The organism is Streptomyces sp. NPDC101178, assembly GCF_044767965.1.
Lineage (GTDB): Bacteria > Actinomycetota > Actinomycetes > Streptomycetales > Streptomycetaceae > Streptomyces.
The window spans coordinates 347,069-462,411 of sequence record NZ_JBIWOZ010000006.1; the positions used below are offsets into that span (position 1 = coordinate 347,069).

The window sequence follows — 115,343 nt, forward strand, 5'->3', positions numbered from 1 at the left end:
GAAGTACTGGCACACCCGGAAGACCGTCAGATAGATGAGGTAGCCCCACTGGATGGTCGGCGCGACCTCCATGACGGACTTGCCGTTGGAGAGCTGGTGGCGGTAGTACTCCGGCATCGGCGGGAGGCCGACGTCCGCGATCCGCGCCCCGTCCAGGTAGAGGCCGAGCGTCCCGTCCTCGCCGCCGCGCACGACGTACGGGGAGTCGGGGTTGACGCGCACCGACACGACCGTGCGGCGCAGCCCGTAGGGGCCGCCGGTGAGGACGACCTCCTCGGGCGGCCGGTTGAGCGCGGCGGCGCCGAGCTCGGGCAGGGTGCGGTGGTCGAAGGAGAAGATGAAGTACGACTTCGGCTTCACGTCACCGGTGGCCCCGCCGATGGATCCGCTGAGCGCGGACTCGTCGAAGGCCATGCCGCCGCGCAGCAGGTCCTCCTTGATCACGGCTTCACGGGGTACCTCGGGGAAACGCCCCATCAGGTCCTCGACCAGTGCCGTACGACTGCTGCTCGGCATGTACGCGAACCTCCGAAAGTCACCCCACCGCAACGGCGCGCGCACGGGTGGGCAGGTCTTGTCCAGTCAGCTGGCAAGCCTACGCCAACACCTTTCGCCACCTGCATTGACCAGCGGAAAACGGATCCAGGAGGCCCTTCGGCCCCGATCCGGGGCGGCCCGCAGGGACGGGACGCACACGCCCCGGTCCACCACAGCCCGGCCCCGGTCGCGGTCGTGCCCTTCGAGTGAGCCGTACGTCCTCGCCCGCCGCCCCGCTCAGCGGGGAGCGGCATCCTCCGGGGCGTCGTCCACGATGATCCGGCGGCCGGTGGTGCGGCGGGATGTGAGGACCATGACGTACTCCCGGCCCTCCCCCGCCCAGGGTGCCGAGTACGCCGTCTCCCTCAGGCGGCGCGCTTCGTCCTCGTCCTCCACGGCCCGGACGGTTCCGACGAGCAGCACGCTCCAGCCCTTGCTGAAGGCGTCGTCGATGTGGTCGGTCTCGAAGGCGATCTCCGTGCCCGCCGCTCCGGCGAGCGGAGAGCGGTCGCCGGTGAGGAACATGACCTCGCCGTCGAGCACCTGGTAGTTGACCGGCAGGAGGACGGGCCCGTCACCGCCGGTCAGCGCCACCCGGCCGACGCCGTGGTCGCCGAGGAGCTGCCGGCATTCGGTGTCGTCGAGTTCGACCATCCGGGCCTGCCGGGCCGCCCGCCCGAGTCCGCCCGGCAGGTCCATGGTCCCGCCGGCCAGCTCCGGGACCGTGGTCTCCAGCGCGTCGGCGAGCCGGAGGAGGAAGCCGATGCCGGGGGTGGCGGACTGCTCCTCCACGTACTGGATGTAGCCGGGTGCGGCGCCCGCCCGCAGGGCCACGTCCTGCCGGGTCAGATCGAGTTGGAGGCGGCGCGCCGCGACACGTCGGCCGATGTCGCCTCGGGGCGGATGCGGTGGTCGGGACATCGTGTGGTCCTTCGGCTCGTCGGGGCGGGGCCCTACGTGCCCACGCTAACGAGAGCCCGCACCACGCGCAGTCCGGAAGCCCATTAGGTTAGGCTCACCTATGCATGAGGGTTCCGCCCCTTCCCATCCCCTCCCACCAGGAGATGTTCATGCGCCTCGCGGCCGATGGCTCCGATCCCTCCGCCCCCTCAGGCGCCCCGGACGCCGAGAGCCCCTTCGCTCCCTTCGGGCTGCCCGGCAAACCCGGCACCGACGCGTTCTGGGCCTCGGCGCGCACGCCCGCGGCGGTCCCTGACGGTGACGGCTGGACGGCACTGTTCCTGTGGCGCGGGTCTCCGGCAGAGCTGGACTTCGAGAGCTGGTCCGGACCGGTCCCGCTGCGACGGTGGGGCGCGACGGACTGCTGGTACGCGGAGGTGTCCATGCCCGCGCGGCTGCGGGTGACCTACCGCCTCCTCGTGGACGGGGAACCCCGCGCCGACCCGCTCAACCCGGCCGGGGCGGGTGGCGACCGCTCCATCTCCGCGACCCCGGACGCCCCGCCCCAGCCGCACTGGCCCGCCGTCGGGCCGGACGACGTCCTGCCGCTCCCGGAGACCCGGCTGCGCTGGAGCAGCGAGCGGCTCGGCGGGCGGCGGACCGTGCGCGTCCATCCGGTGGGCGGCGGCGGTCCGGTGGTCCTGCTGCTGGACGGGGACGACTGGCTGTACCTCCATCCGGCGATGACCGCCTTCGCGTCCGCCGTGGCCGCCGGTGAGTCCGAGCCCGTCACGCTGGTGTTCCTCCCGGCCAAGGACCGGGAGGCCGAGTTCACCTGCCGCCCGGAGCTGTGGGAGGCGGTCCGGGACGAACTGCTGCCGCTGGTGGCCGGATCCGGTGTCCGGGCCGACCTGGACCGGCTGGTGGTCGCCGGGCAGAGCCTGGGCGCTCTGAGCGCGCTGTACGCGGCGCTGACGTTCCCGGAGCTGGTCTCCCGTATCGCCTGTCAGTCGGGGTCGTTCTGGTGGGCGCCGGGCGCCGGGGAGCTGCCGGACCCGCTGGGCGGTCCGGTCGGCGGGACGATCGCCGGACTCCTGCGCGGCGGAGCCGACCTGTCCCGGCTTCGGTGCGCCTTCGACGTGGGCGAGCACGAGGCGCGGATGCTGCCGCACTGCGAGCTGGCCGAGTCGCTCACCGAGCGGGCCGGTGCCACCGTGCGCGTCTCACGCTCCGCCTCGGACCACGACCGGGCAGGGTGGCGGCAGGCGCTGCTCAGGGACGTCGCCTGGGCGCTGGGCTGAGGCACCGGCAGGGGCGGGGGCGGGGGCGGCTGCCGTACGCCGCTGGGTCCCCGCCCCTCCCCCCGCCGACGGCCTACCGCGCCACGGCCAGGCAGTACGCCTCATCGCCCGCGAGCAGGTTGCGGTGGGTGTCCTCGGCGGTGACGACCCCCTCGTCCAGGACCAGCACCCGGTCCGCCGCGTCCAGGAGCGCCGGACTGCTGGTGATCACCAGGGTGGTCCGGCCCCGCCGCAGCTTCGCGATGTTGCGGGCGATGAGCTGCTCGGTGACCGCGTCGACGGCGGTCGTCGGGTTGTGCAGGACCAGCACATCGGCGTCGGCGGCCAGCGCCCGGGCCAGCGAGAGCCGCTGGCGCTGCCCGCCGGAGAGGTTGGCCCCGCGGTCGCGGACCGCGTAGTCGAGCCCGTCGCGGTGGAGGGCGACCACATCGGTCAGCATGGACGCCTCGACGGCTTCGGGGAGCGTACGGCTGCTGCCCGACGGGTCGATGTTGGTCCGCAGCGTGCCGCCGAAGATCTCCGCGTCGTACGGATTCACCAGCAGGTGCTCCCGTACCGCCTCGACCGACAGGTCCGCCAGCTCCTGACCGCCGAGCCGGACCACTCCCTCGTACGCCGGTGGCGGAACGTTCACCGCGAGTACGGCGGCCAGGTCCGCCGCGGCACGCGGCTGGTAGGGGGCGATCGCCACGAACTCCCCCGCGGCCACGGTGAACTTCAGCCCGCGCAGGGTTCCATGGGTTACGTTGTCGACCTCCAGGTCCCCGCCTGGCGCCGGGCGTCCGGGACCCGGGACCGTCACCGGCGGGGCGGAGAGCACCAGGGCCATGCGCTCGGCGGAGGCGCGGGCGATCATCACGTACTTGGGCATCTCCGAGAACATCTTGAGCGGTTCCATGATGAACTGCGCGAGCCCCACGGCCATCACCAGTTCACCGATGGAGATCTGGCCGCCGAACGCCAGCCAGCCCGCCGTCAGGGAGACGGCGGCGGCGAGGACGGCGTTGAGGGCCAGCGCGGTGCCCGCGTAGGCGCCGTTCACCCTGGCGACGGTGATCGCCTGGCGCTTGGCGTCGGTGCTGACCCGGCGGTAGGAGCCGAACGCCGCGTGGTTGCCGCCGAAGCCGTGGAGCGGGCGCAGGCCGATGATGAGGTCGGCGACCTTGGCCCCGGCCAGCGCCACCTTGGCCTGCTGCACCTGGGTGCTGGAGCCGATCCGCTTGGACATCACGGCCAGGATCGACAGGATGCCGACGGTCCCCACGATCACCAGCAGACCGAGCCGCAGGTCGGCCAGGCTCAGCGCGACCGCCGCGACGACCACCGCGACCAGGGAGCTGATCAGCAGCGGCACCACCTCGATGATGTCGGCGGTCTGGTCGGCGTCCTCGGTGGCGATGGTGAGGATCTCGCCGGACTTGAGGCCGTCCACGTCGTCCCTGGCCACCGGTTGGAGCCCACAGGCCGCCACCTGGACCCGCCAGCGGTGCGCCTCGGTCGTGTTGGCCTTCTGCAGCACCCGCATGCCGAACCGCCACGACAGGGAGACCGTCGTGATGATCACGGCGAGCGAGCCGATCGACACCCCGAGCGAGCCGAGGCTGCGGTCCTGCATCGTGTGCTCGACGATCAGTCCGAGCGCGATGGGGAACGCGGTCTCGGCCGCCTGGTAGAGGCCCATGAGGACGGTGCCCGCGATCATGGCGCCGATGTTGCGGCGCAGAGCGGTCCGCAGGATGGCGGCGCCGTGGCGGGGCCGCTGCGTGTCAGTCTTCATCAAGGGGTGTCAGTTCTCATCGAGGTGGCGGGCGATCGCTTCCGGGGTGCGCAGGGTGAACAGGTCGCGGATGGTGATCACCGGACCGTACTCGCGGCGGAGCAGCCCGATCAGCCGCACCGCCAGCATGGAGTGTCCGCCGAGGGAGACGAAATCGCTCACCGCGCTCACCTCGTCGTCGTCCAGGTCGAGCGCCTCGGCGAAGAACTCGCAGACCACGGTCTCGGTCTCACTCGAAGGTCCGCGCTCCCCCGCCGTGGTCAGCGCGCCGAGCGGCCGGGCCTCCGGCAGCGCCTTGGTGTCGGCCTTCCCGTTCACGGTCAGCGGGATGCTGTCGACCTGGGCGAAGTGCGTCGGACGCAGGAAGTCCGGTAGTCCGGCGCTGACTTCGACGGCGACCGCCGCCAACTCCACTCCCTCCAGGACGAGATAGGCGGCCAGCCGGTAGGCGCCGTCGACCTGCGGGTCGGGCTGGGCGACCGCGGCCACGAACCGGACGGCCGGGTGGGCGGCGAACACGGCCTCCACCTCTCCGAGCTCGACCCGGTGGCCTCGGATCTTGACCTGCTGGTCGGTACGGCCCAGGTAGACGATGTTCCCGTCGGGCCGGCGGACCACCAGGTCGCCGGTCCGGTACATCCGCTCGCCGGGCGCGCCGAACGGGCAGGCGACGAAGCGGTGCGCGGTCTGGCCGCTCTGCCCCAGATAGCCGCGGGCGATGCCGACACCCGCCACGTACAGCTCGCCGGGCGCCCCGTCGGGCAGCGGTCGCAGCCAAGGGTCGAGGACGTACACCTCGGTGTTGTCGATCGCCACGCCGACCACCGGGTCCTGGCATTCGAAGGTGCCGACGCCGAGGGTGTTGATGGTGTATTCGGTGGGCCCGTACAGGTTGTAGCCGACCGTGCCCTCGGTCTCGGCGAGCCGCTGCCACAGGGTCGGCGTGACGGCCTCTCCGCCCAGCAGCACGAGCGGGGGCCGCTGGTGCGGGTCGTCCAGCAGCCCTTCGGCGATGAGCTGCTGCGCGTAGGTCGGGGTCACGTTGATGACGTCGATCGCGTGCTCGGCGCAGTACTCGACGAGGCGGGGTGCGTCGCGGCGCAACTCCTCGTCGCAGATGTGGACTTCGTGACCGTCGGCGAGCCAGAGCAGCTCCTCCCACGACATGTCGAAGGCGAACGACACGGTGTGTGCGATCCGGAAGGTCCGGTGGCCGTGTTCGGCGAGCACCGGTTCGAAGATGCGGCGCTGATGGTTGATCAGCATGTTGGTGAGTCCGGCGTACTCGGTCACCACGCCCTTGGGCTTCCCGGTCGAGCCGGAGGTGTAGATCGTGTACGCGGGGTGGCGCAGCCGGTCCGGATCGTCCGGGGCGAAGGTCACGTACGGCTCGGCGGCCGGCAGCGGCCGGTCCAGTTCGATCAGCTCGCCGGTCAGCCGGGGCGACACACCGCTCACCGTGAGGATGACCTCGGGCCGCGCGTCCTCGACGATGGTCGCGAGGCGCTCGTCCGGGTGGTCCAGCTCCAGCGGTACGTAGGCGGCACCGACGCGCAGGACGGCGAAGAGCGCCGCGATCCAGTCGAGCGAGCGCGGGATCGCCAGGCCCACGGCCGTCTCCGGGCCGATCCCGCGCTGGGCGAGCACACCCGCCACGGCCCGGCTGCGGTCGCGGAGTTGGGCGAAGGTGAGGGTCGCGCCGTCGGCGACGAGCGCGATCCGTTCCGGATGGCGGTCGGCCGCGAGGTCGAAGCGGTCGACGACGGTGTCGGTGCCGACGTCGGTACGTTCGGCGGGCTCCGGGACGGGTCCCAGTCCCGGCAGAGCGCCCATGCGTCCCGTCGTCGAGCGGGCCACGTCCTCCAGCACCCGCAGGTAGTCGCCGAGGAGCAGGCGGGCGGCGGCCGCGTCGCCGTGGCGGTGTTCCAGCTTGACGGTGAGCCGGTCGCCGGGGGTGACGACCCAGGTGTACGGGTAGTGCGTGGAGTCGTCCGCCTGGACGGAGGTGATGCCGTGGCGGGCGTTCATCGCGGCGAAGGCGTCCAGGTCCAGAAAGTTCTGGAGGACGAAGAGGTTGTCGAACAGGGTGTCGTGGCCGCTGGCCCGCTGGATCTCGCCGAGCCCCAGGTGCTCGTGGTCCATGGCCGCGACCCGCGCCGCCTGCACCCCGGACAGGTAGGTGCCGACCGTCTCCTCGGGCCGGGCCCGGGTCCACAGGGGCACGGTGTTGAGGAGTACGCCGACGATCGCGCCGTGCCCCTCGCCTTCCCGGCCCGAGACGGTGACGCCGAACACCGCGTCGCTCCGGCCGGTGCGGGCGCCGAGCAGGAGGCCGAAGGCGCCGGTCAGCACCGAGTTCAGCGTGACGCCGTGTACCCGGGCCGCGTCGCGCAGGAGATCCGTCAGCTCGGCGGAGAGCGTGTGCGTGAGCGGTTGCGGCAACTCCTCGCTGAGAGCGGGGGCCGGTCCGGCGAGCAGCGTGGGCCCGGTCAGGCCGGCCAGGTGGTCGGCCCAGAAGCGCTCCGACACGGCCGGGTCCTTGGCGGCGAGCTCCCGCGCGTACTCCTCGAAGCCCGGCACGGCCGGAGCCGCGTCCCACGGCTCGCCCGCCAGGACGGCCTCGTACGCGTCGAACAGGTCGCGCAGCACGATCTCGCGGGACCAGCCGTCCCAGAGCAACAGGTGGTAGCTGAGCAGCAGCCCGTCCCGGCCGTCGGGCAGCCGGACCACGGTCAGCCGGATCAGCGGCGGCTCGCCCGGGTCGAAGCCGCGCTCACGGTCGCGGGTGCGCACCTCCTCCACCTCGGCGTCCGTGGTCAGCTCGACCGTGCGGACGTCGACCCGCCTTCCTGACTTGAGGAGTTGGACCGGGTTGCCGTCGTCGTCGGTGGTGAAGCCGGCGCCGACGACCGGGTGGCGGGCGATGACGTACGCCATGGCCTCGGCCAGTGCGTCGGTGTCGATCCGCCGGTCGAAGGTGAACCAGCTCTGCGCGACGTAATGCCCGGCCGCTCCTGCCAGTTGGGCCTGGAAGAAGAGGCCGCGCTGGAGCGGGGTGACCGGTGCGGTGCGCTCGGCGGTCGCGGCGGCGGTGCCGATCCGTGCCAGGGCGGTGAGCCAGTGGTCGGTGATCGTGCCGGGGACGCCGTCGGCGAGGGTGAAGGCCGCGTGGAGGCTGCCGGTGGCCTCGTCGGTCCAGGCGTTGACCTCGACGGCGTACGGGCTGTGCTGCTCGCCGGCGGTGAGGCGTAGGGCCTGCGATTCGCCGCCTCGGCCGAGGTAGTTGAAGAGAACCTGGGGGCGGGCGGTGAGGAGCGGGGCCGTCTGCGGGTTGAGGTGGCGGAGGCGGCCGTAGGCGACGTGCCCTTCCTCGTCCGGCTGGCGGTCGGCGATCTCGCGGGCGGCGGCGACGGGGTCGGTGTGAGCGGTGAGGCGTACGGGGGCGATGGAGGTGAACCAGCCGACGGTACGGGTGTAGTCGTGGTGGTCCGCCGCCGGGACCCGGCCGTGGCGCTCCAGGTCGATCGCCAGGTCGGTGGGGGCCGCTGCCGGCTGGATGCGGGTGAGCGCGGCGCGCAGGGCGCCGCAGAGCAGCTCGGTGAGGCCGACGCCGAGGGCGGCGGGGGCGGTGCGGGTCACCTGGTCGCTGATGTCGGGTGCGAGGACGACGGTGGTCTCGCGCAAGGCCGTGGGCGCGGTGGTGTCCGTGGGCCCGGGCAGGAGCGGTGGTGCCTGGAGCGTGGTGATCCAGTGGCCGAGGCCGTCGGCCGATGCGGCGGACCGTACGGCGAGGGCTTCGGCGTACTCGGCGTACGGCGTGGTCGGCGGCGGCAGGTCGGAGCCGTTCAGGGCGGTGGTCAGGTCGTCGAGGAGGATCAGCCAGGACACCGCGTCGACGGCGAGGTGGTGCACGGTGACGACCAGGGTGCGGCTCGCCGCCAGCCAGGAGAACGCGATGACGTCTCCGGCCTCGGGGTCGAGCCGTCCGGCGGCCTCGTCGGCGGCGGCCGTCGCGTCGGTGGTGTCCGGGGTGGTGACGGTGGCCTCGCGGGCGGGTTCGGTGCGCAGGGTCCAGACGCCGTGCTCGACGAGGAGCCGGAGCCGGAGGGCCGGGTGGGCGGCCAGGACGGCGTCGGCGGCGCGCCGGATGTCGGCGAGGCCGGTGGTACCGGGCACCGCCAGGGCCCTGGCCTGGGCGAACCGGGTCAGCGAACCGCCCAGCTCCCGCAGGCGCAGGATGATCGGCGTGAGCGGCAGTGGGCCGTCCTCGCGGCGGGTGGCGGGTGCCGGGGAGGCCTGGGGCGTGCGGGTGGCCAGGTGGTCGGCGAGGGCACGCGGGGTCTTGAGGAGGAAGACGTCGCGGGGGGCGATCTGCAGACCGTGTGCGCGAGCCCGGTTGATCACGGTGATCGCGACGATGCTGTCGCCGCCGGCGCCGAAGAAGTCGGTGTCGGCGTCCACGGTGGCGCCGGGCAGCGCCTCGGCGAAGATGTCGACGATTGTGGTGACTTGGGAGCCGCTGGGCGCTGTCGGTGCGTCCTGCGGTGTGGTGGCCGCGCGCTCGGTGAGGGCCTTGCGGTCCAGCTTGCCGTTGACCGTCAGCGGCAGCGCGTCGAGCGGCAGCACGCGGTCCGGGACCATGTGGACGGGCAGCTTGGCCGAGAGCAGAGCGGTGAGGTCGGCGGGCGCCTGGCCCACGACATGCGCGACGAGGTGGTCACCGCCGGCCGCCACCGTGACGGCCGCATCGACGATGCCCGCCACCTCCCTGATCGCCGACTCCACTTCACCGAGCTCGACCCGGAACCCCTTCAGCTGCACCTGGTCGTCGGCGCGGCCCGCGAACTCCAGCTCGCCGTCGAGCGTCCGCCGCGCGAGGTCGCCCGTGTGGTACATCCGGGTGCCGTCGCCGGCGAACGGGTTCGCCACGAAGCGGCTCGCGGTGAGCCCGGAGCGGCCCAGATAGCCGAGGGAGACCTGGTCGCCCGCCACATAGATGGCGCCCACCCGGCCCGGTGGCACCGGCCGGAGCCGGTCGTCGAGAAGATAGGTGGCCAGACCGGGAATCGGGCCACCTATCGGGCTGATGTCCGTCGCGCGGGCGAAGTCCTCGTCGGTCAGGACCCGGTGCGTGACATGGACGGTGGTCTCGGTGATGCCGTACATGTTGACCAGCTCGGGCGACGCGGTGCCGTGCCGCTCGACCCAGCCGCGCAGCCGTCCGAGATCCAGCGCCTCGCCGCCGAAGATGATCCGGCGCAGCGCGGTGACCGGTTCCTCGGCGTGGAGGTCGGCCTCGATGAACTGGTGGAAGGCGGAAGGGGTTTGGTTGAGGATGGTCACGCCGCGCTCGCGGACCAGCCGGTGGAAGTCGACCGGCGAGCGGGTCAGTCCGTACTCCGGGACCAGCAGCTCACCGCCGTGGACGAGCGCGCCCCACAGCTCCCAGACGGCGAAGTCGAAGGAGAAGGAGTGGAAGTGGACCCAGACGTCGTGCGGCCCGAAGTCCATGTCCGGCCGGGTGTTGGCGAGGAGCGCCACCACGGCGGAGTGCGGGACGACGACGCCCTTGGGCCGGCCGGTGGAGCCGGAGGTGTAGATGACGTACGCCGCATCCTGCGGGCGCACCTCCGGCACGGCGGTGTCGGCGGTCTGCGGCAGGTCCTCGCCCTGGACGAGCACGCGGGCCCGCACACCGGCCCGCTCCAGCAGACCGGTGAAGCGGTCGCGCTGCTCCCGGTCCACCAGGACGACCTGCGGGGCGGCGTCGGCGAGGATGTACTCCAGCCGCTCGTCCGGATAGGCGAGGTCGAGCGGTACGTACGCGCCTCCGGCGGTGACGACGGCGACCAGGGCGACGACCTGCTCCAGGGAGCGCGGAACGGCGACGGCGACCCGTTGCCCGGGGCGGACTCCGGCCGCGCGCAGGGCCGATGCCAACTTGTCCTTGGACAGGCGGAGTTCGCCGTACGTCTGGGAGCGTGTGGAGCCGTCCAGAGCGCACTGGGTCACGGCGGTGGCCGCCGGGTCGCGGTGTGCGGCGGTGTCGAACAGTGCGCCCAGGGTCGTCGGGGGGACAGGCTCGGGGACACGGCCCCGGGCGGGGACCAGCTCGTCGACGCGGGCGTCCGGGCGGCTCAGCAGCTCGGTGAGGGTCCGGGTGAAGGTGTGCAGGATCGCCTCGGCGCTCTCCTTGCGCAGCAACTCACCGTCGTAGATGAGGTTGAAGCGCGGGCGGCCGTCGGCCGACCGCTCGACGACGAGCGTCAACGGGTAGTGCGGAGCGCCCTCGTTGACGATGTCGGTGATGGTGAGGGTGTCGTCCGGGCCGCGCAGCGCGGCCACGTCGGTCGCGACGTCGAACACCACCAGGGTGTCGAAGAGCGAGCCCGCTCCGGCCTGTCGGCCGATCCCGGCGAGCGAGACGTGCTGGTGTGCCAGGACCGCGCTCTGGTGCTCCTTCACCGCGGCGAGCAGGTCGTACGCGGTGTCGGTGGCGGCCCAACGGGCCCGCACGGGGATGGTGTTGATGAAGAGGCCGACCATGTCCCGGATGCCGGGCACCTCGGCGTCGCGCCCGGAGACGGTGGAGCCGAAGACGACGTCCCGGCCGCTAAGAATCCCGCCCAGCGTGAGGGCCCACGCGCTGTGGACGGCCGCGCTCAGCGGCACGCCCGCCGACCGTGCGGCGATGTCGATGTCGTCGGCGGGCTCGGCGGCGATGTCGGCGAACCGCTCGGAAGGAGTGTGGCCCTCGGCGACCAGTGAGGGGCCGGGCAGATCGGCGAGTTCGTCGGCCCAGACGCGGTCGCTCTCGTCCTGGTCCTGGTCCGCGAGCCAGCCGACGTAGTCGCGGTAGCCGCCGATCGGGTGCACGGAGCCCGGTGCGTGGTACTCGGCGAGCAGGGCGCGGAGCATCGGTGGCACCGACCAGCCGTCGGCGATGATGTGGTGCACGGTCTGCACCAGGACGGTGCGGCCGGCTCCGGCGCGGATGAGCGTGTAGCGCATCAGCGGGCCGGTGGCGAGGTCGAACCCGGTGCGGCGGTCCGACTCGGCGAGGTCGCGGATCTCGTCGTCGGTGATGGCGGGGCGGTCCAGCGTGGTGAAGGGCGCGCGGACGCCGCTCTCGACGACCGAGACGACCCGGCCGTCGGCCAGCGCGGCGAATCGGGCGGCCAGGTTGGGGTAGAGCGTCAGCAGCCGGGTGGCAGCGGCCGCGAGCCGGTCGGCGTCCACTTCGCCCCGGAGCGTGAGCAGTTGCTGCTCGACGTAGCTTCCCGTGGCGTCGTCGTCGAAGACCGAGTGGAAGTAGAGGCCTTCCTGGAGAGGCGTCAGCGGGAGGATGTCCCGCAGCCGCTCACTGTCCAGGTCGTCCACGTCGGCCTGGGTGAGCAGCGGCACCAGTGGGAAGTCGCTGGGCGTGTGGCCGCCTTCGTCGAGCGCGGCGAGCGCGGACAGGGCCGCACCGAAGTACGTACCGAGCGTGGTGATGTCCGCTTCGGTGAAGACGCCTTCGGGCCAGGAGATGGTGGTGACGAGTTCGTACGCGCCGTCGGTGTCCGGCTCGGCGATCGCGTTGAACTCCAGGGCGCGCGGCAGGCGCATCCTCGGATCGCGCTTCTCGCCCAACTGCCCGGTGGCTCCGGCGAGCTGCCAGTCTCCGGCGGATCCGGCGTCGAAGCGGCCCAGGTAGTTGAAGAGCACCTGCGGCGCGGGACCGGTCGGTTCGGTGCCGGCGAGGTAGCGCAGGGCGCCGTAGGAGAGACCGTTGCCCGGGACCCGGGCGAGGTCTTCCTTGACCGCCTTGAGGGCGGCGGCGAGGTAGTCGGGTGCGGTGAGGTCGGCTGCGGTGCCGGGGTCCACGGTCACCGGGAAGAGCGTGGTGAACCAGCCGACCGTACGAGAGAGTTCGGGTTCGAATCCGGCCGCGTCCGCGACGAACCGGCCCTCGCGGCCGTGGCCCTCCAGCTCGATGTGCGCGAAGGTCTGCTCCTGGCCACGGTCCCGGCGCCACCGGGCGAGAGCCACGGCCAGTGCGGTGAGCAGGACGTCGTTGACGCCCGCGTGGAACTTGGCGGGGATGTCGCCGAGCAGCGCGGCCGTCTCCTCGGGGCCGACGGCCACCGTCCGGGTCCGCTCGCGGGCCACGGTGTCGGCTTCGGTGAGGGCGCGCCTGCCGAGCGGTGCGTCCGCTGCGGGCAGGGCGCGCTGGAAGTACGTGCGGTCGGCGTCGAAGGGTGTGCGGCAGAGGAGCTGGGTCCAGCGCCTGAACGACGTACCGACGGGCGGGAGTTCGATGGACGTGCCCGAGGTGTACTGGCGCCAGGCCGTGGCCAGGTCGTCCATGAGGATCCGCCAGGACACGCCGTCGATCACCACATGGTGCGCGACCAGGACGAGTTGGCGGTCGGCGGGACGCCAGACGGCGCGCAGCATGACGCCGCTGTCCGGGTCGAGTGGATCGGTGGCCAGCTCGACGCACTCCTCCAGCGGCCGGTCACTCTCCCGCCACTCCACGGCGGCCTGTCCGGCCGGCGGTATGTCGAAGCTCCAGCGTTCACCGCGCACCAGCCGGGCGCGGAGCATGTCGTGGCGGGCGGGAAGAGCGGCGAGGACGGCGTCGAGCCCTTCGGCGGTCAGCTCGGCCGGAGTGTTGAGGACGACCGACTGGACGAAGCCGTCGATCGCGTCGGTGGTCTCGCCGAGCCACTGCACGATGGGCGAGCCGACGACGGTGCCGGTGGCGGTGTCGGCGTGGTCCACGGTGGAGACGTCGTCGCGGCTCGCCACCGCAGCCAGCGCTCCGACGGTGGTGTGGGTGAAGATCTGGCGGGCCGTGACGTGGAGGCCGGCCTCGCGCAGGGCGCTGAGCAGGGAGATCGCCAGGATGCTGTCGCCGCCGAGCTGGAAGAAGTCCTGGTCGACGCCGACGTCGTCGATGCGGAGCACGGCGGCGACCGCCGCGCACACCAGGCGCTCGTTCCCGGTGGTGGGCGCTGCCAGGTTGCCGGTGGGGCGGGCGGGCTCCGGCAGGGCATCGCGGTCGATCTTGCCGTTGGCCGTGAGCGGGAACGCGGTGAGGACGACGAGGTGGGCGGGGACCATGTACTCGACCATGTGGGTGGTGGCCCAGGCCGTCACCTCGTCCGCCGTGAGCTCTTCACCGCCGCCCGAGGGGATGACGTAGCCGATCAGGTAGGTGCCGCCCGCGCTGTTCTTCCGGGCGACGACACAGCTGTGCCGTACGCGCGGGTGTTCGGCGAGAGAGGCCTCGACGTCCTCGATCTCCAGCCGCATCCCGCGGATCTTGATCTGGTTGTCGGCTCGGCCGAGGAAGTCCAGCGAGCCGTCCGCCGCGTACCGGGCCAGGTCGCCGGTGCGGTAGAGGCGGGAGCCGTCGGCGGCGAAGGGGTTGGCGACGAAGCGGGAGGCGGTGAGGCCGGGGGCGTTGACGTAGCCGCGGCCCAGGAGGAGGCCGCCGACGTACAGTTCGCCGCCGACGCCGAACGGGACCGGGCGCAGTTCGTCGTCCAGCACATAGAGCTGGGTGTTGGGGTTGGCCCTGCCGATCGAGGTCGACAGGCGTTCGGCCTCGCCCCGGTAGATGACGTGGGAGACGCCGATGGTCGTCTCGGCCGGTCCGTAGCCGTGGTACATGGGGATGCCGAGCCGGTTGCGGAACCGCTCGTACAGCTCCGGGGTCAGCACCTCGCCCCCGCACCAGACGTGGCGCAGGCTGTCGAGGCTGCCGGATCCGCCTTCGATCTCCAGGAGGACGTCCAGCATGGAGGAGACCAGGTAGGTGAAGGTGACGCGCTGTTCCGCGATGACGCCGAGCAGGTGGTGCGGGTCGCGTTCGCCGCCGGGCCGCAGGATCACCAGCCGGCCGCCGGAGACCAGCGGCAGGAAGATCTCGTTGATGGAGATGTCGAAGGAGAGTGGCGCCTTGAACAGCGACGCGTCGTCGTGGCCGAACCGCAGGATCTCCTCCCGCTGCCACAGCAGGCGTTCGCTGATGGCCTCGTGACGGATCATCGCGCCCTTGGGCCGGCCGGTGGAGCCGGAGGTGAAGATGACGTACGCGAGTGAGGTGGCGTGGACGGTCGCCTCGGGTCCGTCGGCCGGGTGGGAGCCGAACGCCCAGCGGCCGAGGTCGACGGCGACGGCGTCCGGTTCGGCCGCGTCCGACTCGCCGGAGCTGTTGAGCTGGAGCACGACCCGGGCGTCCGCGACGACGACGGCCCTGCGGGCGGCGGGCCACTGCGGATCGAGCGGGACGAACGCGCCGCCTGCCTGGAGTACGGCGAGGAGGCCGATGACCATGTCGGCGGAGCGGCCGAGGGAGATCCCGACGACCTGTTCGGCGCCGAGGCCGCGTTCGATCAGGTGGTGGGCCAACTGCGCTGACTTCTCGGCGGCCTCGCGGTAGGTCAGCGTGCGGTGCTCGTCGACGATCGCGACGGCGTCCGGCCTGGCGCGCGCCTGTTCGTGGAACAGCTCCATGACGGTCGGGCGGGCACGGTCGGCGCGGTTGTCGTTCCACCGGGCGAGGGTCCTGATCCGTGCGGCGATGCTGGAGGGGCCGATGGTGCCGACGGGCCGGTCCGGGAAGTCGGCCAGGTCGTCCAGGGCCAGCTGCGCTTCGGCCGGCGGAACGCCGTAGGGAACCGTCACTCTCAGGTTGTCCACGGAGACGTCCCAACCCGGTTTTCCGCCACCGCCGTTGTCGACCCAGCCGAGCACATCGGCGAACGAGGTGCCGGGCGTGAGGTCGATGCCGTCGGGGCCGGTGCCCGTCGCCCAGTACGCCAGGCCGATGGCGCACGCCTCGGCTATGGTCCGGTCGCCGTACTCTCCGATCCGCCGGCGCACATCGGCGAAGTGGGTGGGAGAGAGAAGCACGTGAGGAGCGGTCGGTTCCGTCATCGAAGACTCAGCACCCTTCCAAGGCATTCAAGTGAGCCTAACCTTACTTAGGTTGCCCTAACTTCCCTCGCGCCACGCACGCCACAGACGCGCGTACATGCCCCCGAGAGCCACCAGCTCCTCGTGCGTCCCCTCCTCCACCACGCGCCCCGCATCCAGCACGGCGATCCGGTCCGCCGCCATGGCCTGGGTCAGCCGGTGGGCCACGAAGAGCGTGGTACGGCCCGCGCAGGCGGCCAGTACGGCGCGCTCCAGCTCGGCGGCGCCTTCGCTGCCCGCCTCGGCGGTCGACTCGTCCAGCACGACCACCGGTGAGCGGCTCAACACCAAGCGGATCAGAGCGACTTGGGCGACCTTGGTCACATCCAGGCGCTCTCCGCCCTCGCCGACCACGGCGTACAGACCACCGGGCAGCAGCTCGACCCAGCCGTCGGCGCCGACCGTCCGCACCGCCTCCATCAGCTCCGCGTCGCTCGCCTCGGGGGCGGCGAGACGCAGATCGTCGGCGAGCGGCCCGGAGAAGACGTGCGTCTCCTGGGTCAGGATGCTGACCAGGGACCGCGCCTCGGCCTCGTCGAGCCCGGCGAGGTCCCGCGAGCCGATGCGTACGGTCCCGGTCTGCGGGGTTCCGATGCCGGCGACCAGCGCGGCGAGCGTCGACTTGCCGGCGCCCGTCGCGCCCACCAGCGCCAGCGAACCACCGGCCGGAATCGACAGGGCGACCTCGCGGAGGACCGGTTCCTCGGTGTCGGGATAGCTGAAGGTCAGGTCCTCCACGGTCACCGCGTACGGCACGGCCTCGGCCCGGGCGACGGACGCGTCGCCCACCAGACGCTCCTCCGCCGGCTCCGCAAGCACGCCGACCAGACGGGTGAGGCTGGCGCCGGACTTCTGCGCCTCGTCGAAGGTGAACATGATGGCGCCGAGCGGCGTGAAGAGCCGGTGGAACATCAGCGGAGCGGCCGAGACCTCGCCGAGCGTGGCGGCGTCGGCCTCCAGCAGCGCGTACCCGACCACCAGGATCAGGACGAGGCCGATGAACTCGGCGCGGTTCTCGCGTCCGACGAACCGGCCGAAGAAGCGGAACACCTCGATGCCGAGGTTGCGCACCCGCCACGACTCGGCGGTGACCTTCTCGCGGACGTCGCCCTCCAGGCGGTACGCCCGTACGGTGTCTATCCCGTTGAGGCCGCTGATCAGCGCCTGCGCGCGGTCGGCCTGGGCGATGCGCTGGCTGCGGTAGAGGGGGGCGGACCGGGGCAGGTACCAGCGCAGGGCGAAGGCGTACGCCGGGAGCGCGCAGGCCCCGGCCAGGCCGAGCCGCCAGTCCAGGCCGAACATGCCGAGCGTGGCGATGGCCACCAGCACGCCGGCCGAGAACACCGTGGGAATGGCCTGCCGGATGCCCTTGGAGAGCACGGCCACGTCGTCGCCGACCCGGGAGAGCACATCGCCGCGGCCGACCTGTTCGACGCGGGCGCTCGGCATGCCGAGCACGGCCCGTACGGCGCTCTCCCGCAGCTGGGCGAGCAGCTCCGCGCCGAGCCGTCCGATCAGGTACGTGGAGGCCGCGGTGGCCGCCGCGCCGAGCAGCGCGGCGGCTCCCATCAGCACGCCGACGGTGACGAGCACCGAGCGTGGTTCGCCGCCGACCACCCCGTCGACCACCCGGCCCAGCAGGAGCACAGGGACCACCTGGAGGGCCGCGCCGGCCACGGTGGTGACCACGGTGGAGAAGGTCAGCCACGGGGCGCGGCGGCAGTGTGCCGCCACCCAGCCGGTGGCCTCTCTCCCCGTCGCCGTACGCAGCTTCGTCGGGGCCGCGGGGGTGTCGGTGACTGTCACACCATCGCCAGTTCTCGGTGGGGGGAGGACGGTGCGGGCGTCATCGTTACTTGGCCGCCTTGACCAGCTCGTCGACCGCGTACGGCAGGGAGAGCAGCGTGCCCTGGGACATGGCGGCGCCGATCGCCGGGCCCTCGCTGTCCAGGAGGTAGGAGACGTTGCCGTTCTTGACGGCGGGCAGGTTGGCGAAGAGCTCGAACTTCTTGAGCGCCTCGGTGTCCGCCTTGTCGTTGATGACGAAGATGCGGTCCACGTCGATCAGGTCGATGCGCTCGGGCGACAGCTCGGTGGAGAACTTGCCGTCGGCGATCTTGTCGATCTCGGTCTGGTAGCCGAAGCCGGCACCGGTGACCAGCTGGCCGCGCACATCGGTGGAGGTGAACGGGTACACCGCGCCCTTGTACCAGGAGAGCGCTACGGCCTTCTGCTCGGCGAAGGCGGGGTTGTCCTTCTTGGCCGCGTCCAGCTTGTCCTGGATGCCCTTCACCAGCTCCTTGCCCTCGGTCTCCTTGCCGAGCGCCTTGGCGATGTGGACCGCGTTGTCCTGCCAGGGAGCGCTGAAGGGCTCCTTCTCGGCCTTGGTGCGGCCGACGGTCGGCGCGATCTTGGAGAGCTTGTCGTAGGCGGCCTGGTCGACCTCGGAGTAGACCGCGATGATCAGGTCCGGGCGGAGGGAGGCGATCTTCTCGAAGTTGGGGCCCGCGTCGCCGTTGTTCATGACGACCTCGGGGCGGGTGTCGCCCCACTTGTCCTTGACCCAGGGCCACTGGGTGTTGATGTCGGGGGTCTGGCCCACCGGGTTCGGGTACTGGTCGACCATGCCGACCGGCTTGATGCCGAAGGCGAGGATGGCCTGGTCGTCCGTGTAGCCCACGGAGACGACGCGCTCAGGGGCCTTCTCGACCTTCGTGGATCCGAACGCGTGCTCCACCGTGACCGGGAACGCGCCGGCGCCGGCGGCCGGGGCGTCGTCGCTCTTCTTCGCCTCCGTGTCGGAACCGCATCCCGTGAGGAGGCCGACGCCGAGGGTCGCGACGGAGAGTGCCGCGGCCAGCCGCCGCCACGGCTGAGCGAGCGTCGTTCGATGGAGAAACATCCGGAATCCCTTGCTGTCGCGCTGTCCACTGCGCCCCTGTGTGAGGGCGAGCAAACCCTATCCCGCCAAGTGAGGCCAGCCTAGCCTTACTTGAAAACTTTCCCTCGTCCGGGCCGAGTTGACCGAAACGCCAACCCACCTGGTCCGGGACTTATTTCACGGGTACGTCGCTCAGCGGTTCGAGCCGGACGTGCGCCCGTCCGATCGGCACGATGAGCGGCCGGTCGCCGACCGGATCGTCGATCACCTTGGCCTGCAGCCCGAAGGCCTCGCGCAGCAGCTCGGCGGTGATCACCTCACGCGGATGGCCCTGCGCCAGGATCGAACCCGCGCGCATCACGATGAGGTTGTCGCTGTAGCGCGTGGCGAGGTTGAGATCGTGCAGCACCATGACCACTGTGCACCCGGACTCGTGCAGGTCGTCCACCAGGTCGAGCACGTCGATGGCGTGCGCGAGGTCCAGATAGGTGGTCGGCTCGTCCAGCAGCAGCAGGTCGGTGCCCTGGGCCAGGGTCATCGAGATCCAGACACGCTGGCGCTGGCCACCGGAGAGCGAGTCCACCGTCCGGTCGGCCAGATCGGCCACTCCGGTCATGGCCAGGGCGCGCTCCACGACACCGGCGTCGTCCGAGGACCACTGCCGCAGCCAGCTCTGGTGGGGATGCCGTCCCCGGGCCACCAGGTCGCCCACCGTGAGCCCCTCTGGCGCCACGGGCGCCTGCGGAAGCAGACCGAGCTTCTTGGCCACGTCCCTGGTCCGCAGCCGGGCGATGTCCTCGCCGTCCAGCACGACCGTCCCGCCGGCCGGTTTGAGCAGCCGCGTCAGAGTCCGCAACAGGGTCGATTTTCCACAGCCGTTGGGGCCGATGATGGTGGTGACCACGCCTGGCGGGATCTCCACGTCGAGATCGTCGATGACCGCCCGGCCGCCGTAGCCGACGGTGACGCCTCTCGCCGCCAGCCGGGAGACGGCCCCGGCGCCGGTCCGGGTCTCGGTGATGAACTGCGCGACCACAAGCACCCCTTGATTTAGGCTCACCTAACCTTATTGCCTCGGACGGGAGTTCGCCTCGGGGCCTCGCGCGCGGATCACCGGCGGAGGTTCGCCCGTACCAGCAGGTAGACGAGGAACGGACCGCCGATCGCGGCGGTGACCACGCCGACCGGAAGGGTGACCGGCAGCGCCGTCCGTGCGATCAGGTCCGAACCGATCAGCAGCAGCGCCCCCAGCACGCCTGAGGCCACCATCGGCGGCGTCGGACACCTCGCCAGCCGCATCGCCACTTGCGGCGCCACCAGCGCGACGAACGGCACGGGTCCCGCAGCGCTCACCGCCACCGCCGCCAGCAGCACCGCGCACAGCAGGAGGACGGCCCGCACCCTGGTGTACCGGACACCCAGCCCGGCCGCCACATCGTCGCCGAGGTGCATCGGCTTGAACGGGAACGCGGCGGTGGCCACCACGACGAGCAGGACCAGCGAGCCCCAGAACGCGATCTCGACCTCGTTCCACGACCGGCCGTCCAGCGAACCGACCAGCCACGCCTGCGCCCGGGCCACGTCCCTGATGTCGGCCGACACCAGCAGCCAGGTCGTGATCGCCTGCATCACGGCGCTCACCGAGATGCCGATGAGGATGAGCCGGAAGCCGTCGACCCCGCGCCGCCACGCCAGGAAGTAGACCAGCAGCCCGGTGCCGAGGCCGCCCAGCAGCGCCGCCGCCGAGAGCCCCACCGAGCCGACGACCGCCGCGGCGGCCCCACCGGACACCGTCACCAGGAACACCGCGACGGCACTGGCACCGCTGGTGATCCCGAGGATGTCGGGGCTGGCGAGCGGATTGCGCGCGACGGACTGCGTGATCGCACCGGAGACGCCCAGCGCGATGCCCACGACGAGTCCGGCCAGCGCGCGCGGCATCCGCAGGTCCATGACGACGAACGCGTCGACCGGTTCGCCCTGGCCGAGCAGCGTGGCGATCACCCGCGACAGGCCGATCGGGAAGTCCCCGACGGCGATGGAGAGGCAGAACACCAGGAAGGCGGCGGCCGCCAGCACCAGCGTGACCAGGACCAGCCAGGGCCGCCAGACGAACGACACCCGGCCGACCCGGATGCCCGGCGCCAGCGCGGCTTTCGTCCCCGTCCCGCTCACAGCCGTCCCGCTCATCTCTGTTCCACTCATGCGCTCTTGAACTTTCCACGCCAGACGAGAACCGCGAAGAACGGAGCGCCGAGGAGGGCGACCACGACACCGGGTTCCAGCTCACCGGGGCGTACCACCAGGCGCCCCACGATGTCGCAGACCAGCAGGACGACCGCGCCGAGCAGACCCGCGTACGGCACCAGCCAGCGGTAGTCGGGACCCGTCAGGTACCGGGCCACATGGGCGACCATCAGCCCGAGAAAGGCGATCGGCCCGCACGCCGCCGTGGCCGCGCCCGCCAGCAGGGTGATGGCGACGATGCCGACGGCCCGGCTGAGCACGATGTTCACGCCTAGGCCGCGCGCCACGTCGTCGCCGAGGTTGAGCAGGTTGAGGGAGGGCAGCGTGGACAGCGCCAGGACGAGCCCGACGCCGATGAACCCGCTCACCGGCCAGATGACGTCGAACCCCACCCCGGCCACGGAGCCCGCGTTCCAGAACCGCAGCGCGTTCAGCGACTTCTGGTCGGTCAGCGCGACCGCGGTGGTCATCGCCATCAGGAAGACCGTGATGCCCTGCCCGGCCAGGGCGAGCGTCAGTGGATTGCCCGCTCCCCTGCCGATGCTCGCCAGCCCGAAGACGACGACTCCGGCGATGGCCGCCCCCGCGAAGGCGAACCAGACGTACTGGAACGGGTCGGTGAACCCGAAGACGGCGATCGCGCTCACCACGGCGAACGAGGCACCGGTGTTCACGCCCAACAGCCCGGTGTCGGCGATGGGGTTACGTGTGTACCCCTGGATCAGCGCACCGCCGACGCCCAGCGCGATCCCCGCCACGACCGCGAGGACGGTCCGGGGCACCCGGACCGTCTCCACGATCAGCCGGATCTCGGTCAGCCGCTGATCGGCCTCCGGCACGGCGGACAGCCCGTACCAGACCTCGGCGGGGCTGAGCGCCCGCGCTCCGACGGCCAGCGACAGGGCCGCGGCGAGCGCGAGAACCGCCCCCAGCGTGCCCAAACCCACAACCCGCCCGCGGCGGACCTCTGTTGCACCCCTGGGCACGGGGCGCTCGACTGCAGTCGTGCTCATATGGACGTACGTTATCCCTCTGGAGCCACCGGAACTCGTGGTCGGCCGGGCGCGGACGGGGCGCACTTGCGACGGTGCGCCCGCAGGGCCGCTAGGAGGTGCCGACGGTGCTGCCCGTGATGGGACGGGCCTCGTCGGAGGTGGACTTGACGCCGCGGTCGAGCAGGGAGTCCAGGATCTCGCCGACGCGTATCGCGGTGTTGGACAGCAGGGACGTCGTGATGCCGTGCGTGTGCTCCGTACCGCCCTGCAGATAGATGCCGGCGCCCAGAGCGGGGTCGGTGGCGATGCGGTAGTCGCGCTCGACCCGGACGCGGCCCTCGTCGTCGAGCAGGCAGCGGTCGGCGACCTCACCGAGGAGGCCCAGCGGGTCGGCGGGGCTGTAGCCGGTGGCGAAGACGACGATATCGGCGTCCAGAGGTGTCTCCTCGCCCGTGATGAGGGACTTCACGGTGGTGCGTACGCTGTCGGGCCGCTCCTCGACTGCGGTGACCCGGGAGACGTTGAGGAAGCGCAGCCGCTCGGTGCCGAGGACCTTCTCCCGGTACATCTGGCGGTACAGGTCGTCGATCAGGTCGATGTCCACCACGGAGTAGTTGGTGTTCCCGTGATAGGCCATCAGCTGGCTCTTGACGCTGTCGGGTGCGGCGAAGTAGTCGTCGACCGCGCCGGGGTCGAAGATCCGGTTGGCGAAGCTGCTGTCGTCGGCGGGGCTGTAGCCGTAACGGGAGAAGACCGCGCAGACCTCGGCACCGGGGAAGCGGCGGTGCAGGTAGGCGACGTTCTCGGCGGCGCTCTGCCCGGCGCCCACGACCACGAACCGCGAGGGCGAGGTGCCCTCCAGGCCGTCGACCTTGCGCAGCAGATCGGAGTTGTGCCAGACCCGGTCGCCGCGCCGTACGCCTTCCGGCAGGAGGGGCCGCAGCCCGGTGCCGATGACGAGGTTGCGGGCCCGGTGCACTTCGAGACCGCCGCCCGACCGGACAGTCACGTCCAGGTACTCCACGGTGCCGTCGTGGACGTACGGCGTCACGGAGACGACCTCGTGTCCGTAGGAGACCATGTCGTCGACCTTGGCCGCGGCCCACTCGAAGTAGTCGTGGAACTCCACGCGGAGCGGGAAGAGGTTCTTGTGGTTGATGAAGTCGATGAGCCGGTCCCTGCTCTGCAGATAGCAGAGGAAGCTGTACTCGCTGGCCGGGTTCCGGAGCGTCACCAGGTCCTTGAGGAAGGAGACCTGCATCGTGGCGTCGTCGATCAGCATGCCGCGGTGCCAGCCGAAGCTCTGCTGCTGCTCGAAGAAGCGAGCGGTGACCGGCGCCTGCCCGCCGACGCGCGTGTTGTGCTCTCTGAGCGCGATCGCCATGGCCACATTGGAGGGGCCGAAGCCGATTCCGATGAGGTCGTGGACCAGTGGTGCGTCGCCAGGATGAACCTGTGACATGTCACTCCCATCGTGCGGGAAAGCCGCCTGTCAGGCGCGCGGGGGACGGTAGGGCGGACGGGCACGCCGACAGAGCGCACCCACCCGAACTTAGGTGAGCCTAAGCTCATTCGATCGATGCTGTCGATAGGGCCAGGCAGATATCCGGAGACTGAAACTCCGTCAACTGAGGCTCCGAGCAGCCGCGTTATCGAACGAGGTGAGCCATTAGTCACCGAATGTGACCCGCCCCACGCTCCGGGCACCCGGTGCCGCCTTCGGTCCTGGGCAGGCCCTAGAGTGCGGGAGTGCCCTCGTACAGCATTGGCCAGGCCGCAGAGCTGCTGGCCGTGAGTCCGGAAACCGTTCGCCGCTGGGCGGACAGTGGTCACCTCGCGATGGACCGGGGCAGCTCGGGCAACCGGGTGATCGACGGTGTCAGCCTGGCGGCCTTCGCCACGGAACGGGCGGCGGGCCTCCATCCGGTGCCCGACGGCGGAGCTCTGACGTCGGTACGGAACTCGTTCGCCGGGATCGTCACCGCTGTCACGATGGACGACATCGTGGCCCAGGTGGAGATCCAGTCGGGTCCGCACCGGCTCGTTTCGCTGATCAGCCGCGAGTCCGTGGAGGAACTCGGCCTGGAGGTGGGCGTGCTGGCGACGGCACGGGTCAAGTCGACCAACGTACACATCGACCGTCCTGGGTATCAGGGCTGATTCGCGCCCGGGCCGATGCACCGCGTTCACCAGCGCCTCGAAGAGCAGACATGAGGAAGAACATCGGCGGTGGCTCACAGAAGCGAGGCTGAATCCGGATATCGCCTCGCAGGGACGCTTCGGCGGAACGGTTCCTGGGCATACCTCCCTGGCAGCCGCCGCGCGGGCCGTCCGACGGAGGATTCGATGAGCCGACCCGGTACGTCACACCGCACGCCCGCCACCCGGCTCGCGTCGCTCGCGGTACTGGGCGATGTCGGCCGGCCCGCCACCCTGACCGTGCGCGACCTGCGCGAGGGATGGGAGCAGCACCGGGCGGAGGTCGTCTTCGACTGCGCCACCAGCGGGCCGCAGCGGCACGCGTTCGAGGGCCCTCTGCTGCGGGAGGTCGCGCTCGACGCGCGCCCGCTCTTCGACGCCCGCCGCCGCAAGGACCGGTCGCGCTTCGCGCTGACGGTCTCCGGTGGCGACGGGCACCACACCGTCCTGGCCTGGGCGGAGATCGACGCCGACTTCGGCGACGCGCCCGTGCTGCTGGCCACCCGGATGGACGGCGAGGACCTGGACACGGCCGGCAGCCAACTGGTGGTGCCCGTCGACCGGTGCGGGGCGCGCTACATCAGCGCCATCACCCGGGTCTGGGTCGGAGCATGGCCGCGGCTGAACTGAACCGCGCCGCAGGGAATCTATGCGGCCGTAACCAGGGTCTCCTTTCGGCCCCCTTCTCACACGCCGGAGCCGGGAAGTGTGCGTGAGGCGTCATCGCGCTCGACATCACCCGGGATCCGACGTGACCACGCACAACGCCTTCATCATGAGCGACACCGACAACGGTGACCGGGTGGGTCACCGGTCGCCGTCCTTCCTGCCCTGGCACCGCAGATTCCTCATACAGTTCGAGCAGGCGCTCCAGACCGTCGATCCGTCCGTCGCGCTGCCCTACTGGGACTGGACGGTGGACCGTACCGTCGCGGCCTCGCTGTGGGCACCCGACTTCCTCGGAGGCACCGGACGCGCCAGGGACGGGCAGGTGGCCGAGGGGCCGTTCGCGATGAGCGGCGGCAGATGGCCGGTCACGGTGACGGTTGACGGGCGCGGCTTCCTCCGCCGCGCGCTCGGGTCCGGCGTTCCGCAGTTGCCGACCCGTTCGGAGGTCGACGCGGTCCTCGCCATGCCCATCTACGACTCCGCGCCGTGGAACAGCGCCTCGGACGGGTTCCGCAACCACCTCGAAGGCTGGCGCGGCGTCAATCTCCACAACCGGGTGCACGTGTGGGTCGGAGGCCAGACGGCCACCGGCGCCTCGCCCAACGACCCGGTCTTCTGGCTGCACCACGCGTTCATCGACCGGCTCTGGGCGCAGTGGCAGGCACGCCACCCCCGCTCCGCCTACCTGCCGGCCGCGCGTACGAGGAACGTCGTGAGCGTCGACGACGTCATGCGGCCGTGGAACGACGTGACACCTGCCGACATGATGGATCACACGGCGCACTACACCTTCGACACCATGGCGTAGCGCGGCGGCGGGTTCTGGGCCGGCCTGCTGGGATCCGTACGCCGTCACGCCGACGAGCACCGGAGTCCCGCCGCAGGTCGGCCCGTTAGGGTCGGGAGCATGACATCGATCCTTGACGGCGCCCTGGACGGCTCCCTGGACGGCAGCGCCTTCGACTCGCTGCGCCGCGACGCGATGGCCGACCAGGAGGCGCTGCGCCGGGCCTACGAACTCCCCGGCGCCGCCGCCGTACGCAAGCAGATGACCGAACTCACCGAACAGACACGTCGGTTGATCGGCTGTTCCTCGCTGGTCCTGGTCGCCAGCGCGGACGCCGAGGGCAACTGTGACGTCTCTCCTCGCGGCGGCCCCGCCGGGTTCGTCTCGGTCCTGGACGCACGGACGGTGGCGATACCGGACGCGACCGGCAACAAGCGGCTGGACACCCTGCAGAACGTCATCGCCACCGGACGGGCCGGGCTGCTGTTCTTCGTCCCGGGGCGCACCACCACGCTCAGGGTGAACGGCCGGGCCTGCGTGTCCACCCGGCCGGAGCTGCTGGCGCAGCTGACCGCCGTGGGCAAGCCGCCGGCCAGTGCGCTGGTGGTGGGCATCGAGGAGGTCTACCCGCACTGCCCCAAGTCGCTTCTGCGCAGCGGTGCTTGGAAGCCGGAGCAGTGGCTGCCGGCGGACGCCCAGCCGACCTCGGCCGAGGTGACGCTGGCCCAACTGCGGATGCCGGAGCTGACGATCGCCGACATCGAGCGGGTGGAGGCCGAGTCGCTGAAGTACCGGTACGAGTAAGGGCGGCGGCGTCGCCGAAGTACCGGTAGGAGTGACGGGCGGCGGCGCCTGGCGGAGGTGCCGTACACGGTCCGCGATCCGGTTCACACGTGGCGTCGGTCAGGTCAGTTCGCGGAAGCCCCATCGGCTGTCGCCCACGTTCCGCAGGCCGATGCGGGCCGTCGGGTCGTGCTGGTCGTAGAGCAGGGCGTGGATGTCGGTGAGGACGGGGAAGGCCGCGGAGCAGTAGCCGTGGCCGAGCAGGGAGACGTCGATCGGAGCGGCGTCGATCACGTTCACCCCGGCCGGAGGCGGTGACACCTCGTCCAGTACGGCGAGTCGGCCGTGGGCCTCGTACATCACCCGGAGCGCGAGGCTGAGGCTGCCCATCTCGATGTCCTTGCTGGGGACATCGTCGTCGACGGCGTGCACGGCCTCCCGGCTCACCTCCACGGCCTCGGCGAGCGCGGCCGGGTCTCCCGTGCTCTCGTACGTCATACGGAGCGCGAGCCCTAGGTGGGCCAGGTGCGGGCCGCGGCGCGGGTGGCCCTCCGGGGTGATCGTCAGCGAGGCCCGGCCCACCGTCACGCTCTCGGCCAGCGCCTTGGGATCCGAGGCCATTTCGTAGCGGTCCTGGAGCGCGGTGCTCAGCGCCGACAGCACCCGGGCCCGTAGCCGCTGGCCCACCGAGGCCGAGCCCGAGGCCTCGCGCATCAGGCCGATCGACTCGTCGAGAGCCGCGAGGTCGTCCTTCTCCGCCGCGTACTTCTGCAGGGCGAGCGCGAGGCCGTACGCGTAGCCGTCGTCCGCCGACCCCTCACGCAGGCCGCCTCGGAGCACGTCGATCGACTCACGCAGGACGCCGAGGTCGTAGCTCTGGTCGTAGAGACGGCTCAGCGGGAGTCCGAGCGTGCCGCCGCGGGTGTGGCGGTCGGCCGGGGAGGCGGTGGCGTAGGCGGTACGTAACAGGTCGACGGCCAGAGCCAGTTGGGCGACGTCGCCGGTACGGTCGAACTCGCCCCAGTGGGAGAGCGCACGCTCGTAGTCGTTCATATGCCGCAGCAGCATAGAGCGCGGGACGGAAGCGCACCGCCCTTTCGGACGTCATGCCATCCGCGCGAGCGCCGAGGCGGCCGGGCCGCAGAGACCGCCGGGAAGCCTCACCGGGCCGGACTGCCGGGCCGGATCAGGGCACACACCGAAGTGTTGACGGTGCATACATCGGACGCTACCTTCGGGTGGACGCATCCGGCGTGACCGTGCAGCCGCGCAACCCGGCACCGGAGTAACGGAGTTGCGACCCACCCCCGCCTCCCCTCCCACCCAGGAGACACAGCAGCACATGGACTCTCCCCTCGCCACCGTCCTGCTCCCGCTCGCTCTCGCCGTCATCATGTTCGGACTGGGCCTGTCCCTGACCGCCGACGACTTCCGCCGGGTGCGGCGGCATCCACGCGCCGTCGTCGTGGCGCTGCTCTGCCAGGCGCTGCTCCTGCCCGCCGCGTGCTTCGGCCTGGTCATCGCCTTCGACCTCTCCCCCGTACTCGCCGTGGGCATGATGCTGCTCGCGGCCTCTCCCGGTGGGACGACGGCCAACCTCTTCAGCCACCTCTTCGGCGGCGACGTGGCGCTGAACGTCACGCTCACGGCGATCAACGCGGTGGTGGCCGTCGTAACGCTGCCGATCATCACCAACCTCGCCCTGCTCCACTTCGAGCCGGGCATCGGGCAGGACGGCCTGGGGTTGCAGTTCGGCAAGGTGCTGCAGGTCTTCGCGCTGGTGCTCGCGCCGGTGGCGATCGGGCTGATCGTGCGCAGCCGGTCGGAGGCGTTCGCGCGGCGTATGGACCGCCCGGTGCGCCTTCTGTCGGTCGTCGTCCTCGTCGCGGTGATCGCCGGCGCCGTGGCGGCCGAGCGGAGCAACATCGCCGGCTACCTCGTAAACGCGGGGCCGGTGGCACTTCTCTTCTGTGTGCTGAGCCTGGCCACGGGGTACTTCGTGCCGCACTGGGCGCGCGTCGGCAAACGGCAGGCGATCGCCTGTTCCATGGAGATCGGCGTGCACAACAGCGCGGTAGCCATGACGCTGGCGATCAGCGTCCTCGGCAGCGTCGGCCTGGCGGTGCCCGCCGCCGTCTACGGCGTACTCGCCTATCCCGTCGCGGCGCTCGCCGGGCTGCTGATGACCCGCCTCGGCAGCCCTGCGAGCGCCACGGAGGAGGCCGTACCGGCGGGCTGACCCGAGGGGCGCGGCCCGGAGCGGGGCCCGCCAGACGCGGCCCGGAGCAGGAGCCCGCCGGGCGCGCCCACCCTGATCGATACGACCTCATGGCGCCTCCCCTCCGCCCCTCCGCACGGCGTGCCGCAGCCCACACCGCTCTATGTTTACGGCGATTACATCCGCCAGCTAATGTGAGTGGTGCACACATTGCGAGCGATCAAGAGGGAAGGGAATCCGAGTGACCGGCGAGCTGTTCTCACCGCTGCACCTGCGCTCCGGACAGGTACTGACGAACCGGATCGCGAAGGCGGCCATGGAGGAGAACATGGCCGGCGCGGGCCAACTCCCCGACGACCAGCTGTTCACGCTGTACCGGCACTGGGCGGCCGGTGGCACCGGACTGCTGATCACCGGCAATGTCATGGTCCACGCCGAGGCGCTGACCGGCCCCGCCGGTGTCGTACTCGACGAGAACGCGCCGCTCCAGCCGTTCACCGAGTGGGCCGAGGCCGGCAAGTCCGGCGGCGGCGCGCTGTGGATGCAGATCAACCACCCCGGCCGCCAGGTCGCCTCCGACATGCCCGGCGTCGTCTGGGGACCGTCCGACATCGGCGTCGACCTCGGCAGGCACAGCGGCCGGTTCGGCCGGCCCACCGCCATGAGCGCGCGGCAGATCGAGGAGACCGTGGCCCGGTACGCGGTGACCGCGCGCCGGGCCGAGGAAGCCGGCTTCGACGGGGTCGAGATCCATGCCGCGCACGGCTACCTGCTGTCGCAGTTCCTCTCGCCGCTGGTCAACAAGCGCTCGGACCGGTGGGGCGGACCGCTGGAGAACCGCGCCCGGATGCTGCTCGACATCGTCGCCGCCGTACGGGCCGCCGTCTCCCCTTCGTTCGCGGTCGCGGTGAAGCTCAACTCCGCCGACTTCCAGCGCGGCGGGTTCGACGCCGACGACGCCCGCCAGGTCATCGAGATGCTCGAACCGCTCGGCGTCGACCTGGTCGAGCTCTCCGGCGGCAGCTACGAGAGCCCGGCGATGACCGGCCGCTCCACCGACACCCGGGCCCAGGCGCGCGAGGCGTACTTCCTGGACCTGGCCGAGGACCTGGTGAAGACCAGCCCGCTCCCCCTGATGCTCACCGGCGGCATCACCAGCCGCCGGACCGCCGAGCGGGTTCTCGACAGCGGCGTGGCGGTCGTCGGCATGGGCACCGCGCTCGCCGTCACCCCGGACCTGCCCCACCGCTGGCGCCGGGGCGGCGAGGCCGACCGGCAGATGCGGCCGGTGACCTGGTCGGACAAGGCCCTCGCCTCCGCCGCGAGCATGGCCCAGGTGCGCCGCCAGATGCGCCGTCTCGCCCGGGGCAGCAGCCCCAGGCCCGGTACGCATCCGGCGATCGCGCTGGTCTCCGAACAGCGCAGGCAGCGCACCGCACTGCGCCGCTACCGATCCTGGCTGGCGGCGTCCCGCAGCGCGGCCTCCCGAACTTCTACGACAGGGACTCCACCGCCCGGCTGACCCTGCTCGCGCCGTCCCGCGCCATCCGCGCCCGGCTGCCCGAGGAGCCGGCACTGTCGGCCGCCACGCCGAAGCAGACCGCGCACCCCAGCGGTGAGCGCGTCTCCTCCCTCACCTCGTACACGTCGAGCGCCGGCGCCCGGCACTCCACCTTCAGCCAGACCAACGTGCTCAACGCCGGTACGACGCGCGGCAGGAGCGGCATCGGCCTTCAGGTCGGCGAAGGCCGCCCGGTTTCTTCTGCCTCCGCGATCCCCTAAGATGTATACAACGTTCACATCAGGGAGGAGATGTGGACCATGGCGAACACAGGGAGCTCTGCCGATGGCCCGGACCAGCACGTACCACCACGGTGATCTCCGCGCCGCCTGCCTCCGTGCCGCGCGCGAGCTCCTGGAGGAGGACGGCAGCGCCGGTCTCTCGCTGCGCGCGGTGGCCCGGCGCGCCGGGGTGTCGGCGACGGCCCCCTACCGCCACTACGCCGACCGCGAGGCGCTCGTCTCGGCGGTGGCGGCCGAGGGGTACCGCGAGCTCGCCGGATCCCTGGCGCAGGCCCATCCCGCGCCGTCGACGCCCGACGAACTCGCCGCCGTCGCCGTCGCCTACGTACGGTTCGCGCTGGAGCACCCGGCCCTGTTCCGGGCGATGTTCGCGGAGCCGTGCGACCCGACCAGCGAGGAACGGGTCGCCGCGACCGAGGCCATAGCGCAGTACGTCCGCACCATCGTCGCCGCCACCTTCCCCGGCGTGGACGCGGACGCGCTGTCGACGACGGTCTGGGCCCTCGTCCACGGCCTCGCGTTCCTGCACCTCGACGGCAAACTCGACTCCTCCACCCCCGAAGTCGTCACCGCCCAGGTCAACGGGGCCGTACACGCACTGTTCAGCGCCTCTTCGGCGATGTCCCGTACGGCAGCGGCCGCTCATCCGACGGCTCGACCAAAGAAGCCGAACGCCGCCGCCAACAGTTCGGCCTCCGTCTCCTCGTAAGGGAGGTAGATGCCGAGCTGGTCCTCCAGGAACCGCAGGAACGCCACAACACCCGCCTCGGTCCCGTCGTGGACGAAGCCGAGCGACACCTCCGCCGGAACACCGCTCAGCAGGTGGGACAGGCCCGGCTCGAACCATGTCACCACCTGTCCGTGGAGGCCGTAGCCGACGTGGCTGGAGCCCCTCGCGTTGCGATGCACCACGAACGCCCGCCCGCGCTCGGACAGCTCCGCGATGCGGGTGTCCGTACAGCAGCCGAACTCCTCCAGCGCGTATGCCCAGCCCGCCACCGAGCCCGCGCGGACGATGGTCTCCGGCGGGGTCGGCAGGAAGCCTCCGCTCGTCAGCCGGCCGACCGCCGCCGTGTCCTCCCAGTCCAGGAAGTCCAGGTCGCTGATGTGGTCGCTCTCGTCCCTCAGCAGCAGGCTGTACGCCGCGAAGCGGGTCAGCGGGACGATGTGACGCTCCTCGGCACCTACGCGGCGCAGCAGTTCGACCGGTGAGAGCCCCTCGCCGAGCGTGAGCGTGAAGCTGATGTCGTAGGCGTCCGCTATCCAGCGCAGCCCGTTCTCGCCCGATCCCCGGTCCATGAGGCCCCCCTGCCCGCCGGCCCGTCACGATGACGCGCTCGCGGGCAGAACCTGTCGCGGTTCCGTGCGGGCCGGCCCTCCGCGCGTTGTCCTCCCCCTGCCGCATCCGGCTCGCGTGGTCGCCGGGCGGCTGCTCCGCGGGGAGGCCGGGTGCGGCGGGCGCGGTGCCGCTCTGTACCGGGCGATGTACGCCGCTGCCTCGGCCGGTGACATAGGACACCGTCGTCACACGGGAGCGGCCGACCGTTCCGGCGGTGCGGGCCGTCGGACCGTCAGGCGGCCCGACGCCCGGCCGATCCGGCGCCTCCGGTCAGCGACGACCGGCGGTGAGGGTGAGGAGGAACTGCCCGCCTCCCGCTTGGATATCGGCGGTCACCGGCAGTTCCGGCACCAGTCGGGAGAACCGGTCCACGAGCCAGTCCGCCGCCTCCTGGGCATCCTGCCTGCTCGGACAGCGGCCCACCATCTCACGGCCCCCCTTGCGCTCCAGCCGGGAGGCGACCGTGATCAGCGGCGCGGGTTCGACAACGTACAGGCTGTCCGGCCAGGCGATGTCGACCTTGACCGCTCCCTTGCGAGAGTTGCAGCCGCGGTGCGCGAGCCGCTCGGCGACCTTGGCCTTCCGGTCGGCGGTACGACTGTCGACGCTGGGCCCCTGCAGGTCGTTCACCGACTTGTCGGGGTCGACCGGTTCGTCGCACACCCAGCATCGCCAGCCGTCGCGCTCGGCCACATCATGGAGAAGGCTCATCCGAGCAAGGTAGTCCCCCGGCCGCCGCCCGCGCACACGGGCAGGAGCCCCGCGCACGCGAGCAGGGGTCGAGACGCCCGCCCCGGCGCCGAAGCACAGCGTGCGCGTCAGGCGGCCAGCGGTGCGAGACGGGTGCCCAGGGCCATGATCCGCATCGCGCGCTCCGTGGCGTCGGCCAGGAACTCACCGCTCCTCCCGATCGCCTCCACCAGCGTCATCGGCGCGGGCAGGATCGCGCTGTACGCGTCCACACCCACCGCCCGCACGTCCTGGGCGCCCGGCCCGATCGTCCCCGCCAGCACCAGAACGGGCACCCCGCACGCGTGCGCCCGCCGGGCGACCTCCGCCGGGATCTTGCCGCGTACGGTCTGGCTGTCGAGCGCCCCCTCCGCCGTGATCACGAAGTCGGCGCGGGCGAGGCGCGCGTCGAGGTCGAGACCGTCGAGCAGGACGTCGTAGCGGGGCAGCAGACGCGCGCCCACGGCGGCGAGACCGGCCCCGAGACCGCCGGACGCCCCCGTTCCGGGAGCCGTGCGCAGGTCGACCGGGTCGCCGGTCGCCGGAGTGAAGGCCGGGGCGAGGTCCCGGGTGAGGACATCGGCCAGCCGCTCCAGGCCCGCGGAGAGCAGCTCCACCTCCGCCGGGGTCGCCCCCTTCTGCGGCCCGAACACCCGGGCCACCCCGCGCTTCCCGCACAGCACGTTGTACGGGTTGCAGGCCACGAGCAGTTCCGTGCGGGCCAGCCGGGGGTCGAGACCGGACGGGTCGATGCGCTCCAGCTCGTGCAACGAGCCGCCACCCCGGCGCAGTTCACGGCCGTGCCGGTCGGTGAGCCGGGCCCCGAGCGCCTGGAGCGCACCGGCGCCCCCGTCCGACGTACCGGAGTCGCCGCAGCCGATGAGGACGCGCCGGGCTCTCGAGTCCAGGGCCGCACGGATCAGTTCGCCGACGCCGTACGTGGTGGTCGCGCCCGGGTGGCGCAGGCCCGGCGGCACCAGGGCGAGGCCCGCGGCGGCGGCCATCTCGACGACGGCGGTGAGTGGTCCTGGTGCTGTGCCGCCGCCCAGCAGCGCGAAGTGCGAGGCGACCGGGTCGCCCACCGGGCCCGTCGCGGTGCACGGGACCAGCCGGCCGCCGCCCGCCAGGGCCAGCGCCTCGGCGGTGCCCTCGCCGCCGTCCACCAGCGGGATGAGGTCGAGTTCGGCGTCGGGGATCACGCGCCGCACGCCGACGGCGATGGCCTCGGCCACCCGGGCTGCGGACAGGGACTCCTTGAAGCCGCTGGGGGCGATGGCGATGCGGTGGGTCATGGCTGGGTCTCCAGGAGGACGGGCACGCCGAGCAGCGGCCAGACGGCGAGGGCGAAAGCGAGGACGAGGGCCGCGCTGAGGGGCGCGAGGAACGCGGACAGCCGCAGCAGGTCGCGCGGGGTGTAGGTGGGGGTGCCGGGCACGTCCGCGAAGAGCGCGACCGGCTTGGCGGAGGAGGGCAGGGTGTGGCAGAACCCGGCGGCGGCCGTGGAAGCCAGCGCCGCCGCGACCGGGTTGACCCCGGCGCCGACCGCCGCGGCGACCACCAGCGGGACGAGGACGGAGGACCTGGCGGAGCGTGACTGGAGCGCCAGGTGGGCGGCCGTGCTGACCACGACCACGCCGGTCAGGAACACCCAGGGGGGTGTGGCCGCCCCGAGGGGTATCCAGCCCACCAGCCAGTCGGCCGCGCCCGAGTCGGCGAGGGCGACGCCCATCGCCATGGTGGCGGCCATGAACAGCAGCAGCGGCCAGGGAACCGTCCGCAGACCGTCCTTGAACCGCACGGTGCCCAGCGCCGGAGAGGTCGCCACCAGGGCGCCGATGAGCGCGACCACGGCGGGCGACACCCCGTGCAGGGGCTCACCGCACCACAGCACGACGACCGTCGCCAGCAGGAGCAGGCACCGGGACTCCTCCGGGCTGAACGGTCCTTCGACGGCCGCCTCGGAGTGCTCCTGGATCTGCGCCGCCGTGATGGTGACCGGACCCTTGCGGTCCGCCCGCCGGGTCGTCGTCAGCAGCACCAGTTCTGCGGCGAGATGGGAGGAGACGATGGCCAGCGGCAGCCCGAGGACGAGCCACCGCACGAAGCCCAGCTGCTCCCCGGTCTGCTCCAGGAGCACCCCGACGGTGATCAGGTGCGCCCCCGCGCCGATCAGGGTCGCGACGGCCGACAGCAGGATGACCGTGGGGAAGAGCAGCGCCAGCATCACCACCAGCCGGGCGCGCTCGCGCAGGGCGGCGGCCAGCGCCACGAACACCGGGAGCGCGAGGGCGGCGCGCCCCGACGTGGCCGGCACGGCGAACGCGGTGACGACCAGTCCGGCCGTCGTCAGGTGCACCAGCTGGCGCACGGTCCTGGCCCCGCCGACCAGGAAGACGGCGGCCCGGCCGGCCAGACCGGTCCGGGTCACGGCCGCCGCCAGGACGAAGGCGCAGATCAGCAGCCATACCGTCTCATCTCCCAGGGTGGCGAACAGGGTTTCGCTGCTGATCACTCCCGTGACCGTCAGCGCGAGGCCCGCGCCGAGCGCGATGTAGGCGTCGTCCACCGGAGTGGCGATCCAGGCGGCGGTGGCCAGGGCGAAGACGGCGAGGGAGAGCCGGCCGTCGACGCCGAGGCCGGGAGCGGCGCCGGGGACGGCGAGGAGAGCGCAGAGTCCGAGGACGGCACAGAGGCCGATGGTCTGCCGGAGTGGTAGAGGCACGCCGTACAGCCTCCGAAGGCGGGGTGAGTATCCGATGAGCGGCCGATGAAGGCCTCTTCACCGAAGGCGCCGAGCGCCTCCCTCTCCGCTCCCGGGGCGTGCCCGAGGCGTCCCGGGGACGGCGAACGGCCCCGCCCCGGGCACGGGACGGGGCCTCCGGCCGCCGAGGGGACCGGGCTCAGGGCAGGCGGTATCCCATGCCCCGGATCGTCTCAAGACGCTCGGCGCCCAGCTTCCGGCGCAGCGCGCGCACGTAGACGTCCACGATGTTGGATCCCGGATCGAAGTCGTACCCCCAGACATGGGAGAGGATCTGCTCGCGCGACAGCACCTGGCCGGGGTGGCGCAGGAACATCTCCAGGAGCACGAACTCGCGCGCCGTCAGATCCACCGTCCGCTCCCCCGCGCGGGCCCGGCGCGTCCGCAGATCCAGGGCGAGGCTGCCGCTACGCAACATGGTGACCTCGGGCGCGCGGGCGGCGGTGCGCTGCCGCAGCCGTACCCGGGCGAGCAGTTCCTCGAAACGGAACGGCTTCGTCATCCAGTCGTCGGCCCCGCCCTCCAATCCGGCCACCGTGTCCCGTACGGAGTCGCGTGCGGTCAGCACGATGACCGGCAGCGTGACGCGGGCCTCGCGCAGCTCCCGCAGCACGGTGAAACCGTCGCGTCCGGGCAGGCCGATGTCGAGCACCATCAGGTCGAACCCGCCGGTCAGCGCGTGGCCCAGCGCCAGGTCCCCGTCCTCGGCGACGACCGTGGTGAAGCCGTTGGCCCGCAAGCCCTTCTGGACGAACGAGGCGATGCGCTCCTCGTCCTCGGCGATCAGTATCCGGTTCATGAATCGGTCTCCAGCGTGAGTACGAAGGTGGCTCCGCCGCCCTCGGTCGGGCGTAGTTCGACGCGGCCGTGGTGGCCCTCCGCGATGGCCTTGACGATGGCGAGGCCCAGCCCCGCGCCGCTCGTGCGGGTCCCGCGCCGGGACGTCCCCCGGCGGAACCGCTCGAAGATCACCTCGGCGTCCTCCGGCGGGATACCGGGCCCGTGGTCGGCGACGTACAGCTCGACGCGGTCCGTCCCGGCCCGGCCCGCCTCGGCCCGCGAGCCGATCCGGATGCGCTGACCGGGCACGGTGTGCTGGACGGCGTTCTGCGCGAGCTGCACCATGGCCTGCGTCATCCGCTGCGGATCCAGCCGCACTTCGCGGTCCGCGACGCCGTCGAGCTGCCACTCCCGCTCCCCGAGGGTCCGCACCTTGACGAACACGTCGGCGGTCAGCTCCGCGAGCTGGACGGGTTCGGGGCGTACGAAGTCGGGGCGCTCGGCCCCCGCGAGCAGGAGCAGGTCCTCGACGATGCGGCTCATCCGGTCCAGCTCGTCCGTGACCAGCCGCACCGTCTCCTCCCGGTCCGCCGGGTCGTCACCCATCAGCTCCAGGTGGCCCCGGACGATGGTGATGGGCGTGCGCAGCTCGTGCCCGGCGTCGTCGACGAACACCCGCTGCGCGGCGAACGCACGCTCCAGGCGGTCGAGCATCGCGTTGAACGTCTCGGCGAGGGCCGCGATGTCGTCCCGGCCCTCCACCGGGATGCGCCGGGTGAGGTCCTGCTCGGTCAGCTCCGCCGCCGTCGTCCGGACGATCCGGACGGGCGCGAGGATGCGCCCGGCGACGGCCCAGCCGATCCCCGTCGTCATCAGCAGCGCCACACCGGACAGGGCGAGCAGCGTCCAGAACGTCTTGTCGGCGACGGCCCGTTCACGCTCGGGATGGAAGGCGACGACGAACGCGCCGGGCTGCTCGCCCGTGGACGGGTCGATGACGACCTTGGCCCAGCGCAGCTCTCCCTGCGGGCGGTCCAGGGTCCCGGAGGAGTCCTGGGAGGCGTGGATCCGGGTGAGCGAGGCGTTGTCCTGCCACAGGGCGATGTCCCGCGGCAGTTCGCGGCGCTGCCGGATGACACCGGGGCGGTCGCCGGGCCGGCCGGTCAGGCCCAGCAGCTCCTCGTCGGGGTCCGCGTACTGCCGTTGCAGATAGACGCGGAGCAGCCTGTCCGCGGTGTCGAACCGGCCGCCGGTGTCCGGGTCCACTCCCTGCGGCACGAAGTTCGCGAACTCTCCGGTCTCCTGGCTGAGCAGCTGGCTGACGCGGTGGTCCACGTCCCGCTGGAGGAGCGAGCGCACGGTGACGGCGACCGCGCCCAGCGCGAGGGCCATCACGACCAGCAGCCACAGCAGGATCCGTACCCGGGCGGAGATTCTGGGGAAGCTAACCGTCATCACCGAAGTCGTCGTCGTCATCGTCGTCGGCCGCCGAGGGGCCGGGGACGACGGAGCTGTCCGGTGTACGGGTCGGAGTGGAGGAGCCGCTCGGCGGCGGGGCGTCGGTCGGCGAGGTGACACCGCCGGGCGGCGGTGTGCCGCGCGGACTCTCCTCGAGCTGGACGGTGGGAGGCACCTTCGGCGCTTGCGGGGTGTCGGTCATGGCATAGCTGGTGGCCGCTATGCCGAGGGGCACGGCGACGACGGCTGCCAGGGCCGCCAGACGAGGTGAGAAGGCCATGCGTTCACCCTGACCGTCCCGGACGGTACGAAGATGAAGCGAAAATGAACAATCCTTCATCTCGGCTGCGCTTCCCGGCCGCCCGGGACGGCCGGCGGGAACTGGGCAACAGGTCAGCGTGAGTACCGTCGGCAGGCGCTCCCGAGCGCTGCGAAGCCCTCCGCCACGCCCACGAGGAGACAGACGCGAGAATGCGGAACGCCGTGAGCCGTCTCCCACCAGACGGGTGGTCGGACGGGTGGCCCCGGCGGCGGGCACGAGGAAAGTTCCTGGTGGACGGGTTCACGACCAGGATCACCGGTCCGCCAGGAACTTTCGCGCGCGTGTCCACCGGGTGTGAAGCCCGCACCGACGCCCAACGGGTCAGTCGGACTCCCACTTGCCCGGGCGGGGCGGAAGTACGGCGGTGTCGAGGAAGAAGGCGTCGATCTCCTGGACGGACTTGATGAAGGCGTCCAGGTTGACCGGCTTGGTGACGTACGCGTTGGCGTGCCTGCGGTAGGCGTCCTCGACGTCGTCGGGGGCGGAGGACGTGGTGAGCACCACGACGGGGATGTTGCTCAGGGCCTCGTCCTCCTTGAGCACCGCCAGCAGCTCGCGGCCGTTCATGCGCGGCATGTTCAGGTCCAGGACGATGAGGTCGGGCCGCTCCCTGGCGGGGTCGCGGAGGTACTGGAGGGCGGCGACCCCATCGGTGACCTGGTCGATGGTGCGGGCCATGCCGCGATCCACCAGAGCCTCCTCGACGAGCAGGGCGTCCGCCGGATCGTCCTCGACGAGGAGGACGCTGTAGGGGCGGTTCGTGGTGAAGGCGTTCACGTCATGACTCCGGTGGTGGCGGTTGGGAAGAGGACGGCTGGGAGGCTCCGCGGTGAAGACCAGACCCGGCCAGCGCCTGCGGGCGCCCTGCCGGCTGATCCCCCACGCCGCCCCCAGTTGGGGGTAGTTCGCCCCCGCTCTGGCCGCCGCCTCGGCCTCGGCCTGGGCCTGTCGGCTGACCGCCCTGCTGAGGTGGGCCAGGACGCGGAGGCGGGCCAGCGGGTCGACGACGCGCTCTTGGCCGGGTTCCGGCCCGGCGGCCTGCTCTGCTCCGGGGTGCGCCGGGCTGCCGTCCAGCGCCTGCTCGGCCAGCCGCTGGGCCAGCTCCCGCAGAGCGTCGTCGGCGAGTACGTCCAGCATCCCGGGGTGGTCGAAGGTGCTGAGGTCGTGGCCCATGGGCGTCAGCGTAGGCGCTCGGACGGACCCGTGACAACAAACGTTGTCGGCGGCGGTACTCTGTCCCGGCTCGGAGCGCTCCGGGCCTCTCACCGAGGAGAACACGCCGTGGGCCAGGGCAATGCCGTGCCGACCGGGAAGCCGAAGATACCCGTGACCGCCGGGTGGACGACGAAACGCTGGCTGGCGGTCACGGCCGCCGCCGCGTTGTCCCTGCTGCTCGCGCTCATGCTGTTCGGGGGCTGGATCCTCGCCCGGTCCACCGCCATCAACACGCGTCTCATCGACCACTCCAGCCCCGCGGTCATCGCCGCGGTCCGGCTGGAGAGCGCTCTGGTCAACCAGGAGACCGGAATCCGCGGTTACGGCGTGACCGGGCAGGACAGCTTCCTCGTCCCCTACCACGAGGGCCTGCGGCAGCAGGAGAAGGCCATGACCGACCTGCGTACGGCGACCGGCGGCGACCGGGCGACCGAGCGGGACCTGGCCGAGGTGGTCAGGAGAGCCGGGCAGTGGCAGGTCCGTATCGCCCGGCCCGTGGTCGCGGCCGCCGACCCGAAGACCGCGGCCGCCGAACGGGCCGTCGAAGGGAAGGCCCTCTTCGACTCCGTACGCTCGGCCGCCTCCGCCCAACAGGAGCGGCTGGCGGCGGACCGGGCCGGGGCCCGCGCCGACCTCCAGGAGGCGCGCACCCTTCGCAACTGGTCCTTCGGCGCCATCGCGCTGGCCATCCTCGCCCTCACCGCGTCGGTCTTCGTCGGCCTGCGCCGTGGCGTGACCGATCACCTGGACCGCCTCTCCGGCCATGTGCGTACGGTCGCGGCCGGCGCATTCGACCACCCGGTCGCCGGCACCGGCCCCGCCGACCTGCGGCTCCTCGCACAGGACGTCGAGAGCATGCGCGCCCGCCTGGCCGACGAGCTCGCCCACCGCGACGTGGCGCGGGCGAACCTGGCCGCCCACGCCGAGGAGCTGCGCCGCTCCAACGCCGAACTGGAACAGTTCGCGTACGTCGCCTCCCACGACCTCCAGGAGCCCCTCCGCAAGGTCGCCAGCTTCTGCCAGTTGCTGGAGCGGCGCTACGCCGAGAACCTCGACGAGCGGGCCCGGCAGTACATCGCCTTCGCCGTCGACGGGGCGACCCGGATGCAGAGCCTCATCAACGACCTCCTGGACTTCTCCCGCGTCGGCCGGCTGGCGACCGAGCACCAGAGCGTCGATCTCGACGAGAAGTTCGAGCGGACCCTCACCTCGCTCAGCCTGGCCGTCGAGGAGTCGGACGCGGTCGTCACCCATGACCCCCTGCCCGTGCTGGAGGGGGAACCGGGCCAGCTGGGCATGCTGTTCCAGAACCTCCTCACCAACGCGATCAAGTTCCGCTCCCCGGACCGCGCACCCGTCGTCCACCTGGGCTGCCGCCCCGTGGACGACGGCTGGGAGTTCGCCGTCACCGACAACGGCATCGGTATCGAGGCGGAGTTCGCCGACCGGGTCTTCGTCGTCTTCCAGCGGCTGCACACCCGCGAGCAGTACGCGGGCAACGGCATCGGCCTCGCCCTCTGCAAGAAGATCGTGGAGTACCACGGGGGCACCATCGCCGTCGATCCCGCCCACTCACCCGGCACCCGGATCGTGTTCACGCTGCGGAAGGCGCCTCCGCGCGTACTGCTGCCGCGACCGCTCGACGGCGAGCGCGACTTCGCCGGCGCGCTCACCGAGTGAATTCGAGCCCTTCTCCCCGTCTCACCGACGCCCCCGGGCACGGTGCGCTGTCGTCACCACCGCCCGGCGCCGCGCCCCGCTCCTCGATGTCGCGTACCGGTCAGTTCTGGGTGAGCATCTCCTTACGGAGCTTGGTGAGCAGCCGGGTCAGCGGTTCCCGAGGGGGCGCGGTTGCGGCAGGCCTGACGATCGCCACGTACTCCCCCATGATGCGTCCTGCAGGATCATGAAGGTCGGCCGGCAGCTCGCAGCACCGGCCGAAACCTCACGAGGGTCAGGTGACGGTTGGTCAGAAAACTCGGCAAGCAGTCAGCATCAGTACCGCCGCAAGGCGCGGCAGGCCCCCCTGGACCGCCAAGATCCACAACTGACCACACCCTTGCTCACCTGGAAAACGCAGGTACCGAAGCCCTCTGCCACGCCCACGAGGAGACAGACATGAAGATGCTCATCAACGTCCCCGAGACCGTCGTCGCCGACGCCCTGCGGGGCATGGCCGCCGCGCACCCGGAACTGACCGTCGACGTCGAGAACCGGGTCGTCGTACGGCGGGACGCCCCGGTGGCCGGGAAGGTGGCGCTCGTCTCGGGCGGCGGGTCGGGGCACGAGCCGTTGCACGGCGGGTTCGTCGGGCCCGGGATGCTGGCGGCGGCCTGTCCCGGGGAGGTGTTCACCTCGCCGGTGCCGGACCAGATGGTGCGGGCGGCCGCGGCGGTGGACAGCGGGGCCGGGGTGCTCTTCGTCGTCAAGAACTACACCGGTGACGTGCTGAACTTCGAGATGGCCGCCGAGCTCGCCGAGGACGAGGGCATCCAGGTCACCCAGGTCGTCGTGGACGACGACGTGGCGGTCAGCGACAGCGCGTTCACGGCCGGGCGGCGCGGGACCGGTGCGACGCTCTTCGTGGAGAAGATCGCCGGAGCCGCAGCCGACGAGGGCGCGCCGCTGGAGCGGGTGGCCTCGGTGGCCCGGCAGGTGAACGGGTCCTCGCGGAGCTTCGGCGTGGCGCTCAGCGCGGTCACCACACCGGCGAAGGGCAGCCCGACCTTCGATCTGCCCGCCGGAGAGCTGGAGTTGGGTATCGGCATCCATGGCGAGCCGGGCCGGGAGCGGCGGCCGATGATGACCTCGGGCGAGATCGCCGACTTCGCCGTGGACGCGGTACTGGAGGACCTCCGGCCGACCGGGCCCGTGCTGGCGCTGGTCAACGGGATGGGCGCGACGCCGCTGCTGGAGCTGTACGGGTTCAACGCCGAGGTCCACCGGGTGCTCACCGAACGAGGCGTGCCGGTGGCTCGTACGCTCGTGGGGAACTACGTGACCTCGCTGGACATGGCAGGCTGCTCGGTGACGCTGTGCCAGATCGACGAGGAGCTGCTGCGGCTGTGGGACGCACCCGTGGAGACGCCGGCGCTCCGCTGGGGCCGGTGAGTCCCGGCCGTACTCGTCACCCGTACGCACCGGGCCGGACCGGCCCGGGGAACAGGAGATCATGTGCTCGACGCCGACTTCTTCCGCCGCTGGATGGCGGCCACCGCGGCCGCCGTGGACCGTGAGGCGGACCGACTGACCGAGCTGGACTCGGCGATCGGGGACGCCGATCACGGCAGCAACCTCCAGCGCGGCTTCGCGGCGGTGGCGGCCGTCCTGGAGAAGGACGCGCCCGCGACTCCGGGTGCGGTGCTGACCCTGGCGGGACGGCAGCTGATCTCGACCGTCGGCGGTGCGTCCGGACCGCTGTACGGAACGCTGCTGCGCCGTACGGGCAAGGCGCTCGGCGAGGACGCCGAGGTGGACCGGGACCAGCTCGCGCGGGCGTTCGCCGCAGGCGTGGCGGCCGTGGGACAGCTCGGCGGGGCGCAGGCCGGGGACAAGACGATGCTGGACGCGCTGCTGCCGGCCGCCGAGGCGCTGGACTCCTCGTTCGGCGCTGGGGCGGACGCGGCCCGGGCGGGTGCGGAGGCGACCGTGCCGTTGCAGGCGCGCAAGGGCCGGGCCAGCTATCTCGGCGAGCGCAGCATCGGCCACCAGGACCCGGGTGCGACCTCGGCGGCCCTGCTGGTCGAGGCGCTCGCCGAGGCGGCACAGGACGGAGGTGCGCAGGCATGAGCGGGGAGCCGCAGGTGGGCATCGTGCTCGTCTCGCACAGCGGTCCGGTCGCGGAGTCGGTCGCCGAGCTGGCCCGGGGCCTCGCGGCGGGAGGTGTGACGGCCCCCGTCGCGGCGGCCGGAGGGCTGCCGAACGGCGGGCTCGGCACCAGCGCCGAGCTGATCGCCCGGGCCGCCGCATCGGTGGACCGGGGCGCCGGGGTCGCGGTCCTCGTCGACCTCGGCAGCGCGGTCCTCACGGTGAAGGCGATGCTCGCCGAAGGTGACGAGCTGCCGCAGAACAGCCGGCTGGTCGACGCGCCCTTCGTGGAGGGCGCGGTCGCCGCCGTGGTGACCGCGTCGTCCGGCGGCGACATCGGCGCCGTGGAGGCGGCGGCCTCGGAGGCGTACGGGTATCGCAAGACGTAGTGGGTCGTACAGAGGTGAGATCCCGTGCCCGACCCCCGGCCCTCCGTTGGCGTGCCGCTCACGGTGATTGCAGACTTGCCGACATGTCGGCAGGCAGGCGCAGCGCGGGACTCCTCCTCTTCCGGACCACCGGTACGGGAGGTGAGCGGGATGTCGAGGTGCTGATCGGGCACATGGGCGGGCCGTTCTGGGCCGGGCGGGAGGAGGCCGCCTGGTCGGTGCCGAAGGGTGAGTTGGGCCCCGAGGAGGATGCAGCGGCGGCCGCGCGGCGGGAGTTCGGGGAGGAGCTCGGGCTGCCGGTGCCGGAGGGTGCCTGGCTGCCGCTCGGTGAGTCGCGTCAGCGCAGCGGCAAGACGGTGACCGTGTGGGCGGTGGAGGCGGAGCTGGATGTGGCGGCCGTGGTGCCGGGGACGTTCACGATGGAGTGGCCGCGCGGCTCCGGCGTGCAGCAGGAGTTCCCGGAGATGGACCGGTTCGCCTGGTGCACGCCAGAGGAGGCCGACCGGCTGCTGATCGCCGGTCAGCGGATCTTCGTGAAGCGGCTGCGCGACCGGGTGCGCGCGGAGGGATCCGCTTCCCCGGAGGCATAGGGCGCGGCGGGGCGGCCGGCCCGCAACTCCAGTACGTCACCGGTGAAGCGGGCCCGGAAGCTGCGGTCGTGCGAGACGACGACCACGGCTCCCGGGTAGGCCGCGAGCGCCGCCTCCACCTCCTCGACCAGGCTCAGCGCGATGTGGTTCGTCGGCTCGTCCAGCACCAGCAGATCGGCAGGCCGGGTCACCAGCCGGGCCAGGGCCAGCCGGCGCTGCTGGCCGATGGAGAGGGAGGCAACGGGTACGCCGAGGTCCTCGGGCCGGAACAGGCCCAGCTCCAGCAGCTCGTCCGCGTACTCCTCCGCGAAGCCCGGACGGCCCGCCGCGAAGGTGGCGAGCAGGGTGCGCCGGGTCGGCCGGGCGGGCAGTTCCTGCGGGAGGTGGCCGACCCGGGCGCGTCGGCGGACCGTACCGGTGTCGGGCGCCAGGTCCCCGGCGAGGACCCGCAGCAGCGTGGTCTTCCCGGCCCCGTTCTCGCCGGTCACCAGCAGACGGTCGCCGGGCTCAACGCGGAGGGCCGGGAGGTGGAGCCGGTCGCCCACGGAGATGTCGTCCAGCTCCACCAGGGGTCCGGTGCCCATCTCCGCCGCCAGGGCCGGGCGGCCGGTGAAGGCGAGCGGCTCGGGCGGGGCCGGGACGGGTGTGCGCCGCAGCACCTCCAGCCGGGTGCGGGCCGCCCTGACCTGGCCGGAGAGCTTGGCCTCGTGCGAGCGGCGGTGTTTGCCGAACCCCTGCTTCGGGTCCCTGCCGGTGGCCGCGAGCCGCTGACCCGCGGCGTCCACCAGCTCCGCCGTACGGGCCAGGTCGCTGAGGTACTCCTGGTGCTCCTGCGCCCAGCGGCGGCGGGCCGACGCCTTCGCGGTGCGGTAGCCGCCCCAGCCGTCGCCGTACCGGGTGACCGCGCGCAGGTCGCGGTCGACCTCCAGGATCACGGAGGTGACCCGCTCCAGGAAGGCCCGGTCGTGGGTGACGGCGACGACGGTTCCCCGGTGGGCCCGCAGGTGCTCCTCCAGCCAGGTCACCGCCCGTACGTCCAGGTGGTTGGTCGGCTCGTCCAGGAGCAGCAGTTCCGGGGCGGCCGCCAGGACGCAGGCCAGGGCGAGGCGGGACTGTTCGCCGCCGGAGAGGGTGGAGAGCGTGCGGTCGCGGGTGAGGTGGGCGAGGCCGAGACCGTGGAGAGCCGCCTCGGTACGGGCGTCCGAACGGTAGCCGTCGCGCTCCTCGTAGTCGGTGAGGAGGTCTCCGTACGCGGCGAGTTCCCCGTCCGTGGGCTCGGCCGCCGACAGTGCCTCCTCCGCCTCGCGGATGCGGCGCTCCAGGGCGCGGAGTTCGGCGAGGGCCGTGTCGACGGCGTCCTGCACGGTGGCGGTGGGGTCGAGGGCGAGGGTCTGGGCGAGGTAGCCGGTGGAGCCGGGGAAGCGGACGGTGATCTCGCCGCTGTCCGGCTGCTCGGCTCCGGCGAGCAGCCGCAGCAGGGTGGACTTTCCGGAGCCGTTCTCGCCGATGACGGCGGCTTTCTCGCCGGGGCGGACGGTGAGCGACACCTGGTCGAGTACGGAGCGGTCCCCGTAGGCCTTGGAGACGTCCTTCATGGTCAGTTGGGCGCGGTCGCGCTGAGGGTGCATCGGTGCCTGTTCCCTGATTCCTGGGTGAGCGCCCACCGCGGCGCGTACGGGGACGCGCGGGGGCGGGGCGTGGATACCGGACGGCGGAAGGACAGCGGTGCGCCGGGGCCGGGGTACGGCCGGGCGCCGCCCGGTGCGGTCACGGGCGGTGCTCGGCGGTCGGCCGGGGGCTCAGCCGGTGACGTCAGGCGTCACGCGGCGGCTGTCCGGGCCGGGAATCAGCGGAAGTAGTAGTACGAACGCATGGCATCGAGTGTAACGGCCGCCCGATCGCGGGGCCGGGGATTTTCACCGGCCCCGCGACCGGCGTACCAGGGTCAGCCGTTCGGCAGGATGACCGCGCGGCCCTTGATGCGGCCGTCGTGCAGCCGCTCGTAGGCGCGCGGGGCCTCGTCGATGGAGTACGTCTCCACATGGACGTCGACGACCCCGGCGTGGGCCAGGTCGAGGACCTCGGCGAGCTCCCTGCGCGAGCCCCAGTAGGGAGCGCTGACGCTGGTGCCGTACGGCAGCGCCCCGAAGCCGACCGGGAGCGCGCCGCCGCCGATGCCGACGATGGTGACGTCGCCGTCGACGCGCGCGGCGGCTCCGGCGGTCTCGACGGTCGGCGGGGCGCCGACGAAGTCCAGCACCACGTGGGCGCCGAGTCCGCCGGTCAGTTCCTTGACCCGGGCCGCCGCCTTCTCGTCGGAGAGGACCGCCTCGTGCGCGCCGACCGACCTGGCCAGGTCGAGCTTCTCCTCGCTGACGTCGAGCGCGATGACCCGGACGGCCGTCATGGCGCGCAGGAGCTGGATCGCGACGTGGCCGAGGCCTCCGGTGCCGATGACGACGGCCGTCGCACCGGGTACGAGCTTCGGCAGCGAGCGCTTGATCGCGTGGTACGGGGTGAGTCCGGCGTCCGTGAGCGACACCGTCTTCACCGGGTCGAGGGCGCCGATCGGCACGAGGTGGCGCGGGTCGTCGACGATCATGTACTCGGCCATGGCGCCGGGGGCGCCGAGTCCGGGCGGCATGATGCCGAGCTCCTTGGCGCGCAGGCAGTAGTTCTCCTTGCCTTCCGCGCAGTTCACGCAGATGCCGCAGCCCCAGGGCCCGTACACCGCGACGGAGTCGCCTTCGGACAGGCCGTCCACACCGTCGCCGAGTGCGGCGACCGTGCCGACGCCTTCGTGGCCGAGGGTGAGGGGCAGCGGGAAGGGGATCTGGTCGGCGGGCCAGCTCATGACCGCGATGTCGGAGTGGCAGACACCGGCGGCGGTGACCTTCAGCAGGATCTGGCCGGGGCCGGGCTCGGGGTCCGGCACGGTGACGACCTCGGGGGCCTCACCGACGGCCCGGTACTGGACGGCTTTCATGGCTCTCCTCGCTTCTTCGCGTGCGTGGTGCTCTTCGTTTCGGCCCCCGTGGTGTCCCGCATGTCCTTTGTCGCCCGCGGTTCCCCCGTCCGCCACCCGGGCGGCGTCAGGGTCTTTCGTCCGGATCAGGCCGGACCCCGCGAGCCCGGCATGGTCCGAACGACAGGCCCTACGGAGCGGAGTAGCCGCCGTCCACCAGGTGGTAGCTGCCGTGGATGAAGGAGGCCTTGTCGGAGAGGAGGAAGACGGTGAGTTCCGCGACCTCCTCCGCGGTGCCGAGGCGTCCGGCCGGGTGCAGGGAGATCAGGTGCTCGCGGGCCTGCGGGTCGGCGTTCCGCAGGAGCGGGGTGTCGATGAAGCCGGGGCCGACCGCGTTGATCCGGACGTTCTGGGCGGCGTATTCGAGGGCCGCGCTCTTGGTGAGGCCGACGACGCCGTGCTTGGCGGCGACATAGGCGGGCGAGCCCGCGAAGCCGTTGGTGCCGAGGATGGAGGACATGTTGACGATCGCACCGCCGCCCGCTGCGACGATGGCGGGCAGCTCGTGGCGCATCGAGTAGAAGACGCCGCTGAGGTTGGTGGCGACGACGCGGTCCCAGTCCTCGACGGGGTACGCGCCGGTGGGGGCGGCCGGACCGGCGATGCCGGCGTTGTTCACGGCCAGGTGGAGGGCGCCGAAGGTCTCCACGGTGAACCGGACACCGGCTTCGACGGAGGCCGGGTCGGTGACGTCCATGCGGACGGCGGCCGCCCGCGCACCGGTGCTCTCCAGCTGGGCGGCGGCCTTGCGGGCGCTCTCCTCGTCGTGGTCGGCGACGACGACGGCCGCGCCGGCGGTGGCGAGCAGCCGGGCCACGGCGAGGCCGATGCCGGAGGCGCCGCCGGTGACGAGGGCGGTACGGCCGGCGAACTCGGCCGCGGGGACGGTGGGGGTGGTGGTGCTCATGAGGTTGCCTCTTCTGCTGTGTCTTCTGTGGTGCCCGGGGCTGTGAGGAGGTCCGCCGAGAGGGCGTCGAACGCCTCGGTGACCAGGTCGGGCAGGGCGTCGGGGCGGCCTCCGCGCACCCAGGCGGCCTGGGCGGCGAGGAGCGCGCCCGCTCCGGCCGCCACGGTGACGGCGGGGCGGAGGTCGTGGCGCGGGTCGGTGCCGAGCCGGTCCGCGACGATGGCCACCGAGTCCTCCTGGGCGTCCACCCGGATGTGGTGGAAGGCCGCGTAGAGCGTCGGCTCCTCCTCCGCGGCGGTCAGGAGGTCGAAGATCCGGGGGCGGCGGTGCCAGGGCTCGGCGTCCGGGTCGGCGAGCCACGCCAGGACGGCGCGCCGGTAGGCCAGGAGCGGTGGCTCCTCGGCGGGACGGGCCCGCAGGGCCTCGTTGATCCGGTCGCCGTCGCCGCGCAGGGAGTCGAGCGCGGCGGCCTCCTTGCTCGCGAAGTACCGGCTGAACGTACGGCGGTCGACGTCCGCGGCCTCCGCGATCTCCTCGACCGTGACGTACCGCAGCCCTCGGTCGAGCACCAGCTCGAACGCGGCCTGCGCCAGCGTGTCGCGGGTGCGGCGGGCCTTCCGGCTGCGCCGCTCGGGCGTCCTGCGCTCAGGTGCCCCGCGCTCCGGCGTCGCCGTCCGCTCCGGGTCCTTCTCCTCCGCGCTCATACATGCACCGTACACCTGAAAATGTCCCCACGCGACATTCGTCTCGCAGGGACATCATGGGCGGCTCGTTCAGTCGGTCACGGGGCCCGCGACCGGCCGGGCCTCCTCGGCGCCGGACACCGGCCGCGGCTCACCGTCGCCCGGCGCCCGGCGCAGCGCGAGCGCGGCGACGTCGTCGCGCCTGACGCCTCCGGTGAACTCCGCCAGGTCGAGCTGGAGCGCGTCCAGCAGCTCACGCGGACCGTGCCCGGCCCAGCCGCTCAGCCGCCGGTCCAGCGGGTAGAAGGCGTGGGCCGCGTCGCGGGCCTCGGTCACTCCGTCGGTGACGACGAGGAGCGTGGCGTCGGGCGGCAGGGCGAACGACTCCGCCGTACGGGTCTCCCGGCTGAGGCCGCCGAGGCCGAGGGGCACATACGTCCGCTCCAGCGGTACGGCCGACGCGTGGCCCTCGTACAGCAGCCACGGCGGCAGATGGCCGCAGTTCACCGACTGGACGTCGTCCCCCTCATGGAACCCGAGGACCAGCGCGGTCACGAAGCGCTCGGCCTCGCCGGTCTGGGCGGAAAACCCGTTGTGCCGGACGACGGCCGCCTCCAGAGCCTCCACCACGCCGGTCAGCGTCGGCTCCCGGACCGCCGCCTCACGGAACGCCGCGATGGTGGCGAACCCGGCCCCTATGGCCGGGACCCCCTTGCCCTGGACGTCGCCGATGATCACACGGGTGCCGTACGGCGATTCGACGACCTCGTAGATGTCGCCGCCGACGAAGCGGTCCTCCTCGATCGGCTCGTAGAGGCCGTACGCGAAGACCTGGTCGGTGATGACGGGCAGCGGGCGCAGGATCTGGCGCTGGAGGGCCACGGCGGCGGAGCGGAGCCGGGCCATCTCGGTGGCGTGGCGTATGCGGGCGGCGCAGGCGGCGACGCCGAGGGCGCAGGCCAGCACGGTGAAGCCGATGCCGAAGGCGAAGTCCCAGAAGGTGCCGTCACCGCCGAGCCCGGAGCCGACGACGATCACCGTGATCCAGACCGCCACCCAGACGGTCTGGCGGAGGGTGCAGAAGACGGAGGCCAGGGCGGGGGCGACCACGAGCAGGGGGATGACCCGGAGGTCCTCGCCGGTGACCACGTCGAGGAGGACCACCAGCGCGCTCAGCAGCAGCACGACGCCGGCCAGCGCCCAGTTCCCGATGCGGCTCGTGGCCGGGTCGGCGCCCGCGTCCGTACCCGGCGGGGCCGTCGGCCGGCCCGGTGCTCTGCGCCCTTTTCCCAGGGCCACGCCCTCTCCTCCCGTTCGTTCCTCGGCGCCGCCCGTGTGGTGAGGGCGGTCCCTTCCAGTTGACCGCCATTCGGGCCACGGCGCAGGAGGGCAGAGGGCCCGGAGGCGGTGCCGAAGGTCCCGGCCGGACGTTCGGCCCGGGATCTTCGGCCCTCTTCCGCCTGGTCACCGCGGTGCGGCGCGGCGGATTCCATCGGCGGGCGGGAGGCTCGCGGGAGCCAGGGCGGAGATGAACTCGGGGTGGGCGCGGAGCTGGAAACCGAGCGATGTGTAGAGCCGGATCGCCACCGCGTTGGCGGCGGAGGTGTGCAGGAACGGCGTCTCGCCGCGCTCACGGATCCCGTACGCCACCGCCCGGACCAGGCGGCTCGCCAGTCCCTGCCCCCGTACCGACTCGTCCGTGCAGACCCCGCTGATCTCGGTCCAGCCCGGCGGATGCAGCCGCTCCCCCGCCATCGCCACCAGCGCGCCGCCCCGGCGGATGCCCAGGTAGGTGCCGAGCTCCACCGTGCGCGGCAGGAAAGGGCCGGGGCGGGTGCGCTCCACCAGGGCCAGCATCTCCGGCACGTCCGCCGGGCCGAGGCGTACGGCTTCCGGGTCGGGCTCCGGGACCACCGACACATCGACGAGCTGGACGCCGCGGATCCGGTCAAGGATCTCCCAGCCCCTCGGCGGCTCCTCACGCAGCGTGTTCAGACCGACGGTTCCGCCCGGTCCGGCGAGCGCCGCGAGATCGGCCCAGTCCCGCGCGTCCAGGACGCCTGGGTGAGCGGTCCAGGGGGAGACATCGACGGGGTAGCGCAGGATCCGGCCGCGCCGCTCGGCGAAGTGCGCGTGCGGGCCGGTGAGCGAGGCGAGCGCGGGGTTGTCCAGGGGATGGGGTGGCGTTCCGGGCCCGGCGGCCGGTGCGGCGGTCTGCTCCCGCGTCGCGGGGTCGACGGTGCTCACGGGCCCACCTCGGCGATCGGATCGGGCCGTTCGGCCGCATCCCGTGCCACCCCTCCGCGGCACCCTTCGTACGCGTACGGCTTGCGCATGTTCTCCCTCGTTCTGGTCCATCGCGCGGTTCCTTCCGTCGGGCACCCGGGTGCCCTGGCGCCGCGCGCCCGCCACCCGCGAAAAGCCGATGCGCGCAGGGCGTATTCCGCGCCTGGGAACTGTTCACGAGGCCGCAATCAACGGCGGTGGGGACCGGCGCCACACCCCGGAAGGAGAGCTTCCGGAGCACGGCGGGAACCGGCGTGCTCCCACCTGGTGGAGCGGCGAATTCGACTCATCCGTCAGCCAATCCGCGCGGGTCCGGTCCCAACTGCCTTCCAGCTGTGGCACTCTGGTGGCGACCGCCCCACCGGGCTCCCCCGTACCGGTGGGGCGGTTCTGTGCGCCCCCTGTGGGCCGGCCCGCCCCCATGACGGTGTTTCAGCGCCGAGCTCCGCCTGTTTCCGCCTCCCTACAGCCGATTCCGGCCAACTCGCGACCTCTGGCCAGATCGAATCCCTCCCGCACGCATGAGGACCGGACCGCCGGGCAAGCGAGTAGAGCTCATGACTGACGACCTGGGGAGGGTGACGAGATGACGGCGCACACGGCACGGAGCACCGGTACGGAGCAGCGGACCGGGACCACGGAGGACCTTCCGTGGATCGAGGACGCCGGCAAGATCGCCCCCATGGACGCCCGACGGCTGTCGCGGCTCTTCTTCGACCGCCTCCAGGTCCTGGAGGAGGGCACGCACGAATACCAGTACGCCCGCAACACCCTGATCGAGATGAACCTCTCGCTGGTCCGCTTCGCGGCCAACCGCTTCCGCAACCGGGGCAGCGGCGACATGGAGGACATCATCCAGGTCGGCACGATCGGGCTGATCAAGGCGATCGACCGCTTCGACCTCTCCCGCGAGGTGGAGTTCACCTCCTTCGCCGTGCCGTACATCGTCGGCGAGATCAAGCGCTTCTTCCGGGACACCAGCTGGGCCGTCCATGTGCCCCGGCGCCTCCAGGAGCTGCGGGTCGACCTCGCCAAGGCCAAGGAGACCCTCGCGGCCGACCTCGACCGGGACCCGACGGTACGGGAGCTGGCCGAGCACCTCGACATGGACGAGGCCGAGATCGCCGAGGGGATCGTCGCCTCCAACGGCTACACCGCGGGCTCGCTGGACATGCCGACCGACTCCGCCGAATCCGGCCCGCAGACCACCGGCGGGCGGACCTTCGCCGATGTCCTCGGTGAGCCGGACCCCGCCATGGAGACCGTGGAGAACCTGCACACCCTCGCACCGCTGCTGGGCGAACTGGACGAGCGGGAACGCCGGATCATCGACATGCGGTTCGGCCAGGAGCTGACGCAGGCGCAGATCGGCGCCGAGCTCGGGATCTCCCAGATGCATGTCTCCCGGCTGCTGAGCCGGCTGCTGGGCAAGCTGCGCAACGGGATGCTGACCCAGGAGTGACACGACACAGTCCACCCACCTGACTTCCTCATCAGTCAGGCTCTCAATTCTCCGGCTCAAAAGCCTTCACGCCGTCTCCCGTGTTGAGATTTGCTCAACACATGGTTACGGTTGCCGACCATGGATCAGGACGAGGTGGCCGCGCGGGTCCGTCAGGTGATCGACGCGGGCGGAGTCAGCGCACGTGAGTTCGCCCGGCGGATCGTCATCGATCCGTCGAAGCTGTCGCGTTCCCTGAACGGCTCCCGTCGTTTCACCGCCGCGGAGCTGGCCCGGATCGCCGACATCGGAGGTGTGGACGCCGGCTGGCTGCTGGGCTCGGTGGCCGGGCCGCCCTCGCCGATCGCTTCACCTCCCTCACCGGCCGCCTCACCCCCCGCGCCGGTGCCCGAGGGCGGCAGACCCCTGCAGATCGTGCGGGAGACCGTCCGGCTGATCGCCGAACGCGGGTTCCACGCCGTCCGGGTCGCGGACATCGCCACGGCCTGCCGCACCAGCACCGCCGCGATCCACTACCACTTCCCCGGCCGCGACGAGCTGCTCGAAGCGGCGGTGCGCTGGTGCATGGACGAGGACACCCGTCGCCGGGCAGCGGCCACCGAAGGAGCCGTCCACGCGGGTGACGAGCTGCGCCGGCTGCTCGAACTCCAGACGCCCCGCACCGACCAGCAGCGCCGCCAGTGGTGTGTCTGGCTCGACCTCTGGGCCGAGGCGGCCCGCTCCACCTCCGTGGGACAGCTCCACCGCGAGTACTACCGCCAGTGGCGGACAACCGTTGCCGAGGTGATCCGGCGCGGAGTCGGCCAAGGCGTCTTCCGTCCCGTCGACCCGGACCACGCGGCCCTCACCCTCACCGCCCTGATCGACGGACTGGCCTCCCAGGTCCTGGCCACCGCGCCCGGCAGCCCCGACTCGGGCACGGGTGCCGAGGCCATGCACGACGCCCTGATCGCCCATGTCGACACCTGCCTGACCGCGCCGGCCGCCTGACCGCCTGCCGAGCGGCTCCGGGCCGCACCCCGCGCACGATCACGTCAGCGCTGTGCCGCCCCCGTTCCGTACCCCACTCCCCCACCCCGAGGAGACACCCCCGCATGCCCGTGAACCAGGACGTCATCATCACCTGCGCCCTCACCGGAGCCGGTGACACCGTCGGCCGAAGTCCTCATGTCCCCGTGACGCCCGAGCAGATCGCCGCCTCCGCCGTGGAGGCCGCCGGAGCCGGTGCGGCCGTGGTGCACATCCACGTCCGCGACCCGGAGACCGGCGCACCCTCCCGCGACCCCCGGCTCTACCGCGAGGTGGTGGAGCGGATCCGGGAGACCGGCACCGATGTCGTCATCAATCTGACCGCCGGAATGGGCGGTGACCTGGTCATCGACCCGGAGGCCCCGCTCAGGCAGCTGCCCGGTACCGATCTGGTCGGCGGCCTGGAGCGGCTGCCGCACGTGGAGGATCTGCTGCCCGACATCTGCACCCTGGACTGCGGTTCGCTGAACTTCGGCGACGGCAGCAACCTCTACGTCTCGACCCCCGACATGCTGCGCACCGGCGCGAAGCGCATCCAGGAGCTCGGGGTCCGGCCCGAGCTGGAGATCTTCGACACCGGCCAGCTCTGGTTCGCCAAGCAGCTCCTCGCCGAAGGACTGCTCGACGACCCGACGGTCTTCCAGCTCTGCATGGGCATTCCGTGGGGCGCGCCCGCCGATCCAGGTGTGCTCCAGGCGATGGTCAACATGCTGCCCGAGGGGGCCCGTTGGGCCAGTTTCGCGCTCGGCCGGATGCAGATGCCCTGGGTCGCGCAGTCGATCCTCCTCGGCGGTCACGTCCGGGTCGGCCTGGAGGACAATCTCTACCTGGGCAAGGGTGTCAAGGCGACCAACGGCCAGCTGGTGGAGCGCGCCGTACGGATCACCGAGGCCCTGGGCTCCCGGGTCGCCTCTCCCGACGAGGCGCGGCAGCAGCTCGGCCTCCGCCCGCGCATATGACCACCCTCTCCTCTCCCTCTGGAGCGCAGCCCGTGCCTTCCGTATCTCCTTCCACCCCTGCCCCCGCGCCCTGCGCCCCGGAGGACGTACGCCGTGTCGCGTGCGTCGGAGCCGGTGTGATCGGCGGCGGGTGGGTGGCCCACTTCCTCGCCCGCGGCTACGACGTCTCCGCCTGGGACCCGGCCCCCGACGCCGAGGTCCGGCTGCGCCGGCTGGTCGCGGCGGCCTGGCCCGCGCTCGAACAGCTCGGCCTGGCCGAAGGCGCCTCGCCGGACCGGCTGACCGTGGCCGGGAGCCTCGAAGAGGCGGTGTCCGGTGCCGAGTTCGTCCAGGAGAGCGCGCCGGAGAAGCTCGGCCTGAAGCGTGATCTGCTGGCCCGGCTGGACGCGGCCACTCCGGCCGGTACGGTGATCGCCTCCTCGACCTCCGGCTATCCGATGACCGACATGCAGACGGCGACCGCCGGCGCCGCACGGCTCGTGGTCGGCCACCCCTTCAACCCGCCCTACCTGATCCCGCTGGTCGAGGTCGTCGGGGGCGAGCTGACCGCGCCGGACGCGGTGCAGTGGGCCGCGCGCTTCTACGAGGTGGCGGGCAAGTCCGTCATCACCATGGACCGCGAGGTGCCCGGTTTCATCGCCAACCGCCTCCAGGAGGCCCTGTGGCGCGAGGCCCTGCACATGGTGGCCAACGGTGAGGCCACCGTACGGGAGATAGACGCGTCGATCACCGAGGGTCCCGGGCTGCGGTGGGCGGTGATGGGGCCGATGCTGACGTTCGCGCTGGCGGGCGGCGAAGGCGGCATGGCCCATATGCTCGACCACTTCGGCCCGTCGCTGAAGTCTCCCTGGACCCGGCTGGAAGCACCCGAGCTGGACCGTGCGCTGTACGAGGCGGTGGTGGCGGGCTGCGACGAGGCGGCGGAGGGCCGGAGCATCGCGGATCTGGTCGCGGAGCGCGACCGGGGTGTGATCGACGTACTGCGGGCGACCGGCCGGCTGCCGGGTTCCGCCGCCACCGAGGAGGCCGCCCGATGACCGAGAGCACGGACGCCACCGGCCTCCCCCTCTTCCGCGCGACCGTACGGCCCGAGTGGATCGACTACAACGGCCATATGAGCGAGGCGTTCTACGTCCTGGTCTTCGGATACGCCACCGACGCGATGATGATCGAGACCGGTCTGCACGCCGACTACCGGGAGTCCACCGGCTGCTCGCTCTACACCGTGGAAGCGCACGTCCGCTACCTCCGCGATCTGCCCGTCGGCACCCATCTCGCGGTCAGGACCGGTCTGTTGGGTGTCGACGCCAAGAAGGTGCGCTTCGTGCACGAGATGTACGTGGTCGGCGCACCCGACGACGTACCGGACGCGGCGGCCCGACCGGTGGCGACCAGCGAGCTGCTGTCCCTCCACGTGGACCAGCGGGCGGGCCGCGCGGTGCCGTTCGCGGATGCCGTACGGGAGCGGCTCGGCGGTCTCGTCGAAGCGGCGCCTGTGTGGGCGGGACGCTCCATCGCGGAAGTCCCGGCGCCGCGCTGATCCGCAACGACGCGCAGGGCCGGTCCGGACCACGGGCCGGCCCTTTGCGTTGCCGCCGTATTGCAGGTTCGTGGCCAAGCGGGCGACACGCTTCCGGGCCGGTCCGGCACGTCCTACGGTCCGTAGTCAGCCCCGTCGCCACCCGGGCTTCCGCCGACCGGCGGACGTACGCCGCCGTACGGCGACCGAACCATGTGCGAGGAAACCATGAGCCAGCCCCTCGACTCCGTCACCGCAGGCCACACCCCCGAGGACGTCAACCGGCAGGAGCCCGGCGCCTCCTGGTCGTTCGAGACCAAGCAGATCCACTCGGGAGCCGCCCCGGACCCGGCGACGGGCGCCCGCGCGGTGCCGATCTACCAGACGTCGTCGTTCGTCTTCCGCGACACCCAGCACGCCGCCGACGTGTTCTCCCTCGCCGAGCCGGGCAACATCTACACCCGCATCCACAACCCCACCCAGGACGTCCTGGAGCAGCGCATCGCCGCGCTGGAGGGCGGGGTCGCCGCCGTGGCGCTCGCCTCCGGGCAGGCGGCGGAGACCCTGGCGCTGCTGACGCTGGCCGGAGCGGGAGACCACATCGTCTCCTCGCCCTCGCTCTACGGCGGCACCTACAACCTCTTCCGCCACACGCTGCCCCGGTTCGGCATCGAGGTGACGTTCGTCGAGGACCCCGAGGACCTGGCCGCCTGGCAGGCCGCCGTCCGGCCCGACACGAAGGCGTTCTTCGCCGAGACGCTCGGCAACCCGCGCGGTGACGTGCTGGACATCCGGGCGGTGGCCGACACCGCGCACGCCGCCGGAGTGCCGCTGATCGTGGACAACACCGTGCCGACGCCGTACCTGCTGCGGCCGATCGAGCACGGCGCGGACATCGTCGTCCACTCCGCGACCAAGTTCCTCGGCGGCCACGGCACCACCATCGGCGGGGTCGTCGTGGACGCCGGCACCTTCGACTTCGGCGCGCACGCCGAGCGTTTCCCCGACTTCCACGAGCCCGACCCGAGCTACCACGGACTCCGGTACTGGCCGGCGCTCGGCCCTGGCGCCTTCGCCATCAAGCTCCGCGTCCAGCTGCTCCGCGACCTCGGCCCCGCGCTCTCGCCGCACTCGGCGTTCCTGCTGCTCCAGGGTGTGGAGACGCTGAGCCTGCGGCTGGAGCGGCACACCTCCAACGCGCTGGAGCTGGCCGGCTGGCTGGAGCAGCGCGACGAGGTGCAGACCGTGCACTACGCGGGCCTGCCGTCCAGCCGCTGGTACGAGGCCGGGCAGCGCTATCTGCCGCGCGGAGCGGGAGCGGTGCTGGCCTTCGAGCTGAAGGGCGGGGCCGAGGCGGGCAAGCGGTTCGTGGACGCGGTCGAGCTGTTCAGCCACCTCGCCAACATCGGTGACGTACGGAGCCTGATCATCCATCCGGGCTCCACCACGCACAGCCAGCTGACCGAGGAGCAGCTCATCGCCACCGGCGCCACGCCGGGCCTGGTGCGGCTCTCGGTCGGGCTGGAGAACGTGGACGACCTGAAGGCCGACCTGGAGGCCGGGTTCCGGGCCGCGAAGGCGGCGTCCTGAACCGTGGCACCGTGCCCGCCGCACTCCCCCTCCCGCCGGCCTCCGGCGGCCTGCGGGAGGGGGACCCGCCCGGTCGTCGCCGCTGGGTGACGATCGAGGACCCGCTGCCCCTGGAGTCCGGCGTCCGGCTACCGGGGGTCCGCCTGGCGTACGAGAGCTGGGGGCAGCGGGCGGCGGACGGTTCCAACGCCGTGCTGGTCCTGCACGCGCTGACGGGCGACAGCCATGTGGCCGGACCGGCCGGCCCCGGCCATCCCGCGCCCGGCTGGTGGGACGCGCTGGTCGGACCGGGCCGGGCGCTCGACACCGACCGGTGGTTCGTCGTCGCGCCGAACGTGCTCGGCGGCTGCCAGGGCAGTACGGGCCCCTCTTCCCCGGGGCCCGGCAACGCGCCCTGGGGCTCCCGGTTCCCGTATCTGACGGTACGGGACCAGGTGGCCGCCGAGGCGGCGCTCGCCGACGCGCTGGGCATCGGGCGGTGGGCGGCCGTGATCGGCGGGTCCATGGGCGGCATGCGGGCCCTGGAGTGGGCGGTGAGCAGGCCGGAGCGAACCGGTTCGCTCTTCGTGCTCGCCGCTCCGGCCGCCGCGTCCGCCGACCAGATCGCCTGGGGGGCGGTGCAGATCGGCGCGATCCGCTCCGACCCGAAGTGGCGGGGCGGCGACTACCACGGCGCCCCGCCCGGCGGCGGTCCGCACCGGGGCCTCGGCCAGGCGCGCCGCATCGCCCACCTCACGTACCGCACCGAGCCCGAACTCGCCTCCCGGTTCGGCGGTGCGCCGCAGCCGGGCGAGGAGCCGGAGCGCGGCGGGCGCTATCAGGTGGAGTCCTATCTCGACCACCACGCGGGCAAGTTGGTGCGCCGGTTCGACGCGGGCAGCTATGTGACGCTCACCGAGGCGATGAACGGCCACGACGTCGGCCGTGGCCGAGGCGGGATCCGGCGCGCGCTGCGCCGTGCGCGGATGCCCGCGCTGGTGGCGGGCGTCGACTCGGACCGGCTCTACCCGCTGTACCAGCAGCAGGAGTTGGCGGCGCTGCTGCCGGGCGCGGATGCCCTGCGGGCCGTCAACTCTCCCTACGGCCATGACGGTTTCCTCATCGAGACCGGACAGGTGGGCGCGCTCGTGAGGGAGTTGCTCCCGCCGATCCCCATGCCTCCCCCTTCCCCCGTCCTCACCAAGGAGCTTCCATGAGCCCGCTTCCTCCGCCTTCCGAAGATGTCTACGACCGGATACGGCTGCGGCAGTGGTCCGGCGGAGCGGCGCGCTCCGCCGGGATCGACCGCCGCGATCTGCTGAAGCTCGTCACCGCCGCCTCGGCGGCCGTACCGCTGGCTTCCGTCGCCGCCGCCCCGGCACACGCGGCGACCGCTCCGGCGGCCGCCGGACTGCCCGGCGTGGTCAAGCCGCTGCCGCCGGAGCTGTTCACGCTGCGCGGCACCAACGCGGAGACCAACTTCGCCGCGCTGAAGGACACCGGCCTCCTCACGCCCGCCGACCGGTTCTTCGTCCGCAACCACACCGCCACCCCGCGCATCGACCGGGACACCTGGAAGCTGACGGTCTGGGGTGACGGGCTGAAGGGCGGCCCGGTGGAGTTCGGTTACGCGGATCTGCTGCGGCTGCCGTCGGTGTCCCGCACCGGGTTCGTGGAGTGCGCGGGCAACGGCCGCAGCTTCTTCGCCTCGCAGCAGGGGCAGGCGGTCAGCGGTACGGCGTGGACGCTCGGGGCGATCGGCACGGCCCGCTGGCGCGGGGTGCGGCTCGGGGATGTGCTGCGGCGGGCCGGGATCGGGCGGCACGCGGTGGACGTGCTGCCGCGCGGGCTGGACGCGGAGGTCGTCACGGACGGGGTGAACCTGGGACGGGTGCGCCGGCCGCTGCCGGTGGCGAAGGCGCTGGACGACGTGCTGCTCGCGTACGAGATGAACGACGGGCCGCTGCCGCCGGACCACGGGTATCCGGTCCGCGTCATCGCGCCGTCGTGGGTGGGCATCGCCAACATCAAGTGGGTCGGTGACATCGAGGTGAGCGCCGAGCCGCTGCTCACTCCGTGGAACACCGGCCTCTACCGGCTCTTCGGCCCCGGGCACCCGCCGGAGGGCAGCGCTCCGCTGACCCGGCAGACGCTGAAGAGCGCGTTCGAGCTGGCGCAGGGCGCCACGTTGCCGGCTCATCGCCGTACGGTGCTCACCGGCCGCTCCTGGTCGGGCGGGGCGCCGGTGCGGTCGGTGGAGGTCAGCACCGACGGCGGCCGGCGCTGGCGGCGGGCCCGGCTGCACGACGTGCCGCGGGCCGGGAGCTGGGTGCGGTGGTCGGTGGACTGGGTGCCGACGGCCAAGGGCGCGACGGAGCTGCTGGCCCGCGCCACGGACCGGTCGGGCCGTACGCAGCCGAAGGCGACCGCGCACAACACGCAGGGGTATCTCTTCGACGCGGTGGTACGGCACCCGGTGGCGGTCAGCTGAGGCGGGCTCCGGCCCGTACCGCGGTGTGCACGGCACGGGCGATGCGCGCGCCCCAGAGGGAGCGGGGTCCGGCGAAGGGTTCTCCGCCGTCGGGCCCCGGCTCGGGGGCGGCCACGCAGACGGCGTCCGTGGGGGTGCCGGAGCAGTCGAGTCCGGCGTCCAGGAGGGCCTGCACCTTGGCCTCGGTGGCGGTGGCGACGGCGTTGACCAGGGCGGCGTCGGAGAGTGCGGCGGGGAGTGTGACGACGATGTTGACCGTGCCGGGGCCGTGCGGGGTGGCGGCTTCCAGGTCGGGGGCCGCCGCCCAGCCCCGTACGCCGAGGCCGGCGGTGACGGTCGCGGTGACATCGCCGTCGTGGCCGGTCGTGTACGCGGCGACGTCGGCGGCGGTCATCAGCCCGGCGCCGGAGCCGGTGAGCCCTTCGGTGGCGGCGATCTCGGCGAGGTGCCGGTCCGGGTCGAGGCGCGGGTAGCCGCCGGGGACCTGGGCGTTGAGGATCCAGGCGCGGGGCCCGATACCGCCGCCGAGGACCGCGCTGCTGCACACCCGCACGCCGGGCCCCAGCCGCCACACGAGGTGGTGGAGGTGGTGGCCGTCCTCGTGCCGGTCACGGAGCTCACCGCGCTGTGCGGGCAGCTGGACGTGTACGGAATCGATGGCGCACCCCTGGTGGCTCGGCGGGACCGGCTCCGGCCCGTCCTGCCGGGACCGCCGTGTTCCGCCGCATCCTATGCGGGCCCGCACGGGATCACCCGATTGGCCTAACTGGTACGGGGGCCGCCCAGCGCGCTCGTACGGGGCCAGCAGGCACCGGCGGGCCGCCGGAGCGGCTGCGGCCGGGTGGCCGGGCGGTTGCAGCGTCCAGGCGGGTGGGGCGCGATGGAAGCCGGACGTGCCTCCATCTGGTGGAGCCACCCACAGGGCGCGCCCAACGAGGAGGGTTCGGTTATGGGAGCCGCTGACGGTTTCACGGATTCCGGAGAGCTCGACGGTCTGACCGTGTACGACAACGAGGGCGAGAAGGTCGGCAACGTAGGCCGGGTGTACGTCGACGACGACACCGGCAAGCCCGACTGGGTCACGGTCAAGACCGGCATGTTCGGCATGAAGGAGAGCTTCGTACCGCTCGCCGGAGCCCGTCGAGTGGGCTCCGACCTGCACGTCTCGCACTCCAAGGACACGGTCAAGGAAGCGCCTCGCGTCGACGCGGACGCCCACCTTTCCGTCGCTGAGGAGGAGGAGCTGTACCGGCACTACGGCCTGACCAGGAAGTCCGGCAACCTCGGTGACACCGGCAAGGGCACCGGTACCGGTGCCGACGCCCGGACCGTCGCCGGAACCGGCGCCATGGGCGCGGCCGGAGCGGGTGCGGCGGGAGCGGGCCGTGGCACGGGCACGCCGCCGAACGCCAAGGCGACCACCACGGGCGCCGGAGCCGCGGGCACGGCCGGAGCGGCCGGTACGGCCGGGACCGGCAAGCACCGCGACACCGACATGTCCGCCACCTCCCGTCCGCTGGCGGGCGCCGGAGCGGGCACCCGGGCCGCCGACATGAGCGGCACGGAGGAGATGATCCGCTCCGAGGAGCAGCTGCACGTCGGCACGGAGGAGTACGAGAGCGGCCGGGCGAGGCTGCACAAGTACGTGGTGACCGAGGAGGTCACCCGGTCCGTGCCCGTCTCCCACGAGGAGGTGCGGGTGGTCCGCGAGCCGCTGCGGCCCGGTGAGAAGGTGACCGGGACGACGGACTTCGCCGAGCAGGACGTGGAGGTCACCCTGCACGCGGAGCGCGCCACGGTCCGCAAGGAGGCCGTCCCGGTGGAGCGGGTCCGCCTGGAGACCGAACGGGTCACCGAGCAGAAGGAAGTCTCCGCCGAGATCCGCAAGGAGAAGATCGACTACGGCGACGGCAAGGACATGGACACCGGCAAGGACACCGGTGGCGAGTTCGGCCGGGGACGCCGCCGCTGACGGCACATCCCTCCGGCGGCCGGAAGGCCGCTCCCATGTCCTCGGCCTCCGGGCGGGCCCGTGCCAACGGGTCCGCCCGGAGGGCTGTCCGGGGGTGCGCGCCTGCCGGAAGAGGTCAGCGGCGCGGCAGGAACCGTACCGAAGGCCGTCCGTCCGGCCCGTCCGGGGTGACCACCGCCCGCACCCCGTAGACGTCCTCGATCAGCTCCTCGGTGATGACCTCGGCCGGGGTGCCGCCCGCGATGACCCGGCCCGCCTTCATCACGGTGATCCGGTCGCAGAACATGGCCGCGAGGTTGAGGTCGTGCAGGGCGATGACGCTGGTGAGGGGCAGCGCGGCGACCAGGGCGAGCAGTTCCAGCTGGTGCTGGATGTCCAGGTGGTTCGTCGGCTCGTCCAGGAGGAGTTCGCGGGGCTGCTGGGCGAGCGCCCGGGCGATCTGGACGCGCTGGCGTTCGCCGCCGGAGAGGGTGTGCCAGGACTGTGCGGCCCGGTCGGTGAGGCCGGTGCGCCGCAGGGCGTCGGTGACCGCTTCGTCGTCGGTACGGTCCGGGGCGGACCACGCGCGGCGGTGCGGGATGCGGCCGAGGCGGACGACGTCCAGGACGCTGAGGTCGACCTGGGTGACGGCGTGCTGGTCGACGACGGCGATCCGGCGGGCCACGGTGCGACGGCCGAGGCCGGCGAGCGGGTCGCCGTCCAGCGTGACGGTGCCGGTGTCCGGAGCGAGCAGGCCGGCGAGGATCCTCAGGAGCGTGGACTTGCCGGAGCCGTTGGGGCCGAGAAGGCCGACGGTGGCGCCGGGCGGCGGGGCGATGTCGACCCCGTCGAGGATGAGCCGGCCGCCGGCTTCCCGGCCGACCCGCTCGGCGCGCAGGCCCGGGGAAGCGCTCATGACGTACTCCGGGTCCGGTACAGGACGGCGACGAAGGCGGGAACACCGATCAGCGCGGTGACGACGCCGACCGGCACCTCCTGCGGGTCGAGGACCGTGCGGGCGAGCGTGTCGACCCAGACCAGGAAGATCGCTCCGGCGAGTGCGGTGACCGGCAGGAGCCTGCGGTGACCGGAGCCGGTGAGCGCGCGGGCCGCGTGCGGGAGGACCAGGCCGACGAAGCCGATCGCCCCGGCCGAGCTGACCAGGGCCGCGGTCAGCAGCGCGGTGGTGCAGAGCAGCGCGATCCGGGTGCGGGCGACGTTCACGCCGAGCGCGGCGGCGGCGTCCTGACCGAAGGCGAACGCGTCGAGCGTACGGGCGTGGGCCAGGCAGATCACCAGGCAGAGGGCGAGAACGGCGGTGCAGAGCGCCACCTCACCCCAGCCGACACCGCTGAGCGAGCCGAGCAGCCAGAACAGCACCCCGCGGGTCTGCTCGGCGTCGGCGGAGGTCATCACGACGAAGGAGGTCAGGGCGGAGAAGAGCTGCATCGCCGCGACCCCGGAGAGCACCACCCGGTCGGTGGTGGAGCCGAGCGTATGGCTGAGCAGCAGAACCAGCGCGAACGAGCAGATCGCCCCGACGAACGCCCCGGCCGACAGCGACACCGCTCCCCCGCCGACGCCGAGGACGACCACCACGACCGCCCCGGTGGAGGCTCCGGAGGAGACGCCGAGGACGAACGGGTCGGCGAGCGGGTTGCGCAGCAGCGACTGCATCACCGTGCCGCACACCGCGAGCCCGGCCCCGCACACGGCGGCGAGCAGGGTACGGGGCATGCGCAGGTTCCAGATGATGCCGTCCCGGATCGGGCTCAGCTCCGATCCGCCGAAGCCCAGATGGGAGGCGACGGCGGACCAGACGTCCGGGACGGAGATCCTGGCCGGGCCGATCGTGACGGCGACGGCTACGGAGAGCAGCAGGAGCAGGAGTCCGCCGGTCCAGATCAGCGCCTGCACCGGCACGCCGACCCGCCGTACGTCAGCGGGCCGCTCCACCGTCGGGCTGCCGCTACTCACCCCGCGCGCCTTCACCGTCGGATTCCCGCCGCTCACCCCGCGAGCCCGAAGGCGCGCAGCCCGGCGGCGACGCGCTCAAGTCCCTCGACCGTCCGGATGGTGGGGTTCATGGCCTGGCCGCTGAGCAGCACGTACCGGCGGTTCTTGACGGCGTCCATGGTCTTGGTGACCGGGTTGGACTCCAGGAACTCGATCTTCTTCTCGGCGCTCTCGGCCGTCTGCATGGTGCGGCTCAGGTCGCCGATGACCAGGACGTCGGGGTTGCGGTCGGCGACGGTCTCCCAGCTGATCTGGGGCCATTCGTCGTGGGTGTCGTCGAAGACGTTCTTCGCGCCGAGCTCCTTGGTGATGACACCCGGCGCGCCGCAGCAGCCGGCGAGGTAGGGGGCCTTGGAGTCGGAGAACCAGTAGAGGAGCGAGGCGTCCGAGGCGTCGATGCCGTCGGTGGCCTTCGCCACCCTCGCCCGGAGCTTCTTCACCAGGGCGTCACCGCGCTCGGGGACGCCGAACACCTGGGAGAGTTCGCGGACTTCGGTGTAGACGCTGTCCATGGTGAGGGGTGCTGTACGGGCTCCGTCACCGCCGCCGCTGTTGTCCTTGCCGGTGCAGTCGGCGGGCGAGATGTAGGTGGGGACGCCGAGCTTCTCGAACTGTTCGCGTGGGGCGACGCCGCCCTTGGCGAGGGTGGAGGCGAAGGAGGCGGAGAGGAAGTCGGGCTCCTTGTCGAGGACCTTCTCGGATGAGGGCCGGTTCTCCGATATGCGCTCGACGCCCGCGTTGGCCTTCTCCAGGCCCTTCATGACCGGGTCGCTCCAGGTGGCGGTGGCCGCGAGCCGGTCGGCGAGGCCGAGCGACAGGAGGATCTCCGTCGATCCCTGGTCCACCGAGACGGCCTGCCGCGGTGGCGCCTTCACGGTGACGGTGCGCCCGCAGTTCTTCAGGGTGAGCGGGAAGCCTTCGGCCTTGGCGGCGCTGCCGCCGCCGTCACCGGAGGAGGAGGCTCCACTTCCGCCGCAGGCGGTGAGGAGGACGGCGCCGGCCGCGAGGAGGGCGGCGGTGCGTATCGGGGCGGGGGTGGCCATGGGCAGCACGGAGGACCTCGGTGTCTCTGGGCCCAGCCGCGGAGCCCGTCGTACGGTCCCGTGCCCCGGGTGCGGAGCACGGGTGCCAGCAGGTCTTCGGACTCGGGTTCGTCCGGGCGGGACGCCTTCCCGGAGCGCGTGTGCTCCAGTGGCCGTGGCCCCGCCCGTCCCCCTCACCGCTGCGCGTCAGTTCCGGTCTCGCACCGGATTCCCTGACCCCGTCGCTGGGGTTCGACTGGCCCCGGCAAGCTATCACGGGTCTTCGCGCAGCTCAGAGCCGGTGCGGGACCGCTTCATCGGTCGGGCCGGTGCGGCGCGGGATCGTCCCGCCGCACCGGCCCGGCCCACCTCTACGGCGCTTGCAGCGCGATCACCGCGTTCTGTCCGCCGAAGCCGAAGGAGTGGCTGACGGCCCGTCGTACGGGCACCTCACGCGGTGCCTTGGTGACGCAGTCGATGGCGAACCCGGGGTCCGGGGCGTCCAGGTTGGCGATCGGTGGGACGATGCCGTGCTGGAGCGTCAGGACGGTCAGTCCCGCCTCGATGGCTCCGGCCGCTCCCATGCAGTGGCCCAGGACACCCTTGGGAGCGGTGACGGGCGGCCGGTGCGGGTAGGCCCGGCCGATGAGAGCGGCTTCCGTCGCGTCGTTCAGCGGGGTCGAGGTGCCGTGCGCGTTGACGTGGTCGACGTCCTCGGCGCGCCAGCCCGCGTCCCTCAGCGCCGCGTCGACGGCGGCCTCGGCGACCGCACCGGAGGGGTGCGGGGAGGTCGGGTGGTGGGCGTCGGTCGTGGCGCCGGTGCCGGCGAGCAGCGCACGGGGGGCCGCCCCTCTGGCCCGGGCGTCCTCGGCCCGTTCCAGGACCATGATCGCGGCGCCTTCGCCCATGACGAGCCCGGCCCGGTCGGCGGCGAAGGGACGGCAGAGACGGGCGGGGTCCCCGTCACCGTCCCGCAGCGCCGCCGCGCCCGAGCGGGCGAAGCCGGTCATGGCGACCGGGAAGACGATCGACTCGGTGGCTCCGGCGATCGCGATGTCGCACTGCCCGAGCGCCAGCATGTCGCGGGCCACGGAGAGGGCGGTCACCCCGGAGGAGCAGGCCGTGCACGGGGCCAGGCTCGGACCGGTGGCCTTCATCTGGATGGCGATCTCGGCCGCGGGCATGCTCGGGATGGTGAGCAGGATGCCCGAGGGCGAGGTGGCCTCGGGTCCGCGCCGCTCCAGGGCGACGGCCTGTTCGGTCAGTCCGGCGGAGCCGCCGCTGCTGGTGCCGACGACGACGGCGACCCGGGCGCCGTCCCAGTGGGCGGGGTCGAGCCCGGCGTCGGTCACCGCCTCCCGGGCGGCGAGGACGGCGAACTTGACGTACCGGCCCATGCGGAAGGCGGTGCGGCCGCCGACCGCCCCGTCCAGGTCGATGCCGGAGACCGTACAGGCGAAGTCGACTTCGCAGCCGTGCAGTTCGGGGACGGTGCGCGCGAAGGACGCGCCGCGGCAGACCCCGTCCCAGGTGGTGTCGGTGGTGTGGCCGGCCGGGGTGATCATCCCCAGTCCGGTGACGGCGATGGCGGGTCGGTTCATCGGGTGTTGCTCACCGGCACCGCACTGCCCGCCGCCTCGCCGCCGACGGCCGCGTCGATGAACGCGGAGATGTCGGCGAGGGTGGCGTCCTTGTAGAGCTTCTCGGAGTCGGCGCTGACCCCGAGGGTCTCCTTGATGATGACGGCGAACTCGGCGACCGCCAGGGAGTCCATCTCCAGGCTGTCCATCGTGGACTCCGGCAGGATTTCGGCCGCGGGCACCTTGAACGTCTCGGTCAGCACCTCGGTGATCTTCGGGTGGATGGTCTGGCTCTTCACGGTGTTTCCTCTCATCGGGACTCAGGGGGCTCATCGGCGCGATCGGCGGGGAGCCCGTCGGCGCCTGCGCTACGGCGGGTGGCGGTACGCACCGGCCCACCGCCGAAATAACTGGAGGACGATCCTCCGGTTACGCCCTGGGGCGAACCGATTCGTCTACGCTCACCTGCGGCTTCTCGAACCATCGGGAGAGCACCGACGTGGTTCCCCAGTACGCCAGCAGCACACCGCGCGTGCCGAGCGCCGCCACCTTCTCGCGCAGCGGCCGCCGCCGCTTGCTGCCGCAGGCGGGCCGCCGGAACTCCGCCGTGCGGCGCCCGGCTCCGGCCGCCTTGCGCCTCGCCGCTCCCCCCGGCCTGCGGCCCCGGTGCCAGGAACCCTCCGGGTCGTCGTAGGCGTCCGCGTAACCGGGTCCGGCGATCGGCCAGTCCGACATCAGCCGCTCCGGCAGCGCGAACGCCCCCACCAGCTCGGGCGCGTGGAGGGCCACGGTCGCGATGAGCCGCTCCACCGCGTCGGGCAGCGCGGACACCTGTTCGGCGGTCAGCCGTCCGGCCGCCAGCAGGTCACCGCTGTTGCGGGCGATCCACTGGAGCGCGAAGAGGCGGTGCAGCTCGGTCAGCCGGTCGCGGGCCGGGCCCGGCGGCAGGGTGGCCGCCGCCTGCTCGTACGCCTCGCCCGCCTGCCGGTAGCCGTACGCCTCCACGCCGCGCAGCGCCGCTCCCGAGGCCGCGTTCCACCGGCCGAGCGGGTCGCCGGGCGGAGCGGCGCTGATCCGCTCCCGGGCGCGGTCGAACCAGCTGTCCTCCACCGCCGCGAGCAGCCTGCCCAGGAAGCGCGGGTCGTCCAGGTCGCCGGGGCCCGCCGCCTCCTCCTCGTCCCGGACCGTGACGCTGAACAGCATCTCGGCGGCGGCCTTGGCGTGGACGGCGAGGTTGTCGCCCTCGGCGGTGATCGCGCCCTCGATGCCGGTGAAGAGTTCGGTCATGCCGTTGTTCTCCAGCAGCCCCTGCGCCCCGCACCGCTCCCGGCACTCGACGATGACACCGCGCGCCTGCCAGGTGATCCACCCCTTGGCGACGGCGACCAGGCGTTCCGCCTCGTCCCGGTCGGCGGCCGGCGCGGACTCCCAGCGGTCCAGGGCCCGGCGGTGCAGGAGGCTCATCGCGAAGACGGTGGCCATCGCGCCGGCGAGCGGGCCGTGGTGGGTGCGGTGCGCGTAGACCGGCACGCGCCGCGAGCCGCGCGATCCGGAGACCAGCCGGTGCCCCGCGTACCGGATGGCGAGGGCGAGGGTGACCCGGGCGGAGCCGACGGCGCAGGCGCTCATGGAGAGCTTGCCGGGCGTGACGCGGCCGATGGAGAGGAGGAACCGCCTTCTGCGGTTGGCCAGTTCGCTGGTGAACCGTCCGTCCGCACCGATCCGCCCCTGCTCCCCGGCGAGCAGCGCATCGCGCGGGACGAAGTACCGGTCGAAGGAGGTGAGGCAGTGGTCGACCGGGGAGCCCATCCGGGCGGGCAGCCGCCGGACCCGTACGCCGGGCAGGGCGCTGACGGCGTCGGTGAGCGGCGCGAGGAAGAGGAAGACCCCGTGGTCGGTGCCGTCCACGAGGAGCCGGGCGGCGACCACGCCGGTCTTGGGGCCGCCCGCGGGGCTGGTGTTGGGCATGAACTTCTGGGCGCCGGAGTTCGGCGTGTGCAGGACGAAGCCGTCGCGGTCGCGCTCGTACGTCGCGGTGGTCTCGACGGCCGCCGCGTCGTTGCCGTGCGCCACCTCCGTACAGAGGAAGGTGCCGATGGACCGCAGCTCCAGGAAGTCCGAGAGGTCGCGGAGCGTGCCCGGGTCGTGGTCGAGGAGCGAGCCGAGGAAGAGGTTGTAGTGGATGCCCGCGACGGTGGTCAGCGCCGGGTCGACCGGGCCGAGCCATTCGTGCAGCGCGGCCAGGGCGCGGGGGTCGGCGGCGAGCCTCGCGCCGCTGTCCAGTGCGTCGTTGAGGATGCGGAGCCGGTGGTAGGAGAGGGCGAGCCGTTCGTCGGGGGTGCCGCCGCCGGAGCGACGAAACGGTTCTGTTGTGAGCAGCCGTCGCCAGAATCCGTGCTCCTGGCGGAAGTTGTCGCCGTAGAGCACTCGGGTGAGCAGATCGTTCGTGGAGGGACTGGGTGGTTCATGCGTGGATACGGTCACGACAGGGTAACGATCAAGGAACGGCGAGGACACCCCCCGCCGTTCCCGAACGGCCCTGCGGGGTCAGGCGCGTTGGAAGGCGAGCGCCACGTTGTGTCCGCCGAAGCCGAAGGAGTGGCTCACCGCGCGCTCGACCCGTCGGTGGCGGGGCTCCTTCACCACGCAGTCGAGCGGGAAGCCGTTGGGCAGGGCGTCCAGGTTGGCGATCGGCGGGATGAGGGAACGTTCCAGCGTCAGGATGGTGGCGACCGCCTCGATCGCGCCCGCCGCCGCGAGGGTGTGCCCGATGACGCCCTTGGGTGCGGTGACGGGCGGGCGGTGCGGGAAGAGCCGGGAGATGAGGGTGGTCTCCATGGCGTCGTTGAGGGGGGTGGAGGTGCCGTGGGCGTTGATGTGGTCGACCTCGCCGGGCGTCCAGCCCGCCTGGTCGAGCGCCGCCTGGACCGCGCGCTGGGCGCCGCGTCCGTCGGGGGCCGGGGCGGTGGGGTGGTGGGCGTCGGTGCTGGAACCGGCGCCGGTGAGCAGCACGCGGGCCCGGCCGCCCCGGGTGCGGGCCGCCTCCTCGCGCTCCAGGACCAGCATGGCGGCGCCCTCGCCGATCACGAAGCCGTCCCGGTCGGCGGCGAACGGCCGCGACGCGCCCGCCGGATCGCCGGTACGGGTGGAGAGCGCGCCCATCCGCGCGAACGCGGTCACCACCAGCGGCGTCAGCACCGACTCGGCGCCTCCGGCCACCACCACGTCACAGCTGCCGCCGAGCAGCAGATCGCGGGCGACGGCGATCGCGGTGGCCCCGGAGGCGCAGGCGGTCGCGGGCGCGAGGCTCGGGCCGCCCGCCTTCAGCGCGATGGCGACCTCACCGGCCGCCGCGTTGGGGATCATCATCGGGACGAGCAGCGGCGAGACCGCCTCCGGTCCCGAGGCGGCCAGCTTGGCGGCGTTGTCCACCAGGACGGAGACGCCTCCGACGCCGACGCCGAGCACCACGCCGACCCGGCCGCCGTCCCACACGGCCGGGTCGAGACCGGCGTCGGCGACGGCCTGCCGGGCCGCGACGACGGCCAGTTTCACGAACCGGGCCATCCGCCACACCGAACGGCCGCCCACCGCCTCGTCCAGGTCGACGGCGTCGACCGGGCAGGCGAAGTCGACCGGGAGACCGGCCAGTTCCTCGCAGCGGCGGGCGGTGGAGTGCCCGGAGCACAGGCCTTCCCAGAAGCTGTGCTCGTCAGCCCCTGCGGGTGTCACCAGGCCGACCCCCGTCACCGCGATGGCGGTGCCGGTGGCGGCTCCGGGGCCCTGATCAGCGGACTGCGACATGCTGTGTTCCTTCCGTAGAAATCGTCGAGTTGGTCTGCGGGGTCCCCGGCCACCGAAGCGCCGCCGAACCCCAGGTCAGTCCGCCCCCGAACGCGGTGAGCAGCACCCGGTCCCCGCGCCGGAGCACTCCTCGGCCCGCCGCGTCGGCCAGGGCGAGGGGGATGGAGGCGGCGCCGGTGTTGCCGACCCGCTCCAGATGGGTGACGCACCGCTGCGGCGCGATGCCGACCCGGTCCGCGACGGCGTGCAGGATCCGGGCGTTGGCCTGGTGCGGGACGAAGTGGTCGACCTGGGCCGGGTCCCAGCCCACCCGCTCCAGGAGCACCCGGCACGAGCCGGTCATCCGCTCCACGGCGTGCTGGTAGACGGTCCGGCCCTGCATCCGGAAGTACGCGTCCGAGAGCGCGGGCGGTTTCCCGTCCGCGCGGGCCCGGGCGCCGCCACCGGGGACGGTGATCAGGTCATGACCGGTGCCGTCACTGCCCAGGTCGAAGGCGAGCAGCTCACCGGGGTCACCGGTCCGCCCGGCCGCCACCAGGGCCGCGCCCGCCCCGTCACCGAAGACGACGCCGGCCGAGCGGTCCTCCGGGTCGAGCCAGGTCGAGTAGACGTCGGCGCCGACCAGCAGGATGCGCGCGTACAGCCCGGAGGCGACCAGGCCGTGGCTCAGGGCGAGCCCGTAGACGAACCCGCTGCACACGGCGGCGATGTCCAGCGCCGGTACGGTGCCGAGCCCGAGCCGGGAGGCGAGGGCGGGCGCGGTGCCGGGGCAGAGGTGGTCGGGGGTGGCGGTGGCGAGGACCACCGCGTCGACCGGGCCCGCCGCCGGGGAGTCCGCGAGCAGCCGGGAGGCCGCCACGTAGGCGAGGTCACCGGTGGCGACCCCGGGTCCGGCGCGGTGCCGGCTGCCGATCCCCGTACGGCGGCGGACCCAGGCGTCGTCGACACCCCACCCGGCCGGGAGCAGGTCGTTGGGGACCGGCTCGCCCGGCACCCAGCCCGCCACACCCTCCAGCACCGCCGTGCGCGCGCCGCCCGCCAACGCGCGCTCCCGCCGGCCCGCACCGCTGTCCACTGCCCGTCCGCTCGCCACCCGCTGCCCCGATCCCGTTGTCATACCGCGAACGGTTGACGAACGGCGGGACGCCTGGCGAGGGTGCGTTCGACTGGGCCGAACGGGTCATGACGGCTTGTCAGTTACGTACGAGCGCCTCCGGAAGCCCCCTGAGCCCCGTCACGGGTGAGCGCCTCCCGGAGCTCCTGCGCATCGGGCGGGTTGGCGCCGGCCCGGGAGACGGTGACGGCGGCGGAGGCGACCGCGTGGCGCAGTACGTCGGTGACGGTGTCCCGGCCCACGGCGCGCAGCCGCTCCCGCGCGCCGGCGCCGAGGAGACCGTGCGCGGCCAGCGCGTGGAGCGTCCCCGACATGAACGCGTCGCCCGCGCCGACGGTGTCCACGACGTCGACCGGCGCGGCCGCCGCCATGATCCGGCCGCCGGGCAGCAAGGCCAGGGCCCCGTCACCGCCCCGGGTCACGAGGACGGCGGCGGGCCCGCGCTCCAGCCAGCGCGCGGCGGCCTTCTCCGGCTCCTCGCCCGGATACAGCCACTCCAGGTCCTCGTCACTGGCCTTGACCAGGTCGCTCAGCGCGACGCACTCCTCGACCCGGGCCACCGCGGCCGCGTGGTCGCCCATGAGCGCGGGCCGCACGTTGGGGTCGTAGCTGACGGTCGCGGTGGCCCGGGCGGCGCGCACGATGTCCAGCACCGTGGCCGACCCCGGTTCCACGACCGCGCCGATCGACCCGGTGTGCACATGGCCCGGTGCGGGTTCGACGGTGACCGGTGCGAGGGTCCAGGCGACGTCGAACGCGTACGAGGCCTGCCCGGCTCCGTCCAGCGTGACGACGGCCGACGGGGTGGCGGTCGCGGAGCCGTCGGTCCGGACGGTGACGCCGGCGGAGGCCAGGTGGTCCCGGATGAGCCGCCCGTTCGGGTCGGGGCCGAGCTGGGTGAGGAGCGTGGCGGGGTGGCCGAGGCGGGCCAGGCCGTAGGCGACGTTGGCGGGGCTGCCGCCGGGGTGGACCCTGTCTTCCTGGTCCGGCAGCCGGACGATGTCGGCGACGCATTCGCCGACGACCAGCAGGTCGGTGTGGTCGGGCATCGGGGTGGATCTCCTCAGCTGGTGTGGCGTGGGTGTCCTCAGGTCCTCCGCCCCCATTCAGCCCGATCCGGCCCCGGGGACGGAAGCCACCGCGGGCATCGGGCACCGGCCGGTCACCGTTCGGGCGCCGATCCGGCCGGAACGGTCGGCGCGGGGGCCGGCTTCTGCGGATACCCGTCGGTCCCGCGTACCCAGAGCAGGGCTCCGGCCAGCACGACGGCGGCGGCCAGCAGCCAGGGCAGCGGGCCGAGCGGCAGGGTACCGACGGCCAGTCCCGCACCGGCGGCCACCAGTTGCAGGGCGAGCGACTGGACGGAGAGCGCGGTGGCCCGGCCCGAGGCGTCGACCCGGCGGTGCAGCAGGTCGTTGGCGTTGGGCGCCGCGACGCCGAGCCCCAGATAGACCAGCCCGAAGCCGGTGACGGCGACCACCGTGGCCAGGATGCTCATCGAGCCGGTGGTGAGGCCGAGCAGCGCGAGGCCGAGCACCACCACTCCGCGGCCCGTCAGCACCGCGCGCCCGCTGCTGCGGGTCAGCCGAGCCGCGAGCGGGCCGAGTTGGCTGCCGAGGGCGGAGCACACGAACCCGGCGCAGGCGAGTCCGGCGAAGAGCAGCGCCCCGGACTCGGCTGTCCCCATGAGGGCGGCGGCCCGGCGCGGGGTGAGCAGTTCGACCGCCGCGAGGGCGGCCCCGCTGGTGCTCGCGGTCAGCAGGAGGCGCCGGATCACGGCGTCCTGGCCGCCGAGCCGGATCCCGGCACCGATGGCGGTGGGCACCCCGCCGACGACTCCGCGCAGGGTGGCCCGGGGCCGGGGCGGTTCGGGCAGGGCGCTCACCACGTAGAGCACGAAGACGATCTCGACGAGCACGCCGAGGAGCGCGGGCACGGAGAGCGGGATGACGAGCCCGCCGGTCGCGCCGGTGAGCCACTCGCCCGCGTGCGGGACGAGGCCGAGCAGCCAGGGCAGGCCGCCGCCGAGCAGGGTGCCGAGGGCGAGGGAGGCGGACATGGCGGAGGAGCCGCGCGCCAGTCCGGTACGGATGTCGGCGCCGGGGCCCGCGTGGGCGTGGACGGTGTCGACGTACCAGGCCTCGGCGGGCCCGCTGGACAGGGCGCGGGCGCAGCCCATCAGGACCATGCCGAGCGTGATGGCCCAGGCGGTCGCGGACAGGCCGATGAGCGTGAAGGCCGTGGCGTTGAGGAGCCCGGCGGTGGCCAGGACGGCCCGGCGGCCGATGACGTCGGAGAGTCCGCCGGTGGGCAGCTCCATCGCGGCGGCGGTGAGGGAGTGCACGGCGAAGAAGCCCGCGATGGCGGCGAGGCCCATGCCGCGCTCGGTGTAGAGGAGCACCCCGGTCGCGATGGACATGCCGAGCGGGAACCAGAAGAGGAAGGAGACCGTGGCGAACCGGCGGCGCGCGGTCAGCGGGTCGAGGCCGGGACGGGTGGGGGCGGGCGGAGGCGGTATCGGCGCGTCGTCGCCGGGAGCCCGCGTCTCGGCTCCGCCGCTCACGAGGCGCTCCCCTCCGCGTCGGGGGCGGGCTCCGGCGCCAGCGGGAGCCCGGCCGTGAAGACCACGACCTGTTCGGCGCGGGGGTCGTCCGCGTCGCGGGCGGTCAGTTCGGCCGTCTTCGCCGCGAGCGTCTCCCACAGCTCGGCCAGCGACTCCGGGGTCAGCCGGGGCAGGCTGTCGCTCAGCCCCGACGGCTCCTGCCAGGCGCTGTCGAGCCGGCCGCCCTCCAGGTCGGCCTCGTGGCGGGCCAGCGAGCGCTCCAGGTGTGCGAGCTGGCGGCGGCGGAGTGCGCTGAGCGCGGCGCGGCCACCGGGCGCGCGGTGCATGGCCTCGTTGCTCCACGAGGTGACGGAGTGCACGGCCTTCCAACGGCGTTCACGGCTGTCGCGGTGGTCGGCCTCGGCGACGAACGCGTACTTCGCGAGGACCCGCAGGTGGTAGCTGGTGGAGGCCGAGGACTCGCCCGTCCGCGCGGCCAGCTCGCTGGCGGTGGCCGGACCGTGCTGCCGGAGCAGGCCGAGCAGCTCGATCCGCAGCGGGTGGGTGAGGGCTTTGAAGGCGGCTCCGTCGCGTTCGGGATCGAGGACGCGGCGGGTCGGTTCGCTGGTCATGGCAGCAGCGTAGAGCGGCCCGGCCACTTTCCCAAAGTATTTTTGCAGAATATTTTTTGGAGAGTTGTGCCATGCCGTCAGACGGTCGACCGCACCCGCAGGACGTCGATGACCTCCCGGCACCAGTCCCGGTTGGCCCGCTCGAAGGCGAGCCCGCGCCGGCACGTCAGATAGGGCCCGATCCGCTCCCCGTACCGCAGGAACTCCTCCTCCGGCCGCTCACCGCGCATCCCCTTCAGCAGCGCCTCGAACTGTGCGGCCCTGGCCTCGGCGAACTCCGCCCGTTCGGTGAGCCGCGCGATCAGCTCGGCGGCGTCGAGATGGTCCGCCGCCTGGACCTTGACCAGCAGGTCGTCCCGGATGAACGACGGTTTGGCGGCGACCGCCGCGAACCGCTCCAGCTCGGCGAGGCCGTCGTCGGTGACCCGGAACAGGCGCTTGTTGGGCCGCGCGTCCTGCACGACCTCGCGCCCGGCCACCAGTCCCTCCTTCTCCAGCTTGGCGAGCTCGGCGTACAGCTGCTGCGGCAGCGCGTGCCAGAAGTTCGCGACGCCCATGCCGAACGCCTTGGCCAGCTGGTATCCGCTCAGCTCCTCGTCGAGCAGCGCCGCCAGTACGGCATGACGCAAGGCCATCGGGCCGCCTCCCTCTCCCCACCCACTCCCCCGCACCCCTGTCCAGGAGCACACGGCTCATGATAGTCAAGAAAGTGACTAGTCATATTCATGAGTAGTCACTTTCTTGACTACCGCCCTTCGAGGAGACGCCATGACCACCGCAGTGGACCGCTTCCGCGCCGCCGTCGACACCCGCGACCTCAGCGCCCTGGACGGCCTCTTCACCGAGGACATCCGGCTTTACAGCCCGGTGAAGTTCACGCCGTTCGAGGGCCGGCCGATGGTGCTGGGCCTCTTCGGGGTGCTGCTGCGCACCTTCGAGGACTTCCGGTACATCGGAGAGTTCGCCGGCACGGCGGAGACCGGCGTGGACGGGTCCGAGGCTCCGGCGGCGGTCCTGCTCTTCCGGGCGACCGTGAACGGCAAGGAGATCCACGGCATCGACCTGGTCCACCTCGCCGAGGACGGGCGGATCAAGGAGTTCACCGTGATGGTCCGCCCCCAGTCCGCCGTGCACGCGCTCGGCGAGGCGGTCCTCGCCGGGCTCGTGGCCGACGGGCTGGTCCCGACGGAGTAGGCCTGGTCCCGACGGAGCAGGCGCCGCCCCCAAAGACGCCTCACCCCTCCGACGCGCCCGTCGCCTACCCCTCCAGCGCGTCCGCGACCAGGCCGAGGAAGCGGGCGTGGTCGCGGGGGCCGTACAGCGGCTCCGGGTTCCACGGCACGACCGGCTCCCCGCCGTCCGGGCCCAGCTCGTCGAGCGGGGCGGCGTGGGCGCGGATGTCGGTGAGGATCACGTCCGGGCGGAGCGCGAGGGTGTCCGCCCGGCCGAGCGTGGACCAGTTGGCGCCGGGGCCCGGCGCCGGCTCCACCAGGCGGACGCCGAGGTCGGTGAGGACGCGTAGTTCGGGCCACATCCTGGGGCGCGCGACATGGGCCTGGTCGGGGCCGGCCGGGGAGAGGGCGACCACGCGCGGCCCGTCGGCCCCGCCCGCGGCGGCGATCGTCCGCAGCCGCTCCCGGGCGGCGTCCAGATCGGCGTCCGCCTCCGCGGGCGACTCGGCCCCGAGCGAGCGGGCCAGCTCGGCGAACCGGTCGCCGATCTCCGCGAACGTACGGGCCTGGCTCACATCGATGACGACGACCGGGACCCGCTCCTCCAGCGGCTTGGCGGTCTCCGGCGCCAGCCCGTACACATGGCCGTTGCCGTAGCTCACCGCGACCACCAGATCGGGCCGGCCGCTCAGCAGCCGCTCCACGTCCAGCCCGCTGCCCGCGCCGGCGTACGCCACCTCGTCCAGCGGAAGCGTCCCGGTCTTGGCGCGGTCGGGCTCGGGGCCGTCATGGTCGGAGCCGAAGATCGCCTGCGGCCGGATCCCGAGGCCCCACAGCGTCGCTCCGGCCTGGACATAGGCGAGCACCCGCTCGGGCCGCCGGACCGCCGTCGACAGCTGCCCCCGGTCGTCGGAGAACCGCCACTCGCTCTGTTCCGTCACGTCACACACGCCCCTCTGCCACCGACTGCCATACCGCTTGTGCGAGTTCGTACACGTGTACCTGCCCACCTGCTCACCGCCACATCCCTCCACCCGGCCTCGACCTTCGTACCGCCCGGTATCCGGCGCGACGGGCGGCGAAGTTCACCGAGTGTTAGAAAGGATTCGCACTCGGTCACTCCGAGTAGTTCTCTCCGCCCGCCCTCTCCGGATGGAGCCGACTCCCCATGCGCGCACCCCTTGTGAAAGCGACTCTGGCCGTGGCCGTCGCCGCCTCCCTCTGTGTCGCCCCGTTCTTCGCCGACCGGTCCGCGAGCGCTCCGGCGGGAGCGGCGGCGCGAGCGGCGGGCTGTCCCGTCGTCGATGTGCTGGTGGTCCACACGCCCAAGGCCGCGCAGCGGCTCGGCGGCGAACACCAGGTCCCGGCCTCGGCCCAGCGGATCGCGACCCGGATGAACCGCTCGCTCGCGGCGGACGGGCTCTGCGGGATCATCCGGGTCGTCCACCCGTACACGGCGAAGGGGTACGACGGTTCGGAGGAGTTCCGCGCCGCGTACGCCGTACTGAAGGACCACACCTCGGGGCTCGGCCGCCAGGTGCACGAGCAGCGCGCGCGGTACGGCGCCGACCTGGTGACGCTCGTCGTCGAGCGGACCGAGCGCGGCGGCGGCACGGCGGACTACACACCCGCACTCGACAGCTCCACCGACGAGTACGCGTACGCGGTCGTCGAGGTCGACGGCATCGAGCTGGACTCGGCGAGCCACGAGATCGGGCACAACCTGGGCCTGGCCCATGACCGTACGACCTTGGTGTCGGACACCGGCGGTTCGATGAACGTGAGCCGCACCCGCCCGTACAACACCGGCTGGATCACCGAGGACGGCAGCCACTACACCCTCATGGCGTACCGCGCCGCGTGCGGCAGCCACTGCAAGCGGATCAGCCGGTTCTCCAGTGCCGAGGGGCTCTGGAAGGGCCACCGGCTCGGGGACGCGTCGAACGACAGTGTGCGGGTGCTGCGCGAGACGATGCCGATCGTGGCCGGATACCGTTCGAAGGCCTGACCGGCCGGGTCCCGTGACCCGCGACCGGGCCGTACCGTCACGCCCTCACGCCGTCACGACAAGGACCCCGCCATGGACCGCATGCGCGCCGTGCGCCTGCACCTGCCCACCCGCACGCTCTCCGTCGAGGAGGTGGCGAAGCCGGTGCCGGGACCTGGCGAGGTGCTGGTGAAAGTGGCGGCGGCCGGAGTCTGCCTCTCTGATGTGCATCTTGTCGACGGCACACTCACACCGCTGTATCTGGACGCAGAAACGGTCACTCTGGGCCACGAGGTGGCCGGGACGGTCGAGTCGCTCGGGCCCGGGGTCGACGGCTGGACGGCCGGGCAGCGGGTGGTCCTCCAGGCCGGCGAGCGGCGCGGCGGCCGGACGCACACGCGAGGTGTCGATTACGACGGTGGCTGGGCCGAGTACGCCGTGGCCTCCGCCACCACCCTCGTCGCCCTGCCCTTCACCCTGCCGCTCGACCAGGCGGCGATCATTCCGGACGCGGTCTCGACCCCGTGGGCGGCGGTGACCGTCACCGGTGACGTACGCCCGGCGCAGGCCGTCGGGGTCTGGGGCGCGGGCGGCCTCGGGGCGCACGCCGTACAGCTGCTGCGGGCGGTGGGCGCGTACCCGGTGATCGCGGTGGACCCGGCCCCCGCCGCCCGCGACCGGGCCCTGCGCTTCGGCGCGGATCTGGCGCTGGACTCCGGCGACCCGCGCCTGCGCGAGCAGGTGCTCGGCGCGACGGGCGGCGCGGGCCTGGAGGCGGCGTTCGACTTCGCGGGCGTGCCGCAGGTCCGGGAGCAGGCGTTGAACGCGCTGGCGCCGAAGGGGCGGCTGGTGCTGGTGGGACTGAGCGACCAGCCGCTGACGATCGACCGCTCCACCCGGTTCAGCTATCTCCAGCACCGGATCCTCGGGCACTACGGCTCGGAGGAGCACCATGTGGCGCAGCTCGTCCGGCTCGCCGAGGGCGGGCGGCTGGACTTCTCCCGGTCGGTCACCGACGTACTGCCGCTGGAGGAGGCGGCGGTGGCGGTGCGGCGGATGGAGACCAAGGAGGGCGACCCGGTGCGCCTCATCCTGCGGCCTTAGCGGGCTCCTCACCAGGCTTCTTCTCCGGCCCGTCCGTCGCCCCCTCCTCAGACTCGTCCACCGGCTTCCCCTCAGACTCGTCCACCGGCTTCCCCTCAGGCCCCTTCCCGGGCTCGTCCACCGGCTTCCCCTCAGGCCCCTTCCCGGGCTCGTCCACCGGCTTGCCCTCAGGCTCGTCCATGGGCTCCTTCTCAGGCTCGCTCTTCGACCGCTTCTCCGGCTCCGGGCGGGCCAGCTCCACGTTGAACTGGGCTCCCGCGAGCAGCGAGAGGTTGGCGAACCAGACCCAGATCAGGAAGACGACGAGCCCGGCGAGGGAGCCGTAGAGCCTGCTGTAGCTGCCGACCTGGGTCGCGTACAGGGCGAAGAGAGCCGACGCGGTGAGCCAGAGGAAGGCGGCCAGGACCCCGCCGGGCAGGCTTCGGCGGATACCGCGCGCGGAGCGGGGGCCGGTGCTGAAGAGGACCATGATCAGGCAGGCGACGAGGCAGAGCAGCAGCGGCCACTTCAGCGCCGCCCACACCGTCTGCCCCTCGTGCGGCAGGCCGACGCGGCGGCCGAGCCAGCGGGCCAGGGGGCCGGTCAGGACGAGCGCGACGGCGCTGGTCATCAGGAGGACGAGCAGACCGATCGCGGAGACGACGATCATGTGCGCCTGCCGCAGGGGCGGGCGGTGGTCGCTGACGCCGTGCATGGCGTGCAGCGCGCGGCGGAAGACCGCGAGGTAGCTGCACGCGGACCAGACGGCGCTCACGGCACCGGTGCCGACGAGCAGCCAGACGGCGGAGCGCTTCTCGGTGGCGGCCTCCAGCGGGCGGCGCAGGGCCTCCCCCGACTCGGCCGGGGCGAACGCGGTGATGTCGGCGATCAGGGCGGTGGTCGCGTCGGGGTTGGCGAGGCCGATCACCGAGACGGTGACGAGGAGGGCCGGGAGCAGCGCGAGGATGGCGTAGTAGGTGAGGGCGGCGGCCCAGTCGGTGATGTCGTCGTTCCACAGCGAGAGGGGCGTGCGGCGCAAGGCGGTGAGCCAGCTGCGCGGCGTGCGGGGGCGTCCGGCGGCGGGCGCGGCGGGTTCCGCGGCTGCGGCGGTCTGGGTGGTCAAGCTGGTTCTCCGGGGACGTGGTCGGACGCGGCGGGGCTGGGTGCTCGTCCGTCGGACGTCCCGGCTTCCCTCGATCCTCTCCTGCCACGTCCCGGCCCGGACACACCTGCGCGGGCCGTACGGTTTCCGGATGCGCTGCGAGCCGTCGACAGAGGTCCGGCGGCGGCGGAGGTCGGCGTCAGTCGTTGACGGCCGTGAGCAGGACCACCGCGTCGTCGAGGGCCAGCAGCCCGTGGCGCTCCTGCGGGATCGGGTGGAGTGTGCCGGCCGGGAGTTCGGCGTCGCCGGAGCCGGCGGTGAGGCGGACCGTGCCGCGCAGCACCAGGAGGGAGGCGGCGGGCGGCGCGTTGTACTCGTCGAGGGCCGAACCGGAGGTGAGGGCGATCACCGTCTGGCGCAGGGGCGGCTCCTGGATGAGGAGGTGCGCGCTGCGGCCGTGCGCGGAGGCGCGCGCGGCGGCCAGGTGCTCATCGGCGAGTGCGTTCAGGTCGTCCATGGTGCCCACTCTGCCGCAGCACCCGGCGCCCCGCGATCCTGCCGGACGCGGGAGACCGGCCACCAGGCGGCTGGGCGGCCGGGCGGATCACGGAGCTGGAAGGCACTCGTCGAGCATCCGCAGAATCCCCTTCGTGTTTCGCAATTGTCGGACAGCTGTACGCACAAGTCGGCGGTTCCGCTCGGTGACGCCTCATCGGGGCGCCTTCGCCGTCGAGCCGCGCACCACCAGCTCCGGCTCGAACAGCAGCTCCCCGGGCGGCACCGCGCCCCCCTGGATGCCCGCGCAGAGCAGCTCCACGGCCGCGCGGCCCATGGCTTCGATGGGCTGGCGGATGGTGGTGAGCGGCGGTTCGGTGCAGCTCATGAAGGCCGAGTCGTCGAAGCCCACGACCGAGACGTCCGACGGCACTCCGAGGCCGCGTCTGCGGGCCGCCCGGACCGCGCCGAGCGCCAGCGGGTCGCTGGCGCAGATGATGCCGGTGACGCCTCGTTCCAGCAGCCGGGAGGCGGCCGCCTGGCCGCCCTCCAGCGAGAACATCGAACGCTCGACGTCCTCCTCCGCGAGCCGGCCGCCGGTGGCCTCCGCGACCGCGCGCGCCGCCGCCAGCTTACGGCGGGAGGGCACATGGTCGGACGGACCGATCACCACACCGATGCGCTCATGGCCGAGAGAGGCCAGGTGGCGCCAGGCGCGCTCGATGGCGACCGCGTCGTCACAGGAGACACAGGGGAAGTCGAGGCCCTCTATAGGGGCGTTGATCAGCACGACAGGGATGCGGCGCTCGGCGAGCCGGTGGTAGTGCTCGTGCGCCTCGTCGGCCTGCGCGAAGAGGCCGCCGGCGAAGACCACGCCGGAGACCTGCTGCTGGAGAAGGAGGTCCACGTAATCCGCCTCCGAGACGCCGCCCTTGGTCTGCGTGCAGAGGACCGGCGTGAGCCCTTGCTGCGCGAGGGCTCCGCCGATCACCTCGGCGAAGGCCGGGAAGATCGGGTTCTGCAGCTCCGGCAGGACGAGGCCGACCAGCCGGGCCCGCTCGCCGCGCAGTTGGGTGGGCCGCTCGTAGCCGAGGACGTCCAGCGCCGTGAGCACGGACTGACGGGTGGCGCGGGAGACCCCGGGCTTGCCGTTCAGCACCCGGCTCACCGTGGCCTCACTGACCCCAACCTTCTTGGCTACCTGAGCAAGTCGTCGCGTCATGGACGCAAGGCTAACGTAAAGACTGCAAATCTCCGACTTCTGAATGCAAGGAATGTACGCGGAAGGGGCGCTTCCCGGCCAACGGGAAACGCCCCTCCATGCGATCTTCCGGTGCCTCGCTACGGATTGATGTTGATCTTGAAGGTGGACGTCGTGTTCCGGATGTCCTGGGCGTTGTTGCTGAGCCTCAGGCCGTTGAACGTGACCTCACCGACCGCCGGGCCCTGCCCCGCCTCCGGCATCTCGTTGGCCCAGAGCCCGAAACCGGACTTGGCGTCGAAGGCGTCACCGCTCTTGCGCGCACCGGAGATGGAGATGTCGGTGAGCACGGTGTCCTTGATCGGGAACTGCGGCTGTCCGCCGACGTAGTTCGTCTGGAACATGATGCCGCTGTACGTCGGATCGACGATGTCGACGTTGGAGATCCGGATGCCCTGGAACACCTTGGACGCCGAGAAGAGCCAGATCCCGGGGAAGGTCTGCGATCCCCAGAAGTGGCCGCCGGACCGGACGATCGAGATGTTCTCGATCTTCGTCGGCTGGGTCCCGAAGCCGTTCATCGGGTAGCCGAAGTCCAGCGAGCTGACCGTGATCCCGGAGTAGACCAGGGTGTCGGCGATGTGGATGTTGCGGAAGGTGTTGTCGTAGCCGCCGTAGACGGCCACGCCCGCCGCGCGCCAGGTGAGGATCGAGGTCAGGTTCTCGTAGATGTTGTTCTTCATGTCGGCTCCCCCGGCGTCGATCGCCGAGAAGAGCGCGAAGCTGTCGTCACCGGTGGCACGGGCCTCGTTGTTGGTGACGAGGTTGTCGGTGGACCCGTTGGTCATGTTGATGCCGTCGGCGAACATGTTGCGGATCCGGGAGTTCTTGATGGTGATGCTGTCGGTGTTGGCGCCCCAGTAGAGGCACACCATGTGCTCGTTCCAGATGTTGTCGATGACGATGTCCGACACGTTGGCGAAGTCGAACACCTTGCCAGGCCCGTCGATACGGGAGGTGTAGTTGCCGAAGTAGGCGAAGTTGGCGAACGACGATCCCTTGGCGCTGGCCTCGGCCCGGAAGCCGATGTCGGTGTTGTCCTGTGTGGCCGGCGCGTTGAACCGGGTGTACCAGGGCCCGGCGCCGACCACCTTGACCGCCTTGCCGTACACCTGGAACTTGCTGGCCGTGCTGTACTCCCCCGGCGGCAGGTAGACGCCGACCAGGTTTCCGGTGGTGTCCATGCGGACCCGGTCCAGGGCGTTCTGGACGTCCTGGTGGGTGAACCCGGTCGGCACGGCGTACGTCGCGGGGTTCGGGTTGGCGACCGGCGCGACCTGCTCCAGGCTGACGAAGTCGATCGCGTACGTGGAGGAGTTGGCGGCGTCCTTCTGGAGCCGGATCTTGGCGCCGGCCGGGACCGTCCGGCCCAGCATGACGTTGGCCTCGTCGTAGATGTGGCGGGGCGCTCCGGCGCTCGGGGAGTTGCCGGGGGCGGCCTCGTTCCCGTACAGCCAGGCGTACTTGGAGGTGAGGTCGATGGCTTTGAGGAAGGTGCCGTCGACGTAGACGTTGAGCGTGGAGTTGATCCCGCCGCCGCCCGCCGAGTCGGGGATGGAGAACCGGGTGACCAGCGTGTTCGTGGACTTCCTGGTGGTGAACTCCACATAGTTGCCGGTGCTGTTGAGCGTGACGGCCTTGCGCCCGGAGGCCTCGCCCGCGATGTCGCCGACGGTCCTGTTCGGGCCGACGACCTGGGCGCCGCCGCCGGTGGTGCCGTCCTCCGCCTCGTACATGTCGTACGGCATGTTGGCGCCGCGTCCGACGAAGAGGGACTCGGTGGAGGTGTTGTTCTCGCGCTTGACCGGGAGCTCGTTGGCGTCGGCCGCGAGGACCGTGCGCAGGGTGTACGAGCCGTTGGCGGCGGGCCAGGTGCCGAGGGAGACCGGTGCGGTGGCGGCGCCGGCCGCGATGGCTCCGGTGTGCGCGCCGGTGAAGGTCCTCACCGTGGCGCCCTGGGAGTTGAGCAGCGTGAGCGTGATGCCGTGGCTGCCGCCCGCGGAGGCGATGGTGCCCTGGTTCTTGATGGCGACGGAGAAGGTGACGGTGTCGCCCGCCGCCGGGGCGGAGGGCGAGGTGGTGACGGACGCGGCGACGAGGTCGGAGCTGGCGACCGGCTGCACGACCAGCGGGGAGGCGGCCGTGTAGGTGTTGTTGGTCTCGTTCTGCTCGATGACCTCGTTCCCCGGGTCGGCGACCGCGCTCAGGACGTAACTGCCCGCGCCTCGTGCGCCGATGGCGGCGCTGACCTGGGTGGAGGCACCGGCGGCCAGGGCGCCGACGTTGCCGGTGGCGACCCTGGAGCCGCCGAGCCGGAAGTCGACCTTGCTCGCCGGTGCGGCGAGCGCGCCCGTGTTGCGGACGGTGGCGGTCAGCGTGATGGCGTCGGACTCCACCGGGGTGGCGGGCGACGCGGTGACGGCGGTGACCTGGAGGTCAGGGTTGGCGGCCGGGGCGCCCAGGACCTGGAACTCGGCGACCTGACCGGCGCCGGAGCCGCTGTTGGCGGTGAACTTCAGCTGGACGTCGGCGACGCGGGCGGTCACCGGGATGGTCACCGTGTTGCCGCTCGCCGGGCTGAAGGCGTAATCCTTGGCAGCGACCAGGGAGTTGAGGGACGAGGAGTTCTGCTCACGGCCCAGGACCTCGATCCGCTGGGTGCGGGGACCCCAGCTGCTGTCCGGGTTGAGCTTGACGACGACGCTCTGCGTGTCGGCGTTGGAGCCGAGCTGGACGGTGAGGGTGTTCGGGTAACTGCCGCCCGCGCCTTCCCAGTAGGTGGCGGTGTTGTTGTCGTTGGCGTTGGCGGCGACGAAGGTGTGCACCACCGAGGAGGCCGTGATCGGCTTGTTGACCGCGAGGTTGGAGGCGGCACCGGTGGAGCCGTTGCGGGTCACGGTGTTGCTGTTGGTGGAGACGTTGCCCGCCGCGTCCTTGGCCCGGACGAAGTAGCTGACGGTGGTGGTGACCGGCTGGGTGTCGGTGTACGTCAGGACGTTGCCCGCGACCGAGCCGCGCAGCACGTTGTTGGCGTAGACGTCGTAGCCGGTGACGCCCTTGTTGTCGGTGGACGCCTGCCAGGTGAGCCGGATCTGCCCGGCGGCCGGCTCGGTGAACGCGAGCGCGGTCGGGGCGGTGGGTGCCTGGGTGTCGCCGGTGTCGCCGGTGCGGGTCACGGTGTTGCTGTTGGCCGAGACGTTGCCCGCCGCGTCCTTGGCGCGTACGTGGTACGAGACGGTCTGCCCGGTCGGGCGGGTGTCGGTGTACGTGGTGACGTTGCCCGCGACGGAGGCCAGCAGCGTGTTGTCGGCGTAGACGTCGTAGCCGGTGACGCCGGTGTTGTCCGTGGATGCCTTCCAGGTCAGCCGGATCTGGCCGGTGGCGGGCTCGGTGAACGCCAGGTCGGCCGGTGCGGTCGGCGCCTGGGTGTCGCCGGTGGCGGGTCCGTAGACCTCCAGCTCGGCCAACTGGGCTGACGGGCTGCCGGTGTTGGCGGTGACCAGGACGCGGACGTACCGGGTGGTCGTGGGATCGAAGGAGATCGTCGCCGACTGCCCGCCCGCCGCGTCGAAGCGGTAGTCCCTGGAGGCGGTGAGGTCGGTGAACTCCGTGCCGTTGGTGGAGGCCTGGAGCTTCAGCGTCTGGCTGCGCGCGGCCCAGCCGTCGGGCAGCCGCAGGACGACCCGGTCCACGCGGACCGAGGCTCCGAGGTCGGCCTCGATCCACTGCGGGAAGGCGTTCTCGCGGCTCGCCCAGTAGCTGTCCCGGTTGCCGTCGTTGGCGTTGGCGGCGGCGTAACTTCCGTTGCTGCTACTTGCCTTGAGGGCCTTCCCCGCGGCGAGGTTGCCGGATGAGGAGGCTGCCGCCCGCACCTCCAGTTCGGAGAGCTGCGCGGCCTGCCAGCCGGTGTTGGCGGTGATGTGCACCCGGACGAAGCGGGTCAGCGTGGCCGGGAAGGACACCTTCACCGTGTTGGCGGCGCCCGGGGTGAAGGAGTACGCGGCCGAGCTCTTCAGCGTCGCGAAGCTGGTGCCGTCCGCGCTGCCCTGGAGCGACAGGGTCTGCGAGCGGCTCTCCCAGGACGGCGGGAGCTTCAGGGTCACCTCGTCGACCCGGGCGGAGGTGCCGAGGTCGGTCTGCACCCACTGGGGCAGGTTGCCGCCCGCGCTCTCCCAGTACGTCGACGCGTTGCCGTCGGTGATGTTGGGGGCCGGGTACTCGGCATGGGCGCTGCTGGCAGCCGCGGCCCGGCCCGCGGCGAGGTTGGGGCCGTCGGCCGCCGAGGCGGCGAGCGACGGCCAGCCGATCATCAGAAGACTGGTCGTGACCACAGCGGATATCGCCCGCCATCTCCAGCGTTGGGCTCTCATAGCTCCCCGATCTTCGGCCTCGGCGCACGGCGCGACGAGGGCGCGGCTCTGGATCCGTAGTCAGGAAACACGCGATTGTGCACGCACTACGGCTCGGTTTTGCGTTGTGCGGTGAGAGAGTTGCAGAGAAATGAGAGACCGTCCACTGTTCCGGCAGCAGCCGGACATGGCGGAGGCCGATGAGCGGAGGGCATGTCGCCCGCCGCTCACCGGCCCCACCTGTCGGTGTGTCAGAGGCCGCCGGTGTACAGCAGCAGATCAGGCGAGCCCTGGCCGAGGCCGGAGAGCACGTCCGGGGTGGCGGTGCCGGTCAGCCAGTTCGCGACGGCGGCGGGCGTGGCCGAGGGGTTCTCCTCCTTGTAGAGGGCGGCGACGCCCGCGACGTGCGGGCTGGCCATGGAGGTGCCGTTCAGGGAGGCGGTGCCGCCGCCGAGCTTCGCGGAGACGATGTCGGCGCCGGGGGCGTAGAGCGAGACGCAGGAGCCCCAGTTGCTGAACGCGGTCTCCCGGTCCTGCCGGTCGCTCGCGCCCACCGTGACCACGCCGTCGGCCGCGGCCGGGGAGACGTCACAGGCGTCGCCGTCCTCGTTGCCCGCCGCCACGACCGGCACGACGCCCGCGTCCGCGACGGCTTCGACCGCCGCGTCGACGGCACGCGAACGGGCCCCGCCGAGCGAGGCGTTCAGCACGGCCGGGGTGGAACCGGCCGCCGCGTCCTTGGCCACCCAGTCGAACCCGGCGATGATGCCGGCCCAGGTGCCCCGCCCCTGGCAGTTCAGGACCCGCACGCCGACCAGGGACGCGCCCTTCGCCACTCCGGAGGTTCCGCCGCCGACGGTCCCGGCGACATGGGTGCCGTGGCCGTTGCAGTCCTGCCCGTCACGGCCGTCTCCGACCGCGTCGTAGCCCTTGACGACCCGGCTGCCGAACTCGGCGTGAGCGGACTCGATCCCGGTGTCGACGACGTACACCTTCACGCCGTCACCCGTGGCGGTGGTGGTGAACGTGTCGTCCAGCGGCAGGGCGCGCTGGTCGATCCGGTCGGTGCCCCAGGTCGCGGCCGGCGCCCGGAAGAGGCCGCCCGTCCTGGGCGTGTCCACGGCCACCTCGGCGTTCTCCTCGACGGCGAGTACGCCGGGGACGGCCCGGACGGCCTCCAGTTCGGTGGTGGTGAGCGTGACGGCGAACCCGTGCAGGACATTCCCGTACGTGAACAACGGGCGGAGCCCGAACTCCTTCAGGACGGTGTCCGGTGAGAGTTCGGGCTCCAGGGTGACGATGTACTGCCCGGGGACGGCCCGGGCGGACCGCTCCACCGGGACCCCTTCCGGTCCGGTGTCGGCGGCGGCGGCCGGGGTGGTGGTGCCGATCAACGGCGCGATCAGCAGCAGGGCTGCCGGGGCCCATCGGGCGCGCAGGCGCATGCAGGTCTCCTTGGGTGGGGTTACGTCCGCGGTGCGGGTGTGCGGCCGCGAAGCGCGAATACCCGGTCCTTCGTCCCCGCCCGTACGGCGCCTTAACACGGGTTCAGCCGGACAGCGCAACGCCCGCCTTGAGCTCCAGGTCCGCCAGCTCCCGGTCCGGGTCGGCCGCCGGACCGTGGTGCGCCCAGCTGCCCACCGCGACCTCGGCGGTGATGCCGGGCCCGAATCCGGCGATCAGGCCCTGTGCGGACTCGGCCGCGCCGCCGTCGTCGAAGAGGCGGGCCAGTGCGTCGAAGACGACGGAGCTGGCGATGTTGCCGCGTTCGGTGAGGGTGGCCCGGCTGTAGCGGAACATCTCCATCGGCAGATCGAGGAAGTGGCAGAGGTCGTCCAGGATGCGCGGGCCGCCTGCGTGGACGATGAAGAAGTCCATGGCGGGCACCGACCAGCCGTGCAGGTCGACCAGGTCCTTCAGGACCGGCGCGAGCATCTCCATGGTGCCGGGCACCCGCTTGTCCAGCAGGAAGTGGAATCCGGTGTCGCGGACGGCGTAGGAGATCCAGTCCTCGGTGCCGGGCACCAGGTGGGAGCCGTTGCGCTCCAGCTTCATGCCGGTGCCGCCCTGCCCCCGGACGACGGCGGCGGAAACGGCGTCCCCGAACAGTCCGTTGGAGAGCAGGGACCCGACGCCGATGTCGGTGGGCTGGTAGCAGAGCGAGCAGAACTCGCAGGAGACGATGAGGACGTTGGAGTCGGGGTAGGCCCGGCAGAAGTCGTGCGCCCGGTTGATCGCCGCGCCGCCGGCCGCGCAGCCGAGCTGGGCGATGGGCAGCTGTCTTGTCTCGGCTCTGAACCCCATGGTGTTGATGAGCCAGGCGGTCAGCGAGGGCATCATGAAGCCCGTGCAGGAGACGTAGACGATCAGGTCGATGTCGGCCGGTTCGGTGTCGGCGTTGGCGAGGGCCTGCCGCACCACTTCGGGGACCCGGGTCTTGGCCTCGGCCTCGTACACCTTGTTGCGGAGCTCGAAGCCGGGGTGCTTGAGGGTCTCCTCGATCGGCTGCACCAGGTGCCGGGTCTGGACGCCGGTGTTCCGGATGAGCCTCAGGACGAGGTCGCGCTGGGGGTGCCCGTGGTGGGTCTCCCGGGCCAGCTCCAGGGTCTGCTGCATCGTGATGACGTGTTCGGGCACAGCGATGGCCGGACGGCACAGGGTCGCCATGGGTTCTCCTCGTATCTGGGAGCGGAGGCTCTCGTCACCAGGTGACGGGCAGAGCCAGTGGGTAACGCCAGATGGACGTCGTGTTCCACCGGATGTCCTCGGGCTCCGCGTCGAGACGCAGGGCCGGGAAGCGGGCCAGAAGCGTGGCGAAGGCCACCTCCAGCTCCATGGTGGCGAGCGGCGCGCCCAGGCAGTGGTGGGCGCCCCAGCCGAACGTCATGTGCGGGATGGACGGCCGGTCGGGGTCCAGCTCGTCGGGGCGGTCGAACTTGGCGGGGTCGCGGTTGGCCGTCAGGTACGACACATGGACCACGTCGCCGGCCTTGATGACGGTCCCGCCGAGTTCCACGTCCTCCAGGGCGATCCGCGGGATGCCGACGCCCTTGCGGAAGGGGATGTACCGCAGCAGCTCCTCCAGCGTGCGGGGCAGCCGCTCGGGTTCGGCCTGGAGCGTCTTCAGCAGCTGGGGCCGGGTGAGCAGGGTGTAGGCGATGTTGCCGAGCTGGTACGTCGTGGTGTCCTGGCCGGTGATGAGCAGGACCATGGCCATGACGGCCAGTTCCTTGTCGTCGAGGAGTTCGTCGCCGTCGCGGGCGGTGGCCAGGGTGCTGATGAGGTCCTGGCCCGGGGAGCGGCGGCGCTCGGCGGTCAGTTCGGTGAAGTAGCCGCGCAGTTCGGCCTTGGCCCGTACCGCGTCCTCCTTGCCCGCCGCGCCGACGTTCATCATCGTCATGGCGTGGGCGCGGAGCCAGGGCCGGTCGGCCTCGGGGATGCCGAGCGCCTCGCAGATGGTGATCAGCGGCAGCGGCGCGGCGACCCGGGCGAAGAAGTCGGCGGGTGAGCCCTCGTCCGCCATCCCGTCAAGCAGCCGGTCCACCACCCGCTGGGTCCCCTCCCGCATCTGCTCGACGCGGCGCGGGGTGAAGCTCTTGGCGACCAGGCTGCGCAGCCTGCTGCTGGCGGGCGGGTCCATGAGGTTGATGGATTCGGCCTGGACGATGGGCTCCGGGGTCATCCGGGGGAAGTCGCGGCCGAGGACGGCGCCACGGCTGAAGCGCCGGTCGGTGGTGACCGTCCGGACGTCCTCGTAGCGGGTGACGAGCCACGCCTCGCCCTCGCCGTACGCCATACGGATTCGGGAGACGGGCTCCTCGGTGAGCAGTTCCTTGAGCTGGGGGTCGAACTCCAGTTGCTGTGCGAAGTCGAACGGACAGCTCCGTACGGTTTCCTTGTCCTGCACGGAGGCGTGCTGCACCGAGGTGTTCTCCACCGAGGTTTCTCCCAATGACCGGTTCGGGTTCGAGGCCGTCCCGGCTCCGGGCTCGGGAACAGACCTCCCCTCTTTCCCCCGTCGTGCCGGGAAACATGTCACTCACCCTCCGCAGTCAGCCGATCAGAGGGGGCGCACGCCCCGGCGCTCAGCCGCCCGGCCCAAGCGACCCGTCCTGCCCGAGGAAACCGTGCTGAGCTGGGGTTCCGTGCGGTGGCGCCGAGGAGACGGCGCGGATCGCCGAGATCCCAGAAGGAGAACGACCATGACGGAAAGTGACCAACGCCGGGATATGTGTCCCGGCCGACGGGTCTTCGTACGAGGGGCCGCGAGTGTCGTGGGGGCCGTGGGGCTGACCGGCACGTTCGCGGTGGGGAGTGCCGTCGGCACGCCGGCGGCCGGCTCCGGCGACGGCCGGGTGCCGTTCCACGGGGCGCACCAGGCCGGGATCCTCACCCGGCAGCAGCGGTTCGGCGGTTTCGCCGCCTTCGACGTGCTCGCGCGCGACCGGGCCGAGCTGGCGGCGCTCCTGAAGAAGCTGACCGTGCGGTGCCGCATCCTGACGGCCGGGGTCACCCCGCTGGATCCGGACGTGGCGGCGGTGCGGGGCCCGGAGGACCGGCTGACCATCACCGTCGGGGTCGGTGCCTCGCTCTTCGACGGACGGTACGGGCTGGCGGAGGCGCTGCCGCCCGGACTCGTCCCGATGCCGGAGTTCCCGGGCGACCGGCTCGACCCGGGGAGCTGTCACGGCGATCTCTCGGTGCAGGTCTGCGCGCAGAACCCGGACGCCGTACTCCATGTCGTACGGGATCTGGCGCGGGAGACCTCGGGGCTGCTGCGGACGCGGTGGCGGGCCGACGGATTCCTCAACCCGCCGCGCCCCGAGGGCTCCCCACGGTCGTTCGTCGGCTTCAAGGACGGCACCGCGCACCCGGACACGGCATCCGCGCGGGAGATGGACCGGCTGGTCTGGGTCGGGGCGGAGGCGCCGGGGTGGGCGCGCGGCGGGAGCTACCAGGTGCTGCGCACCATCCGGCTGCGGGCGGAGGCGTGGGACCGGGTCCCGCTCGGTGAGCAGGAGCGGATCTTCGGGCGCCGCAAGTCGACCGGGGCGCCGCTCGACGGACGCGAGGAGAGCGACCTGCCCGACTACGGGCGGGACCCGGAGGGGCGGGTCACTCCGCTGGACTCGCACATCCGCCGGGCCAATCCGCGGACCGCCGGGAGCGAGGACTCGGTGCTGCTGCGCCGGAGCTACAACGTGGACCGGGGCCTCGCTCCGGACGGCACGCTCGACGTGGGGCTGGCCTTCTGCTGCTACCAGCGGGACATCGCCCGGCAGTTCGCGACCGTGCAGAAGCGGCTGGAGGGCGAGCGGTTCGCCGACTTCAGCACCACGACGGGCGGCGGCTACTTCCTCGCTCTGCCGGGAGTGGCGGACGCCTCGGACTGGTACGGCTCCGCGCTGCTCGGCTCCTGAGGGCCCGAGTCCAGCACGTGGTGGCGGCCGATCGGCAGCATCAGCGGACGGCCGGAGACGGGGTCCTCGATGACGCGGCTCTCCAGACCGAAGACCGCGCGGACGGTCTCCTCGGTGAGCACCTCGGCCGGAGTGCCGAAGGAGTGCAGTCGGCCGTCGGCGAGGGCGATGAGATGGTCGGCGTACCGGGCGGCGAGGTTCAGGTCGTGGAGGACCATCACGATCGTCGTACCGCGCGAGCGGTTGAGGTCGGTGAGCAGGTCGAGCACTTCGATCTGATGGCTGGCGTCGAGGAACGTGGTCGGCTCGTCCAGCAGGAGCAGGTCGGTCTGCTGGGCCAGCGCCATGGCGATCCAGACGCGCTGGCGCTGGCCGCCGGAGAGTTCGTCGACCGCGCGGTCGGCGAGCGGTTCGGTGGCGGTCGCCTCCAGGGCCGAGGCGACGGCGGCGTCGTCCTTCTCGTTCCAGCGGGAGAACATCGACTGGTGGGGGTGGCGGCCGCGGCCCACGAGGTCGGAGACGGTGATGCCCTCGGGCGCGACCGGGGACTGCGGCAGCAGGCCGAGCGTACGGGCCAGTTCCTTGGCCGGGAGGCGGTGCACCTCCTGGCCGTCGAGCACGACACGGCCCTCGCGGGGTGCGAGGAGGCGGGACATGGAGCGCAGCAGGGTCGACTTGCCGCAGGCGTTGGCGCCGACGATGACGGTGACCGCGCCGGGCGGCACCACCAGGTCGAGCGAGGAGACGACCGTACGGTCTCCGTAGCCGAGGGTGAGGTGTTCGGCGGTCAGTTGGTGGTCGGTGGTCATAGCGAGCCTCCCGCCCGGTTGGTGCGGATGATCAGGTAGACGAGGTAGGGGGCGCCGAGGACGCCGGTGACGACGCCCACGGGATAGCGCTCGCCGAAGGCGAACTGGCCGGTGAAGTCCGCGACGAGGACCAGCAGCGCGCCGACGAGCCCGGCGGGCACCAGCGGGGAGCCGCCCGCGCCGGTGATCCGGGCGGCGATGGGCCCGGAGAGGAACGCGACGAACGCGATGGGGCCGGCGGCCGCCGTGGCGAAGGCGATGAGCCCGACGGCGGCCACGATCACGGTGATCCGGGTGCGTTCGACCCGTACGCCGAGGGCGGAGGCGGTGTCGTCGCCGAGCTGCAGCGCGGAGAGGCTGCGGGCCTGGCCGAGGAGGAGCGGGGTGAGGACGGCGGCCGCGGCGAGGGCGGGGAGGGCCTGGTCCCAGGTGGCGCCGTTGAGGCTGCCGGTCAGCCAGCGCATCGCCTCCTGGAGGTCCCATTCGGCGGCCTGGGACAGGACGTAGGAGGTGACGCTGTCGAGCATCGCGGAGATCCCGATGCCGATGAGGATGAGCCGGGTGCCGACGACTCCGCCCCGGAACGCCAGCGAGTAGACGAGCAGCGCGACGCCGAGTCCGGCGGCGATGGCGAGGACGGAGACCTGCACCTCGCCGAGTGAGAGCGTGACGATCGCGATGGCCGCCGCCGCGCTCGCCCCGGAGCTGATGCCGATGATGTCGGGGCTGGCGAGCGGGTTGCGGAGCATCGTCTGAAAGGTGACACCGGCGAGCCCGAAGCTGAACCCGGCGACCACGGCGAGGACCGCGCGCGGCAGGCGGAGCCGCCCGACGGTGAAGGAGGCGCCGGACACCTGCTCGCCGAGGATCACCCGCAGGACGTCGCCGGGCGGGTAGAACGTACGGCCCGCCATCAGCGTCACGGCGAACGCGGCGACGACGAGGAGGGCCAGGACCAGGATCACCCGGCGCCTGCGCGACGCGCCGCGGATCCGGCGGTCGGTCGCGGCCGCGACGGACGCGGGGGCCGCCTCGCGCGGGGCCGGCCGGGTGAGGGCGGGGGCGCTCACAGGGCACGCACCTTCTGTCGGCGGACGATGTAGATGAAGAAGGGGGCGCCGATCAGCGCGGTCACGATGCCCACGTCGATCTCCGCGGGCCGCGCGACGATCCGGCCGGCCACATCGGCGGCGGTGAGCAGGACCGCGCCGAGCAGCGCGGAGAGCGGCAGCAGCCAGCGGTGGTCGACGCCGACGAGCAGTCGGCAGGTGTGCGGGACGACGAGGCCGACGAAGCCGATGGGCCCGGCGACGGCGGTCGCGGCTCCGCAGAGCAGTACGGCGCCGAGCGCGGCCACCGCCCGGGCGACGGCGACGCGTTCACCGAGGCCGGCCGCCAACTCGTCACCGAGTGCGAGCGAGTTGAGAGCACGCGCGGAGAGCAGACAGATGGCGAAGCCGACCGCGAGGAACGGCGCCACCTGTCCGATGCGCTCGAAGGACGCACCGCCGACGCCGCCGATCTGCCAGAGCTTGAAGGATCCGGCGATGTCGTTACGCGGCAGGATGACGGCGCTCACCAGCGAGGCGAAGGCCGCAGAGGTGGCGGCCCCGGCGAGCGCCAGCTTGAGCGGGGTGGCTCCTCCTCTGCCGAGCGTCCCGACGGTGTAGACGAACATGGCCGACAGGGCGGCGCCCGCGATGGCGACCCAGATGTAGCCGGTCGGCGAGGAGAGCCCGAAGAACGCGACGGCGGTGACGACGGCGAGCGAAGCACCCATGTTGACGCCGAGGATGCCCGGGTCGGCGAGAGGGTTACGGGTCACGCCCTGCATCACCCCGCCGGCGAGGCCCAGCGCCGCGCCGATGACGACCGCGAGGACCGTACGGGGGATCCGCTTCGTGGCCGCCGCCTGGCCGAGGGTCTCTTCGGCACCGCCGAGCGCCGCCTGGACGTCGGCCCACGGCACATCGCGCGAGCCGAAGGCGATCGACGCCACCATGACGGCGGCCAGGACGAGGACGGCGGCGAAGAGCCACAGCGTGCGGACGCCCACCGGACGCCGGGCCATGGTGGCGTCCGGCGGGCGCCGGTCGGTGGAAGCGGTCACTTGACCTTGTCCGCGGCCTCGGCGAGAGCGGCGGCGTAGTCGTCGAGCACGTAACCGATCGACAGGGGCGTCGGGTTGGCGGCGGTGGCCAGCGGCGAGCTGCCGGGCAGGAGGTACGTCGAGCCGCGCTCGACGGCCGGGATCTTGGAGAGCAGCGGGTCCTTGGTGATCGCCTTGAGCAGGTCACCGGTGTCGTCGCCGTAGCCGGTGATGATGTCGACGTCGTCGAACGCGTCGATCTGCTCGGCGCTCTTGGTGAGGGCGAACTTGTCCGTGCCCTCGGACGCCTTCGCGATGCTGCCCGGGATCTTCATGCCCAGGTCCTGGAAGAACTGCGTCCGGGTGTCGTGCGCCGTGTAGAAGCCGATCTCGCTGACGTCGTTGGGGTCGACGTGCGTCATGAACATCGCCGACTTGCCCTTGAGCTGCGGGTACTTGGCGGCGGTCTTCGCTATGTCGCCGTCGAGCTCGGTGATCAGCTTCTCGCCCTCGTCGGCGAGGCCGATCGCCTCGCTGTTGGTACGGATGATCTCGCGCCACGGGGTCGCCCAGGCGGCGTCCGGGTAGGCGACGACCGGGGCGATCTCGCTGAGGGTCTCGTAGTCCTTCTTGGTCAGTCCGGAGTACGCGGCCAGGATGACGTCGGGCTTCGTGTCGGCGACGGCTTCGAAGTCGATGCCGTCGGTCTCGTCGAACAGCACCGGCGTCTTGGCCTTGAGCTCCTTCAGCCGCTCCTCGACCCAGGGCAGCACCCCGTCGCCGTCGTCGTCGCCGAAGTTGGCCGAAGCCATGCCGACCGGCACGACACCGAGCGCCAGCGGCACTTCGTGGTTGGCCCAGTTGACCGTGGCGACACGCTTCGGCTTGGCGGGGATGGTGGTCTTGCCCAGGGCGTGCTCGACGGTCAACGGGAAGGAGCCGGCGGCGCTCTGCTCGTCCTTCTTGTTCTCGGCGTCGCCGCTTCCGTTCCCACCGCAGGCGGCGACGGAGACGAGGGCGGCTGCCACGGCGAGGAGGCGGAGGCGGTGTGAGGACATGGGTGAGTACCCGGCTTTCCGGAGGATCGGGGTGCCGCTTCCCGCACGTCCGGGCGTGAGCTGCCGTCGTGGAGGGGTGCGATGCGGAGGCGCAGCGGCTTAGGTAAGGCTTGCCTTCGCACTTTATGAGAGGAGGTGCGGCTGTCGCAATCAACTGTTTGAGACAGGCGTTGTAGTGATGAGGACATCCATGGCGCCGGTGCACCAAGCTCTTGACCCTCACGTGACGTCAGGCCGCATAGTCGGTGCCGTGGAAGATCACTGGACCGTGGGGCGCGTCGCCGAGCTGGCCGGCGTGAGCGTCCGCACGCTGCACCACTACGACGAGATCGAGCTGGTCCGGCCCTCGGCGCGGACCGCTAACGGATACCGCGCCTACGCGGCCTTTGACGTGGAGCGGCTGCGGGAGGTGCTGGCCTACCGGCGGCTGGGCTTCGGGCTGCGGGAGATCGCGGGGCTGGTCGACGATCCGTCGGCGGACGCGGTGGCGCACCTGCACCGGCAGCGCGGTCTGCTGCTGGAGCGGCGGGCGCGCACCGACACGATGGTGGCGGCCATCGACAGAGAGCTGGCGGAACGGGCGAAGGGGGGCAGGGTGACACCGGAGGAGCAGCTGGGGATGCTCGGCGCGCGGCTGTACGACGCGATCGGCGGCGCCTACACCGCGACGCGCCGTACCGATCCCACGATCGCCGCGCAGATCTGGGACGCGCTCGGAGAGGCGCGGACGGTGCTGAACGTCGGGGCCGGTACGGGCTCCTACGAGCCCGTGGACCGCGAGGTGACCGCGGTCGAGCCGTCGGCGGTCATGCGGGCGCGGCGGCCGCCGGGCTCGGCGCCGTGCGTGGCGGCGGCAGCGGAGAGCCTGCCGTTCGCGGACCGCTCCTTCGATGTGGCGATGGCCGTCTCCACCGTTCACCACTGGAGCGATCCGTCGGCGGGGCTGCGCGAGATGCGGCGGGTGGCCCGCCGCGTGGTGGTGCTCACCTTCGACACCGACGAGCCCGGGTGGCCGGACCGGTTCTGGCTGACCCGCGACTATCTGCCCGAGTTCACCGGCGTACTCGCGGGGTTCCCTTCACTCGCCGCGATGGCCGACGCGATCGGCGGGCGCGCCGAGCCGGTGCCGGTGCCGTGGAACTGCGCCGACGGCCTGTTCGAGGCGTACTGGCGCCGGCCGGAGGCGTACCTGGAGGACCGGGTGCGCCGCGCGATGTCGGTGTGGACGAGGGTCGGGCCCGAGGCGGAGCGGCGTGCGGTGCGCAGTCTCGGCGACGATCTCGCCTCGGGCCGGTGGGCCGGGCGGAACGCGGATCTGGCCGGCCTGGACGCGGCGGATCTGGGTCTGCGCCTGCTCCTGGCGTGATTCCCGGAGGCCGCGCAGGACCCGGAAGCGGCTCACGCCGGCCGGAAGGTCCCCGGAGTCAGCCCGGTGGTCCGGCGGAAGGCCACGCCGAAGGCGCTGGCCGAGCGGTAGCCGACCTGTTCGGCCACCGACTCGACGTCCCACCCCCGGGTCAGCAGGTCGATGGCGTGCTGGGCCCGGACGGCCGCGATCCACCGTACGAAGCTCGTGCCCGTCTCGGCGCTGAACGCGCGCGTGACCGTGCGCGTGCTCACGCCCAGCTGGGAGGCCCAGTCCGCCAGTGTCCGCTGGTCGCCCGGATCCTCACGGACCGCGTCCGCGATGGGGCGCAGCAGATCGGAGGTGGGGACCTGTACGAGCAGCTCGCGGGGCGACGGTACGAGGACGTCGAGCACCAGCGCCTCCGTCGCGGCCCGGGAGGAGGGGGCGAGGCCGGGCTCGCCGAGCCGCTCCAGGAGGAGGCGGAGCAGCGGCGTGATCTCGACGGCGACCGGGGTGTCGGAGATCGACGACGTCGTACGGAAGCCGAAGAAGCTCGCCCGGAACCAGGTACCCGCCGTCGCCGATCCGGAGTGCAGGGTCCCGGCCGGCATCCACAGGCCCTGGGCGGGAGTGATCGTCCAGATGCGTTCGCCGACCACCGCGGAGGAGGCGCCCCGCTCGTTCCAGAGCAGCTCGTGGAAGGGGTGGGAGTGGGCGTCCCAGTCGGTGTCGTGGGAGACGACCTCGTCGTAGGCCTGGATGACGAAGGGCGTCTCGACCGATCCGGGCGCGTGCGCGGGCAGCGACCGGATCTCCCGGGTCGTCGCCGGTCCGGCTTCCCTGGTCATGCGGCACGGACCCCGGTCGTAGGGGGGCCGGTCGCGGCGGCTGTCTCTCGCATCCGCCCAGCCTAGAAGGTGGACCCGGCGACCGGTCGAGCCGCTCCTCCGGTACGACGCGGGCGCCCGCGGCTCGTACCGGGGCGTGCGGGACCACCGGGCCCGGCCGTCTGCCTCAACTCGACGTTTACGCGGGGGTGGTTACGTCCTTCAGGTGAAAGGGCTGCGGCTTTCGTCGTGGCCGCCGCCGCTCGGCCGGAGAGTGGATGCGCCGACCGGACTGCCGGCCGGCGGGACCGCACGGCGAAAGGTGACGGATTCATGACCACTGAGGCCAACCGGCGGGTCGCGCTCGTCTTCTCCCTGTTCGATGCCAACGCCAACGGGATCCTGGAGGCCGACGACTTCGAGATCATGGCCGACCGCGTCGTACGCGAGGCGCACGCCTCGGACCAGGCGGCGAAGGACGCGATGCGCGGAGCGTTCCGGCGGTACTGGACGACCCTGCTCACCGAGCTGGACGAGAACGGCGACGGCGAGATCAGCTTCGAGGAGTTCGCCGCCTGTGTGCTGTCGCCGGAGCGGTTCGACGCGACCGTCGCCGTGTTCGCCGAGGCGCTCGCCGCGCTCGGCGACCCGGACGGCGACGGCCTGATCGAGCGGCCGCTGTTCATGGCGCTGATGACGGCGATCGGGTTCGAGCCGGCCAACATCGACGCGCTCTTCGACGCCTTCGAGCCGACCGACGGGGACCGGATCCGGGTGGAGACGTGGGTCGCCGGGATCAAGGACTACTACGCGCCCGGCAAGGCCGGCATCCCCGGCGACCACCTGGTCGTCGGCACGCCCGTCTGACCGGCCGGCCCTCGATGAACCGTGGACGCCCCCCCGGGGGGGCGTCCACGCCTTTTGGTGGCTCAGCCGCCCGTCAGCAGGTCCGGGTTGCCCGCCAGTGCGGCCAGGCGGCCCTGCGGGTCCGGGACCAGGCGGCGTTCGGTCAGGTCGAGGACGCCGGCCACTCCGGTGATCTCGGCGGCCACCGTGCCGTCCTCCTTGATGACCTCCTGCGCCAGCGTGAACGTCTTGCCCGTGCCGTAGTCGAACCGGCAGGTGACCCGTACGCGCTCGCCGCCCCGCAGTTCGCGGCGGTACTTGACGGTGACCTCCAGCTGGACCGGGCCGATGCCGTCGGCCAGCAGCTTCTCCTGAGGAAGCCCGGCGGCCCGCAGCAGCTCCCACCGCGCGTGCTCCGCGTACTGGAGGTAGACGGCCTGGTTCAGATGGCCCTGGGTATCGAGCTCGTAGCCGCGCACGGTCACATCGACGGAGAAGGTCATGACCGTGCGAACGCCCATGCGCGGTGATCCATTCCGGTGGGCCGGTCCGGCCGGACCCCTTTAGGGGGCTGCCGGACTTCTTTACGGGCCTGCCGCACCCCTTTACGAGCCTGTCATGCACCGGTAACTTCCACCACGCAAGAGATTGCAGCAACATTCCGGCAGAACTTGCCGCCGGATCGTGTTCCCTTCGCCGTTCCCCTTCTCCGAACCCCGAGGCGCGTCAGGGTTCTCCCGGTTCTCCCCTCTCTTGGAGACACGTATGAGACGCACCTCCCGCCGACTGTCCGGCCGCCGCCCGCTGGCGGCGGCCGTGGCGGCAGCCGGACTGCTGGGCCTCCTCACCGCCGTACCGGAAGCCGCTCCCCCACCGCCCCCCGCTCCGGCCACCGCACCCGTCGCCGCTACGGCCGCCGCCGACACCACGGCGACCGTCTTCTACTCCACGAAGACCCGCAACTGGTCGGCGTACCACCTGCACTACGCCCCCGACGGCGGCTCCTGGACCACCGTGCCCGGCATCCGTATGACCGCCGCCTGCACCGACTGGGTCAAGCTGACCGTGCCCCTCGGCGGCGCGGCCGGGCTCAAGGCCACCTTCACCAACGGCTCGGGGACCTGGGACAACAACGCCGGCAAGAACTACGATCTGGGCACCGGCAGCATCACCGTCAAGGACGGGGTCGTGGCGCACAGCGACCCGTGTACGGGCACGGGCCCGGAGGTGCCGGATCCCGGCGGGCCGAACACCGCATCCGTCTACTACGCGACGTCCACCGTCGGCTGGTCCACCGTCAACCTGCACTACCGCCCGCACGGCGGAGCCTGGACGACGGTCCCGGGTGTCGGCATGGAGGCGGCGTGCACCGGCTGGGTGAGGCGGACCGTGGACCTGGGCAGCGCCACCGGGCTCCAGGCCGCGTTCAACAACGGCAACGGCGTCTGGGACAACAACAACGGCGGCGACTACACCCTCCCGGCCGGGCTGACCACGGTGAAGGACCGCAAGGTGACCGCCACGGCCAAGGACCCGTGCGCCGCCGAGGAACCGGACACCGTCCCGCCTTCCGCGCCCGGAGGCGTGAAGGCCGTGGCCGACGGCGTGTCCGTACTGGTGACCTGGGAACCCGCCACCGACGACCGAGGGGTGACGAAGTATCAGGTGACACGGACGGGTGGCACGAAGGGCACCTTCGTCACCGATGTCGGCTCCACCGTCCTCGCCGACACCGGACTTGAGGCCAGGACCGCCTACCGCTACACCGTCCGGGCCGTGGACGCCGCCGGGAACGTATCGGCCGACTCCGTACCGGCCACCGCCACCACCGGCGAGAAGCCCACGGCTCCGGCGACCGGCACACCGCTGGGCACCGATCCGCGCAAGGACCCGATCTACTTCGTGCTCACCGCACGCTTCAACGACGGCGACACGACGAACAACCGGGGCGGCAGCCAGCACGAGAAGTCCGGGAACGCGGCCAACAACGACCCCATGTTCCGCGGGGACTTCAAGGGTCTGGTGCAGAAGCTCGACTACATCAAGGGGCTCGGCTTCTCCGCGATCTGGATCACGCCGGTCGTCCTCAACCGCTCGGACTACGACTACCACGGCTACCACGGCTACGACTTCTACAAGGTCGACCCACGGCTGGAGTCGGCCGGCGCCTCCTACCAGGACCTGATCAACGCGGCCCACGCCAAGGGCATGAAGATCTACCAGGACGTCATCCACAACCACTCCTCGCGCTGGGGCGCGAAGGGCCTGTTCACGCCGAAGGCGTACGGCGTCCGCGACTCGCAGTGGAGCTGGTTCTACGACGAGAGGAACGACGGCTTCGAGTACGACGGCCTCACCGTCGAACCGAAGTCCGGGAAGTCGTACTACAACGGCGATCTGTGGTCCACGGCCGAGCCGGCCGGCAACACCTGCGTGGGCTGGGGCACGCCTACCGGGCACACCTCGCCGGAGGGCTACCGGATCTACAACTGCCAGTGGCCGAGCCCCACTTCGGGCATGTTCCCGAAAGCTCTCTACCACAACTGCTGGATCGGCAACTGGGAGGGCGAGGACTCCCGCTCCTGCTGGCTGCACGACGACCTCGCCGACTTCAACACCGAGAACGCCCAGGTCCAGAACTATCTGATCGGCGCGTACAACAAGTACATCGACATGGGCGTCGACGGCTTCCGGCTCGACACGGCGGTGCACATCCCCCGCACCACCTGGAACCGCCGCTTCCTGCCCGCGATCCAGGAACGGGTCACGCAGAAGTTCGGCGCCGAGGCAGCGAAGAGCTTCTTCGTCTTCGGCGAGGTCGCCGCCTTCGTCAACGACAAGTGGAACCGCGGCTCGGTCAACCACTCCGCGCAGTTCTTCACCTGGAAGGAGCGCAAGGAGTACAGCGCGGACGACGAGAAGGCCGCCCTGGAGATGTACGACTACGAGCAGCAGCAGGGCACAGCGGCTCAGCCCGTCTCCGACAACGCCTTCCTCAAGGGCAACAGCTACCACGCACCGGACCGCAGCCGGTTCTCCGGGATGAACGTCATCGACATGCGGATGCACATGAACTTCGGTGACGCGGACAACGCCTTCCACAACGGCAAGGACTCCGACGACAGTTACAACGACGCCACCTACAACGTGGTGTACGTCGACAGCCACGACTACGGACCCAACAAGAGCAGCGAGCGGTACACGGGCGGCACGGACGCGTGGGCGGAGAACATGTCGCTGATGTGGACGTTCCGCGGCATCCCGACGCTCTACTACGGCTCCGAGATCGAGTTCCAGAAGGGCAAGCAGATCGACTGCGGACCGCGCTGCCCGCTGGCCTCGACCGGACGGGCCTACTTCGGCGACCATCTGGCCGGCGAGGTGCGGGCATCGGACTTCGGGAAGGTGTCCTCGGCCACCGGCAGGGTCGCGGAGACGCTGGCCGCGCCGCTGGCCCGGCACCTCCAGCGGCTCAACGAGATCCGGCGCGCGGTGCCGGCGCTGCAGATGGGCCAGTACGCCACGGAGGGCATCAGCGGCTCCATGGCGTACAAGCGGCGCTACACCGACGCGGCGAGCGGCACCGACAGCTTCGCGCTGGTGACGGTCTCCGGGAGCGCCACGTACACCGGCATCCCGAACGGCACGTACAAGGACGCCGTGACGGGTGACACCAAGGTGGTGAGCGGCGGCACACTCACGGTCCCGGCGCCCGGGAAGGGGAACCTGCGCGTGTACGTCCTGGACCTCGGCGGGAAGAACGCCGCGCCCGGGAAGATCGGCGCGGCGGGCCCGTACCTCAAGTAGGCGTCCCAGCGGCGGCATCGCACCCCGCCGACGTGCGGGTTCCCGGCGCCGGGGACCCGCACGTCGGCGTGTGCACGGGGGCGGCGACTCCTTATCGCTCCGCGCCCAGGTGCGGAAAGCGCCATTCGGTGCGGCTGCGCAGGGTCTCGCCGGGGCGCAGCACCGTGCTGGGATGGGCGGGGCGGTTGGGTGAGTCGGGCAGGTGCTGGGTCTCCAGGCAGAGCGAGCCGTGGCGTTCGTGGCGGCGGCCGGCGCCGTCGGTGAAGGCGCCGTCGAGCTGGTTGGCGGTGTAGACCTGGACACCTGGTTCGGTGGTCCAGAGCTCCAGCGTGCGGCGGTCGCCGGGGGCGGTGAGGCGGGCGGCGCGGCGGAGGGCCGCGGAGTCCGGGTCGCGCAGCACCCAGCAGTGGTCGAAGCCGCCGGCCAGGGCGAGTTGGGGGTGCGGCCGGGCGAGGTGGTTCCGCAGCGGCTGCGGGTCGGTGAGGTCGAACGGGGTGCCGGTCACCGGGGCCGGGGGGCCTTCGGGGATGGAGTCGGCGTCGACCGGGAGGTAGTGGTCGGCGTCGAGCTGGAGGGTGTGGCCGAGGATGTCGTCGGCGCCGAGGTTGAGGTAGGCGTGGTGGGTGAGGTTGACGACGGTGGGGCGGTCGGTGACGGCCGTGTACTCCAGGGCGAGGGTGCCGGCGGTGTCCAGGGTGTAGGTGGCGGTGACGTCGAGCGCTCCGGGGAAGCCCATGTCGCCGTCGGGGCTGTGCAGGGTGAGGCGGAGGACGGCGGCGGAGTCCGTACGGTCGGGCTCCGCCTGCCAGATCCGGGTGTGGAAGCCGTCCGGGCCGCCGTGCAGGGCGTGGCCGCGGTCGTTGGCGGGGATGTGGTGCGTGGTGCCGTCGAGCGTGAAGCGGCCGTGGGCGATGCGGTTGGCGTACCGGCCGACGATCGCCCCGAAGTAGGGGTTCTTGTCGGTGTAGTCGTCGAGGGCGGGCAGCGAGCGGACGACGGGGCCCGGGGTTCCGGCGGTGTCCGGCACGGTGAGGCTGTGCAGGATGCCGCCGTAGGTGAGGATCTCGGCCCGTACCCCGGTGCCCGATTCGAGGGTCCAGAGGTCGGCCTCCGTCCGCCCGTGGGCGTGGCCGAAGGACTTGCGGTGCACGGTGGGCATGGGGGGTTCCTTGGGAGAAGGGCCTCAGGAGGGGCCGGGGGCCTCACGGGGGCCGGTGGATTCGCGGACGACGAGGCGGTAGCCGGGGCGGGGGCGCCGGGGTTCGGCGACCGGGGTGCCGGCGAGGCGTTCGACGAGGCTGTCGACGGCGAGCCGGGCGATGGCCGCCTTGTCCGGGGCGATGGTGGTGAGGGTGGTGGCGCCGTACCGGCTCTCCTCGATGTCGTCGAAGCCGACGACGGCGATGTCGCCCGGGATGGTGAGGCCGCGCTCGGTGATGGTGCGCATGGCGCCGATGGCGATCAGGTCGTTGTACGCGAACACGGCGTCGGGCCGCTCGCCCCGGTCCAGGAGCGAGGCCATGGCGGCGGCGCCGTCCTCCCTGCCGTAGCCGTCGGTGACGACGACGAGGTTCTCGTCGGGTGCGATGCCGGAGGCGGCCAGTTCCTCGCGCCAGCCGCGCAGCCGGAGGTGGGCGGGCTGGCGTTCCTGGCCGGTACGGGAGCCGAGGAAGGCGATCCTGCGGTGGCCGAGGCCGATGAGGTGGGCGACGGCCTCGCGGGCGGCGGCCACGTTGTCGATGGCGATGTGGTCGTACGGCGCCTCGTACTCCCGCTCCCCCAGCAGCACCAGCGGAGCCGTCTCCGTCCGGGCCATCAGGTCCTCGGTCTCCAGGTGGATCGGGCTGAGGATGAGCCCGTCGATGACATGGGACCGGAACCCCTGGCTCACCAGCAGCTCCTTCTCGCGCAGCCCGCCGGTGTGGTCGACCAGGACCGTGTAGTCGTGCCGGGCGGCCGCGTCGACGACCTCACCGGCCAGCTCCGCGAAGTACGGGTTGCCGAACTCGGGCACGGCCAGCGCGATGATGCCGGTGCGGCCCTTGCGCAGATGGCGGGCGGTGAGGTTCGGCCGGTAGCCGAGCTCGTCGATGGCCTGCTGCACCTTGGCACGCATCTTCGGGGTGACGTGCTGGTAGTTGTTGACCACGTTCGACACGGTCTTGATGGACACGCCCGCCCGTTGAGCTACGTCCTTGAGGCTGACGCCCACGGCACTCCTTGTACTCGGTTCGACTCGTTCCTGGCCCGGTCCGTACGGTCCCGTCCGGTTCAGGTGGTTCTCCGGCTGCGCGCGAGGTAACGCTGCGCCACCACGACAACGATAAGGAAGCCGCCGCTGACCACTGACTGGTACGAGGAGTTGAGCGAGCCGATCTGGTTGATGAGGTTCTGGATCACGGCGAGCAGCAGGACGCCCCAGAGGGTGCCGCTGATCGATCCGGCGCCGCCGATGAGGAGCGTGCCGCCGATGACGACGGCGGAGATCGCGTCCAGTTCCATGCCGACGCCGACGATGGTGACGCCGGAGGAGAGGCGGGCTGCGTTCAGCGCTCCGGCGAGTCCGGCGAGCAGTCCGCTGAGTGTGTAGACGAGGATCTTCGTCCGGGCGACGGGCAGGCCCATCAGGGTGGCCGCGTCGCTGCTGCCGCCGACGGCGAACAGGGTCTGGCCGAACGAGGTCCGCTGCAGCAGCAGTCCGCCGGCGCCGAAGAGGACGAGCGCGATGAGGATCGGGTAGCCGAAGCCCCAGACGCTGCCCTGGCCGAGCTCGGCGAAGGCGGAGTCCTTCGGCACCAGGTAGGTGGTGGCGCCCTCGTCGGTGAAGGCGAGCAGCATGCCGCGCGCGGCGAGGAGCGTGGCGAGCGTGACGATGAACGGCGCCATGTTCGCGCGGGCGATGAGGAGGCCGTTGACCAGCCCGATCGCGGAGCAGACCACGAGCGGGACGAGCAGCGCGGCGAGGAGGCCCCACTGCGAGGCCCAGGCCGCCAGGACGCCGCCGAGGGCGAAGACGGAGCCCACGGAGAGGTCGATGCCGCCGGTGATGATGACCAGCGTCATGCCGAGCGCGACGATCGCGAGGAACGAGGCCTGGACGGTGACGCCCCGGGCGTTGTCGACGCTGGCGAAGGTCGGGTAGACGAACGAGGCGATGAGGATCACGGTCAGCAGGACCGCGAGGACGCCCTGGCGCTGGACGAGTTCGCCGATCCGGGAGCCGGTGGAGCGCTCGGGGCGCGGTTCGGGACGGGAGGGGGCGTTCTTGAGCGGCGCCGGCACCTGGGGGGCCGGGGCGGCGGAGGTGGTGTTCTTCATCGGGACCGACGCTCCCGGGCGACGTAGACGGCGGCGATGATGATGGCCGCCTGGGCGATCTGTGCGGTGGAGTCGGGCAGGTCGTGCTTGACGAGGGTGGCGCGCAGCAGCTGCATCAGCAGGGCTCCCGCGACGGTGCCGAGCACCCGGATGGAGCCGCCGTTGAGCGGGGTGCCGCCGACGACGACCGCGGTGATGGCGGAGAGCTCCATGAGGGTGCCGAGCGAGGACGGGTCGCTGGCGGTGAGCCGGGCGGTGGCGAGGATCCCGGCGAGCGCGGCCATCGTGCCGCAGAGGACGTAGACGCCGATCAGGACGCGTTTGACGGGCAGTCCGGACAGGGCGGCGGCCGGGCGGTTGCCGCCGATGGCGACGATCTGGCGGCCGAAGGTGGTGCGCTGCACCAGGAACGCGACGGCCAGCGCCAGCACGCCCGCGATGAGGACGACGAGCGGGATGCCGAGGAAGGAGCCGGTGCCGAGCGCGAGGATGTCCGGGTTGACGATCTGCTTGAGCTGGCCGTCCGCCATCACCAGCGCGAGTCCCCGGCCCCCGACGAACAGGGCGAGCGTGGCCACGATGGGTTGCAGCCCCACGAGTGAGACGAGCGTGCCGTTGACGGCGCCGACGACCGCTCCGGCCAGCAGCGCGATCAGGAGCGCGGGCACCAGACCGTAACCGAGGTAGAGCGGCAGGAGAGCGGCGGCGAGCGCCATCGTGGAACCGACGGAGAGGTCGATGCCCTCGGTGCCGATGACCAGGGCCATGCCGAGCGCGACGATCACGATCGGAGCGACCTGGACGAGCTGGGTGCGCAGGTTGTCGGCCGTCAGGAAGTGCTCGGTGAACAGGGCGTTGAAGAGCAGGACGACGGCGACGGCCGCGTACACGCCGTACTCCTGGTACCAGGCGGGGTCGCGCAGCCGGGCCAGAGGCTTCGCGGGGCGTGGCAGGGTGGCCTGGGTGGTCATCGGGGGTCCTCCTGGCCGGCCGCCGGGGCCTTCCGGCCGGTTTCGGGCGTGTGGTGCGCGTGGTCCGGGAGCACGGTGCCGGGCGTGCGGTCGGCGGGGCCGTCCTTCGCCGGTACGGTGCCGGGCGTGTGGTCGGCGGAGGCGGGGTCCGCACCGGCGGGCGTGTGGTCGGCGAGTACTTCGAGCAGGCGGCTCTCCTCCACCTCGTCCCCGGCGAGCTCACCGGCGACCGCGCCGCCGCGCAGGACGACGATGCGGTCCGCGCCCTCGATCAGCTCCTCGATGTCGGAGGAGATCAACAGGACGGCGAGGCCTTCGCGGGCGAGGTCGTCGATGAGGCTCTGCACCTCGGCCTTGGCGCCGACGTCGATGCCCCGGGTGGGCTCGTCGAGGAGCAGCACCTTGGGTTCCAGGCAGAGCCAGCGGGCGAGGAGCACCTTCTGCTGGTTGCCGCCGGAGAGTTCGCCGACCTTCTGTTCGGGGCTGGAGGCCTTGATCCGCAGCCGCTCCATGAAGATCTCGACGATCCGGTCCTGCTTCTCACGGGAGACGATCCCGGCCCGGGAGAGCCGGGGCATGGCGGCGAGCACGATGTTCTCGCGGACGGAGAGCTGCGGGATGATCCCCTCCGCCTTGCGGTCCTCGGGGAGCATGCTGATGCCGGCGCGGATCGCGGCGGCCGGGGTGGGCCGGCCGACGCGTTTGCCGTCGACGGTGATCTCGCCGCCGTCCAGCGGCAGCGCGCCGGTGAGCGCCTTGGCGGTCTCGCTGCGCCCGGAGCCCAGCAGACCGCCGAGTCCCAGCACCTCACCTCCGTACAACTGGAGTGATATGTCGCGCAGTTGGTGGCACCGATCGAGGCCGGTGGCGGTGAGGACGGGCGTACGGGCCACGTCGTGTCCCGCGGCGTCGAAGCTGGTGAGGCCCTCGCGACGGACCTCGGCCAGGTCGCGGCCGAGCATCATCGAGACGAGCCGCATCCGGTCCAGTTCGGCGAGGTCGCCGGTGTGGATGTGGCGGCCGTCGCGCAGGACGGTGACCCGGTCGCAGATGCGGTAGAGCTCGTCCATGCGGTGGCTGACGTAGAGGACGGCGATGCCCTGGCCGCGCAGGTTCTCGATGACCCGGAAGAGGGTCTCGACCTCGCGGGGCTCCAGCGAGGAGGTGGGTTCGTCCATGATGACGACCTGCGCCTGTACGGAGACGGCGCGGGCGAGGGCCACCATCTGCTGGGTGCCGATGCCGAGGGTGTGCAGGGGGCGCTTGGGGTCGACGCGGACGCCGAAGCCGTCGAGGAGTTCGGTGGTCTCGCGGTTCATCCGGGCGAAGTCGATGAGGCCGAAACGGTTCTTCGGCTCGCGGCCCAGGAAGATGTTGCGCGCCACGCTCATCAGCGGGACGAGGTTGACCTCCTGGTAGATGGTGGAGATCCCGGCCTGCTGCGCCTCGAAGGGCTTCGCGAAGCGGACGGGCGCGCCGGCGACCCGCACCTCGCCGTCGTCGCTCTGGTAGACGCCGGTCAGCACCTTGATGAGGGTGGACTTGCCGGCTCCGTTCTCGCCGACGAGCGCGTGGGTCTCGCCGGCGCGCAGCGAGAAGGAGACGTCGTCGAGGGCGATGACGCCGGGGAACCGCTTGCTGACCGAGCGGGCTTCGAGCACGGGGTCCGCGACGGCGGTCTCCGCGTGCCGGGGTGTCGCTTCGGTGGGTGCCATGGATCCTGGCCTTCCGGTGTTACTTCCGGTGTTACGGGAGGCCGGGGAGGGCGGCCTTCCGGTGTTACGGGAGGCCGGGGAGGGCGGCCTTCCGGTGTTACGGGAGGCCGGGGAGGGCGGCCTTCCGGTGTTACGGGAGACCGGCGATGGCGGCCTTCCGGTGTTACGGGAGACCGGCGATGGCGGCCTTCCGGTGTTACGGGAGACCGGCGATGGCGGCCTTCCGGTGTTACGGGAGACCGGCGATGGCGGCCTTCCGGTGGTACGGGAGACCGGCGATGGCGGCCTTCCGGTGGTACGGGAGACCGGCGATGGCGGCCTTCCGGTGGTACGGGAACGGGGTCGGGCCGCCGTGAGCGCGCGGGGCGTCGCGGCGGCCAGGGTGTGTCCGGCGGTTCAGGGCCGGATGGGCCGCGGGGTCCGGTGCGGTGCATCGCAAGGCGCTGGAACGTCCTCATCGCGAAGCGATTCGGGCGTTTCGGCAACGCCGCGAGGGATGGGGCCTCCCCCGCACGAGCGAAGCCGAGAGCTTGGGGAAGTGCCGGACGCCGTGGACCCGGCTCCGATCCGCCGGACACGCCCTGGGCGGCCGGTCGGAGTCAGTAGGCTCCGCCGAGCGATTCCTTGGCGTTGGCCTCGTCGTACTCGCGGTCGGTGATGATCACGTTCTCCGGGATCTCCTCGCCGGCGTAGAACTTCTGCGCGGTGGCGAAGGCGAGCGGGCCGAAGCGCGGGTTGGACTCGATGACCGCGTTGTACTCGCCGTTGACCAGGGCCTGGACGGCGTTGCGGGTGCCGTCGACCGAGACGATCTTGACGTCCTTGCCGGGCTTCTTGCCGGCGGCCTTGATCGCGGTGAGGGCGCCGAGGCCCATCTCGTCGTTCTCCGCGTAGACGGCGGTGATGTCGGGCTTGGACTGGATGAGCTGCTCCATGACCTGCTGGCCCTTGTCGCGGGCGAACTCGCCGGTCTGCTGGGCCACGATCTCCAGGCCCGGCGCCTCGGCCTTGACCTGGTCGACGAAGCCCTTGGTGCGGTCGGTGGTGACGTTGTTGCCGGATGCGCCGAGCAGGATCGCGACCTTGCCCTTGCCACCGGTCACCTTGATCATCGCGTCGGCGGCGCGCTTGCCCTGCTCCACGAAGTCGGAGCCCAGGAAGGCCACATAGTCCTTGCAGGCGGTCGAGTTGACCTTGCGGTCGATGGTGAGGACCGGCACCTTCTTGGCCGCGGCCGCCTTCAACGCGGGCTCCAGACCGTCGGAGTTGAGCGGCGCGACGATGAGGAACTGGGCGCCCTGCGACAGCATGTCCTGGATGTCGCTGATCTGCTTGGAGAGCTGCGACTGGGCGTTGGTGGTGAGGAGCTTCTTGACGCCGATCTTCTTCGCCTCGTCCTTGATGGACTGGGTCTCGGCGATCCGGAACGGGTTGGCCTCCTTCTCCGACTGGGAGAAGCCGACCACGGCATCCTTCAGGTCCAGCTTCGGCGCGCCGTAGGTCTCCAGCGTGCAGCCCGAACCGGAACTGGACTCAGGGGACTTGGCTTCCTGGGCGCCCTGGCTGCTGTCGCCGCCCGCGGTGTTCGAGGTCTCCGACTTGGCGCAGCCGGCGGCGGCCAGCGTGGCGGTGGCGGCGAGGAGGCAGGCCACGGCGAGGGTACGGGGTCGACGCTGGATCATCATGCGCGGAACGCTCCTTGGCGGATTGACGGCACGCGCGGCGGCGCGCGGTCGGGCAGGGCGGGACGAGGCATCGGCCGCGCGGCGGCGGGTGCCACTGCACTCCTCACGACCCTGCTCCGACGTGCGGGAACAGCGGTCGCAAGAGCCTGCTGGGGCTGTCGGCGGCTCGGTTTACAACGTTATATATGCGGTGCGGCACGGGCGGCAAGAGCGGAGTCGATGCGTTTCCAAAATGTGTCGGCCACCCGGCGGAGCGTCCGAACGGGCCGCGCACGGGAAGCGATGCGCCGTACGGCAACGGCTCCTGCGCACCCTCTGGACAGCCGCCCGGCGCCGTGCTGTCATACCGCCGGACGCCGCATTTCCAACGTTGCAAGAACGGATGCCGTACGCCGGGCCGCCCGCGCGACGGCGGCCTTCGGCATGCCCACGAACGGCCGCCCCGCCGCTCCCCCGGCCGGGCGGGCCTCCGCACCAGGCTCGCGCACCACGCACAGCGCCACGGCGTCCCGCACCACGCTTCGCACCACGCCCTGCACCGGGCCCGCGCACGCATCGCGCGTGGCCACCACCCCCACCGGGCCGACCGCAGCTCAGGCGGATCCGGCTCAGAGCAGGAGCCGCACCCATGCCGCTGAACCGCAGGCAGCTCATCACCACCGCCGTGGCCACCGCCGTCGCCACCGGCGCCTCCGGCCGGTGGGCCACCGCCGCGACACCGGCCCGCCACCAGGTGGCGGCCGCACCAGGCGGCCACTACTCCCCCAACGCCGCACCCCTCCACCCCACCGCCTTCCTCAAACTGCCGCCGGGCAAGGTGAAGGCACGCGGCTGGCTGGCAGGTCAGCTCCGGCTCCAGCTGGAGGGCCTGTGCGGCCGGTACGAGGAGTTCTCGCACTTCCTGGACTTCACGGCCACCGGATGGGTCCGGCCCGACCGTGGCGGCTGGGAGGAAGTCCCGTACTGGCTGCGGGGATACACCGACCTGGCCATCGTCACCGGCGACGCCGGCGCTCTCACCACCACCCGCCGCTGGATGGACGCGATCCTCGCCACCGGACAGAGCGACGGCTTCTTCGGCCCGAAGGCGCTGCGGACCTCGCTCAACGGCGGTCCGGACTTCTGGCCGTTCCTGCCGCTGATCCAGGCGCTGCGCTCCTGGCAGGAGTACAGCGGCGACACCAGGATCGTCCCGTTCCTCAGCCGCTTCTTCCGCTTCATGAACGCCCAGGGCCCCGGCGCCTTCAACACCAGCTGGATCGCTCTGCGTTGGGGTGACGGCCTGGACAGCGTCATGTGGCTCTACAACCGCACCGGCGACGCCTTCCTCATGGACCTCGTCGACAAGATCCATCGCTACGGGGCCAATTGGGGCGACAACCTGGTCAACCCGCACAACGTCAACATCGCCCAGGGCTTCCGCGAACCGGCCCAGTTCGCGCTGCGCAGCGGCTCGGCCACCGACACCCGCAACACCTACGGCACGTACGCCAAGGCCATGGACGCCTACGGCCAGTTCCCCGGCGGTGGGTTCGCCGGTGACGAGAACGCCCGTCCCGGCCACGGCGATCCGCGCCAGGGGTTCGAGACCTGCGGGATCGTCGAGTTCATGGCCAGCCACCAGCTGCTCACCCGGATCACCGGGGACCCGCTGTGGGCGGACCGCTGCGAGGAGCTGGCGTTCAACTCGCTCCCGGCTTCGCTGGATCCGTCAGGCAAGGCGGTCCACTACATCACCTGCGCCAACAGCGTGGACCTGGACGACGAGCCCAAGCGCGACCGCCAGTTCCAGAACCCGTTCGCGATGCTGGCGTACCTGCCGGGGGTGGACCAGTACCGCTGCTGCCCGCACAACTACGGTATGGGCTGGCCCTACTTCACCGAGGAGCTGTGGCTCGCCACGCCGGACGGCGGGCTCGCGGCGGCGATGTACGCGCCGAGCCAGGTGACGGCGAAGGTCGCGGACGGCACGGAGGTGACGTTCACCGAGGAGACCGGCTACCCCTTCACCGACACGGTCACCCTCTCCCTCGCCGCACCGAAATCCCTGCGCTTCCCCCTCGTCCTGCGCGTCCCGGCCTGGTGCGCGGCCCCGGACGTCCGGGTCAACGGCCAACGGGTCACCGCCCCCGCCGGCCCGGCCTTCACCCGGATCGACCGCACCTGGTCGAACGGCGACCGGGTCACCCTGCGGCTGCCGCAGCGCACCACCGTACGGACCTGGACGGCGAACCACGGCTCGGTCAGCGTGGACCACGGGCCGCTCACGTACGCGCTCCGGATCGGTGAGCGGTACGAGCGGATCGGCGGCAGCGACACGTTCCCGGAGTACGCGGTCCGCGCCACGAGCCCCTGGAACTACGGCCTCGTCCTGGACCCCGCCCGCCCCACCGCCGACCTGCGCCACCACTCCACGGGCCGCGCCCCCGGCGACAACCCGTTCACCCATGCCGGAACCCCGCTCACGATGACCGCCCGGGCCCGCCGCATCCCGGAGTGGACGGCGGACGACGAGCGCGTGGTCGCGCCGCTCCAGCCGAGCCCGGCGCGCTCCACCGAACCGGTCGAGGAGGTCACGCTCGTCCCGATGGGCGCGGCTCGCCTGCGGATCACGTCGTTCCCGACGGCGGCCCCGGAAGCGGAACCGTGGCTGGCGGACCGCTGGTACCGGTTCGCCAACCGGAACTCCGGCAAGGTGCTCGGCGTGGACGGCATGTCCACCGCCAACAGCGCCCACGTCGTGCAGTTCGGCGACACCGGGACGGCGGACCACCTCTGGCGGCTGGTGGCCAACGGAGACGGCTGGTACCGGATCCGCAACCGCCACTCCGGCAAGGTGCTGGGCGTCGACCTGATGTCCACCGCGAACAGCGCGCACGTCGTGCAGTTCGACGACAACGACACCGCCGATCACCTCTGGCAGCTCGTTCCGGACGGAGGCGGCTGGTACCGCGTCCGTAACCGGAACTCGGACAAGGTGCTCGGCGTGGACGGGATGTCCCTGGCCGACAGCGCCCATGTCGTCCAGTACGACGACAACGGAACGGCCGACCACCTGTGGCGGCTGCTCTGACGCCGCCGCTCGCTCCTCCCCGTACAACCGAGAAAAGGACGGACAAACCATGCACCCAGCACCCCGCACCTGGTGGCGGAGATTAACGGCCACCACCGGGCTCCTCGCCCTGGTGGCCACCGCCCTCGTCGGCAGCGGCACCTCACCGGCCGCCGCCGCGCCCGCCGCCTGGACGCCGAAGCCGGCGCCCATGACGACGCCGTGGACGAACCAAGTACCCGTCGACATGCCGCTGCCGGAGTACCCGCGCCCGCAGCTGACCCGCCCGGACTGGACGAACCTCAACGGCATCTGGGACTTCGCGGTCACCGGCCGTGACGCCGGTCAGCCCGCCACCTTCCCGGAGCAGATCCGCGTCCCGTTCGTCGCCGAGTCCGCGCTCTCCGGGATCCAGCGCCGGATCACCGAGAACGACAAGCTCTGGTACAAGCGGACCTTCACCGTCCCGGCCGACTGGAACAACCGCCGGGTGAAGCTGCACTTCGGCGCCTCCGACTGGCAGACCACGGTCTGGGTCAACGGCACCCAGGTCGGCGCGCACAAGGGCGGCTTCGACTCGTTCGCGTACGACATCACGCCCCGGCTCAACGGCGGTACGAACACGGTCGTGGTCTCCGTCTACGACCCGAGCCAGAGCGGCGGACAGGCGGTCGGCAAGCAGCGCATCAACGACGTGAAACCGCGCCCGGGCGGCGGGATCTTCTACACCGCGGCCTCCGGCATCTGGCAGACGGTCTGGCTGGAGCCGGTCGCCGCCGCCCACATCACCCGCCTGGACATGACGCCGAACCTGGGCAACAGCACGCTACGGGTCCGGGTCCAGACGGCGGGCGCGGCGGGCCGGAGCGCCCGGATCACCGTCTCCAGCGGCGGTACGGTGGTGGGCTCGGCGACCGGAACGGTGAGCGGGGAGATCTCCGTACCCGTGCCGAACCCGCGGCTGTGGAGCCCGGAGGACCCGTTCCTGTACGACGTACGGGCCGACCTCCTCGACGGCTCGGCGGTCACGGACACGGTGGGCAGCTACACCGGTATGCGGTCCGTGGGGCTGGCGAAGGTCGACAACATCCTGCGGCCGGTGCTCAACGGGAAGTTCGTGTTCCAGACCGGCACGCTGGACCAGGGCTACTGGCCGGACGGCATCTACACCGCGCCGACCGACGAGGCGCTGAGATACGACCTCCAGGCCCACAAGGACCTCGGCTTCAACATGGTCCGCAAACACATCAAGGTGGAGCCGCAGCGGTGGTTCTACTGGGCGGACAAGCTCGGTCTGCTGGTCTGGCAGGACATGCCGTCGATGGACACCGGCAAGGTCCCGGACGGGCCGTCGCGCACGCAGTGGGAGACGGAGTACCGGGCCATCATCGACCAGCACCGCAGCTCGCCGTCGGTGGTCATGTGGGTGAACCAGAACGAGGGCTGGGGCCAGTACGACCAGGCCAGGATCGCCGACGAGGTCAAGGCCCAGGACCCCTCGCGCCTCGTCAACAACATGAGCGGGGTCAACTGCTGCGGCTCGGTCGACGGCGGCAACGGTGACGTGGTCGACAACCACATCTACGTCGGCCCCGGCAACACGGCTCCGACCGCCACCAGAGCCGCCGTGCTCGGCGAGTTCGGCGGACTCGGCTACAAGGTGCCGGGCCATGAGTGGTACCCGGGCGGCGGGTTCAGCTACGAGGACCAGCCGAGCGCCGCGGCGCTCAACAACCGGTTCGTCGGCCTGCTGGACGCCATCCGGATCGGCCAACTCCCCGCCGGACTCTCGGCATCGGTCTACACGGAGATCACGGACGTCGAGAACGAGGTGAACGGACTGCTGACCTACGACCGCCAGGTCGTAAAGGTCGACACCGCCCGGGTGAAGGCCGCCAACCAGGCCCTCATCCAAGCCTCCCGCACCCCCGCTCCTCCGGTGACGCTGCCCACCGGGCAGTACAGGTCCCTGCGGGTCACGACGCCGGGACACACCACCAAGCACCTGCGCCACTACAACGCGCAGGCCTTCACCGAGGTGGTGAACAGCGGGAGCTCGGCGGTGCTGAAGGCCGACGCCACCTGGAAGATCGTCACCGGCCTCGCCAACGGCAACTGCTACTCCTTCGAGTCCCGCAACTACCCGGGCCAGTTCCTCCGCCACCGGGAGTTCCGGGTCCACCGCGATGCCGACGACAACTCCGCGCTGTTCAAGGCGGATGCGACCTGGTGCGCGGTCGCGGGCAACGGCGGAGTGCGGTTCACCAGCGCCAACCTGCCGGGCAGCTATCTGCGCCACATCGGCTCCGAGGTCTGGCTCGCCACACCGGGCGGCGGGCGGCCCTTCGACAGCCCGGCCCTGTTCACGGAGGACACGACGTGGGCGGTGGACGCTCCCTGGGCTCCGTGATCCCTCAGGAGCGGTGACCGGCCGGCCGGCCCGGCAGCGACGGAGAACCTCCCGTCCGCTGCCGGGCCGGCTGCCCGCTACGGCTTGCGGCTGCCGGCCAGGGCGGCCACCTCATCGGCGGTCAGGGCCTTGTCGTACACCCCGACCTCGTCGACCGAACCGTGCCAGTAGTCGGTCTTCGCGCCGCCGTACTGGGCCCGGCCGACGGAGAGCGGGCCGGTGCTCACATCGGCGGGTCCGGCCTCGGTGGTGGCGGCGAGCTTTCCGTCGACGTACAGCTTCGCCTCGCCGCCCTGCCGGACACCGACCAGGTGGTACCACTTCCCGGTCTCCGGTGTGATCTCCAGGCGGGCGCGCTTGCCGCCCGGGGTGGAGAAGGCGAACGCGCCCTGCCCGTACTGGAGATAGAAGGGGTTCTCGGTGCGCCGGCCGTCCTGGCTGACGACGGTGGCGTAGTTGCCGGGCAGGGCGTCCAGTGAGGCCCACGCGGAGA

The 115,343-nt window shown here is 72.0% G+C and carries 90 protein-coding genes, 1 pseudogene and 1 riboswitch (2 of these 92 running past the window's edge); of the genes and pseudogenes, 32 read left to right on the forward strand and 59 right to left on the reverse strand.

Annotated elements, in window-relative coordinates:
* Positions 1-516, reverse strand: partial view of a radical SAM protein gene (locus ACIRR8_RS19740; RefSeq protein ID WP_404066201.1) — the 5' end (the start) only. 822 nt of this gene lie to the left of the window's left edge; the window shows 516 of its 1,338 coding nt (coding positions 1-516); it begins with the start codon at positions 514-516; its stop codon lies beyond the left edge, outside the window.
* Between the two features lie 258 nt (positions 517-774).
* On the reverse strand, positions 775-1,458 hold the full coding sequence (locus ACIRR8_RS19745; protein WP_404066203.1) for a helix-turn-helix domain-containing protein: 684 nt from the start codon (positions 1,456-1,458) through the stop codon (positions 775-777).
* A 149-nt stretch (positions 1,459-1,607) separates the two neighbouring features.
* Here ACIRR8_RS19745 and ACIRR8_RS19750 point away from each other — a divergent pair, with 149 nt between their 5' ends.
* Positions 1,608-2,738 (forward strand): alpha/beta hydrolase-fold protein, encoded by a 1,131-nt coding sequence (locus tag ACIRR8_RS19750; RefSeq protein ID WP_404066206.1) that lies wholly within the window; start codon positions 1,608-1,610, stop codon positions 2,736-2,738.
* Between the two features lie 73 nt (positions 2,739-2,811).
* On the opposite strand, the gene ACIRR8_RS19755 is transcribed toward ACIRR8_RS19750, so the two are convergent.
* From ACIRR8_RS19755 to ACIRR8_RS19790, 8 genes are all read right to left on the reverse strand, one after another.
* Complete coding sequence (locus ACIRR8_RS19755; protein WP_404066208.1) at positions 2,812-4,515, reverse strand: ABC transporter transmembrane domain-containing protein; 1,704 nt, start codon at positions 4,513-4,515, stop codon at positions 2,812-2,814.
* 9 nt (positions 4,516-4,524) lie between these two features.
* A complete protein-coding gene (locus tag ACIRR8_RS19760; RefSeq protein ID WP_404066211.1) occupies positions 4,525-15,444 on the reverse strand; it encodes an amino acid adenylation domain-containing protein in 10,920 nt (3,639 codons plus the stop codon).
* Positions 15,445-15,501: 57 nt separating this feature from the next.
* Entirely contained in the window at positions 15,502-17,289 is a 1,788-nt protein-coding gene (locus tag ACIRR8_RS19765; RefSeq protein WP_404066214.1) for an ABC transporter ATP-binding protein, read from the reverse strand.
* Between the two features lie 46 nt (positions 17,290-17,335).
* Positions 17,336-18,385, reverse strand: coding sequence for an iron-siderophore ABC transporter substrate-binding protein (locus tag ACIRR8_RS19770; RefSeq protein ID WP_404066217.1), 1,050 nt, complete (start codon positions 18,383-18,385; stop codon positions 17,336-17,338).
* A 151-nt stretch (positions 18,386-18,536) separates the two neighbouring features.
* Entirely contained in the window at positions 18,537-19,400 is an 864-nt protein-coding gene (locus ACIRR8_RS19775) for an ABC transporter ATP-binding protein (protein ID WP_404066220.1), read from the reverse strand.
* Positions 19,401-19,474: 74 nt separating this feature from the next.
* Positions 19,475-20,554 (reverse strand): FecCD family ABC transporter permease, encoded by a 1,080-nt coding sequence (locus tag ACIRR8_RS19780; protein ID WP_404066222.1) that lies wholly within the window; start codon positions 20,552-20,554, stop codon positions 19,475-19,477.
* Between the two features lie 11 nt (positions 20,555-20,565).
* On the reverse strand, positions 20,566-21,624 hold the full coding sequence (locus tag ACIRR8_RS19785; protein ID WP_404066225.1) for a FecCD family ABC transporter permease: 1,059 nt from the start codon (positions 21,622-21,624) through the stop codon (positions 20,566-20,568).
* A 91-nt stretch (positions 21,625-21,715) separates the two neighbouring features.
* Positions 21,716-23,068 carry a lysine N(6)-hydroxylase/L-ornithine N(5)-oxygenase family protein gene (locus ACIRR8_RS19790; RefSeq protein WP_404066227.1) on the reverse strand — a complete coding sequence of 451 codons (1,353 nt, stop codon included), beginning with the start codon at positions 23,066-23,068 and terminating at the stop codon, positions 21,716-21,718.
* A gap of 287 nt (positions 23,069-23,355) precedes the next feature.
* Here ACIRR8_RS19790 and ACIRR8_RS19795 point away from each other — a divergent pair, with 287 nt between their 5' ends.
* From ACIRR8_RS19795 to ACIRR8_RS19810, 4 genes are all read left to right on the forward strand, one after another.
* Positions 23,356-23,766, forward strand: a complete 411-nt coding sequence (locus tag ACIRR8_RS19795; RefSeq protein ID WP_404066229.1) for a molybdopterin-binding protein — start codon at positions 23,356-23,358, stop codon at positions 23,764-23,766.
* Between the two features lie 186 nt (positions 23,767-23,952).
* A complete protein-coding gene (locus tag ACIRR8_RS19800) occupies positions 23,953-24,435 on the forward strand; it encodes a molybdopterin-dependent oxidoreductase (protein WP_404066232.1) in 483 nt (160 codons plus the stop codon).
* A 121-nt stretch (positions 24,436-24,556) separates the two neighbouring features.
* Positions 24,557-25,282: a tyrosinase family protein gene (locus tag ACIRR8_RS19805; RefSeq protein WP_404066235.1), complete on the forward strand. Its 726-nt coding sequence runs from the start codon at positions 24,557-24,559 to the stop codon at positions 25,280-25,282.
* Between the two features lie 99 nt (positions 25,283-25,381).
* Entirely contained in the window at positions 25,382-26,065 is a 684-nt protein-coding gene (locus ACIRR8_RS19810) for an MSMEG_1061 family FMN-dependent PPOX-type flavoprotein (RefSeq protein ID WP_404066237.1), read from the forward strand.
* A gap of 99 nt (positions 26,066-26,164) precedes the next feature.
* Here the strand turns inward: ACIRR8_RS19810 and ACIRR8_RS19815 are convergent, their stop codons facing one another.
* Positions 26,165-27,097: a hypothetical protein gene (locus tag ACIRR8_RS19815; RefSeq protein WP_404066240.1), complete on the reverse strand. Its 933-nt coding sequence runs from the start codon at positions 27,095-27,097 to the stop codon at positions 26,165-26,167.
* A gap of 289 nt (positions 27,098-27,386) precedes the next feature.
* Here ACIRR8_RS19815 and ACIRR8_RS19820 point away from each other — a divergent pair, with 289 nt between their 5' ends.
* The 4 genes and pseudogenes from ACIRR8_RS19820 (at position 27,387) to ACIRR8_RS19835 (ending at position 30,774) form a co-directional block, all read left to right on the forward strand.
* Positions 27,387-28,283 (forward strand): bile acid:sodium symporter family protein, encoded by an 897-nt coding sequence (locus tag ACIRR8_RS19820; RefSeq protein ID WP_404066243.1) that lies wholly within the window; start codon positions 27,387-27,389, stop codon positions 28,281-28,283.
* A 220-nt stretch (positions 28,284-28,503) separates the two neighbouring features.
* Positions 28,504-29,784, forward strand: coding sequence for an NADH:flavin oxidoreductase/NADH oxidase family protein (locus ACIRR8_RS19825; RefSeq protein WP_404066245.1), 1,281 nt, complete (start codon positions 28,504-28,506; stop codon positions 29,782-29,784).
* A gap of 50 nt (positions 29,785-29,834) precedes the next feature.
* Positions 29,835-30,014: pseudogene (locus tag ACIRR8_RS19830) on the forward strand (acetoacetate decarboxylase); the annotation flags it as partial.
* Between the two features lie 94 nt (positions 30,015-30,108).
* Complete coding sequence (locus ACIRR8_RS19835) at positions 30,109-30,774, forward strand: TetR/AcrR family transcriptional regulator (protein ID WP_404066248.1); 666 nt, start codon at positions 30,109-30,111, stop codon at positions 30,772-30,774.
* Here the strand turns inward: ACIRR8_RS19835 and ACIRR8_RS19840 are convergent.
* The 8 genes from ACIRR8_RS19840 to ACIRR8_RS19875 form a co-directional block, all read right to left on the reverse strand.
* Positions 30,708-31,364, reverse strand: a complete 657-nt coding sequence (locus ACIRR8_RS19840) for a hypothetical protein (protein ID WP_404066251.1) — start codon at positions 31,362-31,364, stop codon at positions 30,708-30,710. The genes ACIRR8_RS19835 and ACIRR8_RS19840 overlap by 67 nt on opposite strands.
* Positions 31,365-31,674: 310 nt before the next feature.
* Positions 31,675-32,115, reverse strand: a complete 441-nt coding sequence (locus tag ACIRR8_RS19845) for a hypothetical protein (protein WP_404066254.1) — start codon at positions 32,113-32,115, stop codon at positions 31,675-31,677.
* Positions 32,116-32,222: 107 nt separating this feature from the next.
* Positions 32,223-33,425 (reverse strand): glycerate kinase, encoded by a 1,203-nt coding sequence (locus tag ACIRR8_RS19850; protein ID WP_404066257.1) that lies wholly within the window; start codon positions 33,423-33,425, stop codon positions 32,223-32,225.
* Positions 33,422-34,855, reverse strand: a complete 1,434-nt coding sequence (locus tag ACIRR8_RS19855) for an SLC13 family permease (RefSeq protein ID WP_404066259.1) — start codon at positions 34,853-34,855, stop codon at positions 33,422-33,424. Before ACIRR8_RS19855 ends, ACIRR8_RS19850 begins: the two co-directional genes overlap by 4 nt.
* Positions 34,856-35,033: 178 nt before the next feature.
* Positions 35,034-35,693, reverse strand: coding sequence for a response regulator transcription factor (locus ACIRR8_RS19860; protein WP_018514968.1), 660 nt, complete (start codon positions 35,691-35,693; stop codon positions 35,034-35,036).
* Positions 35,690-37,129: an ATP-binding protein gene (locus ACIRR8_RS19865; RefSeq protein WP_404066262.1), complete on the reverse strand. Its 1,440-nt coding sequence runs from the start codon at positions 37,127-37,129 to the stop codon at positions 35,690-35,692. The genes ACIRR8_RS19860 and ACIRR8_RS19865 overlap by 4 nt, the downstream gene beginning before the upstream one ends.
* Positions 37,119-37,412: a small hydrophilic protein gene (locus tag ACIRR8_RS19870; RefSeq protein WP_404066265.1), complete on the reverse strand. Its 294-nt coding sequence runs from the start codon at positions 37,410-37,412 to the stop codon at positions 37,119-37,121. The genes ACIRR8_RS19865 and ACIRR8_RS19870 overlap by 11 nt, the downstream gene beginning before the upstream one ends.
* 363 nt (positions 37,413-37,775) lie before the next feature.
* The gene (locus ACIRR8_RS19875; protein WP_404066268.1) at positions 37,776-38,627 is read right to left on the reverse strand and encodes a response regulator; all 852 of its coding nucleotides are present in this window, start codon (positions 38,625-38,627) and stop codon (positions 37,776-37,778) included.
* Between the two features lie 108 nt (positions 38,628-38,735).
* Here ACIRR8_RS19875 and ACIRR8_RS19880 point away from each other — a divergent pair, with 108 nt between their 5' ends.
* From ACIRR8_RS19880 to ACIRR8_RS19900, 5 genes are all read left to right on the forward strand, one after another.
* Positions 38,736-40,349: an ATP-binding protein gene (locus tag ACIRR8_RS19880; RefSeq protein WP_404066270.1), complete on the forward strand. Its 1,614-nt coding sequence runs from the start codon at positions 38,736-38,738 to the stop codon at positions 40,347-40,349.
* A 438-nt stretch (positions 40,350-40,787) separates the two neighbouring features.
* Positions 40,788-41,780: a dihydroxyacetone kinase subunit DhaK gene (dhaK, locus tag ACIRR8_RS19885; RefSeq protein WP_404066273.1), complete on the forward strand. Its 993-nt coding sequence runs from the start codon at positions 40,788-40,790 to the stop codon at positions 41,778-41,780.
* Between the two features lie 63 nt (positions 41,781-41,843).
* Positions 41,844-42,458: a dihydroxyacetone kinase subunit DhaL gene (gene dhaL, locus ACIRR8_RS19890; RefSeq protein ID WP_404066275.1), complete on the forward strand. Its 615-nt coding sequence runs from the start codon at positions 41,844-41,846 to the stop codon at positions 42,456-42,458.
* Complete coding sequence (locus ACIRR8_RS19895; RefSeq protein WP_404066278.1) at positions 42,455-42,865, forward strand: PTS-dependent dihydroxyacetone kinase phosphotransferase subunit DhaM; 411 nt, start codon at positions 42,455-42,457, stop codon at positions 42,863-42,865. Before dhaL ends, ACIRR8_RS19895 begins: the two co-directional genes overlap by 4 nt.
* 83 nt (positions 42,866-42,948) lie before the next feature.
* Positions 42,949-43,455, forward strand: coding sequence for an NUDIX domain-containing protein (locus ACIRR8_RS19900; RefSeq protein WP_404066281.1), 507 nt, complete (start codon positions 42,949-42,951; stop codon positions 43,453-43,455).
* On the opposite strand, the gene abc-f is transcribed toward ACIRR8_RS19900, so the two are convergent.
* The 6 genes from abc-f to ACIRR8_RS19930 form a co-directional block, all read right to left on the reverse strand.
* Positions 43,386-45,083 carry a ribosomal protection-like ABC-F family protein gene (gene abc-f, locus ACIRR8_RS19905; protein ID WP_404066283.1) on the reverse strand — a complete coding sequence of 566 codons (1,698 nt, stop codon included), beginning with the start codon at positions 45,081-45,083 and terminating at the stop codon, positions 43,386-43,388. The two genes, ACIRR8_RS19900 and abc-f, sit on opposite strands and share 70 nt — an antisense overlap.
* A 317-nt stretch (positions 45,084-45,400) precedes the next feature.
* A complete protein-coding gene (locus ACIRR8_RS19910) occupies positions 45,401-46,441 on the reverse strand; it encodes an NAD(P)-dependent alcohol dehydrogenase (protein ID WP_404066285.1) in 1,041 nt (346 codons plus the stop codon).
* A 169-nt stretch (positions 46,442-46,610) separates the two neighbouring features.
* Positions 46,611-47,387 carry an SDR family NAD(P)-dependent oxidoreductase gene (locus ACIRR8_RS19915; RefSeq protein ID WP_404066287.1) on the reverse strand — a complete coding sequence of 259 codons (777 nt, stop codon included), beginning with the start codon at positions 47,385-47,387 and terminating at the stop codon, positions 46,611-46,613.
* On the reverse strand, positions 47,384-48,091 hold the full coding sequence (locus tag ACIRR8_RS19920; protein WP_404066290.1) for a TetR family transcriptional regulator: 708 nt from the start codon (positions 48,089-48,091) through the stop codon (positions 47,384-47,386). The genes ACIRR8_RS19915 and ACIRR8_RS19920 overlap by 4 nt, the downstream gene beginning before the upstream one ends.
* 69 nt (positions 48,092-48,160) lie before the next feature.
* Positions 48,161-49,369, reverse strand: a complete 1,209-nt coding sequence (locus tag ACIRR8_RS19925) for a PP2C family protein-serine/threonine phosphatase (protein WP_404066293.1) — start codon at positions 49,367-49,369, stop codon at positions 48,161-48,163.
* A gap of 165 nt (positions 49,370-49,534) precedes the next feature.
* Entirely contained in the window at positions 49,535-50,317 is a 783-nt protein-coding gene (locus ACIRR8_RS19930) for a GNAT family N-acetyltransferase (protein ID WP_404066296.1), read from the reverse strand.
* A gap of 625 nt (positions 50,318-50,942) precedes the next feature.
* Between ACIRR8_RS19930 and ACIRR8_RS19935 the strand changes: the two genes are divergently transcribed.
* The 8 genes from ACIRR8_RS19935 (at position 50,943) to ACIRR8_RS19970 (ending at position 59,385) form a co-directional block, all read left to right on the forward strand.
* Positions 50,943-51,818, forward strand: coding sequence for an RNA polymerase sigma factor SigF (locus tag ACIRR8_RS19935; protein ID WP_404066299.1), 876 nt, complete (start codon positions 50,943-50,945; stop codon positions 51,816-51,818).
* A 120-nt stretch (positions 51,819-51,938) separates the two neighbouring features.
* Positions 51,939-52,808 carry a TetR family transcriptional regulator C-terminal domain-containing protein gene (locus tag ACIRR8_RS19940; protein WP_404066302.1) on the forward strand — a complete coding sequence of 290 codons (870 nt, stop codon included), beginning with the start codon at positions 51,939-51,941 and terminating at the stop codon, positions 52,806-52,808.
* A 104-nt stretch (positions 52,809-52,912) separates the two neighbouring features.
* Positions 52,913-53,806: a 3-keto-5-aminohexanoate cleavage protein gene (locus tag ACIRR8_RS19945; protein ID WP_404066305.1), complete on the forward strand. Its 894-nt coding sequence runs from the start codon at positions 52,913-52,915 to the stop codon at positions 53,804-53,806.
* Positions 53,807-53,838: 32 nt separating this feature from the next.
* A complete protein-coding gene (locus tag ACIRR8_RS19950; RefSeq protein WP_404066308.1) occupies positions 53,839-54,843 on the forward strand; it encodes a 3-hydroxyacyl-CoA dehydrogenase NAD-binding domain-containing protein in 1,005 nt (334 codons plus the stop codon).
* Positions 54,840-55,346 (forward strand): thioesterase family protein, encoded by a 507-nt coding sequence (locus tag ACIRR8_RS19955; protein WP_404066311.1) that lies wholly within the window; start codon positions 54,840-54,842, stop codon positions 55,344-55,346. Before ACIRR8_RS19950 ends, ACIRR8_RS19955 begins: the two co-directional genes overlap by 4 nt.
* Positions 55,347-55,553: 207 nt before the next feature.
* Positions 55,554-56,915, forward strand: a complete 1,362-nt coding sequence (locus ACIRR8_RS19960; protein ID WP_404066314.1) for a bifunctional o-acetylhomoserine/o-acetylserine sulfhydrylase — start codon at positions 55,554-55,556, stop codon at positions 56,913-56,915.
* A gap of 11 nt (positions 56,916-56,926) precedes the next feature.
* Positions 56,927-58,111 carry a homoserine O-acetyltransferase gene (locus tag ACIRR8_RS19965; RefSeq protein ID WP_404066317.1) on the forward strand — a complete coding sequence of 395 codons (1,185 nt, stop codon included), beginning with the start codon at positions 56,927-56,929 and terminating at the stop codon, positions 58,109-58,111.
* Positions 58,108-59,385, forward strand: coding sequence for a sulfite oxidase (locus ACIRR8_RS19970; protein WP_404066320.1), 1,278 nt, complete (start codon positions 58,108-58,110; stop codon positions 59,383-59,385). The genes ACIRR8_RS19965 and ACIRR8_RS19970 overlap by 4 nt, the downstream gene beginning before the upstream one ends.
* Here the strand turns inward: ACIRR8_RS19970 and ACIRR8_RS19975 are convergent.
* Positions 59,378-60,118, reverse strand: coding sequence for an adenosylcobinamide amidohydrolase (locus tag ACIRR8_RS19975; protein ID WP_404066567.1), 741 nt, complete (start codon positions 60,116-60,118; stop codon positions 59,378-59,380). The two genes, ACIRR8_RS19970 and ACIRR8_RS19975, sit on opposite strands and share 8 nt — an antisense overlap.
* A gap of 216 nt (positions 60,119-60,334) precedes the next feature.
* Between ACIRR8_RS19975 and ACIRR8_RS19980 the strand changes: the two genes are divergently transcribed.
* Positions 60,335-61,357, forward strand: coding sequence for a PRC and DUF2382 domain-containing protein (locus tag ACIRR8_RS19980; RefSeq protein WP_404066323.1), 1,023 nt, complete (start codon positions 60,335-60,337; stop codon positions 61,355-61,357).
* Between the two features lie 115 nt (positions 61,358-61,472).
* On the opposite strand, the gene ACIRR8_RS19985 is transcribed toward ACIRR8_RS19980, so the two are convergent.
* The 12 genes from ACIRR8_RS19985 to ACIRR8_RS20040 form a co-directional block, all read right to left on the reverse strand.
* A complete protein-coding gene (locus ACIRR8_RS19985) occupies positions 61,473-62,252 on the reverse strand; it encodes an ABC transporter ATP-binding protein (RefSeq protein ID WP_404066326.1) in 780 nt (259 codons plus the stop codon).
* On the reverse strand, positions 62,249-63,292 hold the full coding sequence (locus tag ACIRR8_RS19990) for a FecCD family ABC transporter permease (RefSeq protein WP_404066569.1): 1,044 nt from the start codon (positions 63,290-63,292) through the stop codon (positions 62,249-62,251). The genes ACIRR8_RS19985 and ACIRR8_RS19990 overlap by 4 nt, the downstream gene beginning before the upstream one ends.
* A 53-nt stretch (positions 63,293-63,345) precedes the next feature.
* A complete protein-coding gene (locus tag ACIRR8_RS19995; RefSeq protein WP_404066329.1) occupies positions 63,346-64,404 on the reverse strand; it encodes an ABC transporter substrate-binding protein in 1,059 nt (352 codons plus the stop codon).
* A 60-nt stretch (positions 64,405-64,464) separates the two neighbouring features.
* A riboswitch (cobalamin riboswitch) is annotated at positions 64,465-64,650 on the reverse strand.
* 95 nt (positions 64,651-64,745) lie between these two features.
* On the reverse strand, positions 64,746-65,975 hold the full coding sequence (locus tag ACIRR8_RS20000) for a beta-ketoacyl-[acyl-carrier-protein] synthase family protein (RefSeq protein ID WP_404066331.1): 1,230 nt from the start codon (positions 65,973-65,975) through the stop codon (positions 64,746-64,748).
* Positions 65,972-66,253 carry an acyl carrier protein gene (locus ACIRR8_RS20005; protein WP_404066333.1) on the reverse strand — a complete coding sequence of 94 codons (282 nt, stop codon included), beginning with the start codon at positions 66,251-66,253 and terminating at the stop codon, positions 65,972-65,974. Before ACIRR8_RS20005 ends, ACIRR8_RS20000 begins: the two co-directional genes overlap by 4 nt.
* Positions 66,254-66,383: 130 nt before the next feature.
* Positions 66,384-68,438 (reverse strand): acyl-CoA dehydrogenase, encoded by a 2,055-nt coding sequence (locus ACIRR8_RS20010; RefSeq protein ID WP_404066336.1) that lies wholly within the window; start codon positions 68,436-68,438, stop codon positions 66,384-66,386.
* 63 nt (positions 68,439-68,501) lie between these two features.
* Positions 68,502-69,758 carry a beta-ketoacyl-[acyl-carrier-protein] synthase family protein gene (locus ACIRR8_RS20015; protein WP_404066338.1) on the reverse strand — a complete coding sequence of 419 codons (1,257 nt, stop codon included), beginning with the start codon at positions 69,756-69,758 and terminating at the stop codon, positions 68,502-68,504.
* A complete protein-coding gene (locus tag ACIRR8_RS20020) occupies positions 69,742-70,875 on the reverse strand; it encodes a beta-ketoacyl-ACP synthase 3 (protein ID WP_404066341.1) in 1,134 nt (377 codons plus the stop codon). The genes ACIRR8_RS20015 and ACIRR8_RS20020 overlap by 17 nt, the downstream gene beginning before the upstream one ends.
* Positions 70,876-70,955: 80 nt before the next feature.
* Positions 70,956-71,921, reverse strand: a complete 966-nt coding sequence (locus ACIRR8_RS20025; RefSeq protein ID WP_404066343.1) for a carbohydrate kinase — start codon at positions 71,919-71,921, stop codon at positions 70,956-70,958.
* Between the two features lie 113 nt (positions 71,922-72,034).
* Complete coding sequence (locus ACIRR8_RS20030) at positions 72,035-73,435, reverse strand: MFS transporter (protein WP_404066346.1); 1,401 nt, start codon at positions 73,433-73,435, stop codon at positions 72,035-72,037.
* Entirely contained in the window at positions 73,432-74,046 is a 615-nt protein-coding gene (locus ACIRR8_RS20035) for a helix-turn-helix domain-containing protein (RefSeq protein ID WP_404066348.1), read from the reverse strand. Before ACIRR8_RS20035 ends, ACIRR8_RS20030 begins: the two co-directional genes overlap by 4 nt.
* A 77-nt stretch (positions 74,047-74,123) precedes the next feature.
* Entirely contained in the window at positions 74,124-74,681 is a 558-nt protein-coding gene (locus ACIRR8_RS20040) for a PadR family transcriptional regulator (protein ID WP_404066351.1), read from the reverse strand.
* 133 nt (positions 74,682-74,814) lie between these two features.
* Here ACIRR8_RS20040 and ACIRR8_RS20045 point away from each other — a divergent pair, with 133 nt between their 5' ends.
* On the forward strand, positions 74,815-75,240 hold the full coding sequence (locus ACIRR8_RS20045) for a nuclear transport factor 2 family protein (protein ID WP_404066354.1): 426 nt from the start codon (positions 74,815-74,817) through the stop codon (positions 75,238-75,240).
* Between the two features lie 64 nt (positions 75,241-75,304).
* Here the strand turns inward: ACIRR8_RS20045 and ACIRR8_RS20050 are convergent, their stop codons facing one another.
* Entirely contained in the window at positions 75,305-76,159 is an 855-nt protein-coding gene (locus ACIRR8_RS20050) for an ABC transporter substrate-binding protein (protein WP_404066356.1), read from the reverse strand.
* Positions 76,160-76,386: 227 nt separating this feature from the next.
* Between ACIRR8_RS20050 and ACIRR8_RS20055 the strand changes: the two genes are divergently transcribed.
* Both ACIRR8_RS20055 and ACIRR8_RS20060 read left to right on the forward strand, forming a co-directional pair.
* On the forward strand, positions 76,387-77,226 hold the full coding sequence (locus ACIRR8_RS20055; RefSeq protein ID WP_404066359.1) for a M12 family metallo-peptidase: 840 nt from the start codon (positions 76,387-76,389) through the stop codon (positions 77,224-77,226).
* 72 nt (positions 77,227-77,298) lie between these two features.
* Positions 77,299-78,309 carry a zinc-binding dehydrogenase gene (locus ACIRR8_RS20060; protein WP_404066361.1) on the forward strand — a complete coding sequence of 337 codons (1,011 nt, stop codon included), beginning with the start codon at positions 77,299-77,301 and terminating at the stop codon, positions 78,307-78,309.
* On the opposite strand, the gene ACIRR8_RS20065 is transcribed toward ACIRR8_RS20060, so the two are convergent.
* The 7 genes from ACIRR8_RS20065 to ACIRR8_RS20095 all read right to left on the reverse strand — a co-directional run bounded on the left by ACIRR8_RS20065 (position 78,293) and on the right by ACIRR8_RS20095 (position 89,432).
* Positions 78,293-79,411 (reverse strand): YhjD/YihY/BrkB family envelope integrity protein, encoded by a 1,119-nt coding sequence (locus ACIRR8_RS20065; RefSeq protein WP_404066364.1) that lies wholly within the window; start codon positions 79,409-79,411, stop codon positions 78,293-78,295. The two genes, ACIRR8_RS20060 and ACIRR8_RS20065, sit on opposite strands and share 17 nt — an antisense overlap.
* Before the next feature lie 178 nt (positions 79,412-79,589).
* Positions 79,590-79,907 (reverse strand): cupin, encoded by a 318-nt coding sequence (locus ACIRR8_RS20070; protein WP_404066366.1) that lies wholly within the window; start codon positions 79,905-79,907, stop codon positions 79,590-79,592.
* A 192-nt stretch (positions 79,908-80,099) separates the two neighbouring features.
* Positions 80,100-81,107 carry a LacI family DNA-binding transcriptional regulator gene (locus tag ACIRR8_RS20075; RefSeq protein ID WP_404066370.1) on the reverse strand — a complete coding sequence of 336 codons (1,008 nt, stop codon included), beginning with the start codon at positions 81,105-81,107 and terminating at the stop codon, positions 80,100-80,102.
* A gap of 119 nt (positions 81,108-81,226) precedes the next feature.
* The gene (locus tag ACIRR8_RS20080; RefSeq protein ID WP_404066372.1) at positions 81,227-85,516 is read right to left on the reverse strand and encodes a discoidin domain-containing protein; all 4,290 of its coding nucleotides are present in this window, start codon (positions 85,514-85,516) and stop codon (positions 81,227-81,229) included.
* Positions 85,517-85,746: 230 nt separating this feature from the next.
* Positions 85,747-86,940, reverse strand: a complete 1,194-nt coding sequence (locus tag ACIRR8_RS20085) for a S8 family peptidase (RefSeq protein WP_404066374.1) — start codon at positions 86,938-86,940, stop codon at positions 85,747-85,749.
* Between the two features lie 103 nt (positions 86,941-87,043).
* Complete coding sequence (locus ACIRR8_RS20090) at positions 87,044-88,177, reverse strand: type III polyketide synthase (RefSeq protein ID WP_404066572.1); 1,134 nt, start codon at positions 88,175-88,177, stop codon at positions 87,044-87,046.
* Between the two features lie 19 nt (positions 88,178-88,196).
* Entirely contained in the window at positions 88,197-89,432 is a 1,236-nt protein-coding gene (locus tag ACIRR8_RS20095; protein WP_404066376.1) for a cytochrome P450, read from the reverse strand.
* Between the two features lie 337 nt (positions 89,433-89,769).
* On the opposite strand from ACIRR8_RS20095, the gene ACIRR8_RS20100 reads away from it, so the two are divergent.
* Positions 89,770-90,915: a Dyp-type peroxidase gene (locus tag ACIRR8_RS20100; RefSeq protein ID WP_404066574.1), complete on the forward strand. Its 1,146-nt coding sequence runs from the start codon at positions 89,770-89,772 to the stop codon at positions 90,913-90,915.
* On the opposite strand, the gene ACIRR8_RS20105 is transcribed toward ACIRR8_RS20100, so the two are convergent.
* Genes ACIRR8_RS20105 through ACIRR8_RS20120 form a run of 4 tightly spaced genes read right to left on the reverse strand, consistent with a single transcriptional unit; the run spans position 90,846 to position 94,871 of the window.
* Positions 90,846-91,724: an ABC transporter ATP-binding protein gene (locus ACIRR8_RS20105; protein WP_404066379.1), complete on the reverse strand. Its 879-nt coding sequence runs from the start codon at positions 91,722-91,724 to the stop codon at positions 90,846-90,848. The genes ACIRR8_RS20100 and ACIRR8_RS20105 overlap by 70 nt on opposite strands.
* Positions 91,721-92,794, reverse strand: a complete 1,074-nt coding sequence (locus ACIRR8_RS20110; RefSeq protein WP_404066381.1) for a FecCD family ABC transporter permease — start codon at positions 92,792-92,794, stop codon at positions 91,721-91,723. Before ACIRR8_RS20110 ends, ACIRR8_RS20105 begins: the two co-directional genes overlap by 4 nt.
* Complete coding sequence (locus tag ACIRR8_RS20115) at positions 92,791-93,795, reverse strand: FecCD family ABC transporter permease (RefSeq protein WP_404066578.1); 1,005 nt, start codon at positions 93,793-93,795, stop codon at positions 92,791-92,793. Before ACIRR8_RS20115 ends, ACIRR8_RS20110 begins: the two co-directional genes overlap by 4 nt.
* Before the next feature lie 35 nt (positions 93,796-93,830).
* The gene (locus ACIRR8_RS20120; protein ID WP_404066384.1) at positions 93,831-94,871 is read right to left on the reverse strand and encodes an iron-siderophore ABC transporter substrate-binding protein; all 1,041 of its coding nucleotides are present in this window, start codon (positions 94,869-94,871) and stop codon (positions 93,831-93,833) included.
* A gap of 268 nt (positions 94,872-95,139) precedes the next feature.
* Here ACIRR8_RS20120 and ACIRR8_RS20125 point away from each other — a divergent pair, with 268 nt between their 5' ends.
* Positions 95,140-96,237 carry a MerR family DNA-binding transcriptional regulator gene (locus ACIRR8_RS20125; protein ID WP_404066581.1) on the forward strand — a complete coding sequence of 366 codons (1,098 nt, stop codon included), beginning with the start codon at positions 95,140-95,142 and terminating at the stop codon, positions 96,235-96,237.
* Positions 96,238-96,269: 32 nt separating this feature from the next.
* Here ACIRR8_RS20125 and ACIRR8_RS20130 read toward each other — a convergent pair whose 3' ends face one another.
* On the reverse strand, positions 96,270-97,067 hold the full coding sequence (locus tag ACIRR8_RS20130; RefSeq protein WP_404066387.1) for a helix-turn-helix domain-containing protein: 798 nt from the start codon (positions 97,065-97,067) through the stop codon (positions 96,270-96,272).
* A 312-nt stretch (positions 97,068-97,379) separates the two neighbouring features.
* On the opposite strand from ACIRR8_RS20130, the gene ACIRR8_RS20135 reads away from it, so the two are divergent.
* Positions 97,380-97,913 carry an EF-hand domain-containing protein gene (locus ACIRR8_RS20135; protein ID WP_404066389.1) on the forward strand — a complete coding sequence of 178 codons (534 nt, stop codon included), beginning with the start codon at positions 97,380-97,382 and terminating at the stop codon, positions 97,911-97,913.
* Between the two features lie 62 nt (positions 97,914-97,975).
* Here the strand turns inward: ACIRR8_RS20135 and ACIRR8_RS20140 are convergent, their stop codons facing one another.
* Positions 97,976-98,395, reverse strand: a complete 420-nt coding sequence (locus ACIRR8_RS20140) for an acyl-CoA thioesterase (RefSeq protein WP_404066584.1) — start codon at positions 98,393-98,395, stop codon at positions 97,976-97,978.
* A 262-nt stretch (positions 98,396-98,657) separates the two neighbouring features.
* On the opposite strand from ACIRR8_RS20140, the gene ACIRR8_RS20145 reads away from it, so the two are divergent.
* Positions 98,658-101,699 carry a carbohydrate binding domain-containing protein gene (locus ACIRR8_RS20145; protein ID WP_404066391.1) on the forward strand — a complete coding sequence of 1,014 codons (3,042 nt, stop codon included), beginning with the start codon at positions 98,658-98,660 and terminating at the stop codon, positions 101,697-101,699.
* A gap of 91 nt (positions 101,700-101,790) precedes the next feature.
* Here the strand turns inward: ACIRR8_RS20145 and ACIRR8_RS20150 are convergent, their stop codons facing one another.
* The 6 genes from ACIRR8_RS20150 to ACIRR8_RS20175 all read right to left on the reverse strand — a co-directional run bounded on the left by ACIRR8_RS20150 (position 101,791) and on the right by ACIRR8_RS20175 (position 109,388).
* Positions 101,791-102,858 carry an aldose epimerase family protein gene (locus tag ACIRR8_RS20150; RefSeq protein ID WP_404066394.1) on the reverse strand — a complete coding sequence of 356 codons (1,068 nt, stop codon included), beginning with the start codon at positions 102,856-102,858 and terminating at the stop codon, positions 101,791-101,793.
* 24 nt (positions 102,859-102,882) lie between these two features.
* Positions 102,883-103,911 (reverse strand): LacI family DNA-binding transcriptional regulator, encoded by a 1,029-nt coding sequence (locus ACIRR8_RS20155; RefSeq protein ID WP_404066396.1) that lies wholly within the window; start codon positions 103,909-103,911, stop codon positions 102,883-102,885.
* 59 nt (positions 103,912-103,970) lie between these two features.
* Entirely contained in the window at positions 103,971-105,017 is a 1,047-nt protein-coding gene (locus tag ACIRR8_RS20160; protein ID WP_404066398.1) for an ABC transporter permease, read from the reverse strand.
* Positions 105,014-105,988, reverse strand: a complete 975-nt coding sequence (locus ACIRR8_RS20165; protein ID WP_404066401.1) for an ABC transporter permease — start codon at positions 105,986-105,988, stop codon at positions 105,014-105,016. The genes ACIRR8_RS20160 and ACIRR8_RS20165 overlap by 4 nt, the downstream gene beginning before the upstream one ends.
* A complete protein-coding gene (locus ACIRR8_RS20170) occupies positions 105,985-107,703 on the reverse strand; it encodes a sugar ABC transporter ATP-binding protein (RefSeq protein WP_404066404.1) in 1,719 nt (572 codons plus the stop codon). The genes ACIRR8_RS20165 and ACIRR8_RS20170 overlap by 4 nt, the downstream gene beginning before the upstream one ends.
* Positions 107,704-108,302: 599 nt before the next feature.
* Positions 108,303-109,388, reverse strand: coding sequence for an ABC transporter substrate-binding protein (locus ACIRR8_RS20175; RefSeq protein ID WP_404066407.1), 1,086 nt, complete (start codon positions 109,386-109,388; stop codon positions 108,303-108,305).
* Between the two features lie 628 nt (positions 109,389-110,016).
* Between ACIRR8_RS20175 and ACIRR8_RS20180 the strand changes: the two genes are divergently transcribed.
* Complete coding sequence (locus tag ACIRR8_RS20180; RefSeq protein ID WP_404066410.1) at positions 110,017-112,461, forward strand: RICIN domain-containing protein; 2,445 nt, start codon at positions 110,017-110,019, stop codon at positions 112,459-112,461.
* A gap of 49 nt (positions 112,462-112,510) precedes the next feature.
* Complete coding sequence (locus ACIRR8_RS20185) at positions 112,511-114,850, forward strand: AbfB domain-containing protein (protein ID WP_404066413.1); 2,340 nt, start codon at positions 112,511-112,513, stop codon at positions 114,848-114,850.
* 77 nt (positions 114,851-114,927) lie between these two features.
* Here the strand turns inward: ACIRR8_RS20185 and ACIRR8_RS20190 are convergent, their stop codons facing one another.
* A protein-coding gene (locus ACIRR8_RS20190) for a LamG-like jellyroll fold domain-containing protein (protein WP_404066416.1) crosses the window boundary here: on the reverse strand, positions 114,928-115,343 show its 3' portion. 2,938 nt of this gene lie beyond the right edge of the window; only the last 416 of its 3,354 coding nucleotides appear in the window; the start codon falls outside the window, past its right edge — the gene reads right to left on this strand; its stop codon occupies positions 114,928-114,930.

Coding starts and splice junctions, on each gene's coding strand:
- ACIRR8_RS19745 (WP_404066203.1), bottom strand. CDS start 1,458: ATGTCCCGACCACCGCATCCGCCCCGAGGCGACATCGGCCGACGTGTC.
- ACIRR8_RS19750 (WP_404066206.1), top strand. CDS start 1,608: ATGCGCCTCGCGGCCGATGGCTCCGATCCCTCCGCCCCCTCAGGCGCC.
- ACIRR8_RS19755 (WP_404066208.1), bottom strand. CDS start 4,515: ATGAAGACTGACACGCAGCGGCCCCGCCACGGCGCCGCCATCCTGCGG.
- ACIRR8_RS19760 (WP_404066211.1), bottom strand. CDS start 15,444: ATGACGGAACCGACCGCTCCTCACGTGCTTCTCTCTCCCACCCACTTC.
- ACIRR8_RS19770 (WP_404066217.1), bottom strand. CDS start 18,385: ATGTTTCTCCATCGAACGACGCTCGCTCAGCCGTGGCGGCGGCTGGCC.
- ACIRR8_RS19780 (WP_404066222.1), bottom strand. CDS start 20,554: ATGAGCGGGACGGCTGTGAGCGGGACGGGGACGAAAGCCGCGCTGGCG.
- ACIRR8_RS19785 (WP_404066225.1), bottom strand. CDS start 21,624: ATGAGCACGACTGCAGTCGAGCGCCCCGTGCCCAGGGGTGCAACAGAG.
- ACIRR8_RS19790 (WP_404066227.1), bottom strand. CDS start 23,068: ATGTCACAGGTTCATCCTGGCGACGCACCACTGGTCCACGACCTCATC.
- ACIRR8_RS19800 (WP_404066232.1), top strand. CDS start 23,953: ATGAGCCGACCCGGTACGTCACACCGCACGCCCGCCACCCGGCTCGCG.
- ACIRR8_RS19810 (WP_404066237.1), top strand. CDS start 25,382: ATGACATCGATCCTTGACGGCGCCCTGGACGGCTCCCTGGACGGCAGC.
- ACIRR8_RS19815 (WP_404066240.1), bottom strand. CDS start 27,097: ATGAACGACTACGAGCGTGCGCTCTCCCACTGGGGCGAGTTCGACCGT.
- ACIRR8_RS19820 (WP_404066243.1), top strand. CDS start 27,387: ATGGACTCTCCCCTCGCCACCGTCCTGCTCCCGCTCGCTCTCGCCGTC.
- ACIRR8_RS19835 (WP_404066248.1), top strand. CDS start 30,109: ATGGCCCGGACCAGCACGTACCACCACGGTGATCTCCGCGCCGCCTGC.
- ACIRR8_RS19840 (WP_404066251.1), bottom strand. CDS start 31,364: ATGGACCGGGGATCGGGCGAGAACGGGCTGCGCTGGATAGCGGACGCC.
- ACIRR8_RS19845 (WP_404066254.1), bottom strand. CDS start 32,115: ATGAGCCTTCTCCATGATGTGGCCGAGCGCGACGGCTGGCGATGCTGG.
- ACIRR8_RS19850 (WP_404066257.1), bottom strand. CDS start 33,425: ATGACCCACCGCATCGCCATCGCCCCCAGCGGCTTCAAGGAGTCCCTG.
- ACIRR8_RS19860 (WP_018514968.1), bottom strand. CDS start 35,693: ATGAACCGGATACTGATCGCCGAGGACGAGGAGCGCATCGCCTCGTTC.
- ACIRR8_RS19865 (WP_404066262.1), bottom strand. CDS start 37,129: ATGACGGTTAGCTTCCCCAGAATCTCCGCCCGGGTACGGATCCTGCTG.
- ACIRR8_RS19870 (WP_404066265.1), bottom strand. CDS start 37,412: ATGGCCTTCTCACCTCGTCTGGCGGCCCTGGCAGCCGTCGTCGCCGTG.
- ACIRR8_RS19875 (WP_404066268.1), bottom strand. CDS start 38,627: ATGGGCCACGACCTCAGCACCTTCGACCACCCCGGGATGCTGGACGTA.
- dhaK (WP_404066273.1), top strand. CDS start 40,788: ATGAAGATGCTCATCAACGTCCCCGAGACCGTCGTCGCCGACGCCCTG.
- ACIRR8_RS19895 (WP_404066278.1), top strand. CDS start 42,455: ATGAGCGGGGAGCCGCAGGTGGGCATCGTGCTCGTCTCGCACAGCGGT.
- ACIRR8_RS19900 (WP_404066281.1), top strand. CDS start 42,949: ATGTCGGCAGGCAGGCGCAGCGCGGGACTCCTCCTCTTCCGGACCACC.
- abc-f (WP_404066283.1), bottom strand. CDS start 45,083: ATGCACCCTCAGCGCGACCGCGCCCAACTGACCATGAAGGACGTCTCC.
- ACIRR8_RS19910 (WP_404066285.1), bottom strand. CDS start 46,441: ATGAAAGCCGTCCAGTACCGGGCCGTCGGTGAGGCCCCCGAGGTCGTC.
- ACIRR8_RS19915 (WP_404066287.1), bottom strand. CDS start 47,387: ATGAGCACCACCACCCCCACCGTCCCCGCGGCCGAGTTCGCCGGCCGT.
- ACIRR8_RS19920 (WP_404066290.1), bottom strand. CDS start 48,091: ATGAGCGCGGAGGAGAAGGACCCGGAGCGGACGGCGACGCCGGAGCGC.
- ACIRR8_RS19935 (WP_404066299.1), top strand. CDS start 50,943: ATGACGGCGCACACGGCACGGAGCACCGGTACGGAGCAGCGGACCGGG.
- ACIRR8_RS19940 (WP_404066302.1), top strand. CDS start 51,939: ATGGATCAGGACGAGGTGGCCGCGCGGGTCCGTCAGGTGATCGACGCG.
- ACIRR8_RS19945 (WP_404066305.1), top strand. CDS start 52,913: ATGCCCGTGAACCAGGACGTCATCATCACCTGCGCCCTCACCGGAGCC.
- ACIRR8_RS19955 (WP_404066311.1), top strand. CDS start 54,840: ATGACCGAGAGCACGGACGCCACCGGCCTCCCCCTCTTCCGCGCGACC.
- ACIRR8_RS19960 (WP_404066314.1), top strand. CDS start 55,554: ATGAGCCAGCCCCTCGACTCCGTCACCGCAGGCCACACCCCCGAGGAC.
- ACIRR8_RS19970 (WP_404066320.1), top strand. CDS start 58,108: ATGAGCCCGCTTCCTCCGCCTTCCGAAGATGTCTACGACCGGATACGG.
- ACIRR8_RS19980 (WP_404066323.1), top strand. CDS start 60,335: ATGGGAGCCGCTGACGGTTTCACGGATTCCGGAGAGCTCGACGGTCTG.
- ACIRR8_RS19985 (WP_404066326.1), bottom strand. CDS start 62,252: ATGAGCGCTTCCCCGGGCCTGCGCGCCGAGCGGGTCGGCCGGGAAGCC.
- ACIRR8_RS20000 (WP_404066331.1), bottom strand. CDS start 65,975: ATGAACCGACCCGCCATCGCCGTCACCGGACTGGGGATGATCACCCCG.
- ACIRR8_RS20015 (WP_404066338.1), bottom strand. CDS start 69,758: ATGTCGCAGTCCGCTGATCAGGGCCCCGGAGCCGCCACCGGCACCGCC.
- ACIRR8_RS20020 (WP_404066341.1), bottom strand. CDS start 70,875: ATGACAACGGGATCGGGGCAGCGGGTGGCGAGCGGACGGGCAGTGGAC.
- ACIRR8_RS20025 (WP_404066343.1), bottom strand. CDS start 71,921: ATGCCCGACCACACCGACCTGCTGGTCGTCGGCGAATGCGTCGCCGAC.
- ACIRR8_RS20035 (WP_404066348.1), bottom strand. CDS start 74,046: ATGACCAGCGAACCGACCCGCCGCGTCCTCGATCCCGAACGCGACGGA.
- ACIRR8_RS20040 (WP_404066351.1), bottom strand. CDS start 74,681: ATGGCCTTGCGTCATGCCGTACTGGCGGCGCTGCTCGACGAGGAGCTG.
- ACIRR8_RS20045 (WP_404066354.1), top strand. CDS start 74,815: ATGACCACCGCAGTGGACCGCTTCCGCGCCGCCGTCGACACCCGCGAC.
- ACIRR8_RS20055 (WP_404066359.1), top strand. CDS start 76,387: ATGCGCGCACCCCTTGTGAAAGCGACTCTGGCCGTGGCCGTCGCCGCC.
- ACIRR8_RS20060 (WP_404066361.1), top strand. CDS start 77,299: ATGGACCGCATGCGCGCCGTGCGCCTGCACCTGCCCACCCGCACGCTC.
- ACIRR8_RS20070 (WP_404066366.1), bottom strand. CDS start 79,907: ATGGACGACCTGAACGCACTCGCCGATGAGCACCTGGCCGCCGCGCGC.
- ACIRR8_RS20075 (WP_404066370.1), bottom strand. CDS start 81,107: ATGACGCGACGACTTGCTCAGGTAGCCAAGAAGGTTGGGGTCAGTGAG.
- ACIRR8_RS20080 (WP_404066372.1), bottom strand. CDS start 85,516: ATGAGAGCCCAACGCTGGAGATGGCGGGCGATATCCGCTGTGGTCACG.
- ACIRR8_RS20085 (WP_404066374.1), bottom strand. CDS start 86,940: ATGCGCCTGCGCGCCCGATGGGCCCCGGCAGCCCTGCTGCTGATCGCG.
- ACIRR8_RS20105 (WP_404066379.1), bottom strand. CDS start 91,724: ATGACCACCGACCACCAACTGACCGCCGAACACCTCACCCTCGGCTAC.
- ACIRR8_RS20115 (WP_404066578.1), bottom strand. CDS start 93,795: ATGGCCCGGCGTCCGGTGGGCGTCCGCACGCTGTGGCTCTTCGCCGCC.
- ACIRR8_RS20120 (WP_404066384.1), bottom strand. CDS start 94,871: ATGTCCTCACACCGCCTCCGCCTCCTCGCCGTGGCAGCCGCCCTCGTC.
- ACIRR8_RS20130 (WP_404066387.1), bottom strand. CDS start 97,067: ATGACCAGGGAAGCCGGACCGGCGACGACCCGGGAGATCCGGTCGCTG.
- ACIRR8_RS20135 (WP_404066389.1), top strand. CDS start 97,380: ATGACCACTGAGGCCAACCGGCGGGTCGCGCTCGTCTTCTCCCTGTTC.
- ACIRR8_RS20140 (WP_404066584.1), bottom strand. CDS start 98,395: ATGACCTTCTCCGTCGATGTGACCGTGCGCGGCTACGAGCTCGATACC.
- ACIRR8_RS20145 (WP_404066391.1), top strand. CDS start 98,658: ATGAGACGCACCTCCCGCCGACTGTCCGGCCGCCGCCCGCTGGCGGCG.
- ACIRR8_RS20150 (WP_404066394.1), bottom strand. CDS start 102,858: ATGCCCACCGTGCACCGCAAGTCCTTCGGCCACGCCCACGGGCGGACG.
- ACIRR8_RS20160 (WP_404066398.1), bottom strand. CDS start 105,017: ATGAAGAACACCACCTCCGCCGCCCCGGCCCCCCAGGTGCCGGCGCCG.
- ACIRR8_RS20165 (WP_404066401.1), bottom strand. CDS start 105,988: ATGACCACCCAGGCCACCCTGCCACGCCCCGCGAAGCCTCTGGCCCGG.
- ACIRR8_RS20170 (WP_404066404.1), bottom strand. CDS start 107,703: ATGGCACCCACCGAAGCGACACCCCGGCACGCGGAGACCGCCGTCGCG.
- ACIRR8_RS20175 (WP_404066407.1), bottom strand. CDS start 109,388: ATGATGATCCAGCGTCGACCCCGTACCCTCGCCGTGGCCTGCCTCCTC.
- ACIRR8_RS20180 (WP_404066410.1), top strand. CDS start 110,017: ATGCCGCTGAACCGCAGGCAGCTCATCACCACCGCCGTGGCCACCGCC.
- ACIRR8_RS20185 (WP_404066413.1), top strand. CDS start 112,511: ATGCACCCAGCACCCCGCACCTGGTGGCGGAGATTAACGGCCACCACC.